Below are 115,343 nucleotides of genomic sequence, written 5' to 3' on the forward strand. Positions count from 1 at the left end.
CCACGTCTATCACTCCTGGTTACTCCTGCTTCGGATGAAGTCAGGAAGGGGTTATACGTGGGTCAAAATTCGATGCAAATATGGGGGGTTAGTGGGTCAATTTTGGATGCAATCTAACACTCGTAGTCCTCGACGAATGTGCGGCCCTTGGAAATATGCCGATCATCCATAAAGCGGCAAGTTACATGCCCGGCTTTGGAGTGAAGCTATGGACTATCTGGCAAAGCCTTGCACAGATGGAGGAGATTTTGGGTAAATCTTACGAAATTATTATTGGTAGCGCCGGAACATTCACGGCCTTTGGAAACATTGATTTGACAACACAAGAGTATATTTCCAAACGCCTTGGTAAATGCGAGACACCCCGCTTGGAGGAAAACTATTCTGGTGGTACGAGCAGCAACCAAAATCAAGTGGGATTTGATCAGATGGCAAAGTCAGCAATGTCTGTTCTCGATAGCGGTGGCTCTAAAGGAGAAAGTGACAGCTATAACATTAAACCTTCTTATGTGATTTCACCCTTGCTCTTGCCCGAAGAGGTGGGGCGGTATTTTGGTAAGGACACAAATAAAATTTTAGTTTTGTTCGGGCAAGGCCAGCCTGTTTGTGTGACACGCATAAAGCATTATGAAGATGAACCGTTCAGGTCTCGCGCAGGTACTAGCCCCTTATATGTCGATTAGATCTTCTCTCATGTTTTGGAGAAATTGTTATGAGTAAAAGAAGGCACCGTAAATTTACTGAAAATAGTATGGCCCGAAGTAACGCAGAAGAACGTCTGGATGCAGCAAAGACAATAGAAGCAATGGATCGTGAGAGCAAAGAAGACTTTTTGAAAGATCGAAGTCATAAGAGGTATGAAGGCCGGAAGCGGTTTGTCTCAAGGCAAAAAGAGCTGGTTGCGGTTAGTGGTGAGAGAAACTTTGAATATGACTATGAGGTTAAAGAGAAGTCTAATGATAGGGGGCGCTAGATGGTCTATAAAAGTCTGTCGCACCTTTAAAAGGACAGGCTCTATTCGCTAAGGCTTGGGCCTTGTCCCAAGCCTAACCTCACCGAACCCCATGAAATGGGTTTCGGCCAATTCTGGTAACGATCCTTGTGCGTTTGGGGGTCTTACCCCCATCACAAGTCAAAACCTTCGGAACACCACTTCGTCTAGGGCGCTAAATCGCCCAAGACTCCGATAGCCATTACGTTTTTTGACATGCTCCCCCCCGCTAATGCTCGCCAAGGCTTTCATGTGCGCCCCTCACAGCAAAGCTGTGGAGAGCGAACACGAAAACCAATAACCATTTTAGAAAGGATTAGAAAATGGAAAACTCAAATAAACTAACGACTCTACCCCTAAAACAGCTTGTAGCATGGGAAGAAAATCCCCGAAAGATTTTCGATGATGTCTATATCAGCGAACTGGCGCAGAGCATTAAAGCAAACGGCGTATTCGATAACCTCATTGTTATGCCTAAAGAGGGCAAAAAGAACAAGTATGAGATTATCAGCGGTGAGTGCCGATTCCGCGCTATGAAACAGCTAGTGAAGGATGGTGATATACCCAAAGACTATGATGTACCTGTCAGCATCCGAGAGGGTTTAGAAGCACAGGAGGCTATGCGCTTGGCTGTATTGGTCAATATCCAAAGAAAGGATATGCACCCTATGGATGAAGCCCATGCGGTTGCAGGGCTTGTCCATGACGGCGTGACGCTTCCCGAAATCTCAGCACAAACAGGGCTGTCAGTCAGCACTATTCGTAAGAGAATTGCCCTCACTTCTCTTTGTGGTGAGGTGCAAGACGCGCTCCGAAAAGGGGAGATAACATTGTCAGTTGGGCAAGCCCTCACTATGGGAACGCATGACAGGCAAAAAGAGCTTCTTGAAGACGGGCTTGAAAATGAGAGCTACGATGATGTTTTTGATCGCATCACTTGTGATCAAATACCGTTGTCGACAGCAATCTTTGATATAAATCAATATACAGGCAATATCACTCGTGACTTGTTTTTCAGTGAGGATGACAGTTTTTTTGATGACACTGAGCAATTCATGGAATTACAAAAACAAGCAGTTGAAAAGTTAGTAGCTGAAAAAGAAGAAGCTGGATTTTCACCTGTAGAAGTATGCAAAGATCGGTGGTTTTATCGGCATGAATACCGTCAGGCTGAAGAGGGTGAGAAAGGAGGGTGTGTTATTCACTTTAGCCCAGATGGTGATGTATCGGTTCATGACGGTCTGATTAGCCGAGAAATAGACAAAGAGACCGTAGATGCCATTAAGGAGGAGAAACCAAAAGCAACTTATTCAAATCCCCTATGTGAGTATATCGGGATGCAAAAAACCATTGCCGTTCAAGATGCTCTTCTCTCAAATCCAAGAAAGGCTAAAGAAGTCGCCGTTGTGATGATGATTCATAGTAAACAGGTTCATTCTTGCTATAGATATTTCACCAAAATTGGAGAACTGCCAAAAGCCTTAGAAGCAATAAATACTCATGCTTATTCACTTTTGAATGCAACAGGGTTTGATCTTGAAGATATAGAAGGGGCTGTCGAGAGCTTGGAAAAGCCTAAATATGATCTTGCGCCTACTTTATATGATTATGAAGCTGTGAAACAGTTGTCAGATGAAGAACTTGACCAGCTTCACTTGCTTTTAACAACAGTGTATTTCGGGCAGTCTCACTTCGGGCTTGATACTAATGAAAACAGTTTTTTCAATTTAGTCGCAAATGATCTTGAAGTTGATATGCGCGACTATTGGACACCTGATAATTTCTTCCTCAGTCGTCTAAAAATTGACAAGCTAGATGGCATTATCAGTGAAACCGAAACAAGCCATCTATTCGGAACAATTGGCGGTTACAAGAAGAAAGATATTGTCTCAATGCTTGCCAAGCATTTTGGAAAGCTATCTTCTCAGGATATTTGCGAAGAAAAAGACCTGAAAGCCAAAAACTGGCTACCAGAAGTCTTCAATTTCCCTGCTGTTGATCCTGACAAGACCAGTAATGATGACTTAATAGAGGAAGTCGAGTTAGTTGATGTTGCATAAATAACATGGAAGTGAGGGCGAATATATACGCCCTCACTTATACCAAGAAAGGCGACTAAATGCTTAAACAGAAATTCATAAAGGCCAACCTTGTAGGAAATACATCAAAAACACCAAGAAATACCATTGGGCATAGTGATTGCCGTGAGTTGATGAAGCGTCTTTCTGACAACGCTATTGATATGGTTTTAACTGACCTTTCTGACTTATCCGTGTCAGAAGTATATAAGAAGACAACAATTTTTAATGAAGTAAGTGAAACAGTTTTAAGGCAAGCATTAATAGAGGTATATCGTGTTTTAAAAGCTGGTAGATATACGGTGTTAATGTGTGGTTTAAGTAAGCCTGCAAACATAAAGCGCCTAGCGGAAGAAGCAGGGTTTACGCTTTATCAAATTGTGACTATGGAAAGGCGGTTTTTTACTGTTAAGACAAATGTTAATGATGGATATGAATATGTTCTTATACTGGCCAAAGGAAAACCGTATAAGCCGTTTAAAGCTTTCAAATGTCCAATGCCTTGGTATCCATCTAGTAAAGCTCTACACCCTTTACAGAGTTCTACAGGTATATTGAAGCCTTTTATCAAATCACTATCCCAAAAAGGCGAAATTGTCTTTGATCCCTTTTGCGGATCGGGTTCTACCTTATCTGCTGCAAAAGAGTTAGGTCGTTGTTATTTGGGTATCGACATTGACGAGCTATACGTCAAAAGAGCCAGAAGAAGACTGTCACGCTATTAATTCTAAGGGGGCCTTGCCCCCTCACATATCAAGGCCCTTCGAAACACCACTTCGTCTAGGACGGTTAAGCCGCCCAAGACTCCGATAGCCATTCCGTAACCTTGACACGCTCACCCCCGCTTAAGCTTGCCAAGGCTTTCATGTGCGTCCCTCACAGCAAAGCTGTGGAGAGCGAACACGAAAACCTTAAACCATTTTAGAGAGAAAGAAGAATGAAATGTCTCAATCAGAAAATAACAATGAAATAGCAAAACAAAATGACCAATTTAGGAAACGATTAATGATCCCTCACTTTGGAATCCCTAACATAAAAGGTCGGCATATTATGACCAAAGGCATTGTAAGTTTGGGTGCGATTGCTCAAATAGAAATTGCAGGTGAAGTTAGAGAGTTTGATAAATTCACAGAAGATAATGACCCCTATGGAGAGCATGATTTTGGATCATTCGTTTACAAAGGAGATAAAATTTTCTGGAAGATAGATTATTACGATGTCTTATATCAATTTGGTTCGGAAAATATCTCAGACCCAAAGCAAACTCGCCGTGTTTTAACGGTGATGCTTGCCAGTGAATACTAATTCCATATCCATTTTAGAGAGTGGGAAAGGGGCTATTCAGCCCCTTTTTGATTGAATGTATTAAGCGGGTCTAAGCCGAATAATTCTCGGTCATTTTCGCTTGTAACATGTTTATTTATCAGTCCGTCAATTGTCGCCTTAAATTGACTGTCTGTCGTTGCATGTTGAAGAACAATCGCACCAGCAACAATTTTCTTACGTGTATCACGTTTTCGTTCTTTAGTTCGTTCTTGAGCTGAAAGCCTTTTTAGTTGCTCTTGTTTTTGAGCAATAGATAATTCCAATTTTTCACGCCTTGAAAGCTTTTTCGTAGTCATTATTGATCCTCATGTTTTGAAATGATTTGAACTTGCGAAAGAGAGCTAATGAACTCATGTGAAAGATCATATATTGGCGACCTCTGACACGAATAGGTGTGACATTAAATTAGTTATGGAAAGGATTTTAAGGGGCTGAATGTGCGCACTTATACAAACTAAAGTTTGTGTGCGATCTACGCGATAACGCTTGTAGATAGGGTGTCTCAGCCTGTCACGGCTTATATTTATTTCGTAGCTCAATTAAAATTACCTCATGCCAATTCACTGAGTTTATTCACTAACGGAAATGTTATGAGAGCCTTAGAGTTACATGCTCATGCAAAGCAGGTTCAGCGAAGCGAAGGTAAATCCGCCGTTGCTGCTGCCGCGTATCGCGCAGGTGAAAAACTCTATGAGGAGAGAACCGATCTAAATCACGACTACACCAGAAAACAAGGTGTTGAATTTAAGCGTATCTATTTACCTGAAGATGCTCCACAAAATCTCAACGACCGAGAAACCCTCTGGAATGCGGCAGAAAAAAAAGAAAACCGTTCTAACTCCTGTACGGCCCATGAATTAGAAGTTGGTTTTCCTTATGAGTTTAATGCAATGCAGCGTCGCGAAGCAGGCGACAAGATAGCAAAGGAACTTATGCGCCGTTATGGGTGTGCAGTTGATGTTTGTTTGCACAAGCCCAATGCAAATAATGATGAGCGGAACTTCCACGCACATATTCTTTTTACAACAAGAGGGTTTGATCCCAATGCAAAAGATGGTTGGGCTAAGACCAAATACCGAGATTTGAGTCAGGAAAGAATCACCGTCAATGGAAGTAAAACAACTAAAGGGCAGCAGGAAGTGTTGTCACTTCGCCAATTCATAGCAGGGACTATGAATGACATTTCCAAACGTGACGGCTTAACCGTTCAGGTGGAACATCTGAGCTTTGAAAAACGCGGCATTGATAAAGAGCCTCAAATTCATTTAGGGCCAGTGGCAAACGATATGAAAAAAAACGGTATAGAAACAGAGCGTGATACGCAAAACAGCAACATCATTGATCTAAACAAGGTTGTTGAGGATCGAAGAAGGCAAGTTCAAGATGTTCAATATGAATCATTTGATGAATTTGCTGGTGCAAAAAGAGCAGAGCTTCAACAATGGAAGTGGGATATAGATTTTGCGGAAACTCGTCGTTGTGACAATGAGCATAGAAAGCTTGAGAAAACACTACATGAATTTTATGGGGAGAGGGATTCCGAGTGCAGGGCTAAAATCGACGTTATCAAACATAGATTGAGTCATAGAGGTGTAAAAGGCTCTTTCAGGGAGCTGACAGGGGCTAAGAAAAGAGATGATCAAGAATTAATAAATCTACAGAAAACCTTAAAATCTGGTGAAATACGTAAGAAAGAGCAAAGAGATATTCTTTTTGCCAAACAAAAGAAACGTCGAGAAGAGTTAGATAAGCGCTACCAATCTGAAAAGGTAAGAGTAGAAGAAGATATTGCAAAAGCTCGTTCTCTATTTCCTTCTGAGCAGTCTGAGGGTAAATCAGGCGATACCGGAGATACTAGAAGCATATCCCCAGTCAGCTCTACGACCTATGATAAGGTCAAGGCCAAGGTTTTAAGTAAGAAAAAAGCCAATGAAAATTCAACGCAGTCAAAGAGCGAGCGCACACCTTCTTATGCTGGTTCTGACATTAAATATCAGCAAAGGAAGCGTTTGAAGAATAAGCACTCAGAGGCCGTAAAGTCAAAAGATGGTTCATTCAAGAAGGCTAAAAGGGAAGCGCCGGAGTTTAACTACACTCCACCGAGAGGGCCGTCACGCGGAAGGTGATGGTTTTCTACTAATGGTATTCAGAAACGTATGGAGTGTAATCAGAATTATTATTTTCTTCTGCCAACGCATTTCTACACGCTTGCGCAAGAACAGGCATAGGTGTATTTCCGGCATCAAACAGCATAAATACTTGCTCCATGCTGAGTGAGAAGTATCCTTCAATGATGTCGTTCATGTCTTTTAATTCTTGCATGAAGTTATCTTGATAAACGTAGTTGTTAAAATTTGTATAAGTCATACTAATACAATTAGCATAGAGGATTCATGTCTTGCAATAGTGAACTTTATAAAAAATAGAACGCAAGCGTTCTAGCTGTCTGGCGGTGTGAAAGCGATCTTTTGCAATAGCTCACACTTGTCAGACAATTTGTATCCCCTGCCGTAGTCAGGACGTTTATTGCTATGCCCCATAAGTTCATCTCTCAATTCAGCATCTTTCGTTATGTCTCTAAGCCGATCTTTGAATGTATGCCTTAAGGAATACAGGGAATGCTCAATTGTGGGGACTAAGTCATGTCGCTTTAAAAATTTGTTGATAGCAGTATTGGTACTATCAGGATTTTTAGATTTATCAAACCCATTTCTCATTCTTCTAAACGCATAAAGTGAAGCGCCCACAAGAGGGATTATTCTTTCTGAGTTTTTCGTTTTTAAAGTGTAGCCTTCGTATGGCCTTATCCATATGTGAGGTATATCCTTATCAAGGATAATGTCTTCTTGCCTTAAGCCTATAAGCTCAGATGGCCTTGCTCCAGTATCAGACATAGCATAGACAAGCATTCTTGCCTCGAAGCCCATGTTTTCCAGATTGTCGCTTTTAAGAAGGGTTTCTTGAACAAACTCAGCTTCAAATGAGGGCCTAGATTTGTTGTCTTCGATGAATTTTATGTCTTCAAATAGTAACTTAACCTTAATGTCTATTTGATAGCGCTTCACGACTTTTGTTAATACATCTCGGACAAAGTTAAGTTTTTTGTTTGCCGTATGGCCAGTTATGATCTTGTTAGTTATATCTTTACGAAGAACTTCTTCAAAATCTAAAATATGTTCTCTTGTTATGTCTTGCACTGCTAAATCTGAGCCAACAATTTCTACAAAGTAGTTAAATGCACTACGGCGAGGGTTTTTCCATTTTTTAATTTTGAGATCAGTCTTATTAATTAATAGGTCAGAACATAAAGGCCAGTATTTTTCTAAACATTCGCCTAAAAGTAGCTTTGGTTCATCTACACCACCATAAACAGCAGAAACAGTCTCTTTACTGTCAATATTCTTTGAAGCGATCTCAGAGCGTCTGACAAGATTTTGAATTGACTCGTCTGATATTTGATCAGCCGGTTTATAAGCATAGCCATGAAATTCTGCATGTTTTTTGATTAAGTTATATTGAGTAAATGGATCGGATTGGGTTGTTCCAAGTTTTTCAAGCCATTGCATTTCGACAATATCATTGTATAAGAGCGCTCTTTTTAATCCCTCTTGAGGGTCTCGTGTTTTAAGTGATTTCTTGACAAAGCGACGTTTGTCAATTTCTGAAAATTCATTCGGAACGCGGCGCATATAATGGCAAGTGCCGTTTTCCTTTTTGATCATATATGTAAACATTGGTGTATCCCTTTCTGTATGTCATTTTGTATGCCAGTTTTGGGATGCAATAGTGTTTATAGTGGTGGTAAAGAAACCAATATCGGGTAATAACAATATGTTACACTCGAAATAGTTAATGATTTATTAACAGAAATGGTGCCCAGACCCCGCGCCATACTGAAAAATACCACCATGCTAAATGTTTGAAAGTAAAACATTTACTTTTTGTGTTAATTTCAAAATACAATAAATGTATCCCAAAATGTGTGCAGTTTGTATCCCTAAACTACTAGCTTATTTCATTAGATTTAGAGATATTTCTAGCCTCAGTCAATAAGTGAGATTCCTTCTTTCGCTTTTCATACTCTTTTTTTAGTCGTTCAAATATTGGCAAATACCTATTGCCATATCTTGAAACGATATGAGCTGATTGTATGTAGGCTTTTTTAAGTTCTGGTGTAGACACTCTTTCTGTCATTATTGATTGCTTTCTTTATTGAGTTTCCCTCGTGCTCTAAGAGGTGAAAGGCCAAAGCCTGTCACCCCTTATTTGCACCCCACCGATAATGGTTGACCACAATCTGAGCGTTCTGGGAACTGAGAGATGAAAGGCATAACCTAACATCTCTCAGCATACCCCCCTCAGAATATGAAGCCAGCAATTCAAAATAGAAAGTCGCAAAACATCTATTAATGAATTGCGACCTATCAATCATTGAACCACATCAATATTAATCGTTCGTAAATATTATCTGGCATTTTATGATTAGCTCTAATTAATATAGCTTGTCAGGCGGCTTGCCCGACTGTCGTCGGGTCGGGGAGACCCCGAACCCCTCGGCGTCTTAGTATTTGATTAACTATTGATGCGTTATTCTAAGAAGACGCCATGCAAGCTGTGTACTGGTATATACCAGTACCATCTTGAAAAGGAGGCATTCCGATTGCCTCCGTTTTATCCTCCTCGGTAAAAACAATTTACGTGTGAGGTGTTTTATGGATAAATCCAAAAAACGCCCCCCTCCATTCCCTATACGATTGAGTGATTCTCAACGTAAAGAAATTGAGCGCCGATCAAGCGAAGTAGGATTATCCATTGCTGGATATATCAAATTTACCGCTTTAGATCAGCCGCCACGCAAATTACGACACCCACCAGTTGACCGTGTAGCAATTGCACAATTGCTTGGTCAGCTTGGTAGGGTTGGATCGAATATCAATCAGCTAACAAGAATGGGCCATGTTCAGGGTGAATTTTCAATTTCTGAACTAGCTATTGCACTCAATGAGCTGATTGATATGCGAGAGGCGATTATGAAGGCGCTTGGTTATCATCATCCCTCGGATGATGAAGAAGGAGGTGGCCTATCATAATCAAAGCCTCTCAACGTGGTTATGCTCGCAATCTGGCTCGGCATCTTACGAGTACCGAAAATGACCACGTTGAATTGGGCAATGCGACAGGGTTCATTGGACAGTCCCCTTACGCAGCCTTCCAAGAAATTGAAGCGATCTCCAAAGGCACACAAGCCAAACAACCTTTCTTTCACGTCGTCTTCAATCCACCAAACTCAAAACTCGTATCAAACGACCAGTTCTACGATGCCATTGATCGACTAGAGAAAAAGTTGGGGCTGGTTGGTCAACCACGATATCCGATCTTTCATGATAAGGGTGGTCAGCGTCATTGCCATTGTGTTTGGAGTCGTATTGATATTGACAAGATGAAAGCCATCAATATGGCTTTCTTTAAGGATAAATGTTTTCAGTTGTCCCGCGACCTGTTCAAAGCCTATAGTTGGGAAAACGAAATGCCAGCAGGGTTTATTGACAAGGAAAAGAAAGATCCGTTTGATGTATTTATCGGTGAATTCAGACGGCTTCAGAAGCAAGGCGTTGACCCTAGAGAAATCAAGCAAATCTGCCAAGAAGCATGGCTTAAGTCTTACGACATGGCAGGCTTTAAAAAGCGATTAGAAGAACAGAGCTTTTTCTTAGCCCAAGGCGATAAACGTGGTTTTGTTGTTGTCGATGAAAACAAAAAGGTCTATTCCCTGTCTCGATTTGGGGGGATAAGAGTCCGTGATCTCAAGGCGCGTCTAGGTTCACCCACCAAATTGCCTAGCGTTTCATCTATTCTTAACCGCATCCGAACGTTCTTCAACGCTGATATCAGACGCCAAATTAGGAAGCTAAAGCAGCAGCATGAGAATGAGATCGCCCCTTTAAAGATCAAGAAGGATTGGTTGATAGCTACTCAGCGATTAGAGAGGGAAAAGGTAGAAAACAAGCGAGGTCTAAAAAAACGGTTTAATGCCAATAGCAGTAAATCACACTCCCGAAAAGAAATGAGGCTTCAGTTCAACAAAGTGAGGGGAGTAAATAATCAGCACGACAGTGATAGGAATTTGAAACATAGGTTTAAGCGAGAAACGAAGAATAGCAGTCGGCAGTTGATGGTCTTTCGGCAGAACCTAGAACGGGCAAAGCTTCAAAAAGAGCTATCAGAGCAAAAGAAGAGGCAATTTGAAGAGAGAATGGTGCTGGCGAAGGACATCTACGACTTCAGGCAGGTTAAACCTAAAGGTAATGAGATAGATTCATCAGTTTTAGATGCCTTTGAACCTGTCAGTGCAGAGGATGATATAAGTGCCGAAAACCCGTCTAAGCCAAGAAATAGCAGCCGTTTAAGAAATGAACGGCGTACTAAAAAGCCTTTCACCAGAGATTTAGAATAGAAATCCCTAACTCCTTGTTAATTCCTCAATTTTCTCATATTATCCCGATAGTCTAATGGTGGATAGAGCTATGGCTGATGAAATATTGACCTTAAAAGAGGTCGCTCAGTACCTGAAGCTGGCGGAAAAGACGGCCTACAGGCTGGCCTCCGAAGGAAAGCTTCCCGGCTTTAAGGTCGGTGGTAGCTGGCGTTTCAAGCAGGAAGATGTCCAGAAATGGATAGAAGAACAAAAATTGAGCAATAAAGGATAGGTTGCGTTGAACGCGGTTGAGATAGAAGAAGCAATTACCAATTTGGCTGAACAAGAATTTGATTCGGCTAATTTTGCGTTTGCCTTCCTTGAGGCATTTGGCAATAAAGAAACCACGATTAAGCGGCTGAAGAGCGAAAAGAAGGGCTGTACCAATGCCTCAGACCTGAAAGAGGAAGGTGGTGTTCTTCAGCGTAATAATATCCATATCCTTGTTTCTCCCGAAGGGGAAACGGCTAATACAATAACAAAGCTCACAGAAAGCCCTTCAACTGAGAAGGCCAAAGCCAAGTTTATTCTGGCGACAGATGGGAAATACTTTGAGGCTGAAGACCTATCTAGCGGTGAAACCGTTGCCTGTAACTATAGGGATTTCCCCAATCACTTTGGCTTCTTCTTGCCTCTGGCTGGTATTAGCACAGTAAAACAAATCCGTGATAGTTCTTTTGACATCCGGGCAACCAGCCGATTAAACAAGCTTTATGTTGAGCTCTTAAGGAACAATCCCGACTGGGATACCGAAGAACGCCGTCATGATATGAATCATTTCATGGCGCGTCTTATTTTTTGTTTCTTCGCAGAAGATACTGATATTTTTAGTGAAAATAATCTATTCACCGACACTGTCGCGAAGATGAGTGGCAAAAACTTCGAGATAACACATGAGGTGATTGGCGAAATATTCCACTCAATGAATACCAAGCAGGAAGATCGAGAAAAAGAAGGTGTTAGAAGCTGGGCAAATGGTTTTCCTTATGTGAATGGGGGCTTGTTTTCTGGCAGTACAGAAGTTCCTGTTTTTACGAAAATTGCTCGTTCATACCTACTTCATGTAGGTAGCTTGGATTGGACACAGATTAATCCCGATATTTTCGGGTCAATGATCCAAGCTGTCGCAGATGATGAAGAGCGCGGTAGCCTCGGGATGCACTACACTAGCGTACCCAATATATTGAAAGTGCTTAATCCGCTGTTTTTGGATGATCTTCGCCAACAGTTAGAGCAGGCAGGTAATAATGCTAGGAAATTGCTAAATCTACGCAAACGAATGTCGAACATTAGAGTGTTTGATCCTGCATGTGGATCAGGAAATTTCCTTGTTATTGCTTATAAGCAGATGCGAGAGATTGAATCGCATATTAATATTCGTAGGGGAGAGGCAAAAAGAGCTAGTGATATACCACTAACTAACTTTAGGGGGATTGAGCTGCGTGATTTCCCTGCCGAAGTAGCACGTTTAGCTCTGATTATTGCTGAGTATCAATGTGATTTACATTATCGAGATCAAAAGCTGGCATTGGCTGAATTTTTACCTTTGGATACTGATAACTGGATTACCAGCGGAAATGCTCTGAGGTTAGATTGGTTGTCAATCTGCCCTCCAACGGGAACAAGTGTCAAGATGCTAGGTGATGATCTATTTGAAACACCATTAGACCAAGCTGAGATAGATTTTGAAAATGAAGGCGGGGAAACCTACATTTGCGGAAATCCGCCGTATTTAGGAAGTACGTGGCAATCAAAAGAGCAAAAATCAGATTTAGAACGAATTTTTAAAAATAAGACTAAAAGTTGGAAGTCGCTAGACTATGTTGCTGGCTGGTTTATAAAAGCGGCTGAATATGGCTCTTATACCAATGCTTCTAGTGCTTTCGTTAGTACCAATTCAATTTGCCAGGGGCAGCAAGTGCCAATTTTGTGGCCGCTAATATTTGATTCAGGGCATGAAATATCTTTTGCCCATACTTCGTTCAAATGGGCAAATCTTGCTAGTCACAATGCTGGGGTTACTGTCGCTATTATTGGTATTTCCAATCATTCAGCTAAGTATCGAAACCTATACTCGACTTCTGACGATGGTAGTTCTACTGAGAAAAAAGTACCAAATATAAACGCCTATTTGGTCTCTGGTTCAAATGTGATCGTGAATAAGTCATCTAAGCCGCTATGCGAATTACCTGAAATGAAATTTGGTAACAAACCTGTTGATGGCGGAAACCTACTCCTGTCAAAGTCTCAGCTATCTGAATTTGACCTTTCCAGAGATCAGTATGATCGTTTTATTCGACGAATTTATGGGTCAGCCGAATTTATAAGAGGGTTACAAAGATATTGCCTATGGATAGAAGATGAAAACTTAGAAGAGGCGATGAGTATTAACGCAGTACGAACACGTATTGAAGCTGTTAAAGAAATGCGCCTCTCTAGCCGTGACAAAAGTGCAAATGATATGGCTGTCCGTTCTCACCAAATGAGAGAAATGAACATTGGCAAGACACAAGCAATCGCTATGCCTTGTGTGTCCTCTGAAAATCGAGAGTATCTTCCGGTTGGTTTGATTGACAATAGATCAACTGTAACCAACCTTTGTTTCGCGCTTTTTGATTCTCCGATGTGGGGCATGGCTTTGCTTGCTTCGCGCTTGCATCTTGTATGGATAGCGACGGTGTGCGGGAAAATGAAAACGGATTTTCGTTATTCGAATACTATGGGGTGGAATACGTTTCCTCTGCCAAAATTAACGGAGAAAAATAAACAGGATTTAACGCGGTGTGCGGAAGATATTCTATTGGCTCGTGAAGCTCATTTTCCAGCCACTATTGCTGATCTGTATGACCCTGAAATTATGCCTGAAGATTTGCGCAGAGCGCATGAGCGCAATGATGAAGTATTAGAGCGCATTTACATTGGTCGTCGCTTTAGAAATGATACTGAGCGGCTGGAGAAGCTATTTGATTTATATACGCGGATGACTACGGCTAGTTCATCTGAGAAAGAAAAGAAGGTGAACTAATATGGATCATAAGTCTATACCCTCGGTATCTGTAAATTATGCTTGCAATGGAAGCTCAAAAAAATCAAATGAGCTTGGTATGCGTGTTATGCAGGAGCGGGCATATGAAAAGCGGGGTGAGGAGTATCTTCTTATCAAGTCGCCCCCCGCATCTGGTAAAAGCCGTGCCTTGATGTTTGTTGCTTTAGATAAGCTAAACAATCAGAGTGTCGATAAAGCTCTGATAGTCGTACCTGAAAAATCTATTGGTGCCAGCTTTAATGATGAGCCGTTAAGCGACTACGGATTCTACTGGGATTGGAGTGTAGAGCCAAAATGGAATTTGTGTAATGCTCCGGGTGAAGATGGAGGCAAAGTTAATTCCGTTAAGTCATTTCTTGAGAGCAAAGACAGAATTTTAGTTTGTACTCATGCGACCTTCCGTTTTGCGGTAGAGCGTTTTGGATATGAGGTTTTTGATAATTGCCTAATCGCTGTGGATGAGTTTCATCATGTAAGCGCCAATCCCGACAATATTCTAGGGAATCAGTTAGCTCAATTTATTGCCAGAGATAAAGTCCATATCGTTGCAATGACTGGCTCGTATTTTAGGGGGGATGCTGAAGCTGTGTTGGCTCCCGAAGATGAAGCCAATTTTGATACAGTTACTTACACCTACTATGAGCAGTTAAACGGTTACGAATATCTGAAAACGCTGGATATAGGCTATTACTTTTATTCAGGTTCATATTCGGATGAAATTCTGAGCGTTTTAAATCCGAATGAGAAAACCATTATTCATATCCCAAGTGTTAATTCACGGGAAAGCACGAAGGATAAGCACAAAGAAGTTGAGCATATCCTTCAAGAGCTAGGAGATTGGCAGGGCACTGATCCAGATACTGGTTTTCATCTGGTTAAAACCAGTGATGGCCACGTGCTTAAAATTGCAGATTTGGTGGATGATGATGCGAAGCGCGATGTTGTTTCCGCAGCACTTAAAGACCCTGCTCAAAAAAATAATCGTGATCACGTAGATATCATTATTGCCTTGGGTATGGCCAAGGAAGGTTTTGACTGGATTTGGTGTGAACACGCGCTAACAGTTGGTTATCGTTCCAGTCTTACAGAAATCATCCAGATCATAGGCCGGGCAACCCGTGACGCGGAAGGTAAAACCCACGCTAGATTTACAAATCTTATTGCCGAGCCTGATGCTGAGGAAGGTGCAGTTGTTGATGCAGTTAATGATACACTCAAAGCAATAGCTGCCAGCCTTCTTATGGAGCAGGTGCTTGCTCCTAAGTTCAATTTTACGCCAAAGAGACCTACAAATACTCCTGCCGAAGGCTATGACTATGGCGAAGAAGGTTATAAGCCTGATCAAACCAATATTGGCTTTAATGAAAGCACTGGTCAATTCCAAATAGAAATAGACGGGCTGGTGGAACCAAAAAGTGAAAGCGCACAGCGTATTTGTAATGAAGACCTAAATGAGGTCATAACTGCATTTGTTCAGGACAAAACAGCTTTAGAGCGCGGTCTGTTTGATGAAGAAACAGTTCCTGAAGAATTAACGCAGGTTCGCATGGGTAAAATCATCAAAGACAAATACCCTGAGCTTGATGAAGAAGATCAAGAGGCAGTAAGACAGCACGCGATTGCTGCGCTGAATCTAACGCAGAAAGCCAAAGAAATCATTACAACAGACGAAAATGTACAAGCTGGTAATACCGCATTAATTGATGGTGTTAGAAAATTTGCTATGGATGTTCGTGATCTGGAAATTGATCTTATTGACAGTATTAACCCATTTAACGAAGCCTACTCAATTCTTGCCAAGTCCATGAGTGAGGAAAGTTTAAAACAGGTTGCTGCTGTCATCGCATCAAAGAAAGTTAGCCTGACGCATGAAGAGGCAAGAGAGCTTGCAAAACGTGCCTTGAAATTCAAAGAGGAGCGTGGACGCTTGCCAGATATCACCGCCGCTGATCCTTGGGAAAAGCGCATGGCAGAGGGCATAGCCTTCTTGCAAAGAAAGGCAGTGGAGGAAGCTAATGGCTGAATTGTCAGACTTGGAGCTTCTTGATGCACTGGGTGTCGAAGCAAAGGCCAAGAAAAAAGCAAAACTTACTCCAAAACAAGAGCGCATTATTGCGGGCTTTGAAGAAATTCAACGCTTTGTTGACGAGCATGGTTATGCACCGAGGTATGGTGAAGATAAGGATATATTTGAAAGGCTTTATGCTACACGGTTAGGTCAGATTAAGAAGCAAAAGGAATGTGTAGAGCTTTTGCGCGAGATGGATCATCAATGCTTGCTAGCAAACTCTGGGAAAGTCGAAGAGCCAAAAGCAGAATATGACTCTGATGAAGAGCTATTAAAGGAGCTTGGTGTTGAGTCGCCAAAAGAAGGTGATGTAACCCATATCCAGCATGTCAGAACCAATGCTGAGAAGAAAGCGGCAGAAGAAATCGCTGATAGAACACCTTGTGAGGACTTTGATAGTTTCAGACCGTTATTTGATTTGGCAAAACAAGAGCTGGATGAGGGTAGTAGGAAATCTCTGCGATTTGGCAAAGACACCTCTATTGAAATTGGAAATTTCTTCATTCTTGGTGGTCAGCTTGTTTATGTGGCTGAGATAGGTGAAGAGTTTAAAGCTCCCAATGGCGAGAGTGATGCGAGATTAAGGGCTGTTTATTCCAATGGAACGGAAAGCAATATTCTACGGCGTTCATTGCAAAGAGCATTGTACAAGGATGAAGCTGGACGCAGGTTGACCGACCCTGATATGGGGCCATTATTCTCAGGAGAAATGGATGAAGGAGATTTGGCAAGTGGAACTATCTATGTCCTTAGAAGCAAATTAGATCACCCAGTCGTAAACAAGAGCCGCGATGTCATTCATAAGATCGGTGTAACAGGCAGCGATGTTAAGTCTAGAATTGGCAATCCAAAAACTGACCCAACTTATCTTATGGCCGATGTTGAAGTTGTAGCCACATATGAGCTATTCAATATCAACCGTAAGAAGCTTGAAGGGCTTATTCATAAGTTCTTTAACAATGCTAGGTTGGATATTCAAATAGATGATAGGTTTGGAAATCCAGTCGTTCCGAGAGAGTGGTTTTTAGTGCCTCTATTCGTGGTGGATGAGGTCGTAGAAAAGATTAAAGACGGCACGATTGGTGATTATCAATATGATATTGATAGTGCCTGCCTAGTACGGAGTTGATATGGCAGATTTAAAGGTGAGTTTTTTTCAGGGTCAAGATGACCTGCTGGTTGATGCTTCTGATGAAAAATCGGCTGTAGATATCGTAAAGTCCAAGATCAATGATCTTGTTAGCATTAAAAACCTTCATTTTCTCTTGGGTTCAGGCGCAAGTGCTGATGCAATTCCAAGTATGGACGGGATGCTTGCTCAAGTCGAATCGAAGCTTGGACAGGATGAGCATAAAGACAAACAAAGTAGATTTGAAGAAATTAAGAAAACATCGGGAAGCAATCTTGAAGAAGTGCTTTCAGTTCTCTATTCCCATAAGTCCTATTTGGAAGGGGCGGGTCAAGACGAAGATGCAATTACAAGTGGTCTAATTAACCTCGTTGAAGAGGAAATGTATCACCAGATAAATATAGATTTGGATGGCGATGATGCTCAAAAGGCTCTTGGGCTTTATCAAACCTTTTATCACAAGTTGTCGCTTAGAAATAAAGACTTGGCTCGCGTAAATGTTTTTACAACTAACAATGATTTACTTAGTGAAAAGTCTTTAGACTATCTGAATATAAACTATAACAACGGTTTTGGCGGCGGACTAAGCAGATATTTTAACCCTGCAAGATACAGTTACACTTATTCGAGAAAAGTAGACGCTAATCTTGAAAAGTATGAGCCGTTGGAGAATATGGTCTATTTGTTCAAGCTTCACGGTTCAATCAACTGGATCGAATGTGAAGGCAACTCATTTTTCAACATTCGAGAAGTTGAAATAGAAGGCTCAACTGATAGGCCAGACAAAAATGTCCTTATATATCCTACACCGTTAAAACAAAACAAGAGCTTAGGTTCGCCTTATGCGGACATAATTCGGGAATTTCAAAAGAGATTGCTTCTTAAGCATAGTGTATTAGTGGTTATAGGGTACAGTTTTAGCGATGAACATATAAACAATATGCTTTATCAGGCGTTAGCATCAAATTCTTCATTGAGTGTTCTAATTCTTGGTGATTACCCAGAAACTCCCTTATTCAAAATTGACGATAGAAGAGTTTATAAGTTTTTCGGAGAAGTTGAAGTTGATGGGGTAACTCAAAAAGCACACTACTTCGAAAATATAGTTACCGACTTATTGCCTGATCTGGATGCTAACAGAGAAGACGACATCGTTAAGGACTTTGTTTCAAAAATAAAGGGGCGATCCCGTGATGAGTAAAGGGCGTTTGAAATGAAGGTCGGAAAAATAACGTCAGTCAACTATAACCAATTCAAAGTAAAAGTTGCTTCGGATATTCGCGGAAATTCCGTTAATGTGGCTGGCGTGGTCTACTACTTTGGCAATATCGGGAGTTATCTAAAAACATCAAACGCAGTTGGAGAAGTTCTGGTTTGTGAGGTTGTTTCCATATTTGATAACGACACAACAAAGCGAGATCATGAATTTGATCTTGAAGGAAGTCGAGAGCTGGTGCTAAAGCCAATTGGAACAATAAACAGGGATGATGAATTTGAGCTGGGCGTAGGAATATTTCCGAGCTTGTATAGCGATGTCAGTATTGTCACTTTTGATGATATGAAATTAATACTGCGGACAGATGATTCGGATGATGGAAATGTCCACAGTAGTTTCTATTTGGGTAAAAGCAAGAATCTGATCAATTATCCTGTAGATATAAATATTGATCGTTTTTTTAATATTCATTCCGCTGTGCTTGGTAATTCTGGTAGCGGTAAGTCTAATACGATTGCCCACATAATTCAGGATATACACCAGAAAACTAACTATGGTGCAATTGGTTCAAAAATTCTGATATTTGATGTTAATGGTGAATATAGAAACGCATTTTCAGACCACTCTCGGGATGATAGCATCAAGGTTGAACTTTATAAGCCAAATATAACTGTCGAATCTGACGGATACAAGCCATTCTATCTCCCGCACTTTTTGCTAAATTTAGACGAATGGAGTTCATTTCTTTTAGCAACTGAAGCGACGCAGCGACCTTTCTGGGATCGTGTTCTTCAAGAAAGTTACCGCTTTTATAAAATTGGAACAGTAAGAGAAGATGAAAGGCCGATATTTGCTAGTTATATCAGACACAAGATATGCGGAATGATATATAGCGTCTTGAATCAAGCAGAATCTGACACTGTAAATATCACGGCTGCCGCTAATGTTATCGCTAGTCTGAGATCGCTTATTGAGGAAGATGATCAATTGAGTGATTCATTTAAAGACCAGGGGGTCTTAGGTGACCTTGAGGCACTAGGTTCAAGTTGTACACTAAATTACGGACAAAACGATCAAGCACTTAAAAATGCAACTGATAGTGTTTATGGAAAAATTGATTTAGCCCATTACCAGACAGTATCTAACTACAGATTTCCCTACGGAGAGCATTTCGATTATAAGTTTTTACGGCTATCGGCACACATGGCTTTGCTCGAAGAGGATGCGCGTGGAAATAAAAGGTTGAGGGAATATACATCGACCTTAATGACGCGGCTTGACTACTTTCTTGAGAATGGCGACTGTGAATTTATGCGATCCTCTTTTAATGACGCAAAAAGTGAAGCCGATTATGTGGAAAGCCTATGGTCAAATGGCGATCAAAATGATGGTAAGACGCATTTGGTGATAATAGATACAAGCGAATTGGGGAATGATGCACTTGAAACCCTGACCTCGGTGGTTTCCAGAGTGCTATTTTCAAGTCGTAAAAAGTTAGTTGGTGACAATAGACGGAAAAACCCTGTGCATCTCGTATTGGATGAGGCGCACAGATATATAAAAAAAGATTATCAATACATACTTCGTGAGAATGTTTTTGAGAGGATAGCTAGGGAGGGAAGAAAATACTCTCTGTTTCTTCTAGTATCTTCGCAGCGTCCTTCTGAGCTATCAGAAACTGTACTTTCTCAGTGTGCTAACTTTGTCGTTCACAGGATTCAGAACGAAGTTGATATGCGCTATGTGAACGCAATTCTTCCTTATTTTTCGGAAGACTTGACCAGTAAGATCAAGCTCTCTGTTCCCGGCGAGGCGCTGGTTTTTGGTAATTGCGTTACTATGCCTATGCATGTAAAAGTACAGCTTGCAAACCCAGAGCCTAACAGTAAAAACTGTAATATACCTGAAGAGTGGTTTCTGCCAAATGCTTAGATATTGTGGGGTAGCAGACGTTTTGGCGTGAAAGGTTGGTGAAATAATGAAATATCTGAATAGCGAAGAAAAGCCGCAGGTAAGGTATGGATATTATATGTAAGTAGTCTATTTGTAATGGCATAGTGGATTTCAAAACGAACAGAGATTGGAAAAATAATGGCACTCTATCAATTGACTGATGATGCACTTTCTCCTCTTGTTTCTACTAGTTTTCAGGAGGAAAACCTATGGGAGAGGCGCGATCTTCAGAGACTTTTAAAAAGCAATATAGAAGTAATTGATCCAGATGTACTGGTTATTGCGGAGGAGTTCGGAGACTGGGATGAAAGTGGACGGCGAGTTGACTTATTGGCGATTGATAAAGATGCCAATTTGGTTGTAATCGAGCTTAAGCGTACTGATAGCGGTGGTCATATGGAACTGCAAGCTATTCGTTATGCGGCGATGGTTGCTAACATGACATGGGATCAGGCCAAGATAGCTTTTCAAAAGTATTTAACCAGTAACGCGATGGATATAGATGCCGAGTCCAAATTATGCGAGTTTTTGGGCTGGGAATCGCCCAGAGAGGATGATTTTGCGCAGAATGTACGTATCGTGCTGGCGTCCGCGAATTTCTCAAAAGAAATTACAACATCGGTGCTATGGTTAAATGAGCGAGACTTGGATATTAGTTGCGTACGTTTGACTCTACATAAGATTGATGAAAAGTTGGTTCTCAGTGCTGATCAGATCATTCCTCTTCCAGAGGCTGAAAGCTATCAAATTGAAGTCAGGCAAAAGCGTAGGGAAGAACGTGTTTCTAGGGTATCAAAGAAAGACCGCTCACTCTTTACGATTTCGTATCAAGATGAAGTCTATGAAAACGAATTTAAAAAATCGGATATTGGATACCATACTGTACTGCTGCTTGAGTCCAAAGGTCTTTTGGATAGTGAGGCATTTGACCTCTTGCGAGCGGATACGTCGTGCAGTTTTAAACTGCTGAAACGAACTGAGGAGATGACTGAAACAGAAAAGCGATATTCTAAATATCGGTTTAACCGAGACCCGGAGTTAAACTTCGACGGTCAAGGCTACTATGTAGCTCGAAACTGGGGTGTGAGTAATACGCCTAAGTTTATTGAAAAGATGGAGTCTCTCTTTTCGGGGTTGTCCTATTCCTCCACAGCAAGTGATTGAGTCTTTTTTATTTGATCAAGGGTGCAATACCCTTGAAATAAGCTCATTCTGAATATTTTGTATTGATGCTAAGGCGTTGCTTCTATGAATTGGGTTAGGTGAAGCCACCGCATTGAATGTTTGTCTGAGGAGTGTGTGAAGCTCTTCGTCTGTTTTTGTCGCTAATTCAAATCTTGTTATTAATCTCATTTGATCCTCCTTTTTGTCGGAGGGCGTGTTTGTTCGGAAAGACGGTTTTCCTATCACCTGTGGTCGAAACGAAGAGAAGAAGATGTCTCTTGATAGGAGTGTCAGCTTTCATGTCATCAATCAGGACAAGAAAAGGCAGGAGAAATAGGTTTTAAGAAAAAGAGTGTAAGTGCATAAAACAAGGAGGGGCGTTACACCCCCTCAGAATCAAGAAAAATGACGGTTTCCGCCTGATCCATTGTATGGGGCAGACCCTCCGCAATTTGTTCTGGATTCTTTCACCCCCGTCGTCTCGCCAACGTCGGCAGAGGTTCATGAGCAGCGCAAAAACGCGCGGTTCAAAAACCTCAAAACCGAATTAAAGGGTGAAGACAATGACAGGTATAAAAATCTATGTAGCAGATTTAGCGGCGTACAATAACGGTTGTTTGCATGGGTGCTGGATCGACGCAACGCTTGAACTTGACGAGATACAAGACCAAATCAATACCATGCTGGCTTCTAGCCCCGAAGAAGGCGCGGAAGAGTACGCGATCCATGATTACGAGGGGTTTGGTAGTTATCGTCTAAGTGAGTACGAAGGGGTAGACAGCGCACATGAAGTCGCTTGCTTTATCGAAGAGCATGACGAGCTAGGCGCGGAATTGCTGGCCTATTACAGCGATATTGAAGAAGCCCGAAAAGCCATAGAGGAAAGTTATTGCGGGTGTCATACCAGTGTTGCAGATTACGCTCAAGAATTAACCGAACAGACGGGAGATATACCCAGTCACTTAGAAATGTATATCGACTATGAGCGCATGGGGCGTGATATGGAGTTAAGCGGGGATATCTTCACTATTGAGGCAGGTTATCAGGAAGTACATATCTTTTGGAGTGCTTAATAGTCAACTTTCAAGTTGACTCGCATAGTTTAATAGTGTACCTTTAGGTTGACTTTAAATAAAATTGAGTCAACTTTTAGGTAGACTGAGCATGGATAAGATCGTTGTAAAACAGTATCGAGATAAGGTAAATCAAGCTGTTCACCAGCTTGATAACTTTCCTGTGCGCCCACCTGAAGGATGGCTTAAAACAGTAAAAAAAGCGCTTGGAATGACTGGCCCTCAATTGGCTGAGCGTCTAGGTGTCAGTAAATGGCAGGTTTCCAAGACTGAAAAAGGCGAACTGGCCGGAAGTGTGAAGCTAGAAACGATGCAAAAAATGGCTGAGGCTATGGATTGCAAGTTTGTCTATGCCGTTATTCCTAAGACAGATGTTGAGCAGGTTATTCAAGAGCAGGCGAGAAAGAAGGCTGTAGAGAGGGTCAATGAAGCATCTACGCAGATGGCTTTGGAAGCTCAGTCACTTGATAAGGAAAGGCTTGAATCTGAGATAGAGCGCATTGCGGAGGAGATTATGGACAAGATGCCATCCAATTTCTGGAGCCGCAATGAGTGATGATCATTCAGATATTGGGGAATACCCTGATGGTGCAACGCCTCTTGATCCCGATGAAATGGAGGGGCTTCGCTATAAGCACGTCTCAACAAGGGGAGAGTTGGACGAGCTGGAGCAGGCCAATATTGATGAAGGCTTGCAATGGCTGAAAAAGCAGAAGAAGCCTGATGTGCTTACAGAAGATTTTGTCCGCACACTCCATAAGAAGCTGTTTGGCAAAGTTTGGAAGTGGGCTGGCACATTTCGACTGACTGAGAAGAATATTGGGGTAGACCCATTTCAGGTGGCTATCGAGCTAAGACAGCTTTTGGACAACACTCAGTATTGGGTAGAAAACGGCACATATCCACCTAAAGAGCTGGCAGCGCGTTTTCATCACAAGCTTGTCTACATTCACCCGTTCCCAAACGGGAATGGCAGACATTCGCGCATTATGGCCGATGCCGTCTTAACCAAGCTTATGAACGAGCCTGCTATAGATTGGGCGGGTGGATACAAGCTAGAACAAATGAATGAGCGCCGTGACCAATATATCGCGGCGCTTAGGAAAGCCGACGGACACGATTTTGAAGAATTGTTTAAGTTTGTTGGTGTATAGGTTTACCGTTTAGGTAAAATGGCGCGCCTTTCCGGTTTCGACCAGAGAAGCGTTTTATTAATAGGTGTAAATTTAGGTGTAAATTAAGGTAATCAGAGTGGCAGATAGCAATTTTCTTCAACAAATTCAAGCACGTAGAACCTTTGCTATCATCTCGCACCCCGATGCAGGTAAAACCACCATAACTGAAAAAATGCTGCTGTTCGGCAATGCCATTCAGTTGGCGGGGTCGGTAAAAGGCAAGAAGGGCCCTCATGCCAAGTCCGACTGGATGAGCATGGAGCAGGAAAGGGGTATCTCGGTGACCTCATCGGTGATGCAGTTTCCCTACGGTGGGCGCACGGTGAACTTGCTGGATACACCAGGACACGAAGACTTTTCCGAAGACACCTACCGCACTCTCACCGCTGTGGATTCTGTGCTGATGGTGATTGATGGCGCCAAGGGTGTGGAGGATCGAACCATCAAACTGATGGAGGTATGCCGTCTGCGGGATACGCCGATTTTGTCGTTTATCAACAAAATGGACCGCGACATCCGCGACCCTATTGAGGTGATGGACGAAGTTGAAGAAGTGCTCAAGATCAAGGCTGCACCTATCAACTGGCCGTTGGGTATGGGCAGGGAATTCAAGGGTGTGTACAACCTGTACACCGATACCGTGCACGTATATCAGCAGGGTATGGGGCACACCATCAATGATGACCTGCAAATTAAAGGCATTGATAGCAACGAGTTTACAGAGCTGCTCGGCCCCTACGCGGACGATGTGCGCGAAGAAATTGAATTGGTGCGCGGAGCCTGCCATGAATTTGATCTGGAAGAATACCTGGCCGGTGAACTGACCCCGGTATTTTTCGGCTCCGCCATGGGCAACTTTGGTGTGCGCGAGATGCTCGATGGTTTTGTTGAGTGGGCACCCACGCCCATTGCCCGGGAAACCCATGAGCGCACCATCGAACCGACGGAAGAAAAATTCAGCGGCTTTGTGTTTAAAATACAAGCCAACATGGATCCCAAGCACCGGGACCGAATTGCCTTTATGCGCATTTGTTCAGGAACCTATTCCAAGGGTATGAAGATGAAGCATGTGCGGATCGGCAAAGACGTGAAAATTGCCGACGCGGTAACATTTTTAGCGGGGGATCGCTCCCATGTGGAGGAGGCCATTTCCGGCGACATCATCGGTCTGCACAACCATGGCACAATACAGATTGGCGACACCTTTACTGAAGGGGAACCCCTGAAATTTACCGGTATTCCCCACTTCGCACCGGAGCTGTTTCGCCGCATTCGCCTGAAAGATCCATTGAAATTAAAAGCCCTGCAAAAAGGTTTGCAGCAACTGTCGGAAGAAGGCTCCACGCAGGTGTTCTTCCCAAAAAACAGCAACGACATTGTGGTGGGCGCGGTGGGTGTGCTGCAGTTTGAAGTGGTGGCTTATCGCCTGAAAGACGAATATAAAGTGGAAGCCATTTACGAGCCCGTAAATGTTAACACCGCCCGCTGGGTGGATGGCGAAGACCCGAAAAAGTTCGAAGAATTTCAGCGCAAGTGCAAAGAAAACCTGGCCGTTGATGGCGGCGGCCATCTGACCTACCTGGCGCCAACGCGGGTGAATTTATCGCTGACCGAAGAGCGTTATCCGGATGTAACTTTTCGGGCGACCAGGGAGCATTGACTGTTTCGGGTTGCGAGCAACGTACTTCAAGCAACGAGCTACAGCTCTTGCCAAGCTGTCATTCTGAGCGTAGCGAAGAATCTGAATGCAATGTTGCGCTGTGAGATCCTTCGCTTTGCTCAGGATGTCAATAAAACACAACCCGTAGCCGACCTATGACCCCAGCCGATATTCCCCAACACCTACGTGCCAACCGCAGCGGCTTTACCCGCTGGTTTGGTCGCACCTTACTCAATGCTATGGGCTGGCAGGTAGAGGGGCGCATTCCCGATTTGAAAAAGTTTATTGTTGCTGGCGCGCCCCATACCTCCAACTGGGATTTTGTGATCGCCATGGCGGTGGTGATGGCGTTTGATATCAAAGCTAACTGGTTGGCCAAGCACAGCATTTTTGTATTTCCCTTTAAAACCCTGTTTTTCAAACTCGGTGGTATTCCATTGGATCGAGACAACACCAAAGGCATTGCTGAACAAATTGCCGATAAAATTTGTGCCAGTGATCAGCTGGTGATCGGCATTATGCCAGAGGGCACTCGCAGTAAGGTGGAAAAGTGGAAAAGCGGTTTTTTGCGTATTGCTTACTCAGCGGGCTGCCCGGTGTTGCTTGCCTCCCTGGATTTTGAACACAGGCTCATTCGCTTTGGCGAGTTGGTTGAAGTTCGTGAAGATGTGGATCAGCAGTTGTTGGAAATTAAACAATACTATCGCCAGTTCACACCAAAATACCCTGAGAAATTTTAATTCCCTCATTGTCAGAAGCGAGACAACGCGGCTATGACAAACTGTTAAATGAATAGCAATCTTATGCAACCCGACTTAAATGAAATTCTCGATCACGCCAAAAAATTGCTGCAAAAAGGCAATAACAGCGATGCCTGGATGTTGCTGGTTGAGGTCGTCAATTACGATCCCAAAAACCGCGCCGCTCTGATGATGCTGGCGGGTTCCAATTTCAATGCGGGTAATTACGCCGAATCCAGCAAGTGGTTCGCCAAACTGGTGGGCCTGGAGCCCGGCGCTGGCAAATCGTCGGTAGCGCTGTTTAACAGTCTGTGGAAACAGGGTGAAAAAGACATGGCCATGGCGGAGATAAAACGCTTTATTGCTACGGCGGATAAAGCGAAAGAGCGAGCCACCATTGAGCAGTACCTGGATATTGTGGAGAAATTCGGGCGCTCATCTGGTGATGATTGATCTTGAACTTCAATGTTGTCATTCTGAGCGCAGCGAAGAATCTTACAGTTTTCGGGGGCTTGAGATCCTTCGCTGCGCTCAGGATGACAGTGTAGCCAGTGAGGAGAGAGTGTGGCCAGTGAGGATGACAGCGTAGCAGCTGAGAATGACAGAGTAGCAGCAAGCGAGGGTGACAGATTTCTGACTACCATGTTGACGATTAAGATTCCCAAAAATAGCGAGTACTGATTATCAACCGGGTTTCATCAGCTTGCTCTGGTAACCCGCTATAGCGCCTCTCTCTGCGGTTGGTGCGAATGTTTATGGCTTCGCCGGCGAATTTCCACTGCCCGCCGAATCGGTAGCTGTAACTGATGGTGGTGCTGCTGCCATTTTCGCCATTGCTGTCCATAAAGGTGCCGTCCAGGTCATCCACATGAAAACTCTCCCAGCGCAGGGCCAGTCTCTGCGAGCCCCAACGACCGGCCAGCATCAGATAGCCGGAATCAAAACGATTATTCACTACGTTAACCGTGGCGTTATTCATTTGGGTGCGGCCGCGGGTGTACTGTGCCAGCACTTCCCAGTGTGAGTGGATGCGGTGTTGCGCTGCCAAGTGCAAAAAGCGCGTATGCCAGGCGTATTGGCCCCGCTCAAAAGCACTCGGGTCCGCGTTGTTATCGTAGTAATGCAGGGTCGCTTTACTGCGCTGGCGATAGTTCCAGTGCAGCCCGGTGTAGTAACCGATGCGGTTGTCCCGCTCGATAAAGGGTTCGACTTCCGGGACTTGTTCCGCCAGAACTCTGCCGGGGGCAAAAGTGGGGCGGTTGGCCAGTGGCAAGCGGCCACCAATGCCGGTTTGACGTTCGCTGTTTGTCCAGCCTCGCCAGGACAGCAGTGAGCCGGTACTGTCGTTAAAGCCAAACAGGGCAGCGGTGACTCCAAAATCGTGAAAAGATTGGCGCTGACGCCCTAGGTTACGCCACTGCACCTCGGCACCCGCCGTGCGCAGTTCTTCGCCAATCCAGCTGTTAATGGTGGATGAAGTGATGGTATACGGGGAACTCCACAGGCGACCGCGATTTTCCAGTGACAGGGCCGGATAAAAGAAGCCCACTTTGTAGCTGGGGCGCCAGCGGGATTGGCTCAGGGGGCGGTATTGCCAGTAAAGTTCCGTCACATCCAGGCGGTTACCCGGTTTCTGGTTGTACAGCACGCTGGCTTTCAGGTGGGCGCTGTGGTTCAGGCGATAGTCCAGTTCCAGACCGCTGAGGCCACTTTGAATTCGCGTGTTGTCGTTGCCGCCATGGAGCTGTTTGCCTTGTCCCCGGTTCAGCCAGGAGGTCAGGCCGTTACTCTGTGACAACTGCAATTCGATAATTCCAGAGAGCTTCAGGGGCGACGGTTGGGGTGAGATTTCTGCTGCCCAGCTGCAAGGCAGGTAAGCGCTGATCAGAAACAGCAGGGCTTTGCGCGTCACAGCTTGTTCTCCACGGGCTTTGTACCGTAATTGTCCTGCCACCATTGTTCCAGCTGCTCGGCGGGCAGGGGCTTGCTGATAAAGTAACCTTGGGCAAAATCGCAGTTAAAACGCTCCAGCATTTTCAGGGATTCTGCGTCTTCAATGCCTTCCGCAGTCACAGTCATGCCCATGCGGTGCCCGAGGTTGATGGTGGACTGTACGATCAGGGCATCGCTGGAATTGGTGGCAATGTCGCTGATAAATTCCCGGTCGATTTTCAGTTCGTGTACGGGCAGTTGTTTGAGTTGTGCCAGCGATGAGTAGCCGGTGCCGTAATCATCCACCGAGAGCCCAACGCCTTGTGCTCTTAGTCTGTTGAGCAGGGCAACGGCTTTTTCAGGGTCTTCCACAACGGCACTTTCCGTGACTTCCAGTACCAGTCTGTCCGGCTCGACGCGGTGGGCCTGCAAGCGTTCCGGAACCACTCTGGTGAGGTCGCCCGATAACAAGTCGGCGGCGGAAATATTCACGGCAACTTTCAAACTAATGCCTTGTTGTTGCCAGCTCTTACTCTGTTGGATGGCTCTGTCGATGACCCATTCGGTGAGTTCGGTGATCAGCCCGGATTGCTCGGCGGCGGGAATAAACTGATCCGGGCCAACAAAGCCGTGCTCTGGATGAATCCAGCGTATCAGTGCCTCTACCTGAGTGGGGCGGGCACCTTCAAGGCCGTTGCGTATTTCCAGCTTGGGCTGGTAGTGCAGTTGCAGTTGATCGGTTTTTATGGCGTTGCTGAGTTCGTGCAACACCGCCAGGCGAAATACGCTGTGGCTGTCGTGTTCCGGGTTGTACAGCATCCAGGGGGTGCGTTTTTCTATGGCGTAATCAAGGGCAATTTCGGCAAATCTTAACAGGGCATCGGCCGCGTCACCGTGTTCCGGGTAGCGGGCAACACCCGCCTGCGCTCCCAGCAAAATAGAGATGTCTTGCAACTGAAAGGGGTGTTTGAACTGGTTGAGCATGGCGTCCAGTGCGTTGCCTGCCTGGTGGGTTTGCGGCACAAACGCAGCGAAACAGTCGTTGCCCAGATAGCAGAGAACAATTTGCGTGCTGATGGCCTGCAATTGCTCGCCGATTTGTTGCAGTAACTTGTCGCCCAGGCTGTGCCCAAGGGTGTGCTTTACATCTTGCAGGCGTTTGACTTTCAGCACCACAATATCTGCCTTGGCATTACCGTGGCTGTAGAATTTTAATTGCTGCTCAACGGCCCGCAAAAAACCCGTCTGGTTGTAAAGACCGGTAATGCTGTCGTGGCTGGCGCGGAAAATAATTTCCTGCTCGCGCAAGGCAACCTTGCGTTGCATGTGGTTGAATTCTTCCGACAGGGCGTTAATTTCGCTGCTGCCGGTAACGCTGATTACCGGGGAGTAATTGCCAGTACCTACACTGCCGATGGCCTGTAACAGTTGTTGTACAGGGTTGGTGATGCTGCGGGCCACAAAATAAGCCACAGCAACTGTCAACAATACCCCGACAACCAACAATAGAATCAGTTCTGTCCACTGGGAGCGGAACCCCGATAGCAGTGGCTCCAGTGGTTGTGACAGCAAAATTTGAAAGTTCGGGTTGCCGGTATCCGGCATGGGCTTCATCAATGCGAGGGAGCCGCTGACGTTTACGATCTTGCCCGAATTTTTTGCCGCACTTGCCAGCAGTTCCGCGTAGTCGTTGTTGTCATTGGCAAGCAGTGTGCTTGCCAATAGTCGAGGGGCAATATCACCGGTGTACAGGTAGCTGGTATCCAGGTTGGTCAACTGCTTGAACTGGCCTGTGTGATCCTCGTCGAGCTCAAATGCCATGCCCACCCAGCCCACAGGCAGGGGCAATTTTACCGGGGCCAGTATCAGGCGATAAAAGCGCTGGTTGCTGTATATCAAATGTACCTGTGAATTCAGGTTTTGCTGCATCAGTGCGCGTTGGGCTTCTCCAAGGGCAATGGGGGATTGCCCAACCTGGGATAGAGGGTTGCCGTCGAGGTCGGTAAACAGTGCAATATCGGCAGCAATGCGGCCACTGTGGTTGAGTAGCACGCTGCTGATGGTTTCCGGGTCTTCACTGCCGACGGCCTCGCGAAAACTCCAGTCTTTGGCAATTGTGTCTACGGAGCGCTGCAAGTGTTGGTTGCTGGATTGCCATTCACTGCCAAAAAGCCGTTGAGAGGCCAGCAGCTGGCTGCGGATTGTCTGGTCCAGATTTTCCCGGCTGGCTTTGTAGGTGAGGGCGAGGGTAACCCATTGCAGGCTCAACAACAGCAGGAAAAAGCTGATAAATATACGCCAGCGCAGAGTACAGAATTGCTTTGGCAGCTTCACGTCAACAGGCCCTAATAGTTATCGTCATCAAATTGTTGCCCCGGGGCTTCCGGGCGGAATGGTTTTTTCAGCTTGCGCGTCAGTTTGAAGGCCACCGTCAGTGGTTGTCCATCAATAACCTCTACCTCTATGGGAACCTGGTCTTTCTTATGCAGGCGGGGGTGCCACAGATGCAACTGGTATGTGCCGGCGGGTACATCAGCAAGCTGCTGTCTGTCTTCACTTAATTGGGTAAAAAATGGTGTGTCCACCACCAGTAGGTAGGCCAGCATCCAGTCGTGGATGTTACAGCCCAGAACCACCAGGCCTGGTTTGTCGAACAGGACTGGCCCGGGCAGCTGTTTTTTGTACAGTGGCAACTCGAAGGATTTGGCAGGGGAAAAAGAGTAAACGTGGTGGCTGGTGTCGTCCCGATTGGGGAATATCACCTGACTATTGCGCTGAATAACGGATATGTAGGGGTCAAACTGCAGATTGCGCTGGACGATGGTGGCTGGCCTGTCCAGAGCCGGGTTTGCCAGCGGTGATTGCGGTATGGCGTATACCACGGCTTGCTCAAGATTCGCCGTTCTGCCGTTGCGGTCGGTGACTTCAATGGTGAGTGTCGAGCCACTGGCTTCACAGCAAAATAATAGCAACAGGCACGGGGCCCAGTAACCGGGTCGCAGCATGGGTTTCCCTCACAATCAAAAGCGGTTTTTATTGTAGAAAGACCGGTGTCGGTGTTTTGATAGAAGTAAAGGGTTCGCAGAAAACCGCAAAATTGCGAACCAGTTATGTTATCGGCTGTTGCTGCTATTTCTTGACCTTTGTGTCGAGATAACCCATGGCAAAGGCAGAAGCCACAAAGGTGAGGTGAATAATGACGTACCATTTGAGGTCGTCGTGGTCGAGATTTTCAATATCCATGAATTTTTTCAACAGATGGATGGAGGATATGGCCACAATACTTGCCGCGATTTTGGCTTTCAGTGACGAAGAATCCATCTTGCCCAGCCAGTTGAGTTTTTCGTCACTGGCGTCTATGTCGAGCTGGGATACAAAATTTTCGTAGCCGCTCATCATCACCATCACAATCAGGCCGCCGACCATGGCGATGTCGATCAGGGACAGCACAATCAGAATCATCTTGGCTTCGGTGATAAATGGGCTGTCCACCAAAAGGTGATACAACTCCATAAAAAACTTCACACCCAGCGCCACCACCGCCAGACTCAAACCCAGGTAAATCGGTGCCAGCAGCCACCTGGCGCGGTATAACAGCCCTTCGATCAGTCGTTCCATTGTGTTATCAAATTCGTCAGTTGTGGAGTGGCTAAATATATCAGAAAGTCTTCCTTGTTTAACCCTGATGACCCAAGGCGGTGGTATCATTGCGCCTTGTTTTACCAAGAACCTGTTTTACTACCACACCGCCGTATGTCACCTCAAAATTCCTACCCAGGCTCACAAGCCTGGCGCAACCCGGAAGTATTTCTGTTGTTGCTCACCTTTGCCATGTCGCTGTCTTTCGCCACCTGGCTGTCGCTGCTCAATAATTTTGTGATTGAGCGGGCGGCTTTTACTGGCGAAGAAATTGGCATTCTCCACAGTCTGCGCGAGGTGCCGGGCTTTCTGGCGTTTACGGCGGTGTTTTTGCTGTTGGTGCTACGGGAGAGATCCCTGGCCCTTGTGTCCATGGGCATTATGGGGCTGGGGGTGGCGGTAACCGGGTACTTTCCGTCGGCCATCGGCTTGTATTGCACTACGGTGTTGATGTCCATTGGCTTTCACTACTACGAAACCGTGCAGCAATCGCTGGCGTTGCAATGGTTCCCCTTGGACAGCTCCGCCAAAAGTCTGGGTAAACTGGTGGCGAGCAAGTCAGCGGCGGCGGTGCTGGCGTACGGTTTGATCTGGCTGTCCACTACTTTTTTTGATGTGGACTATCACTGGGTGTACCTGATCGCCGGGGTCATTTCCATGGGGCTGGTGCTGTTTGCTGCGCTGGCTTTTCCCGCATTTGCTCAGCCCCACGTGCAACATAAAAAAATCATTTTGCGCAAACGCTATTGGCTCTATTACGCGTTGACCTTTATGGGCGGTGCGCGGCGGCAGATTTTTGTGGTGTTTGCCGGTTTCCTGATGGTGGAGAAATTTGGCTATTCGGTGGCAGATGTGGCGCTGTTGTACCTGGCCAATCATGTACTGAATACCTTGTTGGGGGCTAAAATTGGCGCCTGGATCAGCCGGGTGGGGGAGCGCGTTGCCCTGCGGGTGGAGTACATTGGTCTGGCGCTGGTGTTTACTGGCTACGCTTTTGTGGAAAGCGCCAATATCGCGGCGGCGCTGTATATTATTGACCATGTGTTGTTTGCCATGGCCATTGCCATGAAAACGTACTTCCAGAAAATCGCCGATCCGAAAGACATCAGCTCTACCGCAGCGGTGAGTTTTAGCATTAATCATATCGCCGCCGTGGTGATCCCGGCGCTGTTTGGTTTGATTTGGTTGACATCACCGGGCCTGGTGTTTTTGCTGGGGGCAGGTATGGCTCTGATCTCGCTGTTGTTGGCCAGCAATGTGCCGGAGGCACCCAATCCAGATAACATTACTCACTGGCGCTCTCCCGCCCAGTGGCAAAAATCGTAAAGAGCAAGAAGGTAGTAGAAATATGGCAGCACATTCCATTGTCTCTCTGTTTCGCGGTGACTGTGAACTGGATTCCAGCGTCACGGTAAAAGGCTGGGTACGCACTCGTCGTACCTCCAAGGCGGGTATTTCCTTTGTGGCGGTACACGATGGCAGCTGTTTTGACCCCATACAGGCCGTGGTGCCGGAAACCCTGGACAATTACGAGGAAGTTACTCACTTGGGCGCCGGTTGTGCAGTAGTTATCAGTGGCACACTGGTGGAGTCCGAGGGCAAAGGACAGTCGGTGGAAATTCAGGCGGATGCAGTAGAGGTGGTGGGCTGGGTGGACGACCCGGAGGCTTACCCCATCGCCAAGAAACGCCACACCTTCGAATACCTGCGCACCCAGGCTCACCTGCGCCCGCGCACCAACGCTTTTGGTGCCATTACCCGCCTGCGTAATACGGTGGCCAACAGCATTCACAACTATTTTTACAACAACGGTTTTCACTGGGTAAACACGCCACTGATTACCAGCAGCGACTGCGAGGGGGCCGGAGAGTTGTTCCGGGTATCCACTCTGGATATGGCCAATCTGCCGCGCACGGACAAAGGCGATGTGGATTACAGTCAGGACTTTTTTGGCAGCGAGAGCTTCCTCACTGTATCCGGTCAGCTCAATGTGGAATCTTACTGCCTGGCCATGAGCAAGGTGTACACCTTTGGGCCCACGTTCCGGGCGGAGAATTCCAACACCTCCCGCCACCTGGCAGAATTCTGGATGGTGGAGCCGGAAATTGCCTTTGCGGATCTGGAAGACGATGCGGCGCTGGCGGAAGACTTTCTGAAGAATGTATTCAATCAGGTGTTGGAGCAGCGTGAAGACGACATGGCCTTCTTTGCTCAACGGGTGGACAAAGAGGCCATTGACCGTTTGCAGAATGTGGTGGATTCCGAATTCGTGCATATGGATTACACGGATGCCATCGACATTCTGCAAAAGTCCGGTAAAAAATTCGAATTCCCGGTGCAGTGGGGTGTGGATATGGCCTCGGAACACGAACGTTTTTTGTGTGAGGAATACGCCAAGGGCCCGGTGGTTGTGAAGAATTATCCGAAAGACATCAAAGCGTTTTATATGCGCCTGAACGACGACAACAAAACCGTGGCTGCCATGGATGTACTGGTGCCCGGTGTGGGCGAGTTGATTGGCGGCAGCCAGCGGGAAGATCGCATCGATGTACTGGACAGCCGTATGGACGCCGAAATGCGCGAGCATTTGTGGTGGTACCGGGATTTACGTCGTTACGGCACCGTACCCCACGCCGGTTTTGGTTTGGGTTTTGAGCGGTTAATCAATTACATCAGCGGAATGGAAAATATACGCGATGCCATTCCGTTTCCGAGGACTCCGGGGTCTGCGCCGTTTTGACAAATTTGTAAAACGCGAACCGGATACTCCTTGCTGTGACACGCCGTAAACCCATCCCTGGGGGCTCGAGGCCAGCATCCCTGCTGGCCACGGTCACATCAAGCAGTAGCCGATTCACTCCACGAAAGGTGCCGCTGTGTACCACCCGAACTGCATTTTATGGCGCTTCGTAATCAATTCCTGCGATGACCACCTCCTCCTGCCCGGAGGGGGTGGCTACCGAAACCTCATCATCCAGTTCTTTCCCCAATAATGCTTTTGCCATTGGTGAATCTACGCTGATGTAATTCAGTGCCGGGTCCAGTTCGTCGGCACCGACAATGCGGTACTTGTGTTCCTCGCCAGCGCTGTTTTCTACGGTTACCCAGGCGCCGAAAAACACTTTATTGCGATTGTCGGGAATGCGGTCTACCACTGTTAAATTTTCCAGGCGCTTGCTGAGGTAGCGCACCCGCCGGTCGATTTCCCGCAGGCGTTTTTTGCCGTAGATGTAATCGCCATTTTCCGAACGGTCGCCATTTTTGGCGGCTTCCTGCACGGCGGCAGTTACCTGGGGGCGCTCCACTTTCCACAGTTGTTTGAGCTCTGCCTCAAGGCGAGCGGCACCGGCGGCAGTGATGTACGGGGAGCTTCTCGGTTGCGGTGGACGGTAGCGGCCCATGGTCAGTCCATATTGTTGATGCGGACTGGCTCCACTGGCTCTGCCAGCTCGAAGCCGAAAACCCTGCTGTAAAAATACAACTCCGCTTCATAGGCGCGAATAATATTTCCCGCTTTGCGAAAGCCGTGGCCCTCGCCCATAAAGGGCACGTAGGCGTTGGCCACTTTCTTTTTGTTGAGAGCGGCGATCATGGCCTCTGCCTGATTGGGTGGTACCACTTTGTCGTCCAGGCCTTGCAGGAAGATCACCGGGCTGTCCAGTTGTTCGATATGGTGGATGGGGGAGCGCTGCTGATAAACATCTTTGGCTTCCGGATAGGGCCCAACCAGGCTGTCCATATAGCGGGCTTCAAACTTGTGGGTATCTCCTGCCAGCATTTCCAGGTCGCCGATACCGTACAGGCTGGCACCGGCTTTAAAGGTATTGTGGAAGGTTAGCGCTGCCAGCACGGTATAGCCACCGGCGCTGCCACCGCGAATGGCCATTCGGTTTGGGTCGGCCAGTTTTTGCGCGGCCAGGTACTCGGCGCCGATAACTACATCGTCCACATCACACAATCCCCAGTTGCCTTTTAAGGTATCCCGATAATGGCGGCCAAAGCCGGTACTGCCGTGGTAGTTCACATCCAGCACTGCAAATCCCCGGCTGGTCCAGAACTGGGCTTTTAAATTCAGGCTGGTGCCGGATGCGGCTGTGGGGCCGCCGTGACACATCACCATCAGCGGTGGCAATTCATCTTGCGGAGCCTGGTAATCTTTGTTGGCTGGTGGGTAGTAAATGGCCTGGGCATCGCTGTCACTGGTACAGGGGTAACGGATGGCTTGGGGGGTGGACAGGTAGCTGCTGTCAAAGGGCAGTGGTGTGTCACCATAAACCGCACTGACCCGATTGTTTTTCAGCTGCGCCAGTTGCGGCGCTGCGTTGGGCGAGGCGCCGATAAAAAAGGCGCAGCTATCATGGCAGTGCAGGGCGGAAATGTCGCTGTAGCCGCAAGGGTGGTTTTGCAGATTGCCGGTATTTATATCAATAGTGGCCAGGTACCAGTGACTGTTTTGGGTGTAGCAACAGGCGATGGTGTCGGCATCCAGGAATCCGTAGGTAGACATGCCAAATACCCACTGGGGAGTGGCAAATTCTGCCTCTGTGGGACAAATATTTTCGGCGTTGCCGTCTTCGGCCAGGCGATAAATATTCCACCAGTTGCTGCGGTCGGAGACAAAATACAGTGTTCCATCCGGCGACCACTGGGGCTGGAAGATAGACTCTTCAGGGCCGCCAGCAACTTTTTTGGCATTGGCTGGCCTGCCCTTGTGGAAATCTGCCAGCCACAATTCCGTGCCGTCCCAGGGCATTTGCGGGTGGTGCCAGCACAGCCAGCTGATTTTTGTGCCGTCCGGACTGATGCGGGGGTTGCTGTAAAAATCCGCGCCATTGACCAGGGTGGTGATGGTTTGCGAACCGTTCAAGGGAATGGCAACCAGGGTATTAACGGGTTCGTGGCCGCCTGTGCGGTGGTCTTCGCAAACGCAAATCAGTTGTTGATGGGTGGCGTCAAAGCAGAAGTCCGCGTAGCGCAATTGATTGCTTTCTGGTGTCAGGGGTTCTGGCAAAGCGTTTGGGGTATTCAGCGGCAGGCGGTAGATGCGCTGGTCGGCATCCAGGCAAAAATAGAGTGTGTCGTCCGCCACCAGATAGGGGGCGCCGCCGTATTCGTGGACTTTACTTCGGGCGCCCAGAGGGGCGCGCAGTACATCCCTGGCGGTGCCGTCGCTGTCGCGCCCCATCACCACATTGCGGCCGCCTTCCCAGGGACGGGATTCCAGCCAGTAGAGGTTGCCTTTGTCGCACTGAGGTTGATCCAGGCCGGGGGCGGCTTTGGTGATCAATTCCGGGGTAATGGGGGATTTCCAGGAGCCATAGGGGGCACTGTGCTTCATGTTTGTTCCTTGCCTTAGCCGCCTGCCAGTTTGACGGTATGGCCTTGTTTTTCCAGTTCGGCCTTCAGTTTTTCCCGTGCGTCCCCCTGAATCTCAATTACGCCGTCTTTTACCGCGCCACCGGTGCCACACAGTTGCTTTAATCGCTTGGCAAGTTTTTTCAGCTCCGCATCTGGTAAATCGAGCCCGCTAATCAGGCTGACGCCTTTGCCCTTACGACCTTTGGTTTCCCGGTGGATGCGCACAATGCCATCACCTTTGGGTCGCTGGGCCACGGTTTCGTTGGGCTGAATGCGTCCCTGATCGGTGGAGTAAACCAGGCGGCTGTTTTTGCTCATATCGGGCTCCTTTGTGTTGCCGGAATTGTAACTCATTCATTCAAACCTTGACGGTGCTACAATCGTTTTATCAGCTTCAGGATAATATACAGTCATGTCTGACACTCCCCTTCGCCAGCGACTCAATACGGTTATTTTTGGCACTGCCACGCCAGCGGGACGGCGCTTCGACCTGGTGCTGATCTGGTTGATCAGTATTAGTGTACTGGCAGTGATGCTGGATACGGTGACTGCCGTGGGTGATCGTTATGGGGATCAGTTGCGTACTATCGAATGGTGTTTTACGGCGCTGTTTACCCTGGAATATCTGGTGCGGATTTACTGTGCACCCAAGCCCCTGAAATACATTTTCAGCTTTTACGGGCTGGTGGACTTGCTGTCTATTGTGCCTACGTATCTGGGGTTATTTTTCGAAGGTGCCAACTATATTCTGGTGATTCGCCTGCTGCGGGTGTTGCGTATTTTCCGGGTTTTGAAACTGTTGCGCTACACCAGTGAAGCCAATGTGCTGATGCGTTCGGTGTACCATTCAAGGCGCAAGATTTTTATCTTTTTCAGTGCGGTACTGGTGGCCTGTACGGTGTTTGGCACTTTGATGTATCTGGTGGAAGGGGCGGATAACGGCTTTACCAGTATCCCCAAAAGTATCTACTGGACTATCGTTACTATCACCACTGTAGGATATGGCGATATTGTGCCCGTAACGGCTTTTGGCAAGGTGATCGCAAGTATGGCCATGTTGACCGGTTATTCGATTATTGCGATTCCCACCGGCATTCTTACCGCAGAGCTGGCCCACGAAATGCAGCGCGAACGTGTGGGCCGTGGTTGCCGTAACTGCGATAAAAGCGGCCACGACCGGGACGCGGTGCACTGCAAGTTTTGTGGCGCGAAGTTGTAAAAATTCCCGTCACTGGCTGGGCCGGTAGCGCTGATTAAATTCATCCAGCGGCAGCGGTTTGTCGTAGTAATACCCCTGCAGAATGTCGCAGCCCATCTCTTTCAGGCGCACCGCAATGGCTTTGTTTTCCACCCCTTCGGCGACGACTTTCAATGAAAAATTGTGGGCCAGGTCGATCACGGTTTTAACGATGGACTGGTCTTTGGGTGAGCCGAGCATTTTCAATACAAAGCTCTTGTCGATTTTTAATTCGTCGGTGGGAAGGTCACGAAAGTACGCCAGCGAACTGTAGCCGGTACCAAAATCGTCGATGGAAACTTTGACGCCGGTTTTGCGCAGCTTTGCCAGTTGCGCCAGCATCATCTGTTGGTTGTCTACCATAATATTTTCGGTGACTTCCAGAATCAGGCGTGATGGTTCGACGGAAAAAATATCCAGGGCATCCCGGATAACGGTCAGAATTTCATCGTCCAGCAGCAAGGTGGGGGTGACATTGACTGATATGCTTAGCTCCGGCGACCAGCGCGACAGTGTGGCCAGAGCGGATTTAATGGCCCACCAGGTCATTGGCCGAATAATCGGATACTGTTCGGCAGTATGAATAAAATCACCGGGTGCCAGTACTTTGCGGTTTTTGGTGTGCCAGCGCATCAACGCTTCGGCCCCTACCAGATTGTTGTGGCGGGCATGCACTTTGGGTTGGTAATAAAGTTGCAACTCGCCCAACTCAACGGCGGCTTCCAGATTGTTGATAAGCTGTAGCTCATCTTTTAGTCGGCCCTGTTGTTCCGCGCTGTATACCTGGTGCAGTTCGTTGCTGCGTTTGGCACTGCGCAGCGCGGCGCGGGCTTCCTGAATGGCGGTTTGGGTATCGTCTTGCAGCAGGGTAAAACCGGCGTGTACGGGTATGGCTACCGGGTCGCCCAGCAGGTCGCAGGGTTCTTCAAACAGGCGCGCGAGCTTGGCTACCGCCAGTTCCAGTGCCGCCGGGCTGTTCATGCCTTTGAAAATGACCAGAAAACGCTGGTTTTTCAGCACTCGAGCTTTGTCGTCCGGGCGGGGCCATTGTTGCAAACGGTTGAGGAAATCCTGGCGCAGGTACTTGGCGCTTTCGGAGCCAAGGCTGTCTACCAGGTGCTCGTAGTCAGCGAGATCAACAAGGCCCAGGTAACTGGCCATCAGTGGCTGCCTCGGTAATAACCACTGATTCCGTTATTACGAGCGCAGCGAAGCAAGCCAGTGTCTTGCAGGCCTTTGATTTTCTTAATGTGGCCACTGGGCCGCCGCGCTTCACTCGCGATGGCGATGTTTTTCAAAGATTGGCTAAATAAAATATTCTTCACTATTCACCCCAAAGCTGCCCGGTTGCAGTTCCCGCACTATCCAGCGGGCGTCAGTGCCTACCAGCCCGGATGCGGCCAGGTCGGTTAATTCCACCTGGGGCCGCCGCTGTTTGTGGCTGTCCAGTACCAGCACCACTTCCGGCTTCAGGCGTCGGGTTTCATTCTGCTTGACGACAATGCCCACTTCGCCGCTGTTCAGTTCTACCAGTGAGCCGGTGGGGAACAGGCCGATGGCTTGTACAAATTGTTCCACCAACGATTCCTGAAACTTATCACCCTTCATATCCAGCAGCTCCTGTACGGCTTCATAAGAGCTGCGCGAGGGAGCGTAGGGGCGCGGGGTAATCATGGCATCGTAGGTGTCCACCAGACCGGCGATGCGCGCCAACAGGGGAATAGCGGCGCCGTCCACTCCGCGAGGGTAGCCAGAGCCATTAAAGCGTTCGTGGTGGTTTTCGATGATGGCGAGAATTTCCATATCCGCCTCTCCGGAGGCGGCCACCATTTTGGAACCAATCAGCGGGTGTTCCTTCAGGGAGTTGCGCTGTTCGTCGGTGAGCGGGTCGGGCTTTTCCAGGTAGTCGCCAGACAGTTTGGTCATGCCCACATCGCACATGGCGCAGCCCACCACCAGCTTTTCCAGCTCGGTGCGGTGCAGGCCCAGATGACGGCCAAGAATGGCGCCCCACACCGCCATGGAAATGCCGTGGTTGTAACGGTAGTCACTGGCCTCTTTTAAGCGCACCAGAGCGGCGACCGCCTCTTTATTGCGAAACACACCGTCTATCAGTGGGTTAACCGCATTGCGTACTACATTGATGTCGGTATGGCGGCCTTTGGATAAAGAGTCGAATACTCGATCCAGAGATTCGCTGGCCGTTTCAAAGGAAAGTTTGGCCTGGTGAAAGTCCGCTTTGATACGCAACCGCGGGTCTTCTGGCCTGGTTTTTGGAGCAGATGGAGTAACCGGCAAAAATATCTTGGTGCCAGAGTAGTCGATATCAACGTACACGTAATCCACGTATTGAGAAATGTAGTGCACTTCGTCCTGGTCACGCACCACAAAGCCCTGCAGGGCAAACGGCGTTTCTAGCCAGGGGCGATCCAGTTCGGCGACAAACATGCCCGGTTGCAGATTGCCTACGGCGACTTTGGTAAGGCGCATTCAGTCATTCCAGATTATTGATAGTGTTGGAGAATAGTGTCACTCGTCGGTGCTGTCTACACCGTGTCGGTAGAAGTTTTAACGGTCATTGATTTGCTTTGCAGGCAAGTCATAAGCGCAACGAAAACCGTTAGACCCGTAGATGCTGCGATGGCCCTCGGGGATTTTTGCCCAGCGGCTGGACAGGGTTTGGCGGCGGGCGGACTCGTCCCAGGCACCACCGCGTATCACTCTGAGGCGGCCGTTGCCGGGTTCGCCCAGCTGCCCGTTTGCGTAATGTGCTTGATGGGCGTTGGGGGCGTAGTGGTTGGCTACCCACTCGGCAACACTGCCTTGCATATCGTATAAGCCAAACGAGTTGGCGGTGCGGCTACCCCGGGGCCACAGCAGGTCGCGGCCGCAGCCATCGGTTTCCTCGCCAGCGTCTGCTCTGGTAACACCGTCGTCCATAATCACTTGCTGGCAGGTGGCATCGCTGTCGCCCCACAGATTGCGCGCCGAGCTGCCTGCGCGGGCGGCGTATTCCCATTCCGCCTCCAGCGGCAGGCGACCACCGCGCCACTGACAATAGGCCTGAGCCTGAAACCAGTTAACGCAGTTCAGCGGGTAGTGATCCCGCCCCGGCCCGTTGTAGGTACAGTATTTGTTGCGCTTGAAATCAAAGGGCAGCGAACAGTGGCCACTTGCTACGCAGGCCCGGTACTCCGCAACGGAAGTTTCGTGGCTGTCGATGGCAAAAGCGCCAACAGACACCATAACGCCACCGGGGGGCCCTTCGTCCGGATCGCAACCACTGTCGTTGGCGGAGCAACCCATGGCAAAGGTGCCGCCGGGCAAGTGAATGACGTGTTGTGTGGCCGCGCCTGACCAAAGGCCGGGCGTAAACAGGCACAGGGCAAAGAAAATTGAAGCGCTATAAATGGCCTTCATGGGGGAGGGTTCATTGAGGGGGTGGAAGATGGCCGGTTTTTACATAAATCAGCGCGCCATCGTTTTGGCTGAACGGGTTGTGGCTGCTCATATGAGGGCTGCGCAACCAGCTGCCTGCCGGGTAGCTGCCGTGTTCGTCGTGCAAGGTGCCCTCAAGCACAAAAATTTCTTCACCTCCCCAGTGAGTGTGAGCCTGAAAATGGGTGTTGGGTGCCCACCTTACCAGTGCGACGCTCTCGGCACCAAACTCGTGCAGTGGTAATACCGTCAGCCCGTCTACCAGGCCTGGTTGCCAGGGGCTGGCACAAGTATCGATGACTTTTTGCTGCCTGTCGTCGCTGTGGAACTGCTGTAACTTCACAAAAATGACTGCCCCTTCAGCGCCAATTACCGGAGTGTGAGCCGTGCCGATAGGGTTACGCACGTAGCTGCCTTTGGGGTAGTGGCCGTGTTCATCGGCAAATACGCCATCGAGCACAAAAAACTCTTCTCCGCCGCTGTGTGTATGCGCGGAAAACTCGCTGTGAGGGGCATAGCGAACAATAGAGGTGGCCCGTGCCACTTCGCCACCGATACGGTCCAGCATCATGCGTTCGACCCCGGGCATGGGGGAGGGCAGCCAGTGGTAGTCACCGGGTCGGATAACAACCGGTAGCTCGAAATCGCTATTCAGTCTGGATGGTGTGGTCATAATAATAGACAGGGTACAGGTATGGTATTGGGTTGACTGTAAAACTACCGGGAAGTTTCAGAACCTGTCTGGCGCGAGCCCAATAAATTCAAGAGGTTTCGCGCAACATCGCCACTTTCTTTTATGTGAAGGATCACATAAATAATTGCCAGGTTAATAGTGCAATCTACGCGTCCTTCTCTAATTGCTGTAATTGTTCATAAATCGAATTGGCTTCTGTACTCAGCTCAGAATAGCCGCGTATATCGCCACTTCTTTGAGTCTGCATGGCCTGTTCCAGTTTTTTATTGTAGTCCTTTTCAAGTTGAGCCTTGGGGTCGCGCTTAAACAGGCTAAACATAATTGCCTCTCTTTTCAGGGGAATGGCAGGTGCCAGATCTGGGTTTGATATTTATGTACCCAAACTACCCTTCATTCCGTGAAAAAACATGAAGGCATATGGGCTTGAGGGGGATGTTAGCCGAGTGCCATTTGGTGTAATTGTTAAAAATTACCGTCCAGTGAATCCAGATCAATTGCCCGATGATTGTCGGCGTTATTATTGCTTGCTTGTCATGTGAATCAACAGGGTTACGGCTGCCTTGAATATACCGCGTTTTTTGCTTGCTTTAAGCAGGCCTTTTTTCAGCAGCGCCAAAGATTTGCTGCCCATTGTGGCGGTGGTGCTTTTCTTTCAGTTCGTGGTGTTACAGCAACCCCTGCCCAACCTGACCGAAATGTTTATCGGCCTGGTGTTGGTGATACTGGGGCTAACCTTTTTTGTACAGGGTTTGGAGCTTGGCCTGTTCCCCATCGGCGAATCCATGGCCCACGCCTTTGCCCGCAAGGGCAGTTTGTTCTGGTTAATACTTTTTGCCTTCGCCCTGGGGTTTGGCACTACCATCGCCGAACCTGCCTTGATTGCCGTGGCTGCAGAGGCTGCGTCCATCGCCGCGCAAGGTGGTGCCATTGAGGATTCCAAAGCCGCCATGAACAGCTACGCCTCCGGGTTGCGCCTGACCGTGGCGCTGTCGGTGGGCTTTGCCATTGTGCTCGGGGTGCTGCGGATTCTGAAAGGCTGGCCCATCCACTACCTGATTATCGCCGGTTATGTACTGGTGGTGATTATGACCTCCTTTGCGCCTCGGGAAATTGTCGGCATTGCCTACGACTCCGGTGGCGTTACGACATCCACCATCACTGTTCCGCTGGTCACTGCCCTGGGGGTGGGGCTGGCGTCGTCCATTAAAGGGCGCAACCCGATGCTGGATGGCTTTGGCTTGATCGCCTTTGCCTCGCTGACGCCGATGATCTTTGTAATGGCCTACGGGATGCTGATTTGATGTTTGTCGAGCTGTTACAGGAGTTTGCTTCAACGGCGTTGGCTACCATCAAGGACGTGGTGCCCATTGCGGTGGTATTGTTTGGCTTTCAGCTGCTGGTGATTCGCCGCGCCATCCCCAATGTGCGCAAGGTGTTAATCGGTTTTGTGTACGTACTGATCGGCCTGGCACTGTTTCTGCTGGGCCTGGAAAAGGCGCTGTTCCCCCTGGGTCGCACCATGGCCGCGCAGCTGACATCGGTGGATTTTATTCTCGGTGACCCTCAGGCGAGCTTGCTCAGCGCCAGCTGGCTGGACTATTACTGGGTATACATCTTTGCCTTTCTGATTGGTTTTAGCACCACCATTGCCGAGCCGTCGCTACTGGCGGTGGCGATCAAGGCTAATGAAGTGTCTGGTGGGGCTATCGGTATTTGGAGCTTGCGCATTGCGGTGGCCCTGGGAGTGGCCATGGGTATTTCCCTGGGTTGCTACCGCATCGTCGCGGGCGACCCGATTCACTATTACATTATTGCCGGTTACGTAGTGGTGGTTATCCAGACCTGGCTGGCCCCGAAAATGATTATTCCGCTGGCCTACGACTCCGGCGGCGTGACCACCTCTACGGTAACCGTGCCCCTGGTGGCCGCGTTGGGGTTGGGATTGTCGGAGACGGTGCCGGGGCGCAACCCGCTGATCGATGGCTTTGGCCTGATCGCCTTTGCCAGCCTGTTCCCGATTATCAGCGTAATGGCCTACGCGCAAATTGCCGAGGCCAAAGCGAAAATATTTAAGCGAGCCAAGCAGAATAAACAACTGCGAGATAACTAGTTTGGGAGAGTCAGTATGCAGTTCAAAATGATTATCGTATTTACCGACGATGACAAATCCGACGCGGTGCTGGAGGCGGCCCGCAAAGCCGGGGCCACCGGCTCGACCATTATCAACAACGCCCGTGGCGAAGGCCTGCAAAAGTCCAAAACTTTTTTTGGCCTGAGCCTGGATACCCAACGCGATGTGCTGTTGTTCCTGGTCGAGCAGCACCTGAGCCGCCATATCCTGGAAGAAATAGGCCGCGCTGGAGAATTTGACGACACACCGGGAACCGGCATTGCGTTCCAAGTGGACGTGGAAGACGCCATCGGCGTTAAACACCAGATAGAAGAACTGAGCGAAGTTGTGGGAGATGAACTATGAACAGTAAAAAAGTGATTCAGGCTGGCGACATAATGCAAAACCAGTTTATCGAACTGGATGGCCTAAAAACCGTCAGGGAAGCCATTGACGAAATGGCCAAGGTCGGTGCCAACGTGTTGATTGTGAAAAAGCGCCACGAGCGCGACGAATACGGCATCGTGCAACTTTCCGATATCGCCAAAAAAGTCCTGGCCCGCGACCGCTCGCCGGATCGGGTGAATATCTACGAAATTATGACCAAGCCCGTTATCGGCGTACCGCCCACCATGGACGTGCGTTACTGCTCCCGCCTTTTCGACCAGTTTGGCCTGGCTTGTGCACCGGTGATTGAAGGTGACAAAGTGGTGGGTGTTGTGGGGTATAGCGAGCTGGTGTTGAAGGGGTTGGTGGAGATTTCGGGGTGAGTGTACGCATCCATAATTGACAATCTTTGCCAAAAAAATGCCATATTCAGGCGAAATGCGACAGAAGGCAATTGTTATGGCAACGATGAATATTTCCCTGCCCGATCAGATGCGTGATTGGGTAGAAGCGCAGATTGACACAGGACTTTACTCAAATAATAGCGATTACGTACGCGACCTTATTCGCAAAGATCAACAGCGTGCAGATAAAGTTCAGGCTCTGCAAAAAGCTATTACCGAAGGACTGGAAAGTGGTGATGCAGGGGAACTGGATATGCAAGCCATCAAACAAAAAGCTCGCGCCAAAGCAGGGATCGTTAAACGCTGATGCCGGTAATAAAAAAGCAGGTATTGGCCGAGCGGGACTTAGTTGATGTCTAAGGGGCGTTCTCAATTAGTGAGTTATTGCTGTTGTGCCTGAAATGGCGCCAGACAAGGCATGAGGAGAGTGGTTTGGTACTTTCTTTTAAACGAAAAGCAAATGAGCGACGAATAACACAGTATGGCGCCATTTCAGGCGCAACCCGAAGGGCTGGGCCCACTTACTTTAAAACAAAAGTGGCCCTCAGCGGTGTTACTGCTCGCTCATGTAGAGCGACTACACAGCACTCACGGCGCCTAGCTGAGAGCCAAAATGGGCTCCAGCAGCAACAGCTCACTAATTGAGAACGCCCCCTAGCTATATAGCTACGGTGAGTGGGGCGAATTTCAAGCGGACAAATATCTTGATGATCTTGAATCCGCTATGGTGTTGTTGGCAGAGCAGCCTCTAATGTGTCGTGAGCGCGAAGAATTTACCCCTCCAGTTCGTATACACCGACATGTGCACCATCTAATTGTTTATCAAACCATAAAAGCCGGGATAACAATCATTCGGGTTTTGCATAAAAGTATGGACGTGGATAAAAATGGTGGGCCCTCACAGACTTGAACTGTGGACCTAACGATTATGAGTCGTTTGCTCTAACCAACTGAGCTAAGGGCCCTTAGGGTGCTCCCGAAGAATGCGGGAGGCTGATTATAGTCGGGCTGTTGAGGCTTTCAACAGCCTTTTTTGTTTTCTTTTTAGGTGTGCAGTGTGCGGCGGGAGATTGCCGCGGTCGCTGCGCTCCCTCGCAATGACGAGGTGGTTAGGGTTACTCGTCCAAAAAGCTCCGCAAGTGCTCCGACCGGCTGGGGTGGCGCAGTTTGCGCAGGGCTTTGGCTTCGATTTGACGAATCCGCTCCCGGGTTACGTCGAACTGTTTGCCCACTTCTTCCAGGGTGTGGTCGGTGTTCATGTCGATGCCAAAGCGCATACGCAGCACTTTGGCTTCCCGGGCGGTGAGGCCGTTGAGCACGTCTTTGGTGGATTCGTTGAGGCTCTCTTTGGTGGCGCTGTCCACCGGGGAGTGGATGTTGGTGTCTTCGATAAAGTCGCCCAGGTGGGAGTCTTCGTCGTCGCCGATGGGGGTTTCCATGGAGATGGGTTCCTTGGCGATTTTCAGCACTTTGCGCACTTTGTCTTCCGGCATTTCCATGCGTTCGCTCAGTTCTTCCGGGGTGGCCTCACGGCCCATCTCTTGCAGCATTTGCCGGGAGATGCGGTTGAGCTTGTTGATGGTTTCGATCATGTGCACCGGAATGCGGATGGTGCGCGCCTGGTCCGCGATGGAGCGGGTGATCGCCTGGCGAATCCACCAGGTAGCGTAGGTGGAGAATTTGTAGCCGCGGCGGTATTCGAATTTGTCCACCGCTTTCATCAGGCCGATGTTGCCTTCCTGGATCAGGTCGAGGAATTGCAGGCCGCGATTGGTGTATTTTTTGGCAATGGAGATCACCAGGCGCAGGTTGGCTTCCACCATTTCTTTTTTGGCGCGGCGCATTTTCGCCTGGCCGATGGATACCCGGCGGTTGATGTCTTTGATGGTGCCGATGGTGAGCTGTTGGATTTCTTCAATCTGCGCCATTTTTTGCTGACTGCGCTTGATGTCTTCTTCCTGGGCCTTCAGGGTTTTGGCGTAGTCGGGCTTGCCCTTGAGTACACTGGCCAGCCACTTGGGGTTGGTCTCGTTGCCGGGGAAGGTGTTGATAAATTCCGCGCGGGGCATTTTGCCGTATTTGATGCACAGGGTCATGATGGTGCGTTCTTCCTTGCGCACATCGTTCAGGGCGTTGCGGGTGTTGGCCAGCATGGGGTCCATCTGGCGCGGGGTCAGCTTGAAGAATTTGAACAGTTCTGCCAGTTCTTTCAGGCTTTTTTGCGCGGCGGCTGAATCGCGACCATTGCGGCTCAGTGAGCGCTTGGTTTTGGTGTACTGCTTGCGCATGGCCTCGAAGCGCTCGCGGGCTTCTTCTGGGTCCAGGCCGGTTTTTTCTTCTTCCTCGTCGTCGTCATCGTCGGACTCGGCTTTTTGCTGAGCCTTGCTGAGGGCGGAGGGTACGTGTTCTACCGGATCCAGGTAGCCGCTGATGATGTCTTCCAGCTTGCGTTCTTCTTTGGCGATCAGGTCGTATTCCGCCAGCAGGCCGTCCACCACACCGGGCCATTCGGTGAGGGCGGCCATGGTGTCGCGGGTGCCGTCTTCAATGCGCTTGGCGATTTCGATTTCGCCTTCCCGGGTCAGCAGTTCCACGGAACCCATTTCGCGCATGTACATGCGTACCGGGTCGGTGGTGCGGTGCTGTTCGGTTTCCACGGCGGCGAGGGCGGCGGCGGCTTCGGCGGCGGCGATTTCGTCGGTGGTGTTGTCGCCGCTGGACATCAGCAGCTGGTCGGCATCGGGGGCGGTTTCGAATACGTTGATGCCCATGTCGTTGATCATCTGGATGATGTCTTCGACCTGGTCGGGATCAGAGATGTCTTGCGGCAGGTGGTCGTTGACCTCGGCGTAGGTCAGGTAGCCCTGTTCACGGCCTTTTGCGATCAACTCTTTAATACGCGATTGTTGTTGGCTGGCGTCAGTCATTTCTGCTCGTAATCATTCCGTAATGAACCACCGGGGCCGGAAGGCGTTTGGCGGTGGTGAAAAATAGCGGGGGATTATACTGAATATGTGGAGTGTTGTCGCGCAATTTCAAGGCTTTTGGTGGCTTTTGTTAGCGCACTCACAAGCGCGATTTATACGGGTGTTCTTTTTTGCCTAATTAACTGATTTAGCTGCTGTTTCAGGTCGTTGTCCAGGTCACTGCGCAGAGCTTCCGGCAGCAGCCGCAGGGCGGCTTTTATGTCGTGCTCGCTGGGAGCGGCTTTATTTACCAAAAACAGCACCCGCTGTTCCAACGGCAGGGCTTCCATGGCGCGCCTTTGGGTCAGGCTGAGGGCGTCTTGAAATTCGGCGGCGTTGTCCCGAACGCTGTGTTGCGGAGGGTAAATGGCATCGCAGGCGGCAATTTCCGCCAGCAGTGGCCCCTGGCCATCCCGGTGCACGCCCAGCCAGTGGCCGAGTATCTGGTGTGAGGAGGCTTCGGGGTTTTGCTGCAGGTATTGGATAAGTGCCGCCAGCAGTTGCGCTTCCGGGTTGGGTGACTGCGACAGTGCCTCGCTATCTTCTGCCAGTTGTGCCAGTTGGGTGTTGTTCAGCAGTATGGCGATGGCGGTGCGCTCGGCGGTGAGCTGAATTTTGCCGCTGCGGTTGAGGGGCGGTGCCAGGGTAGCTTGCTGCGGGCTTTCCGGGCCGTAGTGGTCCTGGTCGCTCCAGGGCGGCGGTTCGTCCCGGTTGCCCATGTCCACCGGGGGAAGATCAGTGGCGGTGGTGTCTTTGGGAGTGGGCTCCGGTTCCGGCAGGGGATCGCTGGTGCGAATCAGTTGGTCCAGTTTGTCCGCGTTCATGCCGGTCAGGGTGGCCAGTTCCCCGACCATCAATTCCCGGAAAATATTCTCCGGGATGTTGTTCAGGTACGGGGCGGCGTTTTTGGCCAGCCGCGCTTTGCCATCCGGTGTATCGGTGTCTACACCTTCGCCAGCGGTGGCAAACAGAAACTTCGACAGGGGCAGAGCTTCTGTCAGGCGGTCGCGAAAGCGCTCGGCACCAATTTCCCGCACCAGGCTGTCCGGGTCTTCCCCGTCCGGCAAAAACAGGAAGCGTGCGGAGCGGCCGTCTTCCATCATGGGCAGGGAATTTTCCAGGGCGCGGTGGGCGGCTTTGCGCCCGGCGCGGTCGCCGTCGAAACAGAACACCACTTCCGGTGTGTAGCGGAACAGTTTTTCCAGGTGGGGGCCGGTGACGGCGGTGCCCAGGGTGGCCACGGCGTTGTCGATGCCAAACTGGGCCAGGGCCACCACGTCCATATAGCCTTCCACCACGACCACGTTGTCCAGTTCGCCGGGGCTTTGATTGGCCTCGTACAAGCCGTAGAGTTCGCGGCCTTTGTGGAATACCGGAGTTTCCGGGGAGTTGAGATATTTGGGTTTGTCGTCCCCGAGTACCCGGCCACCAAAGGCGATGGTGCGGCCCCGGGTGTCGCGAATGGGGAACATGATGCGGTTGCGGAAGCGGTCGTAGCGTTTGTTCTGTTCCGGTTTTTCGATCAGCAGGCCGGTGTCTGCCTGCAGGCGCAGGGAGCTGGCATCTTCCCCCAGTTCCAGCAGCAGGTTGTCCCACCCCGGCGGGGCGTAGCCGATACCGAAGCGGGCGCTGATTTGGCCGTCCAGACCTCGGGATTTCAGGTAGTCAACCGCCTGGCGTGCTGAGCGGTGGCTGCGCAATTGCTGACGGTAAAACTGGTCTGCTTTGTCCAGGGTGTTGTACAGGCGTTTTTTGTGTTTGGCGCGTTCGTCTTCGAGGAGGGTGGTTTCTTCCCGGGGCACTTCCAGGCCCATGTAATTGGCCAGCTGTTCCACCGCCTCCGGGAACGACAACCGCTCGTAGTCCATCACAAAGCCCAGCGCATTGCCATTGGCCTGGCAGCCGAAGCAGTAGTAGAACTGTTTGTCGGGGCTGACAGTGAACGAGGGGGTTTTCTCGTCGTGGAACGGGCAGCAGGCGCTGTAATTTTTGCCGGATTTTTTCAGCTGCACCCGGCTGTTGATCACGTCGACAATGTCAACGCGATCCAGCAGGTCGTCGAGGAAGTGTTGGGGGATTTTTCCAGCCATGATTCATTTTCGTCATCCTGAGGAGCGTAGCGGCGTGAGGATCTCAGGCTCGGAAACTTGTGAGATTCTTCGCTATGCTCAGGATGACAGTGATGGTTACCCCAGTTTGTCCTTAACCATCTTGCTCACCGCACCCATATCGCCACGGCCCTGCACCTGGGGTTTGACAATACCCATCACCTTGCCCATGTCTGCCATGCCACTGGCACCGGTGCTGGCAATGGCGTCGGCAACGATTTGTGCCAGTTCAGCGTCACTGAGAGCGGCGGGCAGGAAGGTAGCGATTACGTCCAGCTCCAGCTGTTCCTGAGCCGCCAGGTCGTCGCGCCCGGCGTCCTGGTATTGGTTGAGGGAATCCCGGCGCTGTTTGCTCATTTTGTCCAGCACCGCCAGGGTGCGGGCGTCGTCCAGCTCAATGCGCTCGTCCACTTCAATGCGTTTGATTTCGGCTTGAATCAGGCGGATCACGCCCAGGCGCGCCTTTTCCTTGTTGCGCATGGCGTCTTTCATGGCGCTTTTGATGTGGTCTTTCAGGCTGTCGCTCATGTTCAGTATCCAGAAGTCAGAAAACAGAGGACAGATTTTATCCCGAGAACCTGTCCTCTGTCCTCTGTTTACTGTCCCCTGAACCGCAAAAGCGCCGATGAAATCATCGGCGCTTTCGGGATACAGCGAATGTATGTTGCTGCCGGGGCGACTGGCCCCGCTACAGCTTAGTACATACGAACGAATTTGCGAGATTCGCGCTGAACTTTTTTGGCGTGACGCTTAACAGCGGCAGCGGCTTTGCGCTTGCGTGCCCAGGTGGGCTTTTCGAAAAATTCGCGACGGCGTACTTCCGCCAGAATTCCTGCTTTTTCGCAGGAGCGCTTGAAGCGGCGCAGAGCAACGTCAAAAGGTTCGTTTTCTTTTACGCGAACAGCTGGCATGTAAAAATCCTGTTGTATCGGTTGTTTGTTTGGTACCGGTTACCCCCGGAAATCTCGGCCCGGGGCTTTAAGGGCGCGTATTCTATACAGGTCGAATGGGGAATGCAAAGGGTGTTTTTGCGCGCTTCGGTCATTCTGAGCGCAGCGAAGAATCCTGTGCCTGAGGCGGAGTATGAGATCCTTCGCTGCGCTCAGGATGACGATGGGGGAAGTGTTCAGGATGACGGTGGGGGAGATGCTCAGGATGACGGTGGAGTAGGCGTTCAGGGTGACGGTGAGGTAGGTGTGGCTGCTGAGTGCCGCACGTCGCACGCTAAAGGCGCCATTCTTACCAGTCCGTTGTTTAGTGCTCGTTGGATGGTTATTTGCTCGTTTGGGTAGGTAATATCATCGAAGTGCTGGTTTTAGCGTGCGACGTGCGACGTCAAGCGTGCGACCCCGTCAATCGTACTACGGACTTACAAATCCCCCCATAGCCCAGTATCATCCCAATTCCTTCCAACGGGCGACTCTATATGCTGGTACTGGGTATCGAAACCTCCTGCGACGAAACTGGCGTGGCGCTGTACCACAGCGAGCGCGGGCTGCTGGGTCACGCCCTGTACAGCCAGATTGCGGTGCATTCCGAATACGGCGGCGTGGTGCCGGAATTGGCCTCCCGCGACCATGTGCGCAAGCTGTTGCCGCTGATTCGCCAGGTGCTGGATGAAGCGGATTGTCAGCAAGAGGACATCGATGGTATTGCCTACACCTCCGGCCCCGGTCTGGTGGGGGCGCTGATGGTGGGGGCCTGTGTGGGGCGCTCGCTGGCCTATGGCTGGGGTATTCCGGCGGTGGGCGTTCATCATATGGAAGGCCACTTGTTGGCTCCCATGTTGGAAGACCAGTCACCAGAGTTTCCCTTTGTGGCGCTGTTGGTTTCCGGCGGCCATACGCAATTGGTGGATGTGGCTGCTATTGGTGAATACAAACTGCTGGGTGAGTCCCTGGACGATGCCGCCGGTGAAGCCTTTGATAAAGCCGCCAAAATGCTCGATCTGGACTATCCCGGCGGCCCGCATATTGCGCGTCTGGCGCAACAGGGCGACCCCGGGCGATTCAAATTCCCCCGCCCCATGACCGACCGCCCCGGTCTGGATTTCAGCTTTTCTGGCTTGAAAACCTACACACTGAACACCGTAGCACAGCATAAAGGCGACGATGTATTGCCCGACGAGCAAACCATGGCGGATATCGCCTGCGCCTTTCAGGAGGCGGTGGTGGATACTTTATCCATTAAGTGCCGCCGTGCTCTGGAGCAAACCGGCCACAAAACCCTGGTGATTGCCGGGGGCGTATCCGCCAACACCCGGCTGCGGGAAAAGCTGGAGCAATCCCTGGCCAAAGTGGGCGGCAAGGTGTTTTATGCCCGTCACGAATTCTGCACCGACAACGGCGCCATGATTGCCTACGCCGGCTGCCAGCGACTGTTGGCCGGTCAGAGCGAAGGGTTGGGGGTAAACCCCAGACCGCGTTGGCCGCTGGATGAGCTTTCTCAATTGTCATCCTGACTTTCTACTGTCACCCTGAGCGCAGTGAAGGGTCTCGTACTTGGATTAAACACAGAGATCCTTCGCTGCGCTCAGGATGACGGGATCACCAAAAGGAAAACCATGGATATTGTCTATATCAGCGACTTACGCATCGACACCGTAATCGGCATCTACGACTGGGAGCGGGAGATTCGCCAAACTGTGGTGCTGGATTTGGACATGGCCTGGGATATTCACCAGGCCGCTGCCACTGACGATATTCAATACACCCTCAACTACAAGGCGGTGTCCGACCGTTTGATTGAGTTTGTCTCCGCCAGCGAATTTCAATTGCTGGAAACCATGGCAGAACAAATCTGCCAGATTGTCTTAAATGAATTTTCAGTGCCCTGGGTAAAACTGCGCCTGGGCAAGCCCGGTGCGGTGGCAGCGGCGGGTGATGTTGGCGTGCTGATTGAGCGGGGCGACAAGCCCTGATGACCACTGCTTACCTTGGCATCGGCAGCAACCAAAACCGCCGCCACAATATTCGCGCGGCCCTGCAATGGCTTGAATATCACTATGACAGCCTGCATTGTTCGCCGGTGTACGAATCGGAACCGGTGGGTGTGGCCTGTGATCGTTTTTACAATCTGGTAGTGGCGGTTGAAACCGAAAAAACCGTGCTTGAGATGCACACCGAATTGCGACAACTGGAGCATAGCCTTGGCCGCCGCCGAGGGCCCGGAAATGTCAGCCACAGCCTGGATGTGGATATTCTGCTCTATGGTGATTTGAGTGGAATGATCGACGGCGTGGAATTGCCCAGGCCGGAAATTCTCAACAATGCTTTTGTGTTGAGGCCGCTGTCGCAATTGGCTCCGGAGCTGAAACACCCGCAAACTGGAAAAACTTATCAACAATTGTGGAAAGAATATAGCGAGCCACAGAAATTGTGGTTGGTGGACCTGCCACCCTGAGTTACTACCTTCCCGTCATCCTTCGCAGCGCTCAGGATGACGGGAATGACAGTAGCGATTTCTTAAACCCCACAATAATCTCCAGCCGCTTTCTATCCATCGCCTCAGCAATCTCTGCGCCTTTTTTCCCTTGCGTGACAAACTCTTTGGCAGTAACCGCCTGCACTGCCCGATGAATATCCCGCAGCCGGTTTGCAGAAGGGTATTCGCTATTTTCAAAACCAGTTCGACCACGGGCATCCGCTGTGCAGGCCAATAAAAACGGTTCCAGCTGGTCCGGCTGGCGAAAGGCGTCCAGCCCCTTGAGAACGTTCAAAATCGTTGCCGGGCGCAGGGTTTGTGCTTTGTGGCACATCAGGTGGTAGCGAGTGACTTTTTGCGCCAGGGTGCGAAAGCGGTTGGGTACTTTTAAACGATCGCAAAGAGTATTGACCAGCGGCACCCCACGTTCTTCGTGGCCCACATGACGGGGCAAAATATCGCTGGGGGTGGTGGCTTTGCCCAGGTCGTGCACCAACACCGCAAAACGCACGGCGGTATCGTCGCTGAGCAGGGCAGACTGTTGCAGCGACATCAGGGTGTGTATGCCGGAGTCCACTTCCGGGTGGTAATCCGCTCGCTGGGGTACACCGAACAGGGCGTTCACCTCCGGGAACAGCACCTTCAGGGCACCGCACTGGCGCAACACATCGATATAGATATGGGGTGACTGTTCCCCCAGCGCCCGTTCGGTTTCCTTCCAGACCCGCTCCGGGGTCAATGCGTCCAGCTCACCGCTGGCTGCCAGCTGCGTCATCAATTCCAGTGTTTCTGGCGCTACGGTAAACCCCAATTGATGGTAGCGGGCGGCAAAGCGGGCGACTCGCAGTACCCGCAACGGGTCTTCGGCAAAGGCAGAGGAAACATGGCGCAGGGTTTTGGCGCTCAGATCGGCGCGGCCATTGTAGGGGTCGAACAGGTTGCCTTCATCGTCCTGGGCGATGGCGTTGATGGTGAGGTCCCGGCGCAGCAGGTCCTGCTCCAGGGTAACGTCTTCAGCAGCGTGAAAGTGAAAGCCCTTGTAGCCCGGGGCAGTTTTGCGTTCAGTGCGGGCGAGGGCGTATTCCTCACCGGTTTCCGGGTGCAGAAATACCGGGAAGTCGGCCCCCACCGCCTTGTAGCCCAGATTTTCCATCTGTTGAGGAGTAGCGCCCACCACCACCCAGTCCCGTTCCACAACGGGATAGCCAAGTAAAGAATCGCGAACCGCGCCGCCCACCAGGTAGATTTGCATGGGGACAATTGTAAAAGAATATTCGGCTTTGTCATCCTGAGCGCAGCGAAGGATCTCAGTAGTTGTTTAGAGCTCGAGTTTCCTCGCTGTGCTCAGAATGACAAAAGAATGAACTACCGCAAGCCGCTGTTGATCTGCGCCAACACTTCGCTGCCCGGACACAAGTCCTCTTTCTGCAAATCCCGCAGGGGGGTGGGCATGGTTTTTATGGTGCGGTGGAAGTCGTGTAATTCGGTATCCAGGTACAGCAAGCCGGTCAGCACTTCGCCGCGTACCTTGTGGTCGTGGATGGCGTTGAGGGCAGCGTGGGGGTCGGTGGTGTCCAGTTCACTGTGGGCTTTGGTGAGGTGGATGGTGGAGCCGTCGTGCAGGGTCAGCTCCCGGGTGGTGCCGGGTTCGTATTCCAGGGTGATTTCTTTTTCCGCCGGTACAAAGTCCACCACTTCTGCTTCCCGCACATGTTCGCGCATATGGTCGTAGCTTTTGGTGGATGTGGTGGTGTTATTGAAAGTCACGCAAGGGGAAATTACGTCGATAAAGGCAAAGCCTTTGTGGGTGATGGCGGCTTTCAGCAGCGGTACCAGTTGTTGTTTGTCGCCGGAAAAACTGCGTGCCACAAAGGTGGCCCCCAGTTGCAGTGCCTGGGCGCACAGGTCGATAGGCTCAAAGGCGGTGGCAATGCCGCGCTTGCCCGCAGAACCCACGTCGGCAGTGGCGGAATCCTGGCCTTTGGTCAAACCGTAGCAGCCGTTGTTTTCCACCAGATAGAGCATATTCAGGTTGCGGCGCACAACGTGGGCGAACTGGCCAAAACCGATGGAAGCGGTATCGCCATCGCCGGAAATGCCGATATAGGCCATTTGCCGGTTGGCAGCGTTGGCGCCGGTGGCCACCGAGGGCATGCGCCCGTGTACGGAATTAAAGCCGTGGGCACCGTTGAGAAAGTAGGCCGGAGTTTTTGACGAGCAACCAATACCGGACAGCTTGGCCACATGGTGAGGTTCCATGGAAAGCTCGAAAAACGCCTGGGCAACGGCGGCGCTCACCGAGTCGTGGCCGCAGCCCGCGCACAGGGTGGACAGGGCTCCCTCGTAATATTTACGGGTGTGGCCCAGGTCGTTAACGGGCAGTTCCGGGTGACTGAAACTGGGGCGATGGTAGGTCATTGTTGATCACCCTTGGCCCGCAGTGGGGTCACATTGTTGGTGTTTAGGGTTTTGCGAATTTCCCGGTTGATGTCCTGCGCACACACCGGCATGCCATCGTACAGGGTAATGGAGACAAGCCGTGATGGGTCGATGGAGCATTCGTTCATCAATAACGTGCGCAGTTGGCCATCGCGGTTTTGTTCCACCACAAATATCTGTTGGTGCTCGGCCAGAAACGCTTCCACATCGTCGTTAAAGGGGAAGGCGCGCACCCGCAGGGCGTTTATTTCAATGCCCTGGTCGGCAAGCATGTCCTGGGCTTCCATGGCCGCTTCGGTGGTGGTGCCAAAGAACAGCATGCCCATGTCGGTCTGGTTGTTGCCGTAGCGCACGGGTTTGGGCACCAGGGATTTGGCGGTGTGCCATTTTTTCATCAGGCGTTCCATGCTGTCCACGTAGTCTTCGGATTTTTCCGTGTAGGCGGCGTCCCGGTTGTGGGAGCTGCCACGGGTAAAGTACGCGCCTTTTTGCGGGTGGCTGCCGGGGTAGGTGCGGTAGCAAATGCCATCGTCGTCCACATCCCGGTAGCGGCCAAAGGGGGTGTCCATACGCTCCAGGTCTTCTTTACTGAGCACTTTGCCACGGTCGTAACAGCGGCTGTCGTCCCATTCCAGCGGGTCAGACAGGGAATCGTTCATGCCCAGGTCCAGGTCGCTAAGGATAATGACCGGGGTTTGCAGGCGGTCTGCCAGGTCAAAACTCTGGGCGCCCATGTCAAAGCATTCTTTGGGGGTGGCCGGGAACAGCAGTACGTGTTTGGTATCGCCGTGGGAGGCGTAAGCCGCAGAGATAACGTCCGACTGTTGGGTGCGAGTGGGCATGCCCGTGGAGGGCCCGGTGCGCTGCACATCAACCAGTACGGCGGGCACTTCGGCGAAGTAGGCCAGGCCGAGAAATTCCGACATCAGCGACACGCCGGGGCCGGAGGTGGCGGTAAAGGAACGCGCGCCGTTCCAGGCGGCGCCAATCACCATGCCGATGGCGGAGAGTTCATCTTCCGCCTGAATCAGGGCGAATTTTTTGCAGCCGGATTGTTCGCACACGCGGAATTTGTTGGCGTATTTTTCGAAGGCTTCCACCACCGATGTGGATGGTGTAATGGGGTACCAGCCAACCACGGTGGCGCCGCCGTACACTGCCCCCAGGCCAAGGGCATCGTTGCCGCTCATCAGAATCTTGTTGTCGGTCAGATTGCGCCGCTCAACCCGAATGCCCAATGGACAGCTCAGGTGTTCGTTGGCGTATTGATAGCCCATTTCCAATGCCTGAATATTGGGTAATATCAGTTTTTCCTTGCCTTTAAATTGATCCGCCACTAACCCGGTCAGCACACTGAAATCCATTTCCAGCAGCGCCGCCAGTGCACCCACGTAAATAATGTTTTTAAACAGCTGGCGTTTGCGTGGGTCGTCGTATTGCCGTTGGCACATGTCCGTGAGAGGGATGCCCAGGTAGTGAATGTCGTCCCGTTGAACGCGAATATCCAACGGTTTGCTGTTGTCGTACACAAAGTAGCCGCCACTTTGCAGGCAATCGATGTCCTGCTTCAGGCTTTGTGGGTTCATGCCCACCATAATGTCCACGCCGCCGCGCCGCCCCAGATAGCCTTTTTCGTTCACCCGCACTTCGTACCAGGTGGGCAGCCCCTGAATGTTGGACGGGAAAATATTTTTCGGACTGATGGGTAGCCCCATGCGCAGCAGCGCTTTGGCAAACAGACCGTTGGCGCTGGCAGAGCCGGTGCCATTGACGTTGGCAAAGCGGATGACGAAATCGTTTGTTGATGTTATTTGATAGTTGCTCATGGGCGGGTACTGCGGTGGTTGTTTGCAAGTGGTCGCACGTCGCACGTCTGACGTCGCACGCTAAAGGCGGTTCGGAAGGTGATGCGGTTTTGGAGGCTATATTTTGGTACGGCGCTGGGGTAATGTTCGGTGGTTGCGTTACTACGGAACAAGCGTGCGACGTGCGACGTCAGACGTGCGACCACTAGAAAAATCACTCCGCACCTCCAGCCACGTGCCCGGCTTTGGTAACGGAATAATCAAACTTCTGCATATCCCAGGCTCCGGTGGGGCAGCGTTCGGCGCACAGGCCGCAGTGCAGGCAGACGTTTTCGTCTTTTACCATCACCCGTTGGGTTTTCAGGGCGTCGGAAACCATCAAGTCCTGTTCCAGGTTGTTGGCCGGTGCGTTCAGGCGGCCGCGCAGGTCGGCTTCGTCACCGTTGGCGGTAAAGTTGATGCAGCTGGTGGGGCAAATGTCGGCGCAGGCATCGCATTCAATGCAGGCGCTTTCGGTGAAGACGGTTTGTACATCGCAGTTCAGGCAGCGCTCTGCTTCTTCCAGTGCGGTCTGCAGGTTGAAGCCCAGTTCCACTTCCAGTTTGCGATCGCGCAGGGCGCAGGCTTTGTCGGCCAGGGGCACAATTTGCCGTTGTTGGTCTTCTATCTGGTTGTCGTAGGTCCATTCGTGGACGCCCATTTTCTGGCTCACCAGATTGGTGCCGGGGGCGGGGCGTTGTGCGACGGATTGACCGTTGCAAAACAAGTCGATGGATACCGCTGCCTGGTGGCCGTGGGCTACGGCAGTAATGATGTTGGCGGGGCCAAAGGCGGCATCGCCCCCGAAGAACACTTTCGGGTTGCTGGACTGGAAGGTGGTTTCGTCTACCACCGGCATATCCCATTTGCCAAAGTCGATGCCGATATCCCGTTCAATCCAGGGGAAGGCATTTTCCTGGCCGATGGCCAGCAGAACATCGTCGCAGGGGAAAAACACCGGTTCTTCACCGGTGGATACCAGTTTGCGGCGGCCATCGTCGCCGTACTCCGCCACCACTTTGTCGAAGTGCATGCCCACCAGTTTGCCGTTTTCGGTAACAAACTCCAGGGGCACGTGGCAGTCGTAAAAGGGAATGTCTTCGTGCTGGGCGTCTTCGATTTCCCAGGGTGAGGCTTTCATCTCGCTGGCGGGGCTGCGCACCACCACTTTTACGTTTTCGCCACCCAGCCGCCGTGCGGTGCGACAGCAATCCATGGCGGTGTTGCCGCCACCCAGTACCAGTACGTTTTTGCCCACTTTGGCGGTGTGTTCAAAAGCCACATTAGCCAGCCACTCAATGCCGATATGGATATTGGCGTCCGCTTCCTGTCGGCCGGGCAGTTTTGCCAGGTCGCGACCACGGGGTGCGCCAGAGCCCACAAATACAGCATCGTAATTTTTGTCGAGAATGGATTTCAGGCTGTCCACATAGGTGTTGAATTGGGTGGCCACGCCCATGTCGAGAATGTAGTTCACTTCCTCGTTAAGCACGTCTTCCGGTAGCCGGAACGAGGGAATCTGGCTGCGCATAAAACCGCCGCCGAGCTTCTGCTGGTCGTAAATGTCGATTTTGTAGCCCAGCGGTGCCAAATCCCGGGCCACTGTGAGTGATGCGGGGCCGGCACCGATCAGGGCAATTTTTTTGCCATTGGCAGGGGCGATCTCTGGCAGCCGGTGTTTGATGTCCTCTTTAAAATCCGCCGCCACCCGTTTCAAGCGACAGATGGCTACCGGTTCTTCCTCAACCCGGCCACGGCGACAGGCGGGCTCGCAGGGCCGGTCGCAGGTGCGCCCCAGTACACCGGGAAATACGTTGGATTCCCAGTTGAGCATATAGGCATCGCTGTAGCGGCCGCGGGCAATCAGACGAATGTATTCGGGAACCGGTGTGTGAGCCGGGCATGCGTACTGGCAGTCGACGACCCGGTGGAAATACTCCGGGTCGTGAGTGTTGGTGGGTTTCAAGGCTTTGCCTCCCAACGGCATTTTTTATTGTTATCGACAGTTTATGGTGATTTTTAAAAATGTGAATCTTTTTTGACTGTTTTTTGACAAAAATGCGAAAAAAAGTGGGCAGTGGTGATGAAGTCTATAGCTACTCTGATTTTTCTTCTGTTTTAGGGGGATAGTTGAGGGTTGTCACCATTCTATCGCCAGCAATGGATTCCAGTTTGATATCAAATTTCCACAATTGATACAGATAACGCATTACCGACTCGGTGGTTTCCCCCAGGGGCCGGTTGTTGTTTTGGTGGTGTTGCAGGATGAGGGAACGGTCGCCGCGTACGTCCACTTCGCTGATCTGGATATTGGGTTCCATATTGCCCAGGTTGTAGCTGGCTGCCAGGTCTTCCCGTATTTTCTGGTAGCCCTGTTCGTCGTGAATGGCGCCCACTGCCAGATGATCCTGCTGATCGTCGTCTACCACGGTAAACAGTTTTAAATCGCGGATCACTTTCGGCGACAGAAATTGCAGAATAAAACTGTCGTCTTTGAAGTTTTCCATGGCGAAGTGCAGGGTGGTGAGCCAGTCGCTGCCGGCGATGTCGGGGAACCACTGGCGGTCTTCGTCGGTGGGGGTTTCGCAGATGCGGCGAATATCCTGCATCATGGCAAACCCCAGGGTGTAGGGGTTAATGCCGCTGTAGTAGGGAGAGTCGTAGTCCGGCTGGTAAATGACGTTGGTGTGGTGCTGCAAAAACTCCACCATAAAGCCGTCGTCCACCAGGCCCTGTTTGTACAGGTCGTTGATAATCGTAAAGTGCCAGAAGCAGGCCCAGCCTTCGTTCATTACTTTGGTTTGCCGTTGCGGGTACAGGTATTGCGCCACCTTGCGCACAATACGTACCACTTCCCGTTGCCAGGGTTCCAGCAGCGGCGCACTTTTTTCAATAAAGTACAGCAGATTTTCCTGGGGCTCTGACGGGAACACTGGGTGGGCCTGTACAGCCTGTTGCGCTTCTTTGACAGGAATGGTTTTCCACAATTCGTTGACCTGCTGTTGCAGGTGCGCTTCCCGTTCCTGTTGCCGTGTTTGTTCTTCCTGAATGGACAACGGGTAGGGGCGTTTGTAGCGATCGACGCCATAGTTCATCAGGGCGTGACAGGCGTCCAGCAGGGATTCCACTTCGTCTACCCCGTGACGTTCCTCACATTGGGCAATAAAATTTCGCGCAAACAGCAGGTAGTCGATAATTGAGCTGGCGTCCGTCCAGGTTTTGAACAGGTAATTATTTTTAAAAAACGAATTGTGGCCGTAGCTGGCGTGGGCGATTACCAGTGCCTGCATGCACATGGAATTTTCTTCCATCAGATAGGCGATGCAGGGGTCGGAGTTGATTACGATTTCGTAAGCCAGGCCCATATGACCGCGCTTGTAGCGGTTCTCCATGCTGATAAAGTGCTTGCCGAAGGACCAGTGGTGGTAGTTGATGGGCATGCCGGAGGAGGCATAGGCATCCAGCATTTGCTCGGAATTGATCACCTCTATCTGGTTGGGGTAAGTGTCCAGCCGGTATTTGTTGGCGATGGCGGCAATGGCGGTGTCGTATTCCTGTAACAGTTTAAACGTCCATTCGGAGGTGGTGGAAATGGGTTTATTCATCGGCGACCTCCGTGCCAACAGAGGATTAACAGACTGTTGGTTGGCGGTCGCACGTCGCACGTCTGATGTCGCACGCTCAAACCCCTGTATCTGTCATTCTGAGCGTAGCGAAGAATCTCTTGTTTGATTCGAAGTATGAGATCCTTCGCTTTGCTCAGGATGACAAGTACAGTGCTTGGCTTTGGCGTGCGACGTGCGACGTCAGACGTGCGACCAATCATCACGCCACCTCCAACGGTTTGCCAAACAGCTCCCGAAACACCGGATAAATATCTTCCGGCCCGGTAATCTGTTGCATGGCGAAGGCTTGCGGGTGGCTTTGCAGAACTTTCTGGTAGGCTTCCCACAGGGGTTTGGGGCCGTGACTGGAAATCTCCACGTAGGAGTAGTATTGCACCAGCGGCAATACTTCATTGCCCAGTGCTTCTACGCAGCGACCGCAGTCTTCCGGCCAGTTGTCACCGTCGGAGGCCTGGGCGCCGTAGATGTTCCATTCGTTCAGCGGGTAGCGGGCTTCGATAACGGTTTTCATCAGATCGAGGGCGCTGGAAACAACAGTGCCTCCGGTTTCGCGGGAGTAGAAAAATTCTTCCTCATCCACTTCCTTGGCGCTGGTGTGATGGCGAATAAACACCACTTCGGTTTTGTCGTAATTGCGGGACAGAAACAGGTACAACAGGATAAAAAAGCGTTTGGCCAGGTCCTTGGTTTTTTGATCCATGGAGCCGGATACGTCCATCAGGCAAAACATTACCGCTTTGGATGCCGGTACTGGCTCTTTGCGATGGCGGCGATAGCGTATGTCCATATCGTCCAAAAAAGGCACGGCATCAATACGGCGTTTCAGTCCGGTGATTTTTTCTTCCAGTTCGGCAATGCGTTGTTTAAAACTCTCGTCCTGAGTGCTGAGCAGGGTTTTCAGTTCCGCTTCTGCCTGGCGTAGCTGGCGCCGTTTGCCCATGCTCATGGCCATGCGGCGGGCACTGGCGCCGCGCATGGAGCGCAGAATATCGATATTGTTGGGAGTGCCCTGATTGGCAAAACCGGCGCGCACCCGCTTGAATTCTTCGTTGCCCGCCAGCTGGCGTTTGGTGAGGTTGGGCAGAGCCATATCTTCGAACAGAAAGTCCAGAAATTCCTGCTGGCTGATTTCAAACACAAACTCGTCCATGCCTTCGCCCTGGTTGCTGGCTTTGCCGTCGCCAGCACCCTGGCCACCGCCCTGTGGACGGGGTAATTGATCGCCACGCACAAACTCTTTGTTACCGGGTAATACATGGGTGTTGCGGCCACCGCTGCCGTGCTGAAAAACCGGCTCGGTCAAGTCCTTTCCGGAAATGCCAATTTTTTCGCCACCTTCAATATCGGTAATGCCGCGTTTGCGCAAACGCTCTGCCACTGCCTCTTTTATCTGCGCGCGATGGCGGCGCAAAAAACGCTGGCGGTTGACGGCGCTTTTGTTTTTGGCGTTTTTGCGGCGGTCGATGAAGTAGTTGGTCATGGCTTCGCTCGTTTGATGTTAGACGTTCGAAGTTCGACGTTTGACGAGTGGCTGCGTAGCTAAATTGTACGATTCGTCCAACGTCTAGCTTCGAACGTCCAACGGCAAATAATCACTGAGACTTTCTCACTCTCAAATACCACTCCGACAATAATCGAACCTGCTTCTCGGTGTAACCCCGTTCCACCATGCGCTGCACAAAGTCTTGGTGTTTCTGCTGGTCTTCGGCGCTGGCTTTAGCGTTAAAAGAAATGACCGGCAGCAGGTCTTCGGTGCTGGCGAACATTTTTTTCTCAATTACAGAGCGCAGTTTTTCATAGCTGGTCCAGGCGGGGTTTTTGCCCTGGTTGTTGGCCCGAGCACGCAGTACGAAATTGACGATTTCACTGCGGAAGTCTTTGGGGTTGCTGATGCCTGCGGGCTTTTCAATTTTTTCCAGCTCGTCGTTAAGGGAAGCGCGGTCGAGAATCTCACCGGTTTCCGGATCGCGGTATTCCTGGTCCTGAATCCAGAAATCCGCGTAGGTCACATAGCGATCAAACAGGTTTTGGCCGTATTCAGAATAGGATTCCAGGTAAGCGGTTTGAATTTCCTTGCCGATAAATTCGATGTAGTTGTGGGCCAGGTATTCCTTGATAAAATTCAGGTAGCGGTCGTGCACTTCGCTGGGGAATTGTTCTTGTTCAATCTGATTTTCCAAAACGTAGAGCAAGTGCACCGGGTTGGCGGCCACTTCGGTGGAATCGAAATTAAACACTTTCGATAGGGTTTTAAACGCAAAACGAGTGGACAGACCATTCATGCCCTCGTCCACGCCAGCGTTGTCGCGGTACTCCTGAATGGATTTGGCTTTGGGGTCGCGGTCTTTCAGGCTTTCGCCGTCGTAGATGCGCATCTTTGAGTAAACGCTGGAATTTTCCGGCTCTTTGAGCCGAGACAGCACCGTAAACTGCGCCAGCATATCCAGAGTGTCCGGCGCGCAGGGCGCGGTAGACAAAGAGCTGTTTTGCAGCAGTTTTTCATAGATTTTGATTTCTTCTGTGACCCGCAGGCAGTAAGGCACTTTGACGATATAAACCCGGTCGATAAAGGCTTCGTTGTTTTTGTTGTTCTTGAAAGTCTGCCATTCGGATTCATTGGAGTGGGCCAGTACCACACCCTCGAAGGGAATGGCGCCAATGGCTTCGGTGCCGTTGTAGTTGCCTTCCTGAGTAGCGGTGAGCAGGGGGTGCAGTACCTTGATGGGGGCCTTGAACATTTCCACAAATTCCATCAAGCCCTGATTGGCGGTGCACATGCCGCCGGAAAAGCTGTAGGCATCCGGGTCGTTTTGCGGGTATTCCTCCAGTTTGCGAATATCCACTTTGCCCACCAGAGAAGAAATATCCTGGTTGTTTTCATCGCCGGGCTCGGTTTTGGATATGGCCGTCTGATCGAGAATGGAAGGGGTCAGTTTGACCACTTTGAACTGGCTGATATCGCCGCCGTATTCGTGCAGCCGTTTTACCGCCCAGGGCGACATCACTGTATTCAGATAGCGCTTGGGAATACCGTATTCTTCTTCGAGAATGGCACCGTCTTCGCTGGCCTGGAACAGTCCCAGGGGAGATTCAAATACCGGAGAGTCTTTAAGGGCGTAAATGGGCTGCTTTTCCATCAGGGATTTCAACTTTTCCGCCAGCGAGGATTTACCGCCACCAACCGGGCCCAACAGATAAAGAATCTGTTTCTTTTCTTCCAGCCCCTGTGCGGCGTGGCGGAAAAAACTGACAATGCTTTCAATGCATTCCTCCATACCAAAAAAATCATCAAACACCGGGTAGCGTTTGATGATTTTGTTGGAGAAGATGCGGCTTAACCGCGGGTCTTTGGAGGTGTCTACCATTTCCGGCTCGCCGATGGCTAAAAGCATTCGCTCGGCGGCGGTGGCGTAGGTGGAGGGGTCGCTCTTACACAGCTCCAGATACTCCTGAATGCTGTACTCCTCCATTTGTGTGGCTTCGTAGCGTTGCTGGTAGTGGCTGAAAATAGTCATGGGTGTTTCCTCCGTACCATTTCTGACCTGTATCTGTTGATATAACTCCCGTGCTTTTTGTTTCTGTTGCTATTTTTACCTGAAATAACACTTTTGTCTTTTCAGGAAATTCCGCTGAAAACCGCCTATATTTTTAAGGCTGGCCCTTGTAAAAAGAGTTCCGATCAAACGCTGATATACCCTGTTCGTCGGCTTTCCGGTAAAACTTGAATCTCCTTTACAAAAACACCCCTGCCAACAGTTGGTTGACCGGGGTGTTTGGGTTGTATTAGTGACGGTTTTTGAGCTTTGAGTCATAAAACGAAATGTGGCTGAATGGTAAATAAGCCTTTTCATTTGAAACTGGTCTGATAGACTGGTCTATATGATTCAAGCTGGAGTGAAACATGATTAAAGAAATAGGCAGTTACGATGCCAAAACCAAATTGGCTGAAATTCTGCGGCGAGTGGAGTTGGGGGAATCGTTTACCATCACCAAGCGCGGGAGGCCCGTTGCCGATGTGGTGCCCAGTAAGAGCAACCGGCGCGAGTCTGTCAAAACAGCCATTGAAAACCTGTTGTCAGCGAATAAGCCGCTTGTTTCGGATAAACAATTGGATGAGCTGAGAAAGGAAGGCCGAAAGTGAAACGGTTCGTCCTGGATAATTCTGTAGCCATGCGATGGCTGCTTGAAAGCCCTAAAAAGACTGATCAGAAGTACGCTGAACTTGTGCTGCAAAGTTTGGTTGCTGCAAATTCGGTTGTTCCACATTTGTGGCATGTCGAGGCCATCAGTGTCTTATTGGCGGAAGAAAAACGTGGTGGCTTGCAAGCTGCCGAGGTGGAACGTTTTATTACACAACTGGAAAATTTGCCAATCGATGTGGACCACTTAACGGCGCATCAGGCGTTTAGCCGCACGTTGAACTTGTCCAGAGCGTATAAACTGTCAGGTTATGACAGTACATATTTGGAATTGGCGATAAGAGAGGGGTTGCCGCTGGCGACATTGGATAAAGATTTGAGAAAAGCGTCTGCCAAAGCAGGTGTTGAAATTTATTTGGTGGATGTTTGATAAGGCAAAAAAACGGGAGACAAAAAATTGCCTCCCGTTCGTTTTAACGCAATTTCTACGTCAAATAACGTTTAAAGCAACGGCGCAATCACCAAGCTGACAATCGCCATCACATTAATCAAAATATTCATGGAAGGCCCGGAGGTGTCCTTGAACGGGTCGCCCACGGTATCACCCACCACAGCGGCGGAGTGAACGTCGGAGCCTTTACCGCCCAGGTTGCCTTTTTCCACGTACTTTTTGGCGTTGTCCCAGGCGCCACCGGCGTTGGCCATCATCAGGGCCAGCAGTACACAGCCCAGCAGCCCGCCACCCAGCAAGCCACCCAGGGCTTCTGCGCCCAGGCCAAAGCCCACCAGCGGTGGTGCGGCTACGGCAATGGCGCCGGGCAGTAACATGCGCTTGAGGGCAGCGGTGGTGGCGATATCCACACAGCGGGCGGTATCGGGTTCTGCCTTGCCCTCCAACAGGCCGGTGATTTCCTTAAACTGGCGGCGGATTTCGCGGATCATGTCGAAGGCCGCATCGCCCACCGCGGTCATGGTGATGGAGGCAATCAGGAAGGGAATACAGCCACCGATAAACATGCCCACCAGCACCAGCGGGTTGGACAGCTCCAGCGAGAAGTCCGGCACATTCACCTGCACGGTTTCGATAAAGGCGGCGATAATAGCCAGTGCCGCCAGCGCTGCGGCGCCGATAGCAAAGCCTTTGCCGATGGCGGCGGTGGTGTTGCCCAGTTCATCCAGGGAGTCGGTGATTTCACGGGTTTCTTCCCCCATACCACCCATCTCGGCAATGCCCCCGGCGTTATCCGCCACCGGGCCGTAGGCGTCGATGGCCATGGTAATACCCACAGTGGACAGCATGCCCACGGCGGCAATACCCACACCGTACAAGCCAGCCTGATCGGTGGAAATGTAGATAATGGCGCCGATAAACAGAATCGGCAGTACCACCGATTGCATACCCACCGCCAGGCCGGTAATCATAATTGTGGCTGGGCCGGTTTCACCGGAGCGGGCAATTTTGCGAACCGGGCCGCCACCGGTGTAGTACTCGGTGACCAGACCGATCAGAATGCCGCCCACGGCACCACTGAGCACCGCGTACCAGACGTTGGTTTCAATGCCCATGCAGTCCATCAGGAACCAGGCTGCGATCACAAAGATAATGGGGGCAGCGAAAGTACCGGTGCGCAGAGCCGCGCTGGGTTCTGAGTTGGAACGCATGCGCACCAGGAAGATACCCAGTACCGAGGCAACCAGTCCGATAGAGGCCAGTGCCAGCGGCAGGAACATCAGGTCGCTGTTATTGACGGTAGCGGCAATGGCGATGGAGGCGATCATGGAACCGCAGTAGGACTCGAAAATATCCGACCCCATGCCGGCCACATCGCCCACATTGTCGCCCACGTTGTCGGCGATCACGCCGGGGTTGCGGGGGTCGTCTTCGGGGATGCCGGCTTCCACCTTACCCACCAGGTCGGCGCCCACGTCGGCGCTTTTGGTGTAAATGCCGCCGCCTACACGGGAAAACAGCGCAACTACTGAGGCACCCATACCAAAACCGTGCAGGGTGTGTGCGGTGTGGGGGTCACCACCGAAGTAGTAATAGAGGGAGCCCAAACCTACCAAGCCCAACGAAGCCACACACAGCCCCATAATAGAGCCGCCAAAGAACGCTACAGACAATGCCGCAGCCGGCCCTTTGGTGTTGGCGGCGGTGGCGGTGCGCACATTGGCTTTGGTGGCGGAAAACATACCCAGCCAGCCGGCGATGGCGGAGCTTAATGCCCCCACCAAAAAGGCCAGGGCGGTGCCGCCACCCAGATCAGAGAAGTAAATCAGCACCAGCAGCACGGCGGCGAAGATCGCCAGCATGCTGTATTCACGGCGCATAAACACCATGGCGCCAACGTGAATCTGGTCGGCAATTTTCTTGATGCTGGCTTCCCCTTCCGGGTAGCGCACAACAATTCGGTAAATAAAAAAGGCAATGATAAGGCCCACAACCCCGAGAAGGGGTGGAAGCAGGGCAGGGTTGTCAAACATGGGTACCCCCCGGTTGATAAGTTGGTGATACAGCTAGTTATTGGTTATTCGTCAGTACTGCTTTGCATTGGCTGTATTCAGGCGCGGGAGGCACTTTCCTGAACACGCTGTGCATACGTCCATGTAAGCTCGTCGTCAGCATCCCTGCTGGCGGCGGTTCAGGAAAGTGCCTCCCGCGCCCTCAAGATAGGCAGCCAGACACTCCAACACCGCCTATCTAACCCCAGTTGGGTATGGGCTGTAAAGTAAATGGCAGTTTGGTGGCGTTGTAAACACCAGTGAACAGTCTCAATTGAGGTACATGGCAGACTTTTCGTCCCATTAATACTAAAGGGCACTTCTAAAAATGCACTATTTCCGCGATAGCTGCGTTGGCGTCGTACTCGAGTCCTCATGTATGCCTTATACACTGCGGGTCTGCGTGCGCCGCCGCCTTGCTCTCACGAAAATATCACTATTTTTAGAAGTGCCCTAAATTCGATTTCCATTCGCCTCAGCCTTGGAGTTTGTTCATGAATACCGTCAGTCAGTTTCTTATCTGTACTTTGTTAGCCGGCCTTTTTGTGTTTTCTCCCTCTGGGGCAATTGCCGTCGACAAAGGCAGCTCGATGACGTCAGAAACCTTTAACGGCCTGGAGTTTCGCAATGTCGGCCCCGCGTTTATGTCGGGCCGTATTGCCGATATCGCTATCGACCCCAACAACCGCAATACCTGGTTTGTAGGGGTGGGTTCCGGTGGCGTGTGGAAAACCACCAACGCCGGCACCAGCTGGACGCCGATATTCGACAAGCAGCCGGTGTACTCCATTGGCGCGGTGGTGATTGATCCCGGCAACTCTGCCACAGTTTGGGTAGGCACCGGGGAAAATGTCAGTGGTCGCCATGTGAGTTTTGGCGATGGCATTTATCTGAGCCGCGATGGTGGCCGAAATTGGGAGAACAAAGGGCTGGAAGGCTCCGGGCATATCTCCGAAATCATCGTTCACCCCACAGACCCCAACACCGTTTGGGTGGCTGCCCAGGGAGCATTGTGGTCAAAAGGTGGTGATCGCGGTCTGTTCAAAACCACCGATGGTGGCGATACCTGGAAGCAGGTGCTGGGAGATAAAGAATGGGTGGGCGCTACCGCTGTGGTGATTGACCCGCGTAATCCCAACCGCCTGTACGCCGCCACCTGGCAGCGCCACCGCACGGTGGCAGCACTGGTGGACGGTGGCCCCGGTACCGCTTTGTATCGCAGTGAAGACGGTGGTGAGAATTGGCAAAAACTCACTACCGGTTTGCCCGCTTCCCATAGAGAAGGAGATATGGGCAAAATCGGTTTGGCCATATCCCCCATCGACCCGGACGTGCTCTACGCCGCCATTGAGCTGAATCGCCGCACCGGTGGTGTGTATCGCAGCAGCGATCGCGGTGCCAGCTGGACCAAAATGTCCGACACCGTGGCCGGCGCCACTGGCCCGCACTACTATCAAGAGCTGTACGCCAGCCCACACAACTTCGACCAGATTTTCCTCGCCAACAACCGCATGTTGCAGTCCAACGACGGTGGCAAAACATTCACTCCCATGGAGGAGGAGTTCAAGCACCCGGACAATCACGCCATGGCGTTTTTGCCCGACGATAAAGACTACATGATGGTGGGCTCCGACGGTGGTATTTACGAGAGTTTTGACAACGGCGAGCACTGGCGTTTTATCGATAATCTGCCAGTAACCCAGTTCTACAAACTCGCGTTGGACGACAGCGAGCCGTTTTACAACATCTACGGCGGTACCCAGGATAACGGCACCCAAGGCGGGCCATCGCGCACCGACAACGCCAATGGCATTCGCAACGCCGATTGGGAAATGGTGCTGTTCGGCGATGGTCACCAACCCGCCACCGAGCCGGGCAACCCGGATATTGTCTATGGCGAATGGCAGCAGGGTAATCTGATGCGCATTGATCGCACCACCGGCGAACTGGTGTATATACAGCCACAGCCCAAACCCGGCGACCCGGAAGAACGCTTTAACTGGGATGCGCCTATTCTGGTGAGCCCCCACAGCCCAACGCGGCTTTACTACGCCTCCCAGCGAGTGTGGCGCAGCGACAATCGCGGCGACAGCTGGACGCCCGTTTCCGGCGACCTCACCAAAAATCTGGATCGCATTGAACAGCCGATTATGAATGGTCAGCCCGGTTGGGATGCTGCCTGGGATATGTGGGCAATGTCCCAGTACAGCACTATTACTTCGCTGGCAGAATCGCCTTTGCAGGAAGGGCTTTTATACGCGGGTACCGACGATGGCCTGATTCAGGTAAGCGAAGACGGTGGCAACAGTTGGCGCAGCACCAAGGTAGGCAGTCTGCCCGGTGTGCCGGACAGTGCCTTTATCAACGACATTCGCGCCGATCTGTTCGATGCCAACACGGTTTATATCGCCCTGGATAACCACAAATTTGGAGATTACAAGCCTTACTTGTTGAAAAGTACCAACCGGGGGAAAAGTTGGAAATCCATCAGCTCCACGTTGCCCGATAAACATTTGGTATGGCGTATGGTGCAGGATCACGTCAAACCGGAGCTGCTGTTTGCTGCCACGGAGTTTGGTGTGTTTTTTACCGTAGATGGCGGTAAAAAATGGCTGGAATTGAACGGTGGTCTGCCCACCATCGCCTTCCGGGATGTCAGGATTCAGCGGCGGGAAAATGACCTTGTTCTGGCCAGCTTTGGCCGTGGCTTTTTTGTACTGGACGATTACAGTGCATTGCGCAGTATTTCTGAAACCACCCTTAACAATGAAGCGCAACTGTTCCCCACCCGCAAAGCCTGGTGGTATGTGGAAAAAGGGCCGTTGTATCGCTTTTCCCTCAAGGGCTTTCAGGGGCACGGCTATTACACGGCGCCCAACCCGCCTTTTGGTGCCGTGTTTACCTACTACCTGAAAGACAAAGTAAAAAGCGCCAAAGAGCGCCGTCAGGAGAAAGAAAAACCGTTAAAAGAAGCCGGCAAAAATATTGTATTTCCCGGTTGGGCGGCCGTGGAAGCAGAGCGCCGCGAGCAGCCCCCGAAGATCTGGCTGACCATAAAAGACGGCAATAATCAGGTCGTGCGCCGTGTGGAAGGCAGCAATAAAAAAGGCTTTAACCGCGTAGCCTGGGATTTGGCGTTACCGGCGGTGAATGCGATTACCAGCCCGCAACCGGCAACCGACAGCCGCTACGTTAAATCCCGCCTTATGGCGGCGCCCGGTGAATACAGTGTGACCTTGTCGAAAGAGGTGAACGGCCAGGTGTCTGTACTGCAAGGCCCGCAAGCATTTACGGTGGAAAAAATGAACCAGGGCGCATTGCCGGGTTCGCCGATGGAAGTAACTACCGCTTTTTGGGGTGAGATCAATCAGGCCAAGCGAGATGCCAGTGCTATATATCAAGGCTTGAAAGCGGCCATGGATAAAGTCGCCATGCTGCAGTTGGCGGTGGCACAATCCGGTGCTGAGCCCGGCAGCCTGGATGCCGAATTGCACAGCCTGCGCAATCAGCTGTTGAACATTAATCATCGCCTGAATGGTGATCAGTCAAAAGCTGAGGTGTACCTGTCCAATACCAAGACCATTCAAAACCTGATTTCAGTGGCGGAAAATGGCACCGCGTTTTCGTCCTATGGGCCAACACCAACCCATAGGGAAAGCCTGGCCTGGGCACAACGGCAGTTGACGGAGGAGGGTGAAAAGCTGCGCCGTCTTGTTGAAGTGGCCATTCCCGCAGTGGAGAAAAAACTGAAAGCGGCGGGTGCGCCTTATGTGAGTGGGCAGGTGTTGCCGTAGACGTATGTCATCCTGAGCGCAGCGAAGGATCTCGTTCTGCAACTCATCAAAGAGATTCTTCGCTGCGCTCAGAATGACAAAATTAACCGCCCAGAATACGAATTGTATTCGGACAGCCCGTAGCGCGCGGCTCGCTGCTCGAAAACCTTCCCCCCTTTCTTGAAAACCCTCGTTGCCGCCCCTATCTCTGAATCATTAGACAGATTTTTAGGGGCACTACCATGCGTATCGACAAATTCACCAATTCCCTGCAAACGGCTCTGGCCGATGCCCAATCGTTAGCGGTAGGGCGCGACAACAACGCCATTGAACCGGTGCATCTATTGCTGGCCTTTCTCAATCAGCAGGGCGGTGCGGTGCGCCCGTTGCTGGCCAAGGCCGGTTTTGACCTGGCGGGGCTGCAGGCAGAGCTGGAGCAACAATTAGAGCGGGTAGCTCGTATACAGAGCCCCACCGGTGAAGTGGGGCTGTCCGCAGATTTGGGCCGTTGGTTTAACCTGGCGGACAAGCTGGCGCAGCAGCAGGGCGACCAGTACATCGCCAGCGAAACCGTTTTGCTGGCGGCCTTTGAAGATCGCTCAGACGTCAGCAAAGCGTTGAATCACTACGGCAACAAACAACAACTGCAACAGGCAACAGCCGATGTGCGGGGAGGCGAAAACGTGAATAACCCGGAAGCGGAAGGCAACCGTCAAGCGCTGGACAAATACACCATCGACCTCACCGAGCGCGCCGAGCAGGGTAAGCTGGACCCGGTAATCGGCCGCGATGAAGAAATTCGCCGCACCATTCAGGTATTGCAGCGGCGCACCAAAAACAACCCGGTGTTGATCGGCGAGCCCGGCGTGGGTAAAACTGCCATCGCCGAAGGTATGGCCCTGCGCATCATCAATGGCGAAGTGCCAGAAGGATTGAAAGACAAGCGCATCCTGTCTCTGGATTTGGGTGCGCTGCTGGCGGGCGCCAAGTTTCGCGGTGATTTTGAGGAACGTTTAAAGGCGGTGCTCAATGAACTGTCCAGGCAGGAAGGCCGCATCATTCTGTTTATCGACGAGCTGCACACCATGGTGGGCGCGGGCAAAGCCGAGGGCGCCATGGACGCGGGCAATATGCTCAAACCGGCGCTGGCTCGTGGTGAGTTGCACTGTGTGGGCGCCACCACCCTGGATGAATACCGCCAGTTTATTGAAAAGGATGCCGCCCTTGAACGGCGCTTTCAGAAAGTGCTGGTGGAGGAACCCACAGAAGAAGACACCATCGCCATTCTTCGTGGCCTGAAAGAACGTTACGAAGTGCACCACGGAGTAGAGATTAACGACTCCGCTCTGGTGGCCGCAGCCAAACTGTCGCAGCGCTATATCACCGACCGGCAGCTGCCGGACAAGGCCATCGACCTGATCGACGAAGCCGCCAGCCGCATCCGTATGGAAATCGACTCCAAACCGGAGTCCATGGACCGCCTCGACCGCCGCTTGATCCAGCTGAAAATCGAACGGGAAGCGGTGAAAAAAGACGATGACGAAGCGGCGCAAAAACGCCTGTTAAAACTGGACGCCGATATTGCCGAAGTGGAAAAACAATACGCCGATCTGGAAGAAATCTGGAAAGCGGAAAAAGCCTCGGTGCAAGGGGCGACCCAAATCAAAAGTGACCTGGAACAAGCGCGGCTGGAACTGGATGCCGCTCACCGCGCCGGTGATTTGGCCAAAATGTCAGAGCTGCAATACGGCAAAATTCCCGCACTGGAAAAACAACTGAACAGCGCCTCTGCCGCAGAAACGGAAGAAAAACAACTGCTGCGCAATAAAGTCACCGACGAGGAAATCGCCGAAGTGGTGTCCAAATGGACCGGCATCCCGGTCTCGAAAATGCTGGAGGGAGAGCGGGACAAACTGCTGCAAATGGAAGATTTTCTGCACCAACGAGTGGTGGGCCAAAGCGAAGCGGTGGTGGCGGTATCCAACGCCGTGCGTCGCTCCCGCGCAGGGCTGTCCGACCCCAACCGCCCCAACGGTTCGTTTCTGTTTTTGGGGCCAACCGGGGTGGGTAAAACCGAACTGTGTAAATCCCTGGCAGAATTCCTGTTCGACACTGAAGAAGCCATGGTACGCATCGATATGTCGGAATTTATGGAAAAGCACTCCGTAGCCCGTCTGATCGGTGCGCCTCCCGGGTATGTGGGTTATGAAGAAGGCGGTTACCTCACCGAAGCGGTGCGCCGCAAACCCTACTCGGTACTGCTGCTGGACGAAGTGGAAAAAGCCCACCCGGACGTGTTCAACATTCTGCTGCAAGTGTTGGAAGATGGCCGCCTGACTGATGGCCAGGGTCGCACCGTGGACTTCCGCAACACCGTGGTGGTAATGACTTCTAATCTGGGCTCCGATGTGATTCAGGGGCTGGTCAATGATCGCTCTTACGATACTGTCAGTTTTGATGGGGAACTTGAGTTGGATGATTCTATCGAGAATGAGAACCGACAAGAAGTGATCCGCGAAAAAGTGATGGAAGTCGTGGGTATGCACTTCCGCCCCGAATTTATCAACCGCATCGATGAAGCAGTAGTGTTCCATCCCCTGGGTAAAGAACAAATCAAAGGTATTGCTGATATCCAACTTGCGGGACTGCGCAAGCGTTTGGCAGAGCGGGAGCTGGGTCTGGAAATCAGCGACGCCGTAATGGAACAATTAGTAGAGGCGGGCTTTGATCCGGTTTATGGTGCAAGGCCGCTAAAACGCGCTATTCAAAAACTGCTGGAAAACCCCCTGGCCCAGGAAATACTGGCCGGGCGTTTTGCGCCGGGAGGCAGGATTCGCGTAGAGCTGGATGCTGGACGGGTTGTATTTGTGGGCTAACCGTTGCACCGATATCGCGACAAATCGGCAAGATAGCCGATTTGGGTACTAAAGGTGGTCGCAGACTGAGCACCATGGATGGAGATTGCTTCGCTTTGCTCGCAATGACGGAAAATACCTCTGGTCATTGCGAGGCCGCTCGCCCACCCCGTCATTGCGAGGCCGCAGGCCGCGGCAATCTCAACCGCAATGGCACAATTTTTAGACGTGCCCTTTATGTTACCGTACTTTTCTGCCAATTTTTAGCCAAGTACCTCAGCAACAATTTGCTCCACCAGTGCATCGGGCAGGCCATTTTTGAGCATTAATCCGGCCTGTTTGATGCGCTCGTTAATGTCTTTCATCTGCTCGTCGCTGGCCTCCAGGTTGCGTTCCGACAACAGGCGTTTTACGGAGTGCAGGCCAGTGCCCCGGCCAAGTACCACAGAGTATGGTGCGTGACCTGCATCTTCCGGCTGGAAGGGAAACAGCGCAGAGGCCAAAGGCCCATCTTTCAATGCTTCCACCAGGTGCACCACAATGCCGGACTCCACTTCAAACAGGCCGTCGCCCACGATTGGCTTGTTGCGGGCAGGGGGAGCTTTAGACATCTCGGTTACTATACTGGATACCGCTTTTAACTGGGTTAAATCAATGCTCGCATCAATATGCAGCAGGTGTTGAAGGATAAAACTGATTTCCTCTGTGGCCACATTGCCCGCGCGTTCACCCAGACCATTGATAGAGCTATGCACCATGTCGGCGCCGGCAGATACCGCCATCAACGAGTCGGCAGCGGCCATGCCGTAGTCGTTGTGGATATGAAAGCCGACCGGTTTGCCGGTCCATTCACGGAGTTTCCTGATAAAGTGGTAGGTGGCCAGGGGGTGGCCCATGCCAAATGTATCCGCCACTGTTACTCGATCCACTTGAGCTTCTGCAACACCCGCGAAGAAGTCGCGAATAAAACCCTGGTCGGGAATACGAAATACATCCCAGCCCATAAATTCCACATACATGCCCGCCTCTTTACCTGCCTTTGCGTAGGTAGTGATTTCTTCAATCAGTTTTTCCGGGGTGGTTTTGTATACGTGTTTAAGCAGGTAGGGGTTAATACCAAATTCCAATAACATGCCATCCGCTTTGGCATCGATGGTAGCTACCACGTCCGATTCTTTAACGCGCACCAGGGGCACTATATTGGCCTTCAAGTCCATGGCAGAGAGAGTTTTGATCACTTCCAGGTCTTCCGGTGTTACCGGCAGTCCTGGTTCTATGGAGTGTACACCCAGATGATCCAGCTTTTGGGCCAGATAGATTTTTTCTTCTGGTGTGAAGGCGATACGCGCTGTTTGCTCACCATCGCGCAAGGTAACATCGTGGATAAATACCCGTTCCGGTGAATGGATTTGGTCGCGGACTTCCGGCAGCCAGTTGAAAGGCGATACCCAGTGTTTATCGGAATAAAACGGCTCTTTCAGTTCGACCCCGAAGGCCGGTTCAATTTTGCTCATAATGCTGTTTCCCCCTAGTCAGCTCTTTAATCAATAATGGCCACTGCCCGGGTCCAACCGGCGGAGGCACCTTTGATTTTTACCGGGAAGCAGGCAATGGTGAACCCCTTGTCTGGCAGGTTTTCCAGATTGTGCAGTTTCTCAAGATGACAATAGCCAATGTCTCGTCCTGCTTTGTGGCCTTCCCAGATCAGTGAGGCATCTCCGGTTTCCTTGTAGGCTTTGGCGGTGTGGGTAAATGGCGCATCCCAGGACCAGGCATCGGTGCCGGTGACTCTAACCCCTTGTTCCAGCAAACACATGGTGGCTTCGTAACCCATGCCGCAGCCTGCGTCCACGTAGTCATCATCACCGTAGGCGCTGCCTGCGCGGGTGTTCACAACAACAATATCGAAAGGGGATAGTACGTGGCCAATACGTTCAAGTTCGGCGGTTACCTCCGCTCGAGTGACCACATGGCCATCTGGCAGATGGCGAAAATCCAGTTTGACGCCGGGGCGAAAGCACCAATCCAGGGGTACTTCGTCGATGGTGATGGCGCGCTCACCTTGGTTCATGGTGGAGTGGAAGTGGTAGGGCGCATCCAGGTGTGTTCCGTTGTGGGTGATTAATTCCACTTTTTCCACCGCCCAGGCTTCACCGTCTGGCAATTCCTCTTTCTTTAATCCGGGGAAAAATGGCTCTACTTGCCCGAAGGTATTCTGGTGATCCATATAGGTAATTTTCGGATTATACGGAATCGGGTCGGAGATAATGTCGTTCTCCAGAGGCATGGAAATGTCGATAAAGTTGGGCATAGGCTATCCTGTTGATCCAGGTGTGAGAGCGGATGAGCGATCTCGGAAAAACCGGCAGTAGCCGATAAAACTGAATACGGTGATGTACATCACGAACAAATAGATAATGGGCGCGATAGCAAAGGTGGGATTGTTGAGCATGTCGATGGCAATCACCACCGATAAAATGTAATTCTGCACACCAATTTCGATGCAAATACAACGGGCGTTTTTTTCTTCCAGACGCAGCCAAAGCGCCACTGCAAAACCCACGCCCATCATCGTGGCGTTTAACAGCAGGGTAATGGCACCAGCTTCTATTATCAGCTCTGGCAACACCGGGGCCACGTGTTTGAGCACCAGCGCCATGGTGAACAAGATGGTAACGAAGGAAAATCGCGTTGCCCAAGGCTCGATCAGTGCGGATAACCTTGGCCAGAGATATCGGAACACCATGCCGACGATCACTGGCAATACGATCAATACAAAGATGCGCAACATGGAAGGAATAACCGGCAGGAAGATGCGTTGCTGTTCGTCTTCCAGCAATTTGTCCAAGGCAAAATTAATAATCAGAGGAATGGTAAAAATCACCACCAGACCACTGAGTGTGGTCAAACAAATGGAAGTGGCCACACTTCCCCTGGCAAGGTGAGTAAAGAAATTAGAAGTCGCTCCACTGGGGCAACAGGCCAGAATAATCAGCCCAATGGCCACCGGCAAAGCAGGCTCAAACAAGGTGACCAGAATAAAGGCAACAGTGGGCAAAAGAACCAATTGAGCCACCAGTCCAACAACAATGGCTTTGGGTTGTTTGAAGCTGCGACGAAATTGATTGAGGTCCAGGGTCAAGCCCATGGTGACCATAATCAACATCAGAGCCACGGTGCCAATTAGCGCCAGGTTGACGCCCATAAAGGTAATTTGGTTAACGTTTAGAATATCCATCATCAACCCAGCGGAGGCTTGTTTGGTGACACGCGGGCCCCATCAAAGTAGGCCTGCTCAAAAGAGGGTCTGGCACACATTTGTTGGTACCAGCGTTTGAAGGGGGCACAATCTTCCCATAACCGGGTAAATTCCAGATCCTCCATTCTCACCAGTGGCGGCAACACACAGATATCCGCCAAAGAGATATGCTCTCCCGCCAGGAACGGTTGGTTTTTCACTGCCTCGTTAATGCGCTCCACGGTTTGCCGCAGCCGCTCCATGGAATCACTGATGGCCTGTTCTGAAAAACCAGTACCGGCAAATTGACGATAAAAGCCTTTGCGCAGTGGCAGCCGATTGCTATAAGCCTGGAAATCCTCATCGCTCATATTGGCGAAAAAACCGGTAAACAGTTTGTTAAAGGACGAGTAGCGAATGGCGGTGGTTGGCACTTCTTCGATGTAGCGCATCCAGGCACGCACGCGAGCGCGGCCAAGGCTGTCTGCGGGCATAAGGGGTTGCCCTTGCTCGGGGAAAACCTCTTGCAGGTACTCGCAGATTACGGAGGAGTCCATCACTGGTTGGCCATCGTGCAGTAAAGTTGGCACAACGCCGTTGGGGTTAAGACGCAGGTATTCCTGCGTCAAGTGGTCGCCGGTGGCAAAATTCACCGGGTGGCTGACCCACTCCAGACGCTTCTCTGCAAGGCACAAGCGTACCTTCTGGCTACAAGTTGAAATGGCGGCGTGATACAGCTCTAGCATATTTACGTTCGTCTACTTGTGACAATGTCCGTCTGAGCCTAAAAGTTTACTCGGAAATCCAGCCCCCACTTGGCTGGCTCGTTGATTGCCGCGTTGGGATGCCCTCCGAGTGCGGTCACCTGGGTGATGGTGCGTTCGTCAGTGATGTTCTGGCCGAAAATGCCAACCTGCCACTTTTTAGTCTCTGGCCCTATGGCAATTCGCAAACCCAATTCGTCACTGCCGTCTGAAGCGAAAGTGTTGCTGCTCTGGTTGGTTTCCAGGAAGAAAACGCTGTCCTGGTGCCGGTAATTCAGATTGAAATCCAGAGTCAGGGTATCGGTTAGCTGGGTGGTGTAATCCAGGTTGATGGCGTATTGCAAATCCGGTGCACGGGTCAGTTCGTTACCGGCGGCATTGACCATGTTGAGAGGAATAGGGGCACCAATCAGGAATAACAGGTCCTCTGGAATTTCCTGGGTTAAGAACTCTTCCAATTCAGTATCCAGAAAAGAGACGTTGGCGGAAATTTGCAGGTTCTCGCTGGCCGCCAAAGTCATTTCCAGTTCCAGACCTTTTACCTCTGCTTCGCCAGCATTAACTATACTGACCCCGCCAGTGGGCACTGGCAGGCGCACTTGCAGGTTGGAGTAATCGTAAATGAACGCCGCACCATTGAAGCGCAACCGGTCGCCCAACAGTTCACTTTTAAAGCCGACTTCAACGGCGTCGATCTCTTCATTATCGAACGCCGGGGCCAAACCAAAAGAATTGAAGCCGCCGCTTTTAAATGCCTGCGTGAAGCTGGCAAATACACGCGCGTTCTCGCTTAATGCATAGCTGGCAACAAGGCGTGGCGAGAAATCACTGAATGTCTCGCTGCTGGCAAAGCTGCCAGGAGGAGCCACGGGGATGCCCGCCGGAATAGTGGCGCCGGCTGGGAATGGGCCAAAAGGTATTGGCAGTGGAATACTGTTGCCAATGGTAAATACCGTCTGGTTATTGGTAAAGTCTTTGTCCTCGGTAGAATAACGCCCACCCAGCGACACAGAAAGTTGCTCTGTTATATCCCAGGTTGCATCGACAAATACTGCCCAGGAACTTAAATCCTGTGACGCATCAAACGTGGCTTCTGTACCAGCACCGAAAAGCCCCTGAAAGTTACGGATAGTAAAATCCATGGTTACATCTTCTTGCAGGTAATAAGCGCCGACAACCCAGGAAAAGGCACTGTCGTTATCCGACGATAAACGAATCTCCTGGGAAAACTGTTCGGATGCCACCACTCCCTGGTTGTTGAAGAGCGTAAACTCAGTGCCGTCGGAATCCTGGGCACCATCCAGCGAATAGTCACGATAAGCGGTGACCGAATCCACTGTCAGATTGCCAACCGACCAGTTTATTAACAAAGTCAGGCTGTCGGTTTCGGCTTCATTGAAGTTGGGGTCGTTGAGCGCAAATTCATTATTGTCCAGGCGTTCATTCAAATCCGGCCGCCGCACAAAAGGTGTGCTGGGGGTCAGTGGTGCTACGCTGGCAACGGCGATGGTGGCTGGTACACTGTCTTGCCGCTGGGTTTCCAGAATCAGGTCACCGGTGAATGTGTCGGACGGTGAGTAGCGCAGCGACAAACGCGCGGTGGTTGCCTCGCTTGCAGCAACGTCACTGCCGTCGAAACTGTTATTGCCCCAGCCGTCAATATCAGTTCTGCCCAACGCCAGACGCCCTTGCAGCGACTCACTCAATGGCCCGGAGATGGCCGCCTGAATACGCTGTTCACCAAATTCCGCGATGGTGCCGCGCACAAAGCCTTCGGTTTCTTCCGTGGGGCGGGCAGTGCGCAACAAAAGCGCACCCGCACTGGAATTGCGCCCATACAAGGTGCCCTGGGGCCCACGCAATACTTCAATGTTTTTAACATCCAGTAAATCGGCGGTTGAAAAGCTCAATCGAGAGATATAAACGTCATTCACGTAAACCGCTACGGGCTCGTCGTTAAAAAAGTTGCCGCCACCATTAGCGCCGCCAATACCTCTTATGGTTAGTGGCGCTGCGCCGTAGTTGACACTGTTGGTGGCATAAAAGCCTGGCACAGCACCGGAAAGATCCTGTAGGGAACGAACATCATTTTTTTCCAGGAACGACTCTGGCAGTGCCGAAACAGAGATGGGTACATCTTGCAAATTTTCAGCACGACGCTGCGCTGTTACCACGATTTCCTCAAGCGACGAATCTGCCATTACATAAATAGGAATGGCCTGAGACACTGCAACCGCAAGGACCAACTTGTTGACATTAAGCATTTCTCCACCCCGCAGATAATATATTTATAGAATACCTCTCATTAAAATGATACGAACGTTCCATACATTTTGTCAATATCTAACATTGTTTCCTGATACAGGTTGTAATCTGATAAATTAGAATTAAAAGCACTCATATAAGAATTAAGCGACATACAACCATGGCTTCTAACGACAATCCGTCAAGAAATACCCGAAACATTTTGTTGGATGTAGCCGAGCGGCTGTTCGCCGACCACGGTTACCACGGTGTATCGGTCAGAGACATTACCGAACAGGCAGGGACACGCCTGGCGAGTATTAACTATTACTTTGGCGCCAAAACAGGGCTTTATGCCGAAGTCATATTGCGTCGTGCGCACATCTTGCACGAAGAACGCCTGACTCTGCTGAGAGCTATCGACTTTGAAAATCTGCAAGCAGAAACAGGGGTGTCCAGGTTGGTGGAGGCATTCACAAAGCCGCTGTTGCGTCACAGCATCAAAGGCGACCCCGGCTGGTCAAATTACTGTCGTTTAATCGCTCAGGTGGCGGTTTTGCGTGAGCCTCCACCGGAGGATGTCATAGAAGAATTTAATGTGCCGGCCCTTGAGTTTGTTAGTTGCCTGAAACGGCTTTTGCCAACCTTGAATGACCGCAAGGCACATTATGCATTTCAATTTATGCTGGGAACCACACTGTACATTTTTGCCGAAAACCAACGGCTGGAGAAAATGTCCAAGGGTCGCTATAAGTCCAGCGACCTGAGCAGGATTTGCAAGGAGGCCGCTGAGTATATTACTGGCGGCATATTGCGTTTGGGGGTGGGCAAATAACACCAGGGCTTACATCAAAAGAAGAGCTTGAAAGGATGTTTCCCGGCTGCCGCTATTTGTACGGTACCTCTATAGGTCAGCCGTTGGGTAAAAGTGACATGGATGTAGTCGATGAGTTTATTAAAGATTTTGGTTCAAGCGTCTAATGATTTGTGGCATTTTGTGCGTAAAATACAAAAGACTGTGATTCAAAATCACATACAAGAGTTTTCTTTAAACCAAATCGACAATTCACTCTCGCCCATTTTTCCCGCAGCCAGGCTCTCAAAAACAACAGCCGCGTCGGGCTCAGATGCTTTGAGGGTATAACCATTTAGTTCAAGAAACAGTGTGCCAATAACAAATGCTATACGTTTGTTGCCATCTACAAACGGGTGATTCTTGGCGAGGCCAAAGCTGTAGGTGGCGGCAAGCTCAAAAATGGATATGTCTGGCTGGTAGGCGTATTTTTGTTTGGCTCGTGCCAGTGCTGAATCCAGCAGATTTTTGTCCCGAATGCCATCGCCGCCGCCGTGCTCCGACAAGAGCATGGAATGTACAGCCTCTACCACGTCACCCAGTATCCATACCGGCTCTTTCATTTCGCCAGTTCGCGCAACGTGTTTTTATAGCGCTTCATAATGTCTTCTGCGGCCTGTACCTGTTCGACAAAATTCTGTTGGTAGGGAGTAAGTGTATAGCCGTCGGGGTTTTCTACCAGATAGAGAGTGTCGCCTTTTGCCGCTTTCATTTTGTTCAGTGCTTCTTTTGGAAGCAAAATCCCCATAGAGTTGCCTACCGGCGTAACTTTCACTTTTAGCATGACAATGACCTTTAATTTGAGTTATAACTGATGTTATTACTCAGTGTAGGTTAATCTTACAGATTCGACAATAAAACCTGCGAGTGAAGGGGATAACCTGTTAGGTGGAAAATCACAGCTGTCTCATAAACATAGAGCATTTTGAATGATTGCATGTTTGGCTGAATACCAAGGAATACATTTATGAAGCCGATTTTGATAGCTGTTCATGACTATCAGCATGGCAGCGTGGGAATGCTTGTCAGATCTGATAGTGCCGATAAGCTAAAAAATTTACTTGGAAATAGCTGGCAGGTTATAGATCAAAATGTAGAAGATTATGCGTGCTATCAACAAGCAATGGCTAACGGCGATCACATATATGATATGGATGAGCCAGAGGGTTTGTTAGCTACCATGATTTTGCTGGCAAAGTGGCAATCAGAAGGGAAAACTGGATATCCAATTATAGCGGAAAGGGCAGGTAGAGCAGGTTGCCGAGAGGTTTGGGCTAGATCAAAAGAAGAGCTTGAAAGGATGTTTCCCGGCTGCCGCTATTTGTACGGTACCTCTATAGGCCAGCCATTGGGTAAAAGTGACATGGATGTAGTCGATGAGTTTATTAAAGATTTTGGTTCCAACGTCTAATAATTTGTGCCATTTCGTGCGCTGATTTCTCGCTGTTATACCGATATAATCCCTGCCTTCAAACACTGAGGCCGAATTGTGCTCTATTCCATGATACGCGGGTTCTGTACCGCCGGACTGCTGTTGTTTTCAGTTGCTGCCAGCAGCGCCGAACTGGACACCTTCTCCAGCGAAGACATCCGCGCTCGCTATCTGGCGCTGATCGACGATCTGCGCTGCCCCCAATGCCAGAACCAGAACCTCAGTGATTCCGACTCCGCCATTGCCGTGGACTTGCGGCGCACAGTGTTGCGCTTGTTGGAGGAGGGCAAGGGCGACCGGGAGATTATCGACTTCCTGATCGACCGCTACGGCGACTTTATTATTTACATGCCCCAGTTCAAACCCGGCACCTACAGCCTGTGGCTGCTGCCGTTGCTGCTGGCCCTGGCCGGTGTCGCGGTGATTGTATTGGTGGTGCGCCGCCAGCGCCGGCAAGTGGTGCCAGCGCCATTGAGTGACAGCGAACAGCAACAATTGGCAGAGCTGTTAAATGACCAAGGCAGCGACAAACAGGAGAGCAGCTGATGGCGGAATTGTGGTGGCCGTTGGCGGCGTTGGCGGCACTGGCTTTGCTGTTTGTCTGTTATCCGCTGCTGCGGTCGGCTAAAAAAACACCACAGGTGCACCAGTCCAGCGCCAATGCGGAGCTGTTTCAGGAGCATTTGACAGAACTGGAGTCGCAGCACCAACAGGGCCAGATTAACGATACCGAATTAACGGCCCTGCGTGCCGAACTGCAACGCAGTTTGCTGGCAGAAAACCAACACTGCGGATCAGGGTCGCACTCGAAAGTGGGTAAATCCCTATGGTTGGTGATTGTTCTGGTGGTGGCTCTGCCTGCGGTCGCCCTGTGGATGTACCTGAAACTGGGAGCCAGCGACGACCTGACCATTGTCGACCAGTTGGAGCGCAGTTCCCTGCTGCAATCCCGGGGCAGGCCAGAGGCGGTGGCCATGCGCGCCGAGGTGTTGCAGCGTATTGAACAGCGCCTTTTGGAACAGCCGGATAACTTCTATTACTGGGTACTCAGCGGCCGCCTGAATACGGAACAGGAGCAACTCAACAAAGCCCTGGCTGCCTATCGCCGTGCCGACCAGCTGTCCGGCGGGCAGGATGTCACTCTGATGCAGGAATACCTGCAAGTGGCCTTCAGCCTGCGCGACCAGGTGGAGTTGGTAGAGCTCAAATCCCTCACCGGCCGCATACTGCAACAGGTGCCAGATAACCTGGCGGTACTGGGTCTGAATGGTCGTATCGCTTTCGAGGAAGGCGACTTTGCCACCGCCGTACGGGATTGGCGCAAAGTGTTACAGGCGCTGCCGCCGCAACACGCCACCGCTCAGCAACTCAAGGCAGAGCTGGCCAAGGCGGAGGCCGGGTTGACGCCGGAGCAGCAGTCACAGCTTGCCCGTGGCCAAATCAAACTGGTGGTCAGCCTGGCGGCGGATCTCGACCTGCCCCGGCAGGGCAGCCTGTTTATTATCGCTCGCGCCGCTGGCATCAATGTGGGCCCACCGCTGGCGGTCAAACGCCTGCCGGTTTCCCCCATGCCAGTGGAGGTGACACTGGACGACAGCAACCTGATGCTGCCCGGCACCAGCCTGGCAGACCTGGGTGAAGTCTCGGTAATGGCACGAATCTCCCTATCTGGTGGCGTTAAAGCTCAGCCGGGAGACTTGCAAAGCCAGCTGCAGGTTGTGCCGGTGGGGACGGGTGACTTGTTGCCGCTGGTGATAGATACCAAACTGTAAAATTACCACCGTCATTGCGAGGCCGAAGGCCGCGGCAATCTTGACCAGTGTGGCAGAGGACTTCGTAAGTGAGGTGGTAACTGGGTGGAGATTGCTTCGCTACGCTCGCAATGACGATATAGGGCCAGGCTCCCAAAACCCGACTTTCTTCCGTTGTACCTTCCCGTCGACCGTGTAAAATCGCCCAATTAACTTTTCTTTGTTGGATTGTCATCGCATGCGGCTCAAATGCATCAAACTGGCCGGGTTCAAATCTTTTGTGGACCCGACCACCGTCAGCTTTCCCAGTAATATGTGCTCCGTTGTGGGCCCCAACGGTTGCGGCAAATCCAATGTCATCGACGCGGTGCGCTGGGTGATGGGGGAATCCTCCGCCAAGCACCTGCGTGGCGAATCCATGACCGATGTGATCTTCAATGGCTCCGGTGGCCGCAAGCCGGTGGGCCAGGCCTCCATCGAGCTGGTGTTCGACAACACCAGTGGCACCCTCGGCGGCGAGTACGCCAGCTATTCGGAGATTTCCGTCAAGCGCAAAGTCACCCGCGACGCCCAAAACACCTACTACCTGAACGGCAACAAATGCCGCCGCCGGGACATCACCGACATCTTCCTGGGCACCGGCCTGGGGCCGCGCAGCTACGCCATTATCGAACAGGGCATGATCTCCCGGTTGATTGAGGCCAAGCCCGACGAGCTGCGGGTGTACATCGAGGAGGCAGCGGGTATCTCCAAATACAAAGAGCGCCGCCGGGATACCGAAAACCGCATGCGCCGCACCCACGAAAATCTGGAGCGCCTTACCGATATTCGCGAAGAGCTGGGTCGCCAGCTCAGCCGCCTGGAACGCCAGGCCAAATCCGCAGAAAAATACGCCGAGTACAAAAAAGAAGAACGCCTGCAAAAAGCCCAGCTGCACGCCCTGCGCTTTAAAAAGCTGAGCGACCAGAATCAGGCCCGCAAACAGGCCATCAGCGAACTGGAATTGAACATCGAAGCTCAGGTCACCGAGCGCCAGAGCTGCGACACTGCCATTGAAAAGCTGCGGGGCAGCTACACCGACCTGGGAGATGCCTTTGGCGAGGTGCAGGGCCGCTACTACGGCATTGGCGCAGAAGTGGCAAAAATCGAACAGGCCATCCAGCACGCCCAGGATCGCGCCCGTGAACTGCAACAAGACCTGGAACAGACCGAACGCAACTTCGCCGAAACCGACGAACACCTGCGCCAGGACCGGGAAAAAATAGCCACCTGGGAAGCGGAACTGGAAGACATTGTCCCGCAACTGGAAACCGCCCAGCAGTCGGAGGAGCTCACCGCCGCCACCTTGCAAGAGGCGGAAGACGCCATGCACAGCTGGCAGGTGCAATGGGACGACTTCAACCAGACCGCCGCCGCCCCGCGCCAGCAGGCAGAAGTACAGCAATCCCGCATTCAGCACCTGGAACAAGTGCTGCGCCGCCTGGCTGAGCGCATGGAAAAACTGCGCGACGAATCCACCGGCCTCAGTGTCAGCCCCATGCAGGAAGAAATCGAACTGCTCAAGGAGCAACTGGCGGAACAGGAACTGGCCCTGGAAACCCTGCAACAACAAGTAGATGGTTACGCCGAACGCATTGAACAGAGCCGCACAGCGGGCAACCAGTGTGCCACCGAACTGGACAGTGCCCGCGGCCAGCTGCAAGCCCTGCGTGGCCGCCATGCCTCGCTGGAAGCCCTGCAACAAGCGGCCATGGAAGGGGAGGCCGGTGCGCAAAACTGGCTGCAAGGCAACAACCTGTCCAACAGCGCGAAACTGGCGGATAACCTCAACGTAGAGAACGGCTGGGAAACCGCCATCGAAACCGTGCTGGGCAGCTACCTGCAAGCCTCTTGCATCGAGCAGATCGACGCTGTGGCAGAGTTGGCGCAGTCTTTTGAACAGGGCGAATTGATCCTCATTGACAGTGCCGCCAGTGCCCATGCCCAGGGCGACAAAGCCGACACACTGGCGAACAAGGCCACCGGTAGCGATGCGGCTGCGGCCCTGCTCGCCGGGGTTTACGCGGTAGACGGGCTTGAGCAGGCTCTGGCCCTGCGTTCGCAATTGAGCGGCGGTGAATCCGTGGTCACTCGCGATGGCCTGTGGCTGGGCAGCAACTGGCTGCGGGTGAGCCGCAAGGGTGACGCCAGCGTTGGCATGCTGGCGCGCAAGCAGGAGCTGGAAGAACTGACCGCAGCCATTGTCAGCCAGGAACAGAACATCGAACAACTCAGCGGCCAGCATCAACAGCACATTCAGGAGCTGGCGGAGCTGGAGCAGCAACGGGAAGCCCACAATCGCGATTGGAGCGATCAGCAGCGCGGCTTTGGCGAATTGCGCTCCCGCCTCAGCGCCAGCGAAGTGCAGATGGAACAAACCGGCGCCCGCCGCCAGCGCGCGGAACAGGAACTGGCAGAAATACAGCAGCAACAGCAATTGGAACAGGAAAGCCTGGCAGAAGCACGGCAATTGCTGGAGCAGGCCATCGAGTCCATGGAAGACGACACCAATCGCCGCGAAACCCTGATGCAGCAGCGCGACGAACTGCGCGCCAAGCTGGATCAGGCTCGCCAGAATGCCCGCCACGAACGGGACCGCCAGCATCAGCTGGCCATGCGCGAGCAATCCACTCGCACCCAGTTGCAGTCCATCCGCGATGGCATTGCCCGCCTGGAAGTCCAGGCCCAGCGCCTTCAGGAGCGCCGCGATCAACTGCGCGCCAGCTTTACCGAAAACGACAACCCCGGCGAAGAACTGAAAATCCAGTTGGAAGAAAAGCTGGAACAGCGTTTGAAAGTAGAAAGCGAACTGGGCGAAGCCCGCCGCAAACTGGAAGCTGTCGAGCACGACATGCGCCAGCACGAACAGCGCCGCAACGAGCTGGAACAGCAGCTGCAAGTGGTGCGCTCCAAGCTGGAACAGGAGCGTCTGGCCGCCCAGGAAATCGCCACCCGCAGCGGCACCATTCGCGAGCAGGTGATGGAGCAGGATTTCGACCTGGACACCCTGCTGGACAACCTGCCGGAAAATGCCGACGAGCGCGAATGGGAGCAGGAACTGGAAAAACTGGCAGCCCGTATAGCCCGCCTTGGCCCCATCAACCTGGCGGCCATTGACGAATATCAGGTGGAGTCAGAGCGCAAAAATTATCTGGATGCCCAGAACAACGATCTGGAAGAAGCTCTGGAGGCGCTGGAAAACGCCATTCGCAAGATTGACCGGGAAACCCGCACACGCTTCAAGGAAACCTTCGATGCGGTGAACGCGGGTATTCAGGAGCTGTTCCCGAAAATGTTTGGCGGCGGCCACGCCTACCTGGAACTCACCGGCGACGACCTGCTGGATACCGGCGTGGCGATTATGGCGCGGCCACCGGGCAAAAAGAACTCCACCATTCACCTGCTGTCCGGTGGAGAAAAGGCGTTGACGGCGATTTCACTGGTATTTTCCATTTTCCGCCTCAACCCGGCGCCGTTCTGTATGCTGGACGAGGTGGATGCACCACTGGATGACGCCAACGTGGGGCGCTATATTCGCATGGTGAAAGAAATGTCGGAACAGGTGCAGTTTATTTACATCACCCACAACAAAATCGCCATGGAGCTGGCGGATCAATTAATGGGTGTAACCATGCACGAACCCGGCGTATCGCGGCTGGTATCCGTGGATGTGAATGAAGCGGTAGAATTGGCAGAGGCTTGATAATATCAAACTCACGTAGGGTGGATTAGCGCAGCGTAATCCACCATTCGGACTGAACACAATATGAGCCAGGAACTACTAATTACACTGGGCGCGCTGTTGATCATTGCCATTCTGATCGACGGCATACGCCGGGCGCGCCACTCCCGTCACGACCGCATTCGCATGTCGAAGCGCAAACAGCCCATCTTTGACGACGGTGACGACGACAACTTTGGCAGCGAACTGCCCAATGGCGGCGCCCGGGTTGTGGAAGTGCGCGACGATGACAAAGCCGACCACCTGAACGATGAAATTCGCCAGGCGGCGGAGGAAAGCAAGCCAAGGCTTGCTTTCCAGAAGGCAGAGGACAGAGGACAGAAGACAGAAGCGGCGGTGCCTCAGCCGGAAGTCGCCGCTGAAACATCCGAAACCCGTGAATCCACAGTGCCCGAGCCTGAATCTCGCGAAGATCAGCCCGCCGCTCGTAGCCCGCGGCCCGTAGCTGAAAAACCGGAACAAACCACCCTGGACTTCACAGCCCGGAAAAACCAATCTGGCCCACAGGAAGTTCTGGTATTCCACCTGCGCTCTGGCAAAGATCAGAAATTTGCTGGTCAGGTGCTGTTGGAAACTCTGGTGGAGGAAGGCATGCGCTTTGGCGCCATGGATATTTTCCATCGTCACAGCCAGAGCGACGGTTCCGGCGATGCACTGTTCAGCATTGCCAACAGTGTGGAGCCGGGTACCTTCGACCTCAACACCATCGGCGAACTGCACACCCCCGGCATCAGCTTTTTTATCGACCTGGAAGCGGTGGACGACCCCAAAGCAGCGTTTGGCACCATGCTGGAAACCATCGCCGGCTGCATGGAAAAGCTCGGTGGCGAGCTGAAAGACGAAACCGGCAGCGCGGTGACCAAACAAACCGTGGAACACTACAAACAACGGGTGCGTGATTTTCAGCGCCGGGCACTGTCTGAGCGGGTTTGATGTCGTCAATGAACTCTGTTCCCGCCGAGGCGAGCGCCGAAGCCAGCCGCCTGCGCGACCAGCTCAATCACCACAATCACCTCTATTACGTACTCGATGATCCGCAAATTCCCGACGGCGAATACGACCGCCTGTTGCGTCGCTTGCAGGATTTGGAAAGCCAGTACCCGCCGCTGAAAACCCCGGACTCCCCCAGCCAGCGAGTGGGAGCTCCGCCACTGGACGTGTTCCGCCAGGCACAGCACCTGATGCCCATGCTCTCTCTGGACAACGCCTTTAGCGATGACGAAGTGCGCGACTTTAACCGCCGGGTATTGGAGCGCCTTAATCGCGATGGCGCGGTGGAGTACGCCTGCGAGCCCAAACTGGATGGCATCGCCATCAGCCTGATTTACCGCGATGGTGTGCTGGAGCGGGGCGCAACCCGGGGCGATGGCAGCAGCGGTGAAGACATCACCCAAAACGTGCGCACCATCGGCTCCATTCCTCTGCGTTTGATGGGGGATAGCCACCCGCAACTGCTGGAAGTGCGCGGCGAAATTTACCTGCCTCGCCGTGGTTTTGAGGCCATGAACCAGGCCGCCCGTGAAGCGGGTGACAAGCCGTTCGTTAATCCGCGCAACGCCGCCGCTGGCAGTCTGCGGCAGCTGGATTCCACCATCACCGCCAGCCGCCCCCTGGAAATGTGTGCCTACAGCGTTGGTGTGGTGGAGGGCGGCGAGCTGGCCAAAACTCACACCGGTGTACTGGCTCAGTTGGCGCAATGGGGCTTTCTGGTGAACGAACACTTGCAAGCAGTGGAGAATATTGACGGCTGCCTGACCTATTACGAAAAGCTGTCCCGGCTGCGTGATGGCCTGGACTACGATATCGACGGCATCGTCTACAAGGTGAACGACCTCAGTCTGCAAAACCGCCTGGGCTTTGTGGCCCGGGCACCGCGCTGGGCCATTGCCCGAAAATTCCCCGCTCAGGAAGAAATGACCACACTGCTGGATGTGGAATTTCAGGTGGGTCGCACCGGTTCCATCACTCCTGTGGCGCGCTTGCAGCCGGTGTTTGTGGGTGGTGTAACGGTAACCAATGCCACCCTCCACAACCGCGATGAAATACAGCGTCTGGGATTAAAGGTTCTCGATACCGTAGTGGTTCGCCGCGCCGGAGATGTGATCCCTCAGGTGGTGAGCGTGGTCGCCGACCGCCGCCCGGACAACGCTCGCGATATTGTTTTCCCCGGCACCTGCCCGGCCTGCGACTCTCCGGTGGAACAGATCGAGGGAGAAGTGGTGGCCCGTTGCAGCGGTGGCCTGGTGTGCCCGGCGCAACGCAAGGAAGCCATCAAACACTTTGCCTCCCGCAAGGCGCTGGATGTGGATGGCCTGGGGGACAAAATCGTCGAGCAGCTGGTGGACCGGGAACTGGTACAAACCCCCGCCGACCTGTTTGCTCTGACGGTGGAACAGCTTGCCGGCCTGGAACGCATGGCGGAAAAATCCGCGTCCAATCTGGTGGCGGCCCTGCAAAAAAGCCGCGACACCACCTTGCCCCGCTTTCTCTATGCCCTGGGAATTCGCGAAGTGGGGGAGGCCACTGCCGGGAGTCTGGCCAACCATTTTGGATCGCTGGACGTTCTGTTTCAGGCAGACGAACAAATCCTGCAGGAAGTGGAGGACGTGGGCCCGGTGGTAGCACACTTTGTCGGCGACTTTTTTGCCAGTGCCAGCAACCGCAAAGTGATTGAAAAACTGCAACAGGCCGGAGTCAACTGGCCCGCCATAACACCGCGATCTGAAAGCGAGTTGCCGCTGGCGGGGCAGACCTGGGTGTTGACCGGCACACTGGAAACCATGAGCCGCTCGGAGGCCAAGGAAAAACTGCAACAACTGGGCGCCAAGGTAGCGGGCAGTGTATCCGCCAAATCCAGCTGTGTGGTGGCGGGGCCGAGGGCCGGTTCCAAACTGGCCAAAGCGCAACAACTGGGTATTGAAGTAATGGACGAACAGCAGCTGATTGAACTGTTGGAGAGTTTCCAATGAGAATGATGGGTTCTGAGAGCTTGGTCTACGGCTGCATCCGGGATATGAGCTTTGGCGATGGCGACAACCGCCACGAAAATAACTGCTGTGCACTGCAAACCCTGCCGGAACGAGACGGTTATCCGTTGCTCAGCCGCGAAATGTTTGCCTTGCCCATGCAAGACGATGAGCTGGGTTGCCAGGTGGTGCACTTCGGCGCCTGCTATCGTGGCGTGGAATACGAATGGGCACAGTGGTTGCTGCGTTTTGAAACCCTGCTGAAAAAAATGTACTGGGTCTCCGCCACCGTACAACTGGAAACTGAACTTTACGGTGTACACAGTTTTAACTGGCAAGTGGAAGGTGACTTCCACGCCCCCGGCGACAACGACTTGCGGCTGCAGTGTGAGTGGAGCCGGGAATCATTGTCTTTATGAATATCTCTGTCATTGCGAGGAGCATCGTAGGGTAGATTAGCGCAGCGTAATCCACCAATAATTGCCACGATGGTGGATTACGCTGCGCTAATCCACCCTACAAGAACAGATCATGCCAAAATTTAAAAATCCCAAAACCCTGATTCTAGGCATGTTCGCCAGCCTGGTGCTGCTGGTGGGGATTCTGCTTATCTTCGACACGCCCGATGAGGCGGTAGCCGCTTTTCTGGCGCTGATCATTGGCTTGCTGGTGGTAATTGCGGTGGCTTTTGTGGCCGGAACCCTGCTCGCCTGGCTCCGCAAATGGCGCAACCGCGACCGCTGATTCGTGGCAGTCCCATCGCATAATCCGACCCCAGTGCGGGGCTTTCGTTACTTCCTTTCCGGTGTTGGCACCGGCTCGCTGCTGGGCGGTTTGCAAATTGTGCTCTACCCCTGGCTGGTGGTGGGGGTGCTGCACGAGAGTGCGGAGCGTGTCGGTTTTGCCCAGATGGTGGCCATGTTGCCCGCCTTGTTGTTCGTGCTTCTGGGGGGGGCTTTATCGGAAAACCGCCACCAGGCACGGCTGTTGTTGCGCCTGTATTTACTCTATCTAATTCCCTACGGATTGTTACTGTGGCTGGCACTGAGCGGCCAACTTGACTATGGGTTAGTGGTGCTGTTCGGTTTTTGTTACGGTGCGATAACCGCTTTCGTGCAGCCGGCGCGGGAGAGTTTACTGCCCAAAGTCGCCAACGAGCAGCTCGACCGCGCGGTAGCGCGTATGGGGTTGGTTCAATTTGCCTGCCAGAGTGTCGGCATGTTTTCTGCGGGTTGGCTCGACAGCGTTGGCTTGGCGGCACTGATTGTTGTGCAGATGGTGCTGGTGGTGGCCACCGGATTGTTGTTGCGGCGCAGCCTGTTGATGGAAGCGCCACCGCTGGCTCCTGCTACCCGCTCTCGTCACGCCATCGGCGAGGGCCTGAAGCTGGCCTGGCAAACCATTCACCTGCGGCATTTGCTGGTTGCGGTATTTGCCACCGGTTTTTTGGGGCTGGGGGTGTATCTGGTGGTACTGCCATTGCTGGCTCGCGAACTCTACGGCGGTGGCGCTGCCTTTTTCGCCGGGTTGCAACTCACCTTTACCGTCGGTGTGGTGGTTGCCAATGTGCTGGTGATTCGCGGTGTTGGCAGCCGCTGGCACGGGGGGCGATTTATGGTGGTCAGCTTGCTGATTCGCGGTGGCCTGCTGGCGTTACTGGCTTTGCAACTGCCGGCTTGGGGGCTGTTTCTTACAATATTTTTCTGGGGCGTTTTATCCGGGTGGTCCATGGTACTGGGGCGCACCATGGTTCACGACCTGTCACCAAAAACCCATGCATCGCGCATGGTTTCGGTGTATCAACTGTCACTGTTTGGCGCTGCCCCCATCGGTGCCTGGAGCTGCGGCCAGCTGGTGGGCAGCGTCGGCCTGTTGCCCGCGGTGGCTCTGTTTGGCGGTATGACCCTGTTAGCGGGGCTTTGGATGGTAAAGCGCAGCGTACTTTACCGGTTCTGACTTTGCTCCCTAAATAAAAAAGCCCCATCTGGGGGATGGGGCAAGACTTCAAATGCGGGGAAAAGGGGCTCCCCGAAATGAAACAAAGTGTCAGTCTGAAAATACTGTTGCTCCTTGAGCGGATTCCTTTCTCTCTGTCGCAAACCTGTCTGTTAGTGTCTGGATTTGGATGTTTGGTTCAGTTCTTTTCCAGTTAATTTTTGCAACAAAAAGCCAACATCCTTCTACGGTTTGAAAAATTATTTACTGACAATAACCTCAATGAGGTGTCATCCCCGCCCCCGATTAAAGACATCGAGGGCAGGCTGCGGCGGGTATCCATGTTGGCCTTGGCACTAAAGTCTTGGATGTCGGTGGTTTCTGGATTCCCGCTTGCGCGGGAATGGCGGCTTAGGGGTTGTTAAGCCCGATTGCCCTGATTGAAATTGATATACGCCTTGATCCAGTATAAATATGATTTTATAGTTCTACGGCTGTAATATCTGGCTGGCATATGCTCGTAGATTGACCGAAGGAACAGTAATTGGCTCGTTTTTGGGTCTCCCTTCGATAATTACTGTTCGTATGTGCAGTATATTTTTCTCTGTAAGTGTCAAGTGATTACAGCGGTCAAAACGGCCCAATAATATATTAAACTGGATTCCCGATAATAATCGTTATCAGGCCGAAGGCCCGTTCAACTAAGATGAAGACTTCCGGAAATTTGAATACATACATTTTTATTCTGTGCGCCATTGCCATTGGTTTTTCGCTAGCGTCCCAGGCTGGCGTAAATTCTCAGCTCAGGGTCGCGCTTCATTCACCTGTTCAAGCGGCATTTATCTCATTTTCAATTGGTACGGTGCTACTTGGTGTTATCTGTTTTTTTCAAGGGCATCCGTGGTTCAAACCTGGGGCACTATCCAGTATTCCTTGGTGGGCATGGTTAGGCGGTGCATTTGGCGCGTTTAACATCGCTATGGCGATATTTTTAGTCCCAAAGTTGGGGGCGTTAGCCTTGGCTGTCTCTATTGTATGTGGGCAAATTATTGCTTCTCTTCTATTTGACCAAAACGGCTGGCTAGGCTATCCAACAATTGAGCTATCATTTGCTCGGGTAGCAGGTGCGCTACTCATCATATGTGGGGTATTTTTAGTTGCAAAAGGCTAAACACCTAACGAATAAGGATAAGTAGCGCTTGCTGTGACTTATCGCCCGAACCATTATGTTCAACCTTTCGTTGCGGCCAGCATGTAATAAGCAAAGACTGCGGATCGTTTTCAGCGCCTCCTGGTCGCACCGACGTTAATATTTTTAACCCGATCTTGACAAGACCGTAGGGTGGATTAGCTGCAAGCGTAATCCACCACATGCTGTGGTTTGGCTGCCAATTTTGACCCCTGATTGTTAACACCCCTAATCCATTACCCTACGGCTGCATCGAATGTCGGCTTGTTGTGGCCAAAGGCCTTCAGCATCGTATTTATCCCTCACAGTAAATTTTTTCTCCCGTTGAACCCAACTCACCTTTCCGGCAACTCATTGGGTATCTATCGAAAGTCTCACGGCAAACATCGATTGGATATTTTGGCTTTTTACTTCCGGGCGCGCCTTCGGCGTTGCCCGTTTTCCAAATCCATACAACGGAGATAAACCAATGAGTAGCTCTAACAACGGTCGTTCCAAAGGCAACAAGGGCAGCCATGGCAAGGTATTAACCCCCGCTGCTATTCTGGCACTTCTCGGCCTTGGCAATGAGGCTTCAGCCGCCAGTGGCGACGAATATGTGCAGGCAGACAGCATCAAGGGTGTTGCCCGGGTAAAACAATTGTCAGACGGTAGCGTAGAGCTGGTGTTTGAAAATGGCGACGTGGTAAAAGTCGCCGCCAAAGATGTTCAGGTGCAAAACGGCAATGTGCTGGTTAGCGCCGAAGCGGTAGAGCAACTGGCCGGTAGCGGCGCGTTGAATGGTGTGGGTAAATTCCTGGCAGACAACTGGCTGCTGGTTGGCGCCGGTGTGGTTGGTGCCGCTGTGATCATTGACAACAACAATGATGACGATGGCCCTTCCGATGGCAACGACAATCTGGTGGGCTCTGCCATGGCAGATGCCATTGATGGCCTGGCCGGTGACGACAATATTCAGGGGCTTGCCGGTGATGATTCGCTGACTGGTGGTGATGGCAACGATACCCTGGACGGCGGCACTGGCAACGACACTTTGGTGGGCAATGCCGGCAACGACGAATTGCTGGGTGGCGCAGGCGACGATGTACTGCGCGGCGGTGGCGGCGCAGACATCAACAACGGTGGCGATGGTATAGACACCGCCGACTTCTCCGATATTGGTTCTGGCATTACCGCTGACCTGGGCGCTGGTGAAGCCAGTTATGCTGCACCCAATGGCAATACGGTCACCGATACTCTGGTGAGCATTGAAAACCTCACCGGTTCCGACAGCGACGATTCCCTCACCGGTGATGCCAACGCCAACACCCTGAGCGGTGGTGCGGGTAACGACACCCTGGTGGGCGGCGGCGGTGCCGATACCCTGTTAGGTGGCAGTGGTGATGATGTGCTGCGCGGTGGCGGCGGCCCGGACACCACTGACGGTGGTGAAGGTTCTGATACCGCCGATTTCTCTGACATTGGCACAGCAGTAACTGCCGACCTGGGCGCAGGCTCAGCCAGCTACGCCGCACCCAACGGCAATACGGTAACCGATACTCTGGTGAGTATTGAAAACATCATCGGCTCCAACAACGACGACAACCTGACTGGCGATGCCGGTGCCAACCGGCTCGACGGCGGTATGGGTAACGATACCCTGGTGGGCGGCGGCGGCGCCGACACCCTGATTGGCGGTGCAGGCAACGATGTACTGCGCGGCGGCGGTGGCCCGGATACCACCGATGGTGGCGAAGGCATTGATACAGCCGATTTCTCCGACATCGGCTCCGGCATTACCGCAAGCCTGGAAGACGGTGAAGCCAGCTACCTGGCTCCCAACGGCAATACCGTGACCGATACTCTGGTGAGCATCGAAAATATCATCGGTTCCAACAGCGACGACTCCCTGACCGGCGACAGCGGCGCCAACGTGCTGGACGGCGGTATGGGTAACGACAGTCTGGTGGGCGGCGGCGGTGCCGACACCCTGATTGGCGGCGCGGGCAATGACGTGTTGCGCGGCGGCGGCGGCCCGGACACCACCGACGGTGGCGAAGGCATTGATACCGCCGATTTCTCCGATATTGGCTCCGGCATTACCGCCAGCCTGGAAGACGGCGAAGCCAGCTATCAAGCTCCCAATGGCAACACGGTCACCGATACCCTGGTGAGCATTGAAAACCTCACCGGTTCCAACAGCGACGACTCTTTCACCGGTGACAGTGGCGCCAACGTATTCAGCGGCGGCCTGGGCAGCGATACTCTGAACGGCGGTGACGGCGTAGACACCGCCGACTACTCCGACCTGGACGTGCCGGTTACCGTTAACGTAGATGGCGATGGCAATGGCACCGTAACCCGGGAAACCGGCTTCAGTGTCGCCGTGGAAAACGTGGTGGTAAACCCCGCCATGTTGCGCGAAAACGCCATGCTTAATCCGAACCTGTCCGGCAACTTTGTCACCGAAGCGGCAGCGGGCAACCTGTACTTTAATATTCACACCACCGACTTCCCCGGTGGTGAAATTCGCGGTCAGCTGGATACCATTGTCAGCGACACCACCGTGGAAGGCGTGCGCACCCTGGTGCTGTCTGCCACTCTGGATGCCGCGCAAGAGCCTGGCCCCACATCGGATTCCAACGCCACTGGCGAAGGCACCGTAACCATTGTGATAGATGGCGACTCCATCACCTACAGCGCCGAGTTGTCGGTAACCGGTATTGCCACCAGTGAACTGATGCCGGTAGCGGGCTTCTCGGCCATCCACCTCCACAACAATGTACGGGGCGAAAACGGCCCGGTTGTGCTGGACCTGGTACAAGACGCCGGCGGTGATGTGAATGGCGCTATCGCTGACAGTGATGTGTTCGATGAAGTGGTGGAAACCGATACTCTGACGTCCATCGAAATCATCACCGGTGCCAACGACAACGGGGTGCAGATTGTTGGCGACAACGTGGATTTCGTGAACGACAGCCCCATCGACGCCGACAACAACGGCATTCTGGTGAACGGCAACAACGTCTCCATCGACAACAGCAGCACCATCGACGGCGCTTTCAACGGCGTCAACTTTGCCGCTGATTCCAGCGGTGGCTCACTCACCAATAGTGGCACCATTACCAGTGCCAGCCGCGGTGTGAATATCTCTGGCGACGGTGTGACGGTGAACAACAGCGGCACCATTGTCACCAGCGATGACCCGCGCAACGGTGTGATATACAGCAACGAAACCGCCGACAACGTCACCATCAACAACAGTGGCACCATCGACGCGGGCGAAGGCAACAACGGCGACGGGGTATCACTGCAACTGAGCGGCGACGACAATCACACCGTCACCAACTCCGGCAGCATTGTTGGCCGTGGCGATGTGGACCCGGAATCTTCCGCCAACAATCAGTCCAGCGGTGTGCGCCTGTTTACCAGCGATGAATCCGCCACCTTCTCTGGCAGTATCAGCAACGAGGCTGGCGCCACCATCAGCTCGGAAGCGGCCACTGGCCCACGGGCAGGGGTGATTGTGCAGAACAACGTCAACTTCCAGGGCGATCTGAGCAACGCCGGTACCATCTCCGGTGTTAATAACGGCCTGTACTTCGGCACTGGCGATCACACTGACGGCGTGGCCACCAACGAAGAAGGCGGCGTAATCAGCAGCGACAGTCGCGCAGTGAATATCGACGGCGATGGCCTGACTTTTGTCAACAACGGCTCAGTATTGGGCACCGGCGACCAGCGCAACGGCACCATCTATTCCGATGGCACCGCCAACAATTACACCATTATCAATCGCGGTTTGGTGGACGCTGGCGAAGGTAGCGATGGTGTATCAAACAATGGCGCAGCCATTGCCCTGCAACTGGGGGCAGAGGGTGACACCAATGTGGAAATTACCAACAGCGGCACGTTGCAAGGCCGTGGCCAGGGCGCTGCGGATCAGGGCGTTGCCGGAGACGGCCTGCGTCTGTTTACCGATGGCTCCACCTTTACTGGTGACATCATCAATATTGGCACTATCGACTCCGAGAGCGCAGTAGGTCCCACTGCTGGAGTGCGTTTTAGCAACGGCGTCAACTTCCAGGGTGAACTCAGCAATCTGGGTGAAATTTCCGGTGTTAATAACGGCCTGTACTTTGGCACTGGCGACCACAGCGGCGGCGTGGCCACCAACGAAGTGAGTGGCACCATCAGCAGCGACAGCCGCGCGGTGAATATCGATGGCGACGGCCTCACCTTTGTCAACGAAGGCCGCGTGTTGGGTACCGGCGACCAGCGCAACGGCACCATTTATGCCGATGGTACCGCCAACAACTACACCATTGACAACAGCGGCTTGGTGGATGCTGGTGAGGGTAACAATGGCGCGGCCATCTCCCTGCAATTGGCTGCCCAAGGTGACACCAACGCCACCATTATCAACTCCGGTGATTTGCTGGGACGCGGCCAGGCCGCCGCCGGCGAAAATACCGCCGGTGATGGTTTGCGCCTGTTTACCGATGGCTCCACCTTTGTGGGCAGCATCGACAACAGTGGCAGCATCGATTCCGAAAGTGACCAGGGCGCTACTGCTGGTGTTCGTTTTGCCAACGGTGTGAACTTCCAGGGCACTCTAAACAACTCTGGAACCATTTCCGGTGACAACAACGGCCTGTACTTCGGCACTGGCGACCACACCAACGGTGTGGCCACCAACGCAGTAGACGGTGTGATCAGTAGTGACAGCCGCGCGGTGAATATCGACGGCGATGGCCTGACTTTTGTCAACCAAGGTACCGTGTTGGGTACCGGCGATCAGCGCAACGGCACTATTTATTCTGACAGCACCGCCAACAATTTTGTTATCGACAACAGCGGTCTGGTGGACGCTGGTGATGGCAACAACGGTGCAGCGATTTCCCTGCAACTGAGTGCAGAAGGCGAAACCAGTGCCGACATCCTGAATACCGGTGATCTGCAAGGTCGCGGCCAGGCCGCCGCCAGTGAAAACACCGCCGGCGACGGTCTGCGCCTGTTTAACGCCGGCTCTACCTTTGTGGGTGAAATCACCAACGATGGTGTGATCAATTCCGAGAGTGGCCAGGGCGCCACCGCCGGTGTGCGCATTGCCAATGGTGTGAACTTCCAGGGCGAATTGACCAACAACGGGGTGATTTCCGGTGTCAATAATGGCCTGTACTTCGGTGTTGGCGACCACGCAGGCAGCACGGTGGTCAACAGCGTTGATGGAATAATCAGCAGTGACAGCCGCGCCGTGAACCTGGATGGCGATAACCTCAGCTTTGAAAACCAGGGCGATGTGATCGGCACCGGCGACCAACGCAACGGCACTGTGTATGTAGATGGCACTGCCGACGGCATCAGTATCGAAAACAGTGGCACCATTGATGCCGGCGAGGGCAACAGCGGATCCGGCGTTTCCACACAGGTAGGCTCGGCGGCGGAAGACGCTGTCAGCGACATTGTCGATATTGACAACAGCGGTACCATTCAGGCTCGCGGTGAAGGCGAAGTCAATGCCGGGGTACGTTTCTTTAACGGTTCTGGTGAAGACGAAGCGGAGCTGGATACCGTTATCGAGAACTCCGGCCTTATCGCCTCCGAAAGTGCCGCGGGCATCCTTATCGAAGATGGTGTCAACGTCAATGGCAGCGAGATCGTCAACCAGGGCACCATCAGCGGCGGCAACGGTATTGCCATCGACGCGTCCGGTGCCTCTGGCGAGCTGGATGTAGACAGCACTGACGGCATCCTGGAAGGGGATGTACTGCTGGGCTCCGGGAATGATTCCTTCCGGGGCAGCAATGGCGATGATGTGGTCAGCGGCGGCCTGGGTGATGACAGCCTGGACGGTGGCGCAGGCCTTGATACGGCGGACTTCTCTGATCTGGATGTGCCCGTAGACGTTACTGTCGATGCCATGGGTAACGGCGCAGCCATCCGCGAAACCGGCTTTAGCGTTGCTGTAGACAACGTGGCGGTAGACCCGGCCATGCTCCGTGAAAACGCCACATTGAATCCGGACCTGTCCAACGACTTTATTACCGAAGCGGAGGCGGGCAACCTGTACTTCAATATCCACACCAACGATTTTAACGGCGGTGAAATTCGCGGTCAGTTGGACACCGTTGTGTCTGACAACACAGCACAAGACGGCACCCGCACCCTGGTATTGTCTGCCACTCTGGATGCCGCGCAAGAGCCGGGCCCCACATCGGATTCCGAAGCCACTGGCGAAGGTACGTTGACTATCATTGTGGCCCCGGATGGCTCCATCAGCTACTCCGCAGACCTGAGCGTGACCGGCCTGGCCACCTCTGACCTGCTGCCGGTGGCGGGCTTCTCTGCCATTCATATCCACAACAATGTGCGCGGCGAAAACGGCCCGGTTGTGCTGGATGTGGTGCAAGACGCCGGTGGTGATGTGAATGGCAGCGATGTATTCGTCGAAGTGACGGAAACCGACACACTGACCTCCATCGAAAACATCATCGGCTCCGATGACGGCGACAGCATTACCGCTACCGGTTCGGCGGCCAATGTGTTTGACGGTCGCGGCGGCGACGACACCCTGATTGGCGGCGGTGGTGCCGACACCTTGATCGGTGGCGAAGGCGACGACACCCTGCAAGGCGGTGGGGGCCCCGACACCATCGACGGTGGTGAAGGCAGCGACACCATCTCCTTCGCTGACATCGCTGCGGACGTCACTGTCACCGTGGATGAAAACGGCAACGGCACGGCCACTTACCTGGCGCCGAACGGCGAAACCGTGGTCACTGACACCTTCACCAGTATCGAGAATTTCCTGGGCACCAATGTCACTGTGAACCCGGGCAGCTCCGACACGCTGAACCTGTCCGGCTTCCTGGCAGCGCCGGTTACCGGCTTGCCCGGCACCTTTAACGGTGTGATCGTCGATCTGGACGTGAACTCCGCCGGTGCCAACGGCACGCCCGGGCAGGACGGTGGCTTCCTCAATGCACCTCCGGGAGCGGTTGCGGTGGGCGGCGTTGTGCCGGCTGCCAACATTCTCAACGAGATTGATGACTTTGAGAATGTGATCGGCACCGACTTCAACGATGGTTTGTTCGGCAACAACGAAGTCAATGTTCTGAACGGCGGCGCAGGCAACGATGCCATCCACGGTTTTGCCGGCAACGACTTCCTTCAAGGCGGCGCAGGCATCGATACGGTTCTGTTCTCGGCAGCCCCAGCCGGTGTCACGGTTGACCTCAACGACCAGGTGGATGCGGCGACCTTCGACGATATTGTTGCCGGTGACGCGGCAGCGGTGGCAGCGAGTTCTGGCGGTGCGGGTCTTAACGTACTGTCCGGCTTTGAGAACGTCACCGGTTCCCAGAATGCCGACACCCTGATCGGCGACGACAATGCCAACGTGCTGAACGGCAACGGCGGCAATGACTCGCTGGATGGCTCTGCTGGCAACGACACCCTGATCGGTGGCGCAGGTCTTGACAGCTTTGTGGTGCGGGAGGGCAGCGATGCCGACACCGTTACCGACTTTGATGTCAACGATGACGTGATCGAGGTGGTTGATCTGGTGGACGATGCGGCAGCGGCCCTGGCCCTGGCGGTGAACAACGGTGAGGATACCGTGATCGACTTCGGTAATGGTGATGTTATCACTCTCACCGGTGTGGATGCGGCAGATCTGACCGAGGCCAACTTTGCAGTGGAGAACACAATTCTCGCTGTGGAATCGGCCATGTTTACCGACCTGTCGGATGAAGACGCGGCTGTTCCGGCCTCTGATTCCTCGGCTCCCGCTGTAGAAGAAGCCGCTGGCGACAGCATGGAAGTAGCGGACATGGCGGCAACACAAGCCATGATCGATACCTTCGAGGTGGCCTAACCACCCATTGCGGCGACCTTTGCAAATGGCAGGGGTCGCCGCAGCGCTGTAAGGGCCTGGAGCTGTAGGGGCCTGGAGTTCCCAGACACGCTGTGTTTTCGTTATTGAAATAAGCATCCGTGTACGCTCTTTGGCCGCTACCCTTGCACCCAACCCTTTCTGCTCGTCATCCTGAGCACAGCGAAGGACCTCTAAATGTGCTGCACAGTTGAGAGATCCTTCGCTGCGCTCAGAATGACAGTGAGCAAATTTTTAATCACTTCATTGAACCGAATCTCCACTTGCTGCAACTCATTGGGTACTTATAAAAAACCGAGTGCCTCCAATGCCGGAAAATACCGTTGCAGACAGTGACAAAAAAGGTTTTATCCAGTGGCTAAAAGCCATGAACCGGGAATTGCCCGGCTTTCTGAAGCCCTTTCTGGGGTTCAGTCTGGCCATCAATATTTTGTTGATGGTGTCCCCGCTGTACATGTTGCAAGTGTATGACCGGGTGCTGACGTCTGGCTCCCAGGATACGCTGACCTGGCTTACCGTACTGGCAGTGTTTCTGCTTTCCATCTACGCGGCAGCGGAAATGGGGCGGCGGCGGTTGTGCAATCTGGCGGCGGAAAATATTGAGGAACAAATTTCCGAACAGATATTTATCGACTTTGAAGCCAAAGATCGTGGCGGCGACAGGTTATCGCAAAATCTCAATGTGCTGGGGCGCATTCGCGGCTTGTTTCAGAACAATCTGGTAACCCCGTTTTTTGATTTGCCCTTTACTCCGCTGTTTTTTGGCGTGCTGTTTTTAGTGCATCCGGTGATTGGTTTTATTGGCTTGGGTGGCGGCGCCATTATTTTTGCGGTGGCGGTGGCAGCGGAAATGAGCACTCGCACCAGTAACGAAAAAGCCCTTAACGCCAGTGCCCAGGCTCACCAACTGGCGTCCGGGCTGGCGCGGCAGCGCTCGGCCATGGTCGCCATGGGCCTGACTCAAAATGCCCTGCAACGGTGGCGACAAGCGAAAGAAATGGCGCGGGAATACAACCTGGAAGGCAGCTCCCGTGAGGGCACTTTCAGCTCCCTGTCCCGTTCCGCCCGGCAGATTCTGCAAACCTTTATTCTCGGCGCCGGTGCTGCATTGGCGATTGGCCAGGAAATTTCCCCCGGTGCTATCGTGGCCGGTTCCATTGTGTTGTCCCGCGCCCTGGCCCCCATCGACCAGATTGTCGGCAGCTGGCGCGCCATTACCCAGTGCCGGGTGGCCTGGCAGCAGTTGCAGGGCACCATCGCAAGCACCGGGGAAAATTCCCCTCAGTGGCAACAGTTCACGCCGCTGCCCAAACCCAACGCACAACTGACCCTGGATCGCCTGTCGGTGGCAGTGCCGGGCAGCAGCAAAGCCATGATTCATCCCTTCAGCCTGCAAATGAATGAAGGTGACATGGTGGCTTTGGTGGGCGGTAACGGTGCCGGTAAAACCACCTTGCTGCAAACTTTGGCTGGCGCCTGGCAGCCCCTGTCTGGCAGCGCCGCCCTGGGCGGCCGCAGCATTCACAGCTGGCACAGTGCCGACCGCGGCCAATACGTGGGCTATGTGCCTCAGGACGTGGAATTGCTGCCGGGAACCGTGGGGGAAAATATTGCCCGCATGAGCGATGCCGAGCCAGAGGCTATTTTCACCGCCGCCCGGCGTGCCGGCGCTCACGACATGATTTTGAAACTGCCTCAGGGCTACGACACCGCGTTGACTTCCAGCGGCCAATTGTCTGCCGGGCAGCGCCAGCTGATTGGTCTGGCCAGAGCGCTTTTTGGCGAGCCCGCACTGTTGATACTGGACGAGCCCACCGCCAATCTGGACGTGGAAACCGCGCGAACGGTGATTGGCAATCTGCGGAGCATTGCCAGTGCCGGTGCGGTGGTGGTGATCGCCAGCCACGACCGCAAACTGATTTCTGCCACCGGCACAACTCTGCTGATTCGCAACGGCTCGGTGCTGTCGGCAGAGTCGGCCAGCTATTTGCAATCGACCGCGCCTGTTGCCAACAAGGTCAGAAAGGTCGCCAAGACAACCGCGGGAGCACAGGCATGATTCATCTAACCCCAAAAAGTGACAAACGGGTCATCCGTACCGCACTGGTGTGCTTGATCGGCCTCGGTGGTTTTCTGCTGTGGGGAGCGTTCGCCCCCCTGGAAGAAGGTGTTGCCGCTTCCGGCAAGGTGGTGGTGGATGGCGAGCGCAAAGTGGTTCAGCACCTGGAGGGGGGCATTATCCGTGAAATTCGCGTCAGCGAAGGTCAGTGGGTGGAGCAGGGAGAGGTTGTGGTGGTGTTGGAAGATACTGTTTCCCTGGCCAGCCGCGATCAGACCATTCAGCAGTACGCTGCACTGACGGCCTCTGTGGAACGGCTTCAGGCGCTCAAGCAAACCGATGCCAAGCCGGATTTTTCCCATCTGCAACAATTAACCCTTGGCAAGCAGGAGCGGGACGATATTGTCGAACGGGAATGGGATTTATTCCGCCAGCAAAAAAGTGCCCAAAGTGCGGATGTTGATGTGCTGGACGCTCGCCGCAAAGCCGCTGTGCAAACCCGGAAAGCACGGGTTCAGCAAATCACCATAGTGGAGCGCGCACTGGCAGCGGCGCGAGAGGAGTATCAGTTAACCAACACCATGGTGGCGGAAAAACTTGCCCGCCGCGACCAGCTCACGGCCATTGAACGTCAGGTGATTGACCTGGAATCGGAAATTGCCCGCCTGCAAAGCGAACGCGACAGCGCCGACGCCTCCCAACGCGATCTGGCGGCGCAAATTCGCCAAAGCAAAGCCAACTTTCTGCAAACCATCTCGGCCAATCTGCTGGAAACCCGTACCCGCTTGCAGGCGGTGGAGGAGGAACTCAGCTCCAGCCAGAACGTGCTCGACCGCTCGGTGATTCGCGCGCCGGTTTCCGGCAAAGTGCTGAACATGCAGTTCGCCACCCTGGGCGGTGTGTTGCGCCCCGGCGAAACCATTATGGAAATTATTCCCAATATTGGCGAAGTCACCGCGTCTATTCGCATTGCCCCGGCTCAACGGGCTTCGGTGTTTGAAGGCCAAACCGTACGCACGCAAATTTCCGCCTACAAAGGCTGGCAGGCACCGCAGCTGGAGGGGCGGGTACTGGACGTGAGCGCCGACCTGAAAACCGACCCGGCCACAGCCCAGAGCTACTACGAAGCGCGGGTGCTGATTCCCGCCGCCGAGATGCACAGGGCAGGGGATATTGACGTAACACCCGGTATGCCCGTGGACGCGTTTATCTTTTCCGGGCGCAGCCGCACCATGTTTGATTACATCTTCGAACCCCTAGGCAAATCCTTATTCCAGGGACTGCGTTCGTCATGAATTTATTTAAAAACACCCCGTCATTGCGAGGAGCGCAGCGACGCGGCAATCTCCTTCTCACACTTCGCAGGCTGAGATCGCCGCGGTCGTTTCACTCCCTCGCGATGACGGTAGTACTGACTATGTTTGGTTCTTTAGTCAACGCCGAATCCAACGCTGAACCCCAGGCCTGCCTCAGCTTTGACAGTGCCCTGACACTGGCGGCCCAGCAAGACCCAACAGTGGCCGTGGCCCGCGCCAGGCAACGGGAAGCGGAATCGGATTTAAAAGAGGCGCGCTCCCTGTTCCGCCCCCAGGTTGCCAGTTTTGCCAGAACCGGCAGCGGCAATACCGATGTGGTGGACAGCACCATTCAGAACCAGCTTGGGCTGCGTATTTCCCAGCGGGTAATCGACTTTGGCGATGCCAGGTACGCCCGCAATGCCGCCAGTTACAACGTCGAAGCCACACGGGAAGACATTCAGCAGGCGCGTATTGCGGCAGCTCAGGAAGTGGCGTTGGCTTTTCTTGCCGCCCAGTCGGTCAAGCAGCGCTTGCAGGTCACTGAACAACGACGGGACTATTTTCGTCGCCAGCTGGATTCTGTAAACAAACTTCTGGAGCAGGGCGGTGCCACTCTTTCCGAACAGGCAGATGTGGCGGCGCAACTGGCGGACGCCCAGGCGTTTTATCTGGAACTGCAATTTCAGCTGCAACAGGCGATGACGCAAATTGCCATCAATACCGGCAATGAACAGGGCCTGTGCGACAACGACGATGTAAGCAGTTATTTGAGTCGCCACCTAGACACCATCGCCACCAGTGAAGATGCGGTTTCCCTGGCGCTGCAACAAAGCCCTTCGGTAAAGGCGTTACAGAATCGTGCCGACAGCCTGAACGCCGAATACCGACGGGAAAAACGCAACAGTTTGCCCATTATCGAAGTGGTGGCTATTGCCTCCTACTCATCCATTGGCAGCAACAGTGATTTTGAATTTCAGGACCGCGTTGGTATCGACGTATCCGTGCCCCTGTACACCGGCAACGCATTGACTGCGCGCAAGCAACGTACAGCCTCCCGCGAAGCCGCCGCCCGTGGTCAGTTGCAAGATGCCCGTCGACAGTTGCGCGAACAGGTGCAAATTACCTGGTACCGCAGTCTGTCCCTGCAGCGCCAGCTGAAAAGCCGGCAGACGGTGGTGGCGCAATACACAAGGCAATTACAGGCCGCTGAAATGGAATACGAGCTGGGAACCCGAACCCTGCCAGACCTGGTGGAAGTGCGACTGGAATACGAGCAAGGCAACCTGCAGCGCATTCAAACGGAGCTGGAATTGATGCAGCAAAAGCTGTTGTTGCTCTCTCTGACGGCGCGTTTGCCGCTGGAAGTGGCTCAAAAGTGAACCTTTTGAACAGGGATTGTCACTAATGAATAGGTTTAACAACAGGATACTATCTTGAGCAACCAGTCTCAGAAAGAAGATCAGCGGGATTTGCGCCTGTTGCGGGCAGTGGGGCAGGGTGATAAAGATGCTTTTTCCACGTTGTACAAGCTGTACTACCCGCTGCTGACCCGCTTTGCCTACCGCTACCTGAAGCAACTGGATGTGATTGAAGAAGTGGTCAACGACAGCCTGTTGACTACCTGGCAAAAAGCCGCCGGGTTTCGCGGTGATTCAAGGGTGTCCACATGGATAATGGGCATTACCATGCGCAAGTGCTGGGAGGCAGCCCGCAAACTGGACAAGCACTCCAGTCAGGATATGGACACCGTGCCGGAACAGGCGGTGGACGGCGAGCTGGAGAGGCTCGACCAGGCCCAGGCCATTGAGCATGCGTTGGAGTACCTGTCTGCCGACCAGCGAGCCTGTGTGGAACTGGCGTATCAGTCCGGTTACACCTGTGAGGAAATTGGCCAGATTATGGAGTGTCCGGCCAATACGGTAAAAACGCGGTTGTTTCACGCTCGTAAAATATTTAAAAAAGTATTTGGCCAGCAGGCAGAGCCAATACCCGCAGTTGAGGGGAACACACCATGAAAAGCCACAGCACAAATGCGCTTTACCACGATCAGTGCCAGGCATTGCTGCCCGCTTTTATCAACGGTCAACTGGATGCCGGCAGACAGCGCCAGGTACAGGAGCATGTCGCCCGTTGCGACACCTGCTTTGCGGAACTGCAACAGGCTCAACAGGTGGTGGATGCCATTCACCAACAGCCGCCAGAGCTGGAAGATTTGCTTTCCAGCAAACGTATGGAAACCAACCTGGATAAAGCCTTGCAGTCGCTGGATAGTGACAGCAAAAAATCATCCAACGTTACCTGGCTGGCTGCATGGAAACAACAATGGGGTGGCACACCCAGGGCGGCGAAAACCGTTGTCTGGGCCCAGGCCGCCTGCCTGGTGGTTGTGGTGGGCCTGTTGTTTGGCTTGCCCGACCAGCAACACCTGACCAAGCAACAACACCTGACCAAACAACAACAGGGCGTTATTCTGGAAACCTATTCGCAGGACGACACTCTGGTGCAAGCCGCAGCCGGGCAAAACCAGGTATATCGGGTGATCTTCCACCCGGCGGCCACCGAGGTGGATATGCGCAACCTGCTCAATAACGTGGATGCCCAGATTATCAGCGGGCCTTCCAAGGCGGGGCTGTACACCATATCCATCCACAAGTCCGAAGCCCAGCAACAGCTGGTGCTGCAAAACCTGCGAGGCAGCCCCTGGGTGAAACTGGCCGAACCTTCGGTGCATTCCCGCGAGGCGGCGGAACAGCCATGATAAAAGCAGCTTCCACCATTGTGGCTTTGGTGCTGGCACTGCTAATGGCTGCCTGTAGCCATTCTCAAGTGCCCCTGTCTGCTGCGCCCCTTGAAGGTGACCTGGGGGTGACTACCCCGGCGGGGTTTACCCCGATACTGGTTACCCTGCATCACAATGCGGTACAGGAGCGGGCGGCGGTACGTTCGCTTGGCCGCAACTACCAGGCCCCCTTGAATTACGACAGCACTTTGCTGGTGCGCCGTCAGGTCAAAGACCTGGCTCGCGAGTACCAACTGCGGGAAGAACGGGGCTGGCTGATTAATTCCCTGTCGGTGTACTGCGTACTGTTGGGCGTGCCCAACGATCGCAAACTGGACGATGTAATGGCCGGGCTGCGCAACGACAGGCGGGTGGAATCGGTGCAGCGCATGGTGAGCTATTCGGTGCAGGGCGAAGCCTCCTACAATGACCCGTACTTTGAACTCCAGTACCACGACAACCGGCAGCAGATTGCACAACTGCATCGCCAGTCCACGGGCCGGGGGGTCAATATTATGGTGATTGATACTGGCGCGGATATCAGCCACCCGGAGTTAAAGCCGCAAATAAAAGCCATCGAGAATTTTGTCGATGGTAACCGCCAGCGCTTTCGAACGGATATTCACGGCACCGCTGTTGCCGGCATTATCGCTGCCCAGCCCAACAATGCGCTGGGCATTGTCGGTTTATCCCCCGGTGCCAATGTGTCGGTATTGAAGGCCTGCTGGCAGCTCAATGGTGACACCAGTAAGGCTCACTGCAACAGCTTTACCGTGGCCAGTGCCATCAGCCACGCCATCGACAGCGGTGCCGATATTATCAATATGAGTCTGGCCGGGCCCAAAGACCCGCTGATTGCCCGCTTGGTGGCCCAGGCGCTGGAACAGGGTGTGCTGATTGTAGCGGCAGACCCGGGCGAAGCGGCCACAAGCTATCCCGCCCGGTTGCCGGGGGTTATCGGTGTGTGCCGCAATCCGCCAGGCAAAGGGGAGGAGGGACGCTTGCTGGTTTACCTCAATAGCGCCAACGTTCTGACAACCGCCCCGGATGGCGGTTTTGACTTTTTCTCCGGTTCCTCAATGTCTGCGGCGAAAGTGTCTGCACTGGCGGCCTTGATCAAGGAACAACACCCGGAACTGGATGCCGAACAACTGGTGGCCAACCTGCAACAGATGGCCATTTTGAGCAATAACACTTTCGGTAATAACACTTTCGGTAATAACAACAGCAAAGAAGGTTTTCCACAGCAGCCTTGACGACATTTGATGGCTTTTTGCGCGTTCACCATCGGCGGCCTCTGCAAAGAGTGTTGCGGTTTTTGTTGTGTTTGCCATTTGCGGTATTTAGCAATGCATTGCTGGTTGATGGGGTGTTTGCCGACGATGTGGAACCGGATTGGCAATTCAACGCCGATTTGTCACTGTCGTCAGACTATATCTATCGCGGCATTTCTTTGTCCGAAGGCGCGGCCACGCCGCAAGCCAAAGCCTGGCTGGGCCACAAATCTGGCCTGTTTGCCAGCGTCTGGGTGTCAAAGGCAGACATCGGTGGCCTTGGTGGTCAAAACCGTTCCCGGGACTGGGAGGCGGAGTACAGCCTGGGTTACCGCTACCTGTTAAACCGGGACTGGCAGGTCAATATCAGCAACGCCTGGCTGGAATATCGCCAGCAAAACCTGCCCCGCAACGCCGACTATCAGGAATTCCGCATTCAATTGGACCATCAAGATAATTTCAGCCTGTCGGCCGCCTATACCGATGGCGTCTGGAATACCCGCTACAACCAGTTTGTTCTTGCCGCCAGCGCCCGCCAACACCTGCCCTGGCAGAGTGTTGGCGAATTGGAGCTGGGGCTGGTGGATTTGGGGCTGCTCAACGGCGACCTGTACCACTACGCCCGCGTCAGCATCGGCAAACCCTTCGCCCGGCGCTGGGTGGCACTGCTGGAATACCACTACAGCGGCAATACCGGCGCTTTCTTCAACAGCGCCCGCACCGGCAGTCAGTTTTTGGTGGGCTTGAGCTATCACTTTGGGCGGTAGTTGGTGGTCCGGCGGCAGTGGTTTTACTACCACCTCTGTTTATGGTATAAAGCGCGCCGCCGGGCAGGGCTGTGCCTTTGCACCGGCTAAATAATGTCGCACATACACCGACACGTTGCTCTGGGTGCCTTCCCCCTGCTTATCACTGATAAGAAAAGGTCATAAGGTTGAGTGATGGGGTGTGTGGAAGACCCAACCCAAAAACGCTTGCATAATTGATCTTTTGCCCCCTGGCGGTGTTAAAGATTCGCTCAAACCAGTCACTTGTTGCAACAAGCTCCCGGTTTTCGCTTATCTTTGCCTAGCCAGATGAACAAAAGCTCTGCTTATGCAAACGTTTTAACAATGTAAGGAATTATCATGGCTACTGTTTCCATGCGAGACATGCTGCAGGCTGGTGTTCACTTTGGTCACCAGACCCGCTTCTGGAACCCGAAAATGGGTCAATACATTTTCGGCGCCCGCAACAAGATTCACATCATCAACCTTGAGCAAACTGTTCCCGCGTTCAACGACGCTCTGCAGGCGGTTCACGATCTGGCGGCCAACGGCAACAAAATTCTGTTTGTCGGCACCAAGCGCGCTGCACAGAAGTCCATTCGCGAACAGGCGGAACGCTCTGGTATGCCTTTTGTCAGCCACCGCTGGCTGGGTGGCATGCTCACCAACTACAAAACCATCCGTGGCTCTATCCGCCGCTACCGCGAGCTGGAAGCCCAGAGCCAGGACGGTACCTTTGAAAAACTGACCAAGAAAGAGGCGCTGATGCGCACTCGCATGATGGAGAAGCTGGACCGCTCCATCGGTGGTATCAAAGACATGGCTGGCCTGCCGGACGTACTGTTTGTGGTTGACGTAGACCACGAGCGCATCGCCATTCAGGAAGCCAACAAGCTGGGTATTCCCGTTATTGGCATTGTCGATACCAACAGCAACCCGGACGGCGTTGACTACGTGATTCCCGGCAACGACGACGCCATCCGCGCCATCAAGCTGTACACCACGGCTATTGCTGATGCGGTACTGGAAGGCAAGCAAAAAGGCAGCAGCATCACCAGCAAAGATGAATTTGTTGAAGTGGACGCTGAAGCCAAAGAAGCGGCGGCGGAGTAATACCTGCTCCTGCTCCCCGTCATTGCGAGGAGCGCAGCGACGCGGCAATCTCCTTGCATCACGAGATTGCTTCGCTTCGCTCGCAATGACGGTGTAATCAAGGGGCCATAGGCCCCTTTTTTGAACAATTTTTTGATTCGCGGCCTGTGGCCGCGAATGTTGTATTTCAAACGATTTTATGAGGACAAATCAATGTCAGTGAAATTGGTAAAAGAACTGCGCGAGCGCACTGGCCTCGGCATGATGGAATGTAAAAAAGCCCTGGCTGCTGCTGGCGGTGATATCGAAGTAGCAATTGAAGAGCTGCGCAAATCCAGTGGCATGAAAGCGGCCAAAAAAGCCGGTCGTACCGCTGCTGACGGCGTTGTTGCCATTAAAGTGGCCGACGACAACAGCTACGGCGTACTGGTTGAAGTGAACAGCGAAACCGACTTCGTTGCCCGCGATGAAGGCTTCCTGGGCTTTGTGAGCACCGTTGCTGAAAAAGTGTTTGCCGACAAGCAAACTGACGTGGCCGCTCTGATGGACGGTGATTTGGAAAACGCCCGCGAAGCGCTGGTACAAAAAATCGGCGAAAACATCTCCGTTCGCCGCGCTGTTGTGGTGGAGGGTGCCGTGGTTGCCGGATACGTACACAGCAACAACCGCATCGGCGTTCTGACCGCTTTGACCGGCGGCAACGACGAAGTGGCCAAAGACGTGTCCATGCACGTTGCTGCGGTAAACCCGCAAGTGGCCAAGCCGGAAGACCTGCCCCAGGACGTGCTGGACAAGGAAAAAGAAATCTTCACCGCCCAGGCTCGCGAAAGTGGCAAGCCGGAAGAAATCATCGAGAAGATGATTGTTGGCCGCATGAACAAGTTCAAAGCGGAAAACAGCCTGGTTGAACAGCCTTTCGTAAAAGACCCGGACGTAAAAGTGGGCAAACTGGTGGCTAACGCCGGTGGCGAAGTGGCCTCCTTTACCCGTTACGAAGTGGGCGAGGGCATTGAAGTGGAAGAAACGGATTTTGCTGCCGAGGTTGCTGCTGCTGTTCAAGGGGCATAAGTTCAGAGGACAGAAGTCGGAAGACAGATGACAGAAAATCTGTACAATACGGGAGCCCAAAAATGGGCTCCCGTATTTGTATATGTAGTGCTGACATCGACACTGCGATGGAGTACAGGGGGTGTTGCAGACCGTCTGCGGCATGGATGCCGCAGCCGAGCCTACACGGATGTATTTACGGCGTGTCTGGAACACCCCCTGTGCTCCTAAGCCAACGCCAGCCAATCAACCGGAGTAACCATGCCCAATAGCGCCGCCACCAAGGACAAAAAATACAAACGCATCCTGCTGAAACTCAGCGGTGAAGAACTCATGGGAGAGATGGGCTTTGGCATCGACCCCAAAGTGCTCGACCGCATGGCCCTGGAAATTGGCCAACTGGTGGGCATAGGGGTACAGGTGGGGCTGGTGATTGGCGGTGGCAACCTGTTTCGCGGCCAGGCACTCAGCGAAGCCGGTATGGAACGGGTAACTGGCGACCATATGGGTATGCTGGCTACCGTGATGAATGCCCTGGCCATGCGCGATGCTCTGGAGCGCAGCAACATCTCCGCCCGAGTGATGTCCGCCATCCCCATGAGTGGAGTGGTGGAGCACTACGACCGCCGCAAAGCCATGCGCTACCTGGACCAGGGTGAGGTAGTAATCTTCTCGGCGGGCACCGGCAACCCCTTCTTTACCACCGATTCCGCTGCCTGTTTGCGCGGTATTGAAGTGGAAGTGGATGTCGTGCTGAAAGCCACCAAAGTGGACGGAGTGTACGACGCCGATCCCATGAAACACCCGCAAGCCAAAATGTTTACTCGTCTGACCTACGACGAAGTGCTGGACAAAAAACTGGGCGTGATGGACCTGACCGCCATCTGCCTGTGCCGGGAACAGGACATGCCCCTGCGAGTGTTCCGCATGTCCAAGCCCGGCGCGTTGTTGAATATCGTTGTGGGTGGCGAAGAAGGCACCCTGATTGAAGAAGCTCTGACAGAAAACAGCGAGGGACAAGAGCAATGATTAACGACCTGAAAAAAGACGCCGAAGAGCGTATGGGCAAAAGCATTACCGCGCTGACCACCGCGTTTTCCAAAATTCGCACGGGCCGCGCCCACCCCAGCTTGCTGGATGGTATCAACGTGTCTTACTACGGCGCGGATACCCCGCTCAATCAAATGGCCAATATTTCCGTGCTGGACGCCCGCACGCTGAGTATCAGCGTGTGGGAAAAACAACTGGTGCCGGAAATTGAAAAAGCCATTATGAAATCCGACCTGGGCCTCAATCCGGTGACCACCGGCGAGCTGATTCGCATTCCCATGCCGCCGCTCACCGAGGAAACCCGCAAGGGCTACACCAAACAGGCCCGCAGCGAAGCAGAAAACGCCCGCATTTCCATCCGCAATATTCGCCGCGACGTGCTCTCTGACGTGAAAGAACTGCTCAAGGAAAAAGAAATCACCGAAGACGAAGATCGCAAGGCTCAGGACGATGTGCAGAAGATCACCGACCGCTTTGTGGGTCAGGTGGATGAACTGCTGGCGGTTAAAGAAAAGGACCTGATGGAAATCTGATGCGCGAGCGCCATCGGGTTTACCGCACACAGGGAGGCGCACCATGAATGCAGCCACTAACCATTGCCCGCTGCGCCATGTGGCGATCATTATGGATGGCAACAACCGCTGGGCCAAACAGCGTGGTTTGGGCGGCCTGGCCGGTCACCAGGCCGGGGTGGAGCGGGTGCGAGATGCCCTGGAAGCCTGTAAAGAGCACGGCGTTGAAGTGCTTACCCTGTTCGCTTTCAGCAGTGAAAACTGGCGCCGCCCGGCTGCGGAAGTGCAGGGCTTGATGTCGCTGTTTGCCTCCTACCTGAAAAAAGAAGTCAAAGCTCTGAAAGAAAAGGGCGTGGCATTGCGGGTAATCGGCAACCGGGAGCGTTTCAGTGGCCGCTTGCGCAAACTGATCGAAGACGCCGAACAGCAAACCCGCGGCGGCAGCCAGACTCTGGTACTGGCTGTGGA

94 protein-coding genes, 1 tRNA gene and 2 pseudogenes (1 of these 97 running past the window's edge) are annotated in these 115,343 nt (G+C 52.4%); 61 read left to right on the forward strand and 36 right to left on the reverse strand.

Annotated features, from left to right (window positions below; genetic code table 11):
- Positions 1–128: 128 nt before the first annotated feature.
- The 5 genes and pseudogenes from ACVBEJ_RS09390 to ACVBEJ_RS09410 all read left to right on the forward strand — a co-directional run.
- Positions 129–683: pseudogene (locus ACVBEJ_RS09390) on the forward strand (type IV secretory system conjugative DNA transfer family protein); the annotation flags it as partial.
- A 29-nt stretch (positions 684–712) separates the two neighbouring features.
- Positions 713–973 carry a hypothetical protein gene (locus ACVBEJ_RS09395; RefSeq protein ID WP_447129373.1) on the forward strand — a complete coding sequence of 87 codons (261 nt, stop codon included), beginning with the start codon at positions 713–715 and terminating at the stop codon, positions 971–973.
- A gap of 341 nt (positions 974–1,314) precedes the next feature.
- Positions 1,315–3,051 carry a ParB/RepB/Spo0J family partition protein gene (locus ACVBEJ_RS09400; protein WP_447129374.1) on the forward strand — a complete coding sequence of 579 codons (1,737 nt, stop codon included), beginning with the start codon at positions 1,315–1,317 and terminating at the stop codon, positions 3,049–3,051.
- 59 nt (positions 3,052–3,110) lie between these two features.
- Complete coding sequence (locus tag ACVBEJ_RS09405; protein ID WP_447129375.1) at positions 3,111–3,794, forward strand: DNA-methyltransferase; 684 nt, start codon at positions 3,111–3,113, stop codon at positions 3,792–3,794.
- 217 nt (positions 3,795–4,011) lie between these two features.
- Positions 4,012–4,374 carry a DUF3768 domain-containing protein gene (locus ACVBEJ_RS09410; RefSeq protein ID WP_447129376.1) on the forward strand — a complete coding sequence of 121 codons (363 nt, stop codon included), beginning with the start codon at positions 4,012–4,014 and terminating at the stop codon, positions 4,372–4,374.
- 32 nt (positions 4,375–4,406) lie between these two features.
- Here the strand turns inward: ACVBEJ_RS09410 and ACVBEJ_RS09415 are convergent, their stop codons facing one another.
- Positions 4,407–4,691, reverse strand: a complete 285-nt coding sequence (locus tag ACVBEJ_RS09415) for a hypothetical protein (RefSeq protein WP_447129377.1) — start codon at positions 4,689–4,691, stop codon at positions 4,407–4,409.
- A gap of 201 nt (positions 4,692–4,892) precedes the next feature.
- On the opposite strand from ACVBEJ_RS09415, the gene ACVBEJ_RS09420 reads away from it, so the two are divergent.
- On the forward strand, positions 4,893–6,521 hold the full coding sequence (locus ACVBEJ_RS09420) for a MobA/MobL family protein (RefSeq protein WP_447129378.1): 1,629 nt from the start codon (positions 4,893–4,895) through the stop codon (positions 6,519–6,521).
- A 10-nt stretch (positions 6,522–6,531) separates the two neighbouring features.
- Here the strand turns inward: ACVBEJ_RS09420 and ACVBEJ_RS09425 are convergent, their stop codons facing one another.
- On the reverse strand, positions 6,532–6,717 hold the full coding sequence (locus ACVBEJ_RS09425; RefSeq protein WP_447129379.1) for a hypothetical protein: 186 nt from the start codon (positions 6,715–6,717) through the stop codon (positions 6,532–6,534).
- Between the two features lie 116 nt (positions 6,718–6,833).
- Complete coding sequence (locus tag ACVBEJ_RS09430; RefSeq protein WP_447129380.1) at positions 6,834–8,129, reverse strand: tyrosine-type recombinase/integrase; 1,296 nt, start codon at positions 8,127–8,129, stop codon at positions 6,834–6,836.
- 978 nt (positions 8,130–9,107) lie between these two features.
- Here ACVBEJ_RS09430 and ACVBEJ_RS09435 point away from each other — a divergent pair.
- The 15 genes from ACVBEJ_RS09435 to ACVBEJ_RS09505 all read left to right on the forward strand — a co-directional run bounded on the left by ACVBEJ_RS09435 (position 9,108) and on the right by ACVBEJ_RS09505 (position 26,547).
- Entirely contained in the window at positions 9,108–9,485 is a 378-nt protein-coding gene (locus tag ACVBEJ_RS09435; RefSeq protein ID WP_447129381.1) for a plasmid mobilization protein, read from the forward strand.
- Between the two features lie 74 nt (positions 9,486–9,559).
- A complete protein-coding gene (locus ACVBEJ_RS09440) occupies positions 9,560–10,849 on the forward strand; it encodes a relaxase/mobilization nuclease domain-containing protein (RefSeq protein ID WP_447129382.1) in 1,290 nt (429 codons plus the stop codon).
- A 70-nt stretch (positions 10,850–10,919) separates the two neighbouring features.
- Complete coding sequence (gene mads1 / locus ACVBEJ_RS09445) at positions 10,920–11,102, forward strand: methylation-associated defense system helix-turn-helix domain-containing protein MAD1 (RefSeq protein ID WP_447129383.1); 183 nt, start codon at positions 10,920–10,922, stop codon at positions 11,100–11,102.
- 6 nt (positions 11,103–11,108) lie between these two features.
- On the forward strand, positions 11,109–13,895 hold the full coding sequence (locus tag ACVBEJ_RS09450) for a class I SAM-dependent DNA methyltransferase (protein ID WP_447129384.1): 2,787 nt from the start codon (positions 11,109–11,111) through the stop codon (positions 13,893–13,895).
- A gap of 1 nt (position 13,896) precedes the next feature.
- Entirely contained in the window at positions 13,897–15,939 is a 2,043-nt protein-coding gene (locus ACVBEJ_RS09455; protein ID WP_447129385.1) for a DEAD/DEAH box helicase, read from the forward strand.
- Positions 15,932–17,113 (forward strand): GIY-YIG nuclease family protein, encoded by a 1,182-nt coding sequence (locus tag ACVBEJ_RS09460; RefSeq protein WP_447129386.1) that lies wholly within the window; start codon positions 15,932–15,934, stop codon positions 17,111–17,113. Before ACVBEJ_RS09455 ends, ACVBEJ_RS09460 begins: the two co-directional genes overlap by 8 nt.
- A 1-nt stretch (position 17,114) precedes the next feature.
- A complete protein-coding gene (locus ACVBEJ_RS09465; RefSeq protein ID WP_447129387.1) occupies positions 17,115–18,314 on the forward strand; it encodes an SIR2 family protein in 1,200 nt (399 codons plus the stop codon).
- A gap of 12 nt (positions 18,315–18,326) precedes the next feature.
- The gene (locus tag ACVBEJ_RS09470) at positions 18,327–20,261 is read left to right on the forward strand and encodes an ATP-binding protein (protein WP_447129388.1); all 1,935 of its coding nucleotides are present in this window, start codon (positions 18,327–18,329) and stop codon (positions 20,259–20,261) included.
- A 159-nt stretch (positions 20,262–20,420) separates the two neighbouring features.
- Positions 20,421–21,446 carry a hypothetical protein gene (locus ACVBEJ_RS09475; protein WP_447129389.1) on the forward strand — a complete coding sequence of 342 codons (1,026 nt, stop codon included), beginning with the start codon at positions 20,421–20,423 and terminating at the stop codon, positions 21,444–21,446.
- Positions 21,447–22,009: 563 nt separating this feature from the next.
- The gene (locus tag ACVBEJ_RS09480) at positions 22,010–22,519 is read left to right on the forward strand and encodes an antirestriction protein ArdA (RefSeq protein ID WP_447129390.1); all 510 of its coding nucleotides are present in this window, start codon (positions 22,010–22,012) and stop codon (positions 22,517–22,519) included.
- 91 nt (positions 22,520–22,610) lie between these two features.
- Positions 22,611–23,075 (forward strand): mobile mystery protein A, encoded by a 465-nt coding sequence (locus ACVBEJ_RS09485; RefSeq protein WP_447129391.1) that lies wholly within the window; start codon positions 22,611–22,613, stop codon positions 23,073–23,075.
- Positions 23,068–23,673, forward strand: a complete 606-nt coding sequence (locus ACVBEJ_RS09490) for a mobile mystery protein B (protein WP_447129392.1) — start codon at positions 23,068–23,070, stop codon at positions 23,671–23,673. Before ACVBEJ_RS09485 ends, ACVBEJ_RS09490 begins: the two co-directional genes overlap by 8 nt.
- 97 nt (positions 23,674–23,770) lie before the next feature.
- On the forward strand, positions 23,771–25,354 hold the full coding sequence (locus ACVBEJ_RS09495; protein ID WP_447129393.1) for a peptide chain release factor 3: 1,584 nt from the start codon (positions 23,771–23,773) through the stop codon (positions 25,352–25,354).
- Positions 25,355–25,509: 155 nt separating this feature from the next.
- Positions 25,510–26,094 (forward strand): 1-acyl-sn-glycerol-3-phosphate acyltransferase, encoded by a 585-nt coding sequence (locus tag ACVBEJ_RS09500; RefSeq protein WP_447129394.1) that lies wholly within the window; start codon positions 25,510–25,512, stop codon positions 26,092–26,094.
- Between the two features lie 63 nt (positions 26,095–26,157).
- Positions 26,158–26,547: a tetratricopeptide repeat protein gene (locus ACVBEJ_RS09505; protein ID WP_447129395.1), complete on the forward strand. Its 390-nt coding sequence runs from the start codon at positions 26,158–26,160 to the stop codon at positions 26,545–26,547.
- 199 nt (positions 26,548–26,746) lie between these two features.
- On the opposite strand, the gene ACVBEJ_RS09510 is transcribed toward ACVBEJ_RS09505, so the two are convergent.
- The 4 genes from ACVBEJ_RS09510 to ACVBEJ_RS09525 all read right to left on the reverse strand — a co-directional run bounded on the left by ACVBEJ_RS09510 (position 26,747) and on the right by ACVBEJ_RS09525 (position 31,644).
- Positions 26,747–28,006: a hypothetical protein gene (locus ACVBEJ_RS09510; protein ID WP_447129396.1), complete on the reverse strand. Its 1,260-nt coding sequence runs from the start codon at positions 28,004–28,006 to the stop codon at positions 26,747–26,749.
- Positions 28,003–30,360, reverse strand: a complete 2,358-nt coding sequence (locus ACVBEJ_RS09515; RefSeq protein WP_447129397.1) for a bifunctional diguanylate cyclase/phosphodiesterase — start codon at positions 30,358–30,360, stop codon at positions 28,003–28,005. The genes ACVBEJ_RS09510 and ACVBEJ_RS09515 overlap by 4 nt, the downstream gene beginning before the upstream one ends.
- Before the next feature lie 11 nt (positions 30,361–30,371).
- Positions 30,372–31,031, reverse strand: a complete 660-nt coding sequence (locus ACVBEJ_RS09520) for a methylamine utilization protein (RefSeq protein ID WP_447129398.1) — start codon at positions 31,029–31,031, stop codon at positions 30,372–30,374.
- A 124-nt stretch (positions 31,032–31,155) separates the two neighbouring features.
- Complete coding sequence (locus tag ACVBEJ_RS09525) at positions 31,156–31,644, reverse strand: TIGR00645 family protein (protein WP_447129399.1); 489 nt, start codon at positions 31,642–31,644, stop codon at positions 31,156–31,158.
- Positions 31,645–31,779: 135 nt separating this feature from the next.
- Between ACVBEJ_RS09525 and ACVBEJ_RS09530 the strand changes: the two genes are divergently transcribed.
- Positions 31,780–32,991: an MFS transporter gene (locus tag ACVBEJ_RS09530; RefSeq protein WP_447129400.1), complete on the forward strand. Its 1,212-nt coding sequence runs from the start codon at positions 31,780–31,782 to the stop codon at positions 32,989–32,991.
- Between the two features lie 22 nt (positions 32,992–33,013).
- A complete protein-coding gene (asnS, locus tag ACVBEJ_RS09535) occupies positions 33,014–34,405 on the forward strand; it encodes an asparagine--tRNA ligase (protein WP_447129401.1) in 1,392 nt (463 codons plus the stop codon).
- Between the two features lie 157 nt (positions 34,406–34,562).
- Here the strand turns inward: asnS and greB are convergent, their stop codons facing one another.
- Genes greB through yciH form a run of 3 tightly spaced genes read right to left on the reverse strand, consistent with a single transcriptional unit; the run spans position 34,563 to position 37,341 of the window.
- Positions 34,563–35,066, reverse strand: a complete 504-nt coding sequence (gene greB / locus ACVBEJ_RS09540; RefSeq protein ID WP_447129402.1) for a transcription elongation factor GreB — start codon at positions 35,064–35,066, stop codon at positions 34,563–34,565.
- Between the two features lie 2 nt (positions 35,067–35,068).
- Positions 35,069–37,003: a dipeptidyl-peptidase 5 gene (locus ACVBEJ_RS09545; RefSeq protein WP_447129403.1), complete on the reverse strand. Its 1,935-nt coding sequence runs from the start codon at positions 37,001–37,003 to the stop codon at positions 35,069–35,071.
- Positions 37,004–37,017: 14 nt separating this feature from the next.
- The gene (gene yciH / locus ACVBEJ_RS09550) at positions 37,018–37,341 is read right to left on the reverse strand and encodes a stress response translation initiation inhibitor YciH (protein WP_447129404.1); all 324 of its coding nucleotides are present in this window, start codon (positions 37,339–37,341) and stop codon (positions 37,018–37,020) included.
- 94 nt (positions 37,342–37,435) lie between these two features.
- Between yciH and ACVBEJ_RS09555 the strand changes: the two genes are divergently transcribed.
- On the forward strand, positions 37,436–38,242 hold the full coding sequence (locus ACVBEJ_RS09555; RefSeq protein ID WP_447129405.1) for an ion transporter: 807 nt from the start codon (positions 37,436–37,438) through the stop codon (positions 38,240–38,242).
- Positions 38,243–38,251: 9 nt separating this feature from the next.
- On the opposite strand, the gene ACVBEJ_RS09560 is transcribed toward ACVBEJ_RS09555, so the two are convergent.
- From ACVBEJ_RS09560 to ACVBEJ_RS09580, 5 genes are all read right to left on the reverse strand, one after another.
- Positions 38,252–39,421: a putative bifunctional diguanylate cyclase/phosphodiesterase gene (locus ACVBEJ_RS09560; protein ID WP_447129406.1), complete on the reverse strand. Its 1,170-nt coding sequence runs from the start codon at positions 39,419–39,421 to the stop codon at positions 38,252–38,254.
- Positions 39,422–39,565: 144 nt separating this feature from the next.
- A complete protein-coding gene (locus ACVBEJ_RS09565; protein ID WP_447129407.1) occupies positions 39,566–40,750 on the reverse strand; it encodes an HD-GYP domain-containing protein in 1,185 nt (394 codons plus the stop codon).
- 78 nt (positions 40,751–40,828) lie between these two features.
- Entirely contained in the window at positions 40,829–41,680 is an 852-nt protein-coding gene (locus ACVBEJ_RS09570) for a formylglycine-generating enzyme family protein (protein ID WP_447129408.1), read from the reverse strand.
- 10 nt (positions 41,681–41,690) lie between these two features.
- Positions 41,691–42,371, reverse strand: coding sequence for a cupin domain-containing protein (locus ACVBEJ_RS09575; RefSeq protein ID WP_447129409.1), 681 nt, complete (start codon positions 42,369–42,371; stop codon positions 41,691–41,693).
- Positions 42,372–42,537: 166 nt separating this feature from the next.
- On the reverse strand, positions 42,538–42,711 hold the full coding sequence (locus ACVBEJ_RS09580; RefSeq protein ID WP_447129410.1) for a DUF6435 family protein: 174 nt from the start codon (positions 42,709–42,711) through the stop codon (positions 42,538–42,540).
- Between the two features lie 241 nt (positions 42,712–42,952).
- Between ACVBEJ_RS09580 and ACVBEJ_RS09585 the strand changes: the two genes are divergently transcribed.
- The 6 genes and pseudogenes from ACVBEJ_RS09585 to ACVBEJ_RS09610 all read left to right on the forward strand — a co-directional run.
- Positions 42,953–43,693, forward strand: a complete 741-nt coding sequence (locus ACVBEJ_RS09585; protein WP_447129411.1) for a DUF1538 family protein — start codon at positions 42,953–42,955, stop codon at positions 43,691–43,693.
- Entirely contained in the window at positions 43,693–44,502 is an 810-nt protein-coding gene (locus tag ACVBEJ_RS09590; RefSeq protein ID WP_447129412.1) for a DUF1538 domain-containing protein, read from the forward strand. Before ACVBEJ_RS09585 ends, ACVBEJ_RS09590 begins: the two co-directional genes overlap by 1 nt.
- 15 nt (positions 44,503–44,517) lie before the next feature.
- On the forward strand, positions 44,518–44,868 hold the full coding sequence (locus tag ACVBEJ_RS09595; protein WP_447129413.1) for a P-II family nitrogen regulator: 351 nt from the start codon (positions 44,518–44,520) through the stop codon (positions 44,866–44,868).
- Complete coding sequence (locus tag ACVBEJ_RS09600; protein ID WP_447129414.1) at positions 44,865–45,272, forward strand: CBS domain-containing protein; 408 nt, start codon at positions 44,865–44,867, stop codon at positions 45,270–45,272. The genes ACVBEJ_RS09595 and ACVBEJ_RS09600 overlap by 4 nt, the downstream gene beginning before the upstream one ends.
- Positions 45,273–45,348: 76 nt before the next feature.
- A complete protein-coding gene (locus tag ACVBEJ_RS09605; RefSeq protein ID WP_447129415.1) occupies positions 45,349–45,600 on the forward strand; it encodes a type II toxin-antitoxin system ParD family antitoxin in 252 nt (83 codons plus the stop codon).
- Between the two features lie 369 nt (positions 45,601–45,969).
- Positions 45,970–46,203 (forward strand): annotated as a pseudogene (locus ACVBEJ_RS09610) (type II toxin-antitoxin system RelE/ParE family toxin); the annotation flags it as partial.
- Here the strand turns inward: ACVBEJ_RS09610 and ACVBEJ_RS09615 are convergent.
- The 5 genes from ACVBEJ_RS09615 to rpsU all read right to left on the reverse strand — a co-directional run bounded on the left by ACVBEJ_RS09615 (position 46,182) and on the right by rpsU (position 51,278).
- A tRNA-Ile gene (locus ACVBEJ_RS09615) sits at positions 46,182–46,258 on the reverse strand. The pseudogene ACVBEJ_RS09610 and the gene ACVBEJ_RS09615 sit on opposite strands and share 22 nt — an antisense overlap.
- 150 nt (positions 46,259–46,408) lie before the next feature.
- Positions 46,409–48,220 carry an RNA polymerase sigma factor RpoD gene (gene rpoD / locus ACVBEJ_RS09620; RefSeq protein ID WP_447129416.1) on the reverse strand — a complete coding sequence of 604 codons (1,812 nt, stop codon included), beginning with the start codon at positions 48,218–48,220 and terminating at the stop codon, positions 46,409–46,411.
- A 152-nt stretch (positions 48,221–48,372) separates the two neighbouring features.
- Positions 48,373–50,349, reverse strand: coding sequence for a DNA primase (dnaG, locus tag ACVBEJ_RS09625; RefSeq protein ID WP_447129417.1), 1,977 nt, complete (start codon positions 50,347–50,349; stop codon positions 48,373–48,375).
- Between the two features lie 96 nt (positions 50,350–50,445).
- Positions 50,446–50,895 (reverse strand): GatB/YqeY domain-containing protein, encoded by a 450-nt coding sequence (locus ACVBEJ_RS09630; protein WP_447129418.1) that lies wholly within the window; start codon positions 50,893–50,895, stop codon positions 50,446–50,448.
- Between the two features lie 167 nt (positions 50,896–51,062).
- Entirely contained in the window at positions 51,063–51,278 is a 216-nt protein-coding gene (gene rpsU, locus ACVBEJ_RS09635; RefSeq protein WP_289151727.1) for a 30S ribosomal protein S21, read from the reverse strand.
- Between the two features lie 515 nt (positions 51,279–51,793).
- Here rpsU and tsaD point away from each other — a divergent pair.
- The 3 genes from tsaD to folK all read left to right on the forward strand — a co-directional run bounded on the left by tsaD (position 51,794) and on the right by folK (position 53,769).
- Complete coding sequence (gene tsaD / locus ACVBEJ_RS09640; protein ID WP_447129419.1) at positions 51,794–52,828, forward strand: tRNA (adenosine(37)-N6)-threonylcarbamoyltransferase complex transferase subunit TsaD; 1,035 nt, start codon at positions 51,794–51,796, stop codon at positions 52,826–52,828.
- A gap of 102 nt (positions 52,829–52,930) precedes the next feature.
- Positions 52,931–53,287, forward strand: a complete 357-nt coding sequence (gene folB, locus ACVBEJ_RS09645; protein ID WP_447129420.1) for a dihydroneopterin aldolase — start codon at positions 52,931–52,933, stop codon at positions 53,285–53,287.
- On the forward strand, positions 53,287–53,769 hold the full coding sequence (gene folK / locus ACVBEJ_RS09650) for a 2-amino-4-hydroxy-6-hydroxymethyldihydropteridine diphosphokinase (protein ID WP_447129421.1): 483 nt from the start codon (positions 53,287–53,289) through the stop codon (positions 53,767–53,769). Before folB ends, folK begins: the two co-directional genes overlap by 1 nt.
- Positions 53,770–53,800: 31 nt before the next feature.
- On the opposite strand, the gene ACVBEJ_RS09655 is transcribed toward folK, so the two are convergent.
- The 7 genes from ACVBEJ_RS09655 to ACVBEJ_RS09685 form a co-directional block, all read right to left on the reverse strand.
- A complete protein-coding gene (locus ACVBEJ_RS09655; protein WP_447129422.1) occupies positions 53,801–55,042 on the reverse strand; it encodes a multifunctional CCA addition/repair protein in 1,242 nt (413 codons plus the stop codon).
- A 113-nt stretch (positions 55,043–55,155) separates the two neighbouring features.
- Positions 55,156–56,208 (reverse strand): 2-oxoacid:ferredoxin oxidoreductase subunit beta, encoded by a 1,053-nt coding sequence (locus ACVBEJ_RS09660; RefSeq protein WP_447129423.1) that lies wholly within the window; start codon positions 56,206–56,208, stop codon positions 55,156–55,158.
- Positions 56,205–58,055, reverse strand: coding sequence for a 2-oxoacid:acceptor oxidoreductase subunit alpha (locus tag ACVBEJ_RS09665; RefSeq protein WP_447129424.1), 1,851 nt, complete (start codon positions 58,053–58,055; stop codon positions 56,205–56,207). Before ACVBEJ_RS09665 ends, ACVBEJ_RS09660 begins: the two co-directional genes overlap by 4 nt.
- Positions 58,056–58,248: 193 nt before the next feature.
- On the reverse strand, positions 58,249–60,039 hold the full coding sequence (locus tag ACVBEJ_RS09670; RefSeq protein WP_447129425.1) for an FAD-dependent oxidoreductase: 1,791 nt from the start codon (positions 60,037–60,039) through the stop codon (positions 58,249–58,251).
- Between the two features lie 130 nt (positions 60,040–60,169).
- Positions 60,170–61,678, reverse strand: coding sequence for a SpoVR family protein (locus tag ACVBEJ_RS09675; protein ID WP_447129426.1), 1,509 nt, complete (start codon positions 61,676–61,678; stop codon positions 60,170–60,172).
- A gap of 220 nt (positions 61,679–61,898) precedes the next feature.
- A complete protein-coding gene (locus ACVBEJ_RS09680) occupies positions 61,899–63,179 on the reverse strand; it encodes a YeaH/YhbH family protein (protein ID WP_447129427.1) in 1,281 nt (426 codons plus the stop codon).
- 112 nt (positions 63,180–63,291) lie between these two features.
- Positions 63,292–65,214, reverse strand: a complete 1,923-nt coding sequence (locus ACVBEJ_RS09685; protein ID WP_447129428.1) for a PrkA family serine protein kinase — start codon at positions 65,212–65,214, stop codon at positions 63,292–63,294.
- A gap of 386 nt (positions 65,215–65,600) precedes the next feature.
- Here ACVBEJ_RS09685 and ACVBEJ_RS09690 point away from each other — a divergent pair, with 386 nt between their 5' ends.
- A complete protein-coding gene (locus tag ACVBEJ_RS09690) occupies positions 65,601–65,840 on the forward strand; it encodes a type II toxin-antitoxin system Phd/YefM family antitoxin (RefSeq protein ID WP_447129429.1) in 240 nt (79 codons plus the stop codon).
- Positions 65,837–66,268, forward strand: a complete 432-nt coding sequence (locus tag ACVBEJ_RS09695) for a type II toxin-antitoxin system VapC family toxin (protein ID WP_447129430.1) — start codon at positions 65,837–65,839, stop codon at positions 66,266–66,268. The genes ACVBEJ_RS09690 and ACVBEJ_RS09695 overlap by 4 nt, the downstream gene beginning before the upstream one ends.
- Positions 66,269–66,339: 71 nt before the next feature.
- Here the strand turns inward: ACVBEJ_RS09695 and ACVBEJ_RS09700 are convergent, their stop codons facing one another.
- Positions 66,340–68,322 carry a sodium-translocating pyrophosphatase gene (locus ACVBEJ_RS09700; protein WP_447129431.1) on the reverse strand — a complete coding sequence of 661 codons (1,983 nt, stop codon included), beginning with the start codon at positions 68,320–68,322 and terminating at the stop codon, positions 66,340–66,342.
- Positions 68,323–68,930: 608 nt separating this feature from the next.
- On the opposite strand from ACVBEJ_RS09700, the gene ACVBEJ_RS09705 reads away from it, so the two are divergent.
- Positions 68,931–72,134, forward strand: coding sequence for a VPS10 domain-containing protein (locus ACVBEJ_RS09705; protein WP_447129432.1), 3,204 nt, complete (start codon positions 68,931–68,933; stop codon positions 72,132–72,134).
- Between the two features lie 221 nt (positions 72,135–72,355).
- Positions 72,356–74,989, forward strand: coding sequence for an ATP-dependent chaperone ClpB (gene clpB, locus ACVBEJ_RS09710; protein ID WP_447129433.1), 2,634 nt, complete (start codon positions 72,356–72,358; stop codon positions 74,987–74,989).
- 242 nt (positions 74,990–75,231) lie between these two features.
- Here clpB and ACVBEJ_RS09715 read toward each other — a convergent pair whose 3' ends face one another.
- The 5 genes from ACVBEJ_RS09715 to ACVBEJ_RS09735 are packed head-to-tail and all read right to left on the reverse strand — an operon-like array spanning position 75,232 to position 81,234.
- Positions 75,232–76,482 (reverse strand): LeuA family protein, encoded by a 1,251-nt coding sequence (locus ACVBEJ_RS09715; protein WP_447129434.1) that lies wholly within the window; start codon positions 76,480–76,482, stop codon positions 75,232–75,234.
- Positions 76,483–76,508: 26 nt separating this feature from the next.
- On the reverse strand, positions 76,509–77,279 hold the full coding sequence (locus ACVBEJ_RS09720) for a cyclase family protein (RefSeq protein WP_447129435.1): 771 nt from the start codon (positions 77,277–77,279) through the stop codon (positions 76,509–76,511).
- A 3-nt stretch (positions 77,280–77,282) separates the two neighbouring features.
- The gene (locus ACVBEJ_RS09725) at positions 77,283–78,206 is read right to left on the reverse strand and encodes a bile acid:sodium symporter family protein (protein ID WP_447129436.1); all 924 of its coding nucleotides are present in this window, start codon (positions 78,204–78,206) and stop codon (positions 77,283–77,285) included.
- Between the two features lie 2 nt (positions 78,207–78,208).
- Positions 78,209–78,952 carry a glutathione S-transferase family protein gene (locus tag ACVBEJ_RS09730; RefSeq protein WP_447129437.1) on the reverse strand — a complete coding sequence of 248 codons (744 nt, stop codon included), beginning with the start codon at positions 78,950–78,952 and terminating at the stop codon, positions 78,209–78,211.
- A gap of 38 nt (positions 78,953–78,990) precedes the next feature.
- Positions 78,991–81,234 carry a TonB-dependent receptor gene (locus ACVBEJ_RS09735; RefSeq protein ID WP_447129438.1) on the reverse strand — a complete coding sequence of 748 codons (2,244 nt, stop codon included), beginning with the start codon at positions 81,232–81,234 and terminating at the stop codon, positions 78,991–78,993.
- Between the two features lie 161 nt (positions 81,235–81,395).
- Here ACVBEJ_RS09735 and ACVBEJ_RS09740 point away from each other — a divergent pair, with 161 nt between their 5' ends.
- The gene (locus ACVBEJ_RS09740) at positions 81,396–82,049 is read left to right on the forward strand and encodes a TetR/AcrR family transcriptional regulator (RefSeq protein ID WP_447129439.1); all 654 of its coding nucleotides are present in this window, start codon (positions 81,396–81,398) and stop codon (positions 82,047–82,049) included.
- A gap of 194 nt (positions 82,050–82,243) precedes the next feature.
- On the opposite strand, the gene ACVBEJ_RS09745 is transcribed toward ACVBEJ_RS09740, so the two are convergent.
- Positions 82,244–82,630: a type II toxin-antitoxin system death-on-curing family toxin gene (locus ACVBEJ_RS09745; protein WP_447129440.1), complete on the reverse strand. Its 387-nt coding sequence runs from the start codon at positions 82,628–82,630 to the stop codon at positions 82,244–82,246.
- The gene (locus ACVBEJ_RS09750) at positions 82,627–82,851 is read right to left on the reverse strand and encodes an AbrB/MazE/SpoVT family DNA-binding domain-containing protein (RefSeq protein ID WP_447129441.1); all 225 of its coding nucleotides are present in this window, start codon (positions 82,849–82,851) and stop codon (positions 82,627–82,629) included. Before ACVBEJ_RS09750 ends, ACVBEJ_RS09745 begins: the two co-directional genes overlap by 4 nt.
- Positions 82,852–83,034: 183 nt before the next feature.
- Here ACVBEJ_RS09750 and ACVBEJ_RS09755 point away from each other — a divergent pair, with 183 nt between their 5' ends.
- The 9 genes from ACVBEJ_RS09755 to ACVBEJ_RS09795 all read left to right on the forward strand — a co-directional run bounded on the left by ACVBEJ_RS09755 (position 83,035) and on the right by ACVBEJ_RS09795 (position 93,953).
- Complete coding sequence (locus ACVBEJ_RS09755) at positions 83,035–83,478, forward strand: hypothetical protein (protein WP_447129442.1); 444 nt, start codon at positions 83,035–83,037, stop codon at positions 83,476–83,478.
- 90 nt (positions 83,479–83,568) lie between these two features.
- Positions 83,569–84,045 (forward strand): cytochrome c-type biogenesis protein, encoded by a 477-nt coding sequence (locus ACVBEJ_RS09760; protein ID WP_447129443.1) that lies wholly within the window; start codon positions 83,569–83,571, stop codon positions 84,043–84,045.
- Positions 84,045–85,271 carry a c-type cytochrome biogenesis protein CcmI gene (ccmI, locus tag ACVBEJ_RS09765; protein ID WP_447129444.1) on the forward strand — a complete coding sequence of 409 codons (1,227 nt, stop codon included), beginning with the start codon at positions 84,045–84,047 and terminating at the stop codon, positions 85,269–85,271. The genes ACVBEJ_RS09760 and ccmI overlap by 1 nt, the downstream gene beginning before the upstream one ends.
- A 217-nt stretch (positions 85,272–85,488) precedes the next feature.
- Entirely contained in the window at positions 85,489–88,992 is a 3,504-nt protein-coding gene (smc, locus tag ACVBEJ_RS09770; RefSeq protein WP_447129445.1) for a chromosome segregation protein SMC, read from the forward strand.
- 63 nt (positions 88,993–89,055) lie between these two features.
- Entirely contained in the window at positions 89,056–89,964 is a 909-nt protein-coding gene (gene zipA / locus ACVBEJ_RS09775) for a cell division protein ZipA (protein WP_447129446.1), read from the forward strand.
- A gap of 8 nt (positions 89,965–89,972) precedes the next feature.
- Entirely contained in the window at positions 89,973–92,000 is a 2,028-nt protein-coding gene (ligA, locus tag ACVBEJ_RS09780; RefSeq protein WP_447129447.1) for an NAD-dependent DNA ligase LigA, read from the forward strand.
- Positions 91,997–92,416 carry a hypothetical protein gene (locus ACVBEJ_RS09785; protein WP_447129448.1) on the forward strand — a complete coding sequence of 140 codons (420 nt, stop codon included), beginning with the start codon at positions 91,997–91,999 and terminating at the stop codon, positions 92,414–92,416. The genes ligA and ACVBEJ_RS09785 overlap by 4 nt, the downstream gene beginning before the upstream one ends.
- A gap of 112 nt (positions 92,417–92,528) precedes the next feature.
- Positions 92,529–92,741, forward strand: a complete 213-nt coding sequence (locus ACVBEJ_RS09790) for a hypothetical protein (protein WP_447129449.1) — start codon at positions 92,529–92,531, stop codon at positions 92,739–92,741.
- A 33-nt stretch (positions 92,742–92,774) separates the two neighbouring features.
- Positions 92,775–93,953 carry an MFS transporter gene (locus ACVBEJ_RS09795; RefSeq protein ID WP_447129450.1) on the forward strand — a complete coding sequence of 393 codons (1,179 nt, stop codon included), beginning with the start codon at positions 92,775–92,777 and terminating at the stop codon, positions 93,951–93,953.
- Between the two features lie 400 nt (positions 93,954–94,353).
- On the opposite strand, the gene ACVBEJ_RS09800 is transcribed toward ACVBEJ_RS09795, so the two are convergent.
- A complete protein-coding gene (locus ACVBEJ_RS09800; protein ID WP_447129501.1) occupies positions 94,354–94,473 on the reverse strand; it encodes a phage integrase N-terminal SAM-like domain-containing protein in 120 nt (39 codons plus the stop codon).
- Positions 94,474–94,656: 183 nt separating this feature from the next.
- Between ACVBEJ_RS09800 and ACVBEJ_RS09805 the strand changes: the two genes are divergently transcribed.
- The 14 genes from ACVBEJ_RS09805 to uppS all read left to right on the forward strand — a co-directional run.
- Entirely contained in the window at positions 94,657–95,103 is a 447-nt protein-coding gene (locus ACVBEJ_RS09805) for a DMT family transporter (protein WP_447129451.1), read from the forward strand.
- A gap of 487 nt (positions 95,104–95,590) precedes the next feature.
- Positions 95,591–102,979 carry a beta strand repeat-containing protein gene (locus ACVBEJ_RS09810; RefSeq protein ID WP_447129452.1) on the forward strand — a complete coding sequence of 2,463 codons (7,389 nt, stop codon included), beginning with the start codon at positions 95,591–95,593 and terminating at the stop codon, positions 102,977–102,979.
- Positions 102,980–103,304: 325 nt separating this feature from the next.
- Positions 103,305–105,056 carry a type I secretion system permease/ATPase gene (locus ACVBEJ_RS09815; RefSeq protein WP_447129453.1) on the forward strand — a complete coding sequence of 584 codons (1,752 nt, stop codon included), beginning with the start codon at positions 103,305–103,307 and terminating at the stop codon, positions 105,054–105,056.
- Complete coding sequence (locus tag ACVBEJ_RS09820; RefSeq protein WP_447129454.1) at positions 105,053–106,351, forward strand: HlyD family type I secretion periplasmic adaptor subunit; 1,299 nt, start codon at positions 105,053–105,055, stop codon at positions 106,349–106,351. Before ACVBEJ_RS09815 ends, ACVBEJ_RS09820 begins: the two co-directional genes overlap by 4 nt.
- A gap of 122 nt (positions 106,352–106,473) precedes the next feature.
- Positions 106,474–107,733, forward strand: coding sequence for a TolC family protein (locus ACVBEJ_RS09825; protein WP_447129455.1), 1,260 nt, complete (start codon positions 106,474–106,476; stop codon positions 107,731–107,733).
- A gap of 54 nt (positions 107,734–107,787) precedes the next feature.
- Positions 107,788–108,369 (forward strand): RNA polymerase sigma factor, encoded by a 582-nt coding sequence (locus ACVBEJ_RS09830; protein WP_447129456.1) that lies wholly within the window; start codon positions 107,788–107,790, stop codon positions 108,367–108,369.
- On the forward strand, positions 108,366–109,112 hold the full coding sequence (locus ACVBEJ_RS09835) for an anti-sigma factor family protein (protein ID WP_447129457.1): 747 nt from the start codon (positions 108,366–108,368) through the stop codon (positions 109,110–109,112). Before ACVBEJ_RS09830 ends, ACVBEJ_RS09835 begins: the two co-directional genes overlap by 4 nt.
- Entirely contained in the window at positions 109,109–110,389 is a 1,281-nt protein-coding gene (locus tag ACVBEJ_RS09840) for a S8 family peptidase (RefSeq protein WP_447129458.1), read from the forward strand. Before ACVBEJ_RS09835 ends, ACVBEJ_RS09840 begins: the two co-directional genes overlap by 4 nt.
- Positions 110,386–111,174: a TorF family putative porin gene (locus ACVBEJ_RS09845; protein WP_447129459.1), complete on the forward strand. Its 789-nt coding sequence runs from the start codon at positions 110,386–110,388 to the stop codon at positions 111,172–111,174. The genes ACVBEJ_RS09840 and ACVBEJ_RS09845 overlap by 4 nt, the downstream gene beginning before the upstream one ends.
- Positions 111,175–111,534: 360 nt before the next feature.
- Positions 111,535–112,287 (forward strand): 30S ribosomal protein S2, encoded by a 753-nt coding sequence (gene rpsB, locus ACVBEJ_RS09850; protein ID WP_447129460.1) that lies wholly within the window; start codon positions 111,535–111,537, stop codon positions 112,285–112,287.
- A gap of 192 nt (positions 112,288–112,479) precedes the next feature.
- Positions 112,480–113,334 carry a translation elongation factor Ts gene (gene tsf / locus ACVBEJ_RS09855; protein WP_447129461.1) on the forward strand — a complete coding sequence of 285 codons (855 nt, stop codon included), beginning with the start codon at positions 112,480–112,482 and terminating at the stop codon, positions 113,332–113,334.
- Positions 113,335–113,574: 240 nt separating this feature from the next.
- On the forward strand, positions 113,575–114,342 hold the full coding sequence (pyrH, locus tag ACVBEJ_RS09860; protein WP_447129462.1) for a UMP kinase: 768 nt from the start codon (positions 113,575–113,577) through the stop codon (positions 114,340–114,342).
- The gene (frr, locus tag ACVBEJ_RS09865) at positions 114,339–114,896 is read left to right on the forward strand and encodes a ribosome recycling factor (protein WP_447129463.1); all 558 of its coding nucleotides are present in this window, start codon (positions 114,339–114,341) and stop codon (positions 114,894–114,896) included. Before pyrH ends, frr begins: the two co-directional genes overlap by 4 nt.
- Positions 114,897–114,939: 43 nt before the next feature.
- On the forward strand, positions 114,940–115,343 hold the 5' portion of the coding sequence (gene uppS / locus ACVBEJ_RS09870) for a polyprenyl diphosphate synthase (protein WP_447129464.1). The gene runs 343 nt beyond the window's last position; 404 of the gene's 747 nt are visible here — the first part of the coding sequence; the start codon lies at positions 114,940–114,942; its stop codon lies off the right edge, out of view.

Source organism: Porticoccus sp. GXU_MW_L64, from assembly GCF_052983295.1.

Bases quoted from the DNA above. Each gene is read 5' to 3' on its own strand.
- ACVBEJ_RS09470 (WP_447129388.1), top strand. From the start codon at position 18,327: ATGAAGGTCGGAAAAATAACGTCAGTCAACTATAACCAATTCAAAGTA.
- rpoD (WP_447129416.1), bottom strand. From the start codon at position 48,220: ATGACTGACGCCAGCCAACAACAATCGCGTATTAAAGAGTTGATCGCA.
- ACVBEJ_RS09500 (WP_447129394.1), top strand. From the start codon at position 25,510: ATGACCCCAGCCGATATTCCCCAACACCTACGTGCCAACCGCAGCGGC.
- ACVBEJ_RS09575 (WP_447129409.1), bottom strand. From the start codon at position 42,371: ATGACCACACCATCCAGACTGAATAGCGATTTCGAGCTACCGGTTGTT.
- ACVBEJ_RS09750 (WP_447129441.1), bottom strand. From the start codon at position 82,851: ATGCTAAAAGTGAAAGTTACGCCGGTAGGCAACTCTATGGGGATTTTG.
- ACVBEJ_RS09480 (WP_447129390.1), top strand. From the start codon at position 22,010: ATGACAGGTATAAAAATCTATGTAGCAGATTTAGCGGCGTACAATAAC.
- ACVBEJ_RS09665 (WP_447129424.1), bottom strand. From the start codon at position 58,055: ATGAGCAACTATCAAATAACATCAACAAACGATTTCGTCATCCGCTTT.
- ACVBEJ_RS09505 (WP_447129395.1), top strand. From the start codon at position 26,158: ATGCAACCCGACTTAAATGAAATTCTCGATCACGCCAAAAAATTGCTG.
- ACVBEJ_RS09685 (WP_447129428.1), bottom strand. From the start codon at position 65,214: ATGACTATTTTCAGCCACTACCAGCAACGCTACGAAGCCACACAAATG.
- folB (WP_447129420.1), top strand. From the start codon at position 52,931: ATGGATATTGTCTATATCAGCGACTTACGCATCGACACCGTAATCGGC.
- zipA (WP_447129446.1), top strand. From the start codon at position 89,056: ATGAGCCAGGAACTACTAATTACACTGGGCGCGCTGTTGATCATTGCC.
- ACVBEJ_RS09815 (WP_447129453.1), top strand. From the start codon at position 103,305: ATGCCGGAAAATACCGTTGCAGACAGTGACAAAAAAGGTTTTATCCAG.
- ACVBEJ_RS09455 (WP_447129385.1), top strand. From the start codon at position 13,897: ATGGATCATAAGTCTATACCCTCGGTATCTGTAAATTATGCTTGCAAT.
- dnaG (WP_447129417.1), bottom strand. From the start codon at position 50,349: ATGGCTGGAAAAATCCCCCAACACTTCCTCGACGACCTGCTGGATCGC.
- frr (WP_447129463.1), top strand. From the start codon at position 114,339: ATGATTAACGACCTGAAAAAAGACGCCGAAGAGCGTATGGGCAAAAGC.
- ACVBEJ_RS09715 (WP_447129434.1), bottom strand. From the start codon at position 76,482: ATGAGCAAAATTGAACCGGCCTTCGGGGTCGAACTGAAAGAGCCGTTT.
- ACVBEJ_RS09415 (WP_447129377.1), bottom strand. From the start codon at position 4,691: ATGACTACGAAAAAGCTTTCAAGGCGTGAAAAATTGGAATTATCTATT.
- ACVBEJ_RS09475 (WP_447129389.1), top strand. From the start codon at position 20,421: ATGGCACTCTATCAATTGACTGATGATGCACTTTCTCCTCTTGTTTCT.
- ACVBEJ_RS09840 (WP_447129458.1), top strand. From the start codon at position 109,109: ATGATAAAAGCAGCTTCCACCATTGTGGCTTTGGTGCTGGCACTGCTA.
- ACVBEJ_RS09395 (WP_447129373.1), top strand. From the start codon at position 713: ATGAGTAAAAGAAGGCACCGTAAATTTACTGAAAATAGTATGGCCCGA.
- ACVBEJ_RS09790 (WP_447129449.1), top strand. From the start codon at position 92,529: ATGCCAAAATTTAAAAATCCCAAAACCCTGATTCTAGGCATGTTCGCC.
- ACVBEJ_RS09410 (WP_447129376.1), top strand. From the start codon at position 4,012: ATGTCTCAATCAGAAAATAACAATGAAATAGCAAAACAAAATGACCAA.
- ACVBEJ_RS09700 (WP_447129431.1), bottom strand. From the start codon at position 68,322: ATGTTTGACAACCCTGCCCTGCTTCCACCCCTTCTCGGGGTTGTGGGC.
- ACVBEJ_RS09810 (WP_447129452.1), top strand. From the start codon at position 95,591: ATGAGTAGCTCTAACAACGGTCGTTCCAAAGGCAACAAGGGCAGCCAT.
- yciH (WP_447129404.1), bottom strand. From the start codon at position 37,341: ATGAGCAAAAACAGCCGCCTGGTTTACTCCACCGATCAGGGACGCATT.
- ACVBEJ_RS09690 (WP_447129429.1), top strand. From the start codon at position 65,601: ATGATTAAAGAAATAGGCAGTTACGATGCCAAAACCAAATTGGCTGAA.
- ACVBEJ_RS09485 (WP_447129391.1), top strand. From the start codon at position 22,611: ATGGATAAGATCGTTGTAAAACAGTATCGAGATAAGGTAAATCAAGCT.
- ACVBEJ_RS09630 (WP_447129418.1), bottom strand. From the start codon at position 50,895: ATGAGCGACAGCCTGAAAGACCACATCAAAAGCGCCATGAAAGACGCC.
- ACVBEJ_RS09600 (WP_447129414.1), top strand. From the start codon at position 44,865: ATGAACAGTAAAAAAGTGATTCAGGCTGGCGACATAATGCAAAACCAG.
- ACVBEJ_RS09745 (WP_447129440.1), bottom strand. From the start codon at position 82,630: ATGAAAGAGCCGGTATGGATACTGGGTGACGTGGTAGAGGCTGTACAT.
- ACVBEJ_RS09525 (WP_447129399.1), bottom strand. From the start codon at position 31,644: ATGGAACGACTGATCGAAGGGCTGTTATACCGCGCCAGGTGGCTGCTG.
- ACVBEJ_RS09465 (WP_447129387.1), top strand. From the start codon at position 17,115: ATGGCAGATTTAAAGGTGAGTTTTTTTCAGGGTCAAGATGACCTGCTG.
- ACVBEJ_RS09590 (WP_447129412.1), top strand. From the start codon at position 43,693: ATGTTTGTCGAGCTGTTACAGGAGTTTGCTTCAACGGCGTTGGCTACC.
- ACVBEJ_RS09705 (WP_447129432.1), top strand. From the start codon at position 68,931: ATGACGTCAGAAACCTTTAACGGCCTGGAGTTTCGCAATGTCGGCCCC.
- ACVBEJ_RS09820 (WP_447129454.1), top strand. From the start codon at position 105,053: ATGATTCATCTAACCCCAAAAAGTGACAAACGGGTCATCCGTACCGCA.
- smc (WP_447129445.1), top strand. From the start codon at position 85,489: ATGCGGCTCAAATGCATCAAACTGGCCGGGTTCAAATCTTTTGTGGAC.
- ACVBEJ_RS09435 (WP_447129381.1), top strand. From the start codon at position 9,108: ATGGATAAATCCAAAAAACGCCCCCCTCCATTCCCTATACGATTGAGT.
- folK (WP_447129421.1), top strand. From the start codon at position 53,287: ATGACCACTGCTTACCTTGGCATCGGCAGCAACCAAAACCGCCGCCAC.
- ACVBEJ_RS09490 (WP_447129392.1), top strand. From the start codon at position 23,068: ATGAGTGATGATCATTCAGATATTGGGGAATACCCTGATGGTGCAACG.
- ACVBEJ_RS09730 (WP_447129437.1), bottom strand. From the start codon at position 78,952: ATGCTAGAGCTGTATCACGCCGCCATTTCAACTTGTAGCCAGAAGGTA.
- ACVBEJ_RS09760 (WP_447129443.1), top strand. From the start codon at position 83,569: ATGATACGCGGGTTCTGTACCGCCGGACTGCTGTTGTTTTCAGTTGCT.
- ACVBEJ_RS09605 (WP_447129415.1), top strand. From the start codon at position 45,349: ATGGCAACGATGAATATTTCCCTGCCCGATCAGATGCGTGATTGGGTA.
- ACVBEJ_RS09785 (WP_447129448.1), top strand. From the start codon at position 91,997: ATGAGAATGATGGGTTCTGAGAGCTTGGTCTACGGCTGCATCCGGGAT.
- greB (WP_447129402.1), bottom strand. From the start codon at position 35,066: ATGGGCCGCTACCGTCCACCGCAACCGAGAAGCTCCCCGTACATCACT.
- ACVBEJ_RS09675 (WP_447129426.1), bottom strand. From the start codon at position 61,678: ATGAATAAACCCATTTCCACCACCTCCGAATGGACGTTTAAACTGTTA.
- ACVBEJ_RS09405 (WP_447129375.1), top strand. From the start codon at position 3,111: ATGCTTAAACAGAAATTCATAAAGGCCAACCTTGTAGGAAATACATCA.
- clpB (WP_447129433.1), top strand. From the start codon at position 72,356: ATGCGTATCGACAAATTCACCAATTCCCTGCAAACGGCTCTGGCCGAT.
- pyrH (WP_447129462.1), top strand. From the start codon at position 113,575: ATGCCCAATAGCGCCGCCACCAAGGACAAAAAATACAAACGCATCCTG.
- ACVBEJ_RS09400 (WP_447129374.1), top strand. From the start codon at position 1,315: ATGGAAAACTCAAATAAACTAACGACTCTACCCCTAAAACAGCTTGTA.
- rpsU (WP_289151727.1), bottom strand. From the start codon at position 51,278: ATGCCAGCTGTTCGCGTAAAAGAAAACGAACCTTTTGACGTTGCTCTG.
- ACVBEJ_RS09735 (WP_447129438.1), bottom strand. From the start codon at position 81,234: ATGCTTAATGTCAACAAGTTGGTCCTTGCGGTTGCAGTGTCTCAGGCC.
- ACVBEJ_RS09580 (WP_447129410.1), bottom strand. From the start codon at position 42,711: ATGTTTAGCCTGTTTAAGCGCGACCCCAAGGCTCAACTTGAAAAGGAC.
- ACVBEJ_RS09560 (WP_447129406.1), bottom strand. From the start codon at position 39,421: ATGGCCAGTTACCTGGGCCTTGTTGATCTCGCTGACTACGAGCACCTG.
- ACVBEJ_RS09720 (WP_447129435.1), bottom strand. From the start codon at position 77,279: ATGCCCAACTTTATCGACATTTCCATGCCTCTGGAGAACGACATTATC.
- ACVBEJ_RS09835 (WP_447129457.1), top strand. From the start codon at position 108,366: ATGAAAAGCCACAGCACAAATGCGCTTTACCACGATCAGTGCCAGGCA.
- ACVBEJ_RS09725 (WP_447129436.1), bottom strand. From the start codon at position 78,206: ATGGATATTCTAAACGTTAACCAAATTACCTTTATGGGCGTCAACCTG.
- ACVBEJ_RS09430 (WP_447129380.1), bottom strand. From the start codon at position 8,129: ATGTTTACATATATGATCAAAAAGGAAAACGGCACTTGCCATTATATG.
- ACVBEJ_RS09460 (WP_447129386.1), top strand. From the start codon at position 15,932: ATGGCTGAATTGTCAGACTTGGAGCTTCTTGATGCACTGGGTGTCGAA.
- asnS (WP_447129401.1), top strand. From the start codon at position 33,014: ATGGCAGCACATTCCATTGTCTCTCTGTTTCGCGGTGACTGTGAACTG.
- ACVBEJ_RS09680 (WP_447129427.1), bottom strand. From the start codon at position 63,179: ATGACCAACTACTTCATCGACCGCCGCAAAAACGCCAAAAACAAAAGC.
- tsf (WP_447129461.1), top strand. From the start codon at position 112,480: ATGTCAGTGAAATTGGTAAAAGAACTGCGCGAGCGCACTGGCCTCGGC.
- ACVBEJ_RS09595 (WP_447129413.1), top strand. From the start codon at position 44,518: ATGCAGTTCAAAATGATTATCGTATTTACCGACGATGACAAATCCGAC.
- ACVBEJ_RS09545 (WP_447129403.1), bottom strand. From the start codon at position 37,003: ATGAAGCACAGTGCCCCCTATGGCTCCTGGAAATCCCCCATTACCCCG.
- rpsB (WP_447129460.1), top strand. From the start codon at position 111,535: ATGGCTACTGTTTCCATGCGAGACATGCTGCAGGCTGGTGTTCACTTT.
- ACVBEJ_RS09565 (WP_447129407.1), bottom strand. From the start codon at position 40,750: ATGCGCCTTACCAAAGTCGCCGTAGGCAATCTGCAACCGGGCATGTTT.
- ccmI (WP_447129444.1), top strand. From the start codon at position 84,045: ATGGCGGAATTGTGGTGGCCGTTGGCGGCGTTGGCGGCACTGGCTTTG.
- ACVBEJ_RS09520 (WP_447129398.1), bottom strand. From the start codon at position 31,031: ATGCTGCGACCCGGTTACTGGGCCCCGTGCCTGTTGCTATTATTTTGC.
- ACVBEJ_RS09755 (WP_447129442.1), top strand. From the start codon at position 83,035: ATGAAGCCGATTTTGATAGCTGTTCATGACTATCAGCATGGCAGCGTG.
- ACVBEJ_RS09660 (WP_447129423.1), bottom strand. From the start codon at position 56,208: ATGACCTACCATCGCCCCAGTTTCAGTCACCCGGAACTGCCCGTTAAC.
- tsaD (WP_447129419.1), top strand. From the start codon at position 51,794: ATGCTGGTACTGGGTATCGAAACCTCCTGCGACGAAACTGGCGTGGCG.
- ACVBEJ_RS09740 (WP_447129439.1), top strand. From the start codon at position 81,396: ATGGCTTCTAACGACAATCCGTCAAGAAATACCCGAAACATTTTGTTG.
- mads1 (WP_447129383.1), top strand. From the start codon at position 10,920: ATGGCTGATGAAATATTGACCTTAAAAGAGGTCGCTCAGTACCTGAAG.
- ACVBEJ_RS09425 (WP_447129379.1), bottom strand. From the start codon at position 6,717: ATGCAAGAATTAAAAGACATGAACGACATCATTGAAGGATACTTCTCA.
- ACVBEJ_RS09570 (WP_447129408.1), bottom strand. From the start codon at position 41,680: ATGAAGGCCATTTATAGCGCTTCAATTTTCTTTGCCCTGTGCCTGTTT.
- ACVBEJ_RS09655 (WP_447129422.1), bottom strand. From the start codon at position 55,042: ATGCAAATCTACCTGGTGGGCGGCGCGGTTCGCGATTCTTTACTTGGC.
- ligA (WP_447129447.1), top strand. From the start codon at position 89,973: ATGAACTCTGTTCCCGCCGAGGCGAGCGCCGAAGCCAGCCGCCTGCGC.
- ACVBEJ_RS09555 (WP_447129405.1), top strand. From the start codon at position 37,436: ATGTCTGACACTCCCCTTCGCCAGCGACTCAATACGGTTATTTTTGGC.
- ACVBEJ_RS09530 (WP_447129400.1), top strand. From the start codon at position 31,780: ATGTCACCTCAAAATTCCTACCCAGGCTCACAAGCCTGGCGCAACCCG.
- ACVBEJ_RS09825 (WP_447129455.1), top strand. From the start codon at position 106,474: ATGTTTGGTTCTTTAGTCAACGCCGAATCCAACGCTGAACCCCAGGCC.